Here is a 109,477-nt window from a genome sequence, read left to right as displayed (position 1 = left end):
ATGGTCGGCAAAGGCCGACATGCGGGTTTCGGGCCAGGCGCTTTATGAGGACATGCAGACCGATCTGCGCACCGATCTCGGCAAGATCACGGTGCCCGTCACCATCGTCGTGCCCTGGACCGACGACCGGGGCGGCGAAATCCGGACGCTCGACCTGTACCGGGCGCAATATGCCGGGCTGAAGGACCTGAAGCTGGTCGGCGTCGGCGACAGCGGGCATTTCGTGATGCTCGACCAGCCGGCCGGCTTTGCCCGCGCGCTCGCCACGTTCCTGGGCTGATCGCGCGAAAAGGGCGCCCGAGGTGATTCCCCGGGCGCCCGATTCTGCCGCGATGCGTTGCGCTCAGTCGCGATAGGTGCCGGAAAAGCTGCGATTGAGATTGCGATCGCTCCCCCAGCTGCGATTCTGGTCGTCGCTGCTTTGGCTCTGCTGGCGGTTCTCGCCGAACAGGGCGCCCGAGCGTTCCTCGTCGCGCCAATGCGACTGGGCTTCGTCGGCGGTCTTGCGCAGCTTGACCTTGTCGTCGACCGACTGGATCCAGCGCGACGGGATCGAATGATGGCGGCCATCGGCATCGGCATCGTTCTTCGTCAGGATGATGCGGTCGCCGCGCACCTTGTCGACGGTGCCGACATGGCTGTCGTCCGAGCCCACCACTTCCATATGCTCGGTCACGCGGCGCAGCGAATCGCGCTGCTGGGTGCGCTCGGTGCGGAAGGTGTCGAACTCGTTCGAGAAGCGCTGGGCATTCTCACGGCGATATTCGTCATAGTCGCGGTCGAATTCCTCGATCCGGCTGCGGCGCCACGCGCCATAATGGTTGTCGCTGTGATCGCGGCCTTCCTGCCGGGCGCGCATTTCATCGTAGCGCTGGTCCATTTCGCGGCGGCGCTCCGCTTCCTCGTCGCCGAACCACGAACGAACCTCGTCGCCGGCACGGTCGAAGAAGCCGCGGTCCCGGTCGAAGTCGCGCGATCCGCGGTCGTCGCGCTGCCCACGCCAGCGATCCTGCCCGCGGCCGTAATAGCCGCGACCTTCACCGCGATCGCCATAGCCGCGACCGCGATCATCGTCGCCCCGGCCGCCATAGCTGCCAGCGGCATAGCTGCGGCGCCCTTCATTGTAGCCGCCGCTCTCGCGCGAGCCATAATCCTGCTGGCTATAGCCGTGCGTCTGCCAATCGGGCCGGTTGCGGCGCCAGTCGTCGCGATAGTCGCGCTGGTCCCGGCCACCGTAACGCCCGCGCCCGCCGCCGAATTCGCCGCTCGCCGCATAGTCACGGGCGCTCGTCGAGGCGTAATCGCGGCCGGAGCCATAGTCCTGCGTATAGTCGACTTCGCTGCGGCTGTTATAGTCGTCGCGCGGCGCGTAAGGATTGTTACGGTTGTCCATCGTTCGACTCTCCTGCTTGCATCTTTGGTGCGGCGTGATGCCGTCTGGTGATTCAAGCGAGCGGCAAGCCCAAGTGTTCCGTGGATTCGGCTTTGCGCTCAGGCGTTTCGCCGCAGTCGGTGCGGGCGGCCGATGCCGCGTGCAAAGCCGGTTGCATCGGCCTTCGGCTGTCGCTAATGGGGGCGCCTCCCGGGTATCCGGGAACCGGCGGCGGGGCTGTAGCTCAGATGGGAGAGCGCTGCAATCGCACTGCAGAGGTCAGGGGTTCGATTCCCCTCAGCTCCACCACCGCTTTCTAGTTGAAATTGCTCGATTTTCTCATCAGCGACGATGACGCGCTGATGCCAATTCGGCCACGTTGGTATCGCGCTGGTATCGCAAATGCGCGTCGGTGTGCTCGCCGACAGCCGCCCAGAAGGCCTCCGTAGACGCGATGAACTCGCGCAGATACTCGGGGCGCAGGTGCGTGTAATTCGCTCCGGTGCCCTCCTCGCTGTGCCCGGCGGCTGCGTCGATCTGGGCATCGGGCACGCCGAAGCGCTTGTGCCAGGTGTGGATCGTATGGCGCAGGGTGTTGGGCGTGCCGATGCCGCGCAGCTTCGGCCGAGGCCGCGTCTCGCCCAGCTTCCGGCGGGGCGGAAGCCAAACTAGCTCGCCGGCCTTCTCGCGCACCTGATCCGCAAAGCCGAGATCCGGCCGCGCCGCGTGGGCCGCGAGCAGCACGCCTTCGAAGGCGTTGCCGATATCGCTGGTCGGGCGCTCATAATGGTCTGGGCCGCCGGCAGCGCGCGTCTTCTGCGACGTGGGCACGCGATAGCGGATGATCTTGCCGGTGGCGCCTTCCAGCCACGGCGCGAGCGTGGGGCAGATCGGCACGATCGGCCGCCGCTTTCGGGTCTGCTCTTCGCCGGGGCGGAGGAAGTGGATCATGCCACGCCGGATCTGCGCTGCGTCCAACTCGAGTGTCGCCTCGGCGCGGCCGTGAGTGCTCAGCATGATCAGCGTGAACAGGAATACGTGATCGCGCTCGGGCGCGGCGCGCGCGGCGTCCAAGATGACGGCCACCTGCTCCGGGCTCCACTCCAGCTCCTTCGGTTTCTTGCGGCCCTTCACGTCCTTGATCTTCGGTGCGCTCGACAGACGGTTGATCTCCGGCTTCATCGCCCAGTTGATCGGGCCGCGGAGCGCCGCCAGATCGCGAGATATCGTTGGCGCCGACACGCCTTGGGCGGCGCGCCACGCGATGAAGGCGTCGACCAGCGCGTTCGACACGTTGGCGACGGTGAATGGCTCCGGCAGCAGCTGTTGCGCGCGCAGCTCTGCCCAAAAGGCTTCGAGGCGATCTACGCTGTCGAGATAGCGCTCCGGGCTTTCGAGGTGCGCGACATGCTCTTCCAGCCACGCGGCGGTGAGATCGGCGAGCAGCACCTCATGGGGACCGCACGGACCGGCGGGCTTGATCGCCTCGGCCTGCGCCTTCCACGCGGTCCAGTGGTCTATTAGGGCGAGTTTCGCTTCTTCCGGCGGATTTCCGCCGTCACCGCCGACACCCGTCGATGCGCGCCGAGTGACACGTCCATCGAGCCAACAGATGTTCCAGTCGTCGCGGTCGCGGCGATACCAGAGCCAGAAAGGCCCGAGCTCGAAGCGCTGGGCTTCGCCGGCCTTGGCCTTGCCGGAACCTGCACCGCTTCGCCGTCGACCTGCCATCCCGCCCTGAATTCCTCCGACTCGATCTCACACAGTACCGCGTAAACGCGCGGGTCCATCAGCGCCCGCGCATGCTCAGGACCAAGGTGCAGGCGCTCGCCATTACGCGCAGCGCGCCGCACCCGCTTGAGCAGGACACTGATGGGTAGGTCATTCATGGCCGATCGTCCCCGATTCGGCGAATCGCGTTGAAGGGCAGCATTGCTTCATCGGCGGCGCTCCCCGACGACGGTTCCGATCGCGATCAGGAACAGCATGAACACCACGCCAATCGAGAGGAGCGCCTTGCCGGCGGAGCGCGCGTAGGCGCCCGCCCGTTGAGGGTCGATACGCATCAGATGATCCCCAATGCAGTCTTGTAGGTCTCGAGGATCGCCTCGGCTTCCTGCCGCACATGCGGATCCAGTTTGCGCAGCGCGACGATTGCGCGGACGCCCTTGGTATCGAAGCCGACCGACTTAGCTTCGGAATAGGCATCCTTGATGTCGTCGCAGAGGCCGGCCTTCTCGTCCTCCATCCGCTCGATCCGCTCGACGATTTTCGCGAGCTGCTGCGCCGCCGATTCCGGGTTCGCCTTGATCGGGTCGGCGGGCCTGCGGGCCTTCTTTCCCTTGGCCTTGCTCGTGGCGGGGACAAAGGGCGTGGGGACGTGGCGCAGCGAGCCGTCGGCGGCGCGCTCCTGGCGCATTGTAAGGGCTGTCACAGGAAGATCCTCCAGAGCACGGTCAGGAACCAGCCGGCGCCGATGCCGGTCAGGATCTGAATGGAAATGCGGTTGGCGGGTGCGATTGGCGGTGTGCAGGACGGACAGTCGCAACCGATGAGGCGTGGCGGCCGCATCACTGTGCCGCCCCGCTCTGGCAGCGCGTGCAGGTGCCGCGCTCAAGCGTGCAGACCCCGGCAGCGCCGGTACAAGGCGCGTCGGCCGAGCAGCCACACCGCATGCACACCGTGGGGTGGCGATCGGCGGGATCGTTCGCCAGCTGATCATAGACCGCGACATCGAGGGGAATGATCCGCGCAATCGCCGCGATTACTTCGCGGTGCCGTGCGCTGGTGCCGGGACGCTCCAGCTGCTCGATCAGGCGCAATGCTGCCGCCCGATCGAGGGGGAAGGCGCGCGCCTGGCTGAGACGCCGTGCGAGATCGTAGCGGGTCAGCCCCGCCGCCTTGCGACGCAGTTCAAGGTAAAGGCCGGCAGTCATGCGCGTGGGCGCAATGCGAGTGCCGGGGACGCGGGTGTTGGGCAGCAGCATCAGTAATGCTCCTTCGCTTTGGCTTGTTGACGTTCGGGAGGGTTGGCGAAGACCCAGCAGGTCACCGTTTTGCCGGTCTTCGATTTGACGGACTTCACGTCGATGAAGCGGCGGGCCTTGGAGCCCTTGAGCAGCCGCTTCAGTTCGGTGATGAGACAGGGGAGTTGCAGGCGCAGATCGGCGCAGCGCGTTTCGAATTGCGGCAGGTTCACCGCGATCAGCTCGGGGTTGAGGCTGTGATCGATCGGGCGCTCGGTGCGCGGATCCTCAAGGCTTTCGATGTGGTCGAACCGCTCCCAGAACAGTTCGACGCTCGGATGATCGGTCTCCACCGAGCGTTGCCGTTCGAGCAGCATCTGGCCGATCAGATCCTGCGCCTCGCCCACCACGCGCATCGGCAACGGCTTGAGCAGCGTCACCGCCATCGCGTCGAGCATCGCGGCGATCTGGGCGTGGTTCTTGACGAGTCGGCCGTTGCGCACGCCCTCGATCGCCGCGAGCGTCGTTTCGCGCTTCGCGAACGCTTTGCGGTATTCGGCGAGGATCGCGTCTTCCGCCTTCACCACATGGACGATGAAGCCGGAAAGCGTCTCCACATCCGCGCGGGAAAGGGCTTCACCGGCGCGCTTGCCTGCCGCCGAGAACAGCGATTTATCGAAGTGCATGCCCATGATGCGCTCGCGCAGCGCGGGCGAGGCTTCGACTGGCGCGTTCTGAGCGATGACGACGGCGCCGCGAAATGGCGGCTCGAAGGTTTCCATGCCGCCATTCGCGATGGCGCGGGTGCGGACGGCGCGGCCGTTATAGGCGGTCTTCAGCTCGTCCCATTCGAACCGCTTGCTGTGGGGTGTGTCCTGATTGCGGTCGCCCTCGATCAGCACCACGGGCAGGTTGCCGACCTGGCCGAGCGTGCGAGCGATGCCGGCGCTGGTGGCCTTGGTTGGATCGAACCCTTCATAGTTGACGCGGCCGAGCAGCTTCCACAGGAATTCGAGCAGCGTCGTCTTTCCGGTGCCGGGTTCGCCGGTCATTTCAAGGAAGCCAAGGCTGTCCTGCTCGCGCCGGACATGGTCGGCGAAGAGTGCCAGGCACCAGAAGGCGAGCGCAACGACGCCCTTTGCGCCGTAGGCGGTGTGGAGCGGCTCCAGCCAGCTCAGATCGAGCTTGTCGGCATCATAGTCGATGCGCAGCATGCGCTCGGAGGTGCGCAGCTTCACGGAACGCTTGCCGAGGACGAAATAATCCTCGTCATTCGGCTGATACACGCGGCCTTTGTGCACGGCGATGTCGCCGAAAATCCAAGCCTCGTGTTCGATCGAATAGCCGGTGAACTGGATCGCATCGACGACGCGGATGTTCGTCCATTGCTGCTGCATCAGCTTGTCGATCTGAAACTGATTGCCGGTCCATTGCGCGCCGGGGGCAACGCTCGCGAGGCGCTTCTTGAAGTCGCCCGATCCTGAGCACGCTGCGCCGGTGAAGGTGGCTTTCAGCTGCTGGCCGTTGGGGAAGGCCACGCGGAGGAAATAGGCGCCCTCTTCAAGGTTCGGATCGCGCTGAAAATAGAGGGTGCGAAAGGTGCAGTTCGCCAGCTCCTCGATCGCGACGGCGCGCTCGGCAGCCTTGTTCCACTGATCGTCGAACGGCAGCGCGGCGAAGTCAGCGAATTCCGGATCCTGGCTCTCCAGCAGCGATTGCAATTCGCCCTGGATTCGCTCGATCGAGAAGTTCGCCCAAAGTTGCTTGCCGCCGAAGGTGAGCGGGAAGGACTCTAGCCGCTTTCGCTCATAGACCAGCAGAGCCTTTGCGGTGGCGGTCGCGGCGATCGTGATCTCGCCGTTCCACCGATATTCGTCGAGATCGCTCGGTTCCAGCTTGTCGGCCTGGGCGAGATCGTTCCAGTCGCGCTTTTCGCCTTCGCCATCCGGTCGCACCTGTGCTGCGCCGCAACGCCAGCCATCCCTGCGCGCCTGCTCGACGAATTTGCGGGTGAATTTCACGCCGGCCGCGCCGACGTCGAACGCCCAGATCAGCTTTGGCGTGGCAAGGTTCAGATCGCCGCATACGCGGCGAAGCTCCGCCAGGAACAGTTCGGGATAGACGTTGCACGACATCGCCGAGACGGCGTGAACCCGGCCCTTTTGGACAAGGCCGATTGCATCGAAAATGCCTTCGGTGATCCAGACTTCGCCCGCGCGCGCGAGGTCCTCCATCCTGTGCTTCGGGTATAGCCAGCAATGGCCGCGCCAGCTGGATCCGACGCTGAACCGTGCCTTCTTCTTCCCGAAGCGGCTGGGCTGATCGATCAGGCGTTCCCAATAGCCAGCGCCGGGCAAGGGGAAGCGCACCGTGGCGCTGGTGATGCCAAGGTCCTGATCGCGATACCATTCCTGCGCGAACGCGCCGCGCAGCGGCGCGAGATCGAAGCCCCGCGCGTGCAGCAAATAGGCATCGGCGGCGGCGTTCGGATCCTCGCGGGTCTGGCGATGGCGGTTTGACCAGTTCTCGAAAAGCTCGGGGTAGAGATCCTTGACGTGCGTGTCGGCGCCACATTTGTTCTGGCGGCCGCACTTCACCACCCAAGGGTTGTCGGCACGGGCATAGGCTTCCTTCTTGCCGCAGGCGTCGCACCGGCCTTCCTGCAGCCAAGCGCCTTTCTCCTTGAAGCCGAAGTCCCGCTTCAGGTTTGCCAGAACGTCTTTGAGCAAATCGTCGCGCATCGGGTGGTGTGATCTTTCGCAGGCAAGCGGGGGGCGTTCCCGGAAGCGGGGTGCTCCGGGCGGGTCAGTCGGTTGTTGGTTCAGCCGGCGCGATGCCGGCGAGGTCAGCCGATCACGATTTCGGCGGCGACCCTGTCGTCATTGGCTGGAGGTGGGGGCGCATCGTCGTTGGCCGGCTCTCGCCAGTTTCCGACCGGCAAGCGGAGTTCGGGGTTGGGCTTCAGCCCGGGCAGCACGATCCGCACCGCGACGATCTGAGCGACAAACATGCATCCGCATTCGTCGTTCTGGCAGCGCAGCCGGGCTTCGCGAACGGTGAGCGTCACCTGTTCGCTGGTTCGGCATGTGACGCTCCCCTGGCAATTCGGGCATGCAAAAATTCGGCTTCGACTGCTCATTGGGTTCCCCCCGCTGCGAACCGCGGCCCCGCGCCACGGCGAAAGATTGCACTCAGGCGCTGCGCCATCGAACCGGCAGCCGTCTGAAGCTCGGCGGTTTCCGCCATTGCGCGCGCAACATCGTTCTGCGTCGCGCTCGGCCGCGCGGCGGCGAGGGCGTGTTCCACCGCTTCGCCGAACTCCTTTGCGGTCTCCGACAGGTCTTCAACGAGGGCGAGGCGGCACGGCGCCATCAGAATCGCGTCGGCGTCCGTCGCCGCGTGATAGGCAGCCAGGAAAGGAAAGCCTTCCCCGCCCGCTTTGGCGAACGCGATGTCCAGCGCAGCCGCCTGGGCGACCGAGGGCGTGACGTCGAGATCCGGATCGGACCAGTTGTAGAAGGTCCGGAGCCCGACGCCGGCGACGGCAGCCGCACGCTTCGCGCCAAGCTGCTGGCCGATCGCGAATGCGGCGTGATGCCATGTGCCGGGAATGCGAAGCTTCGTCATCGAAGGAGCACCATTTCATAAGGCAGACTTTGCGGAGTCTGGACGCGAGCCAGATCAGGTAGACCACCACCGCTGCAGGGGATGGAAACAGCGGTGGTGGCCTGCCCCACAGTGCGACCCGTGGGGTTATTGCGCGCGGCATCAGCCATGACGTGGCCTCGCGAAGCGGACCTGAAGCAGGCCGCGATCATCCTTTTCGAGGATGACTTTCCAGCCGGCCGCATGATCGATGTTGGCGATGCCGATCGGCTCGCGCTGAAGATCGCCGCCCTTCTTCTGAAGATCGGCCAGCGCCGCGACCATGTGGCCAAGCGTGCGGACCGTGTGAGAGGAAACTTCAGTCATTTGCAGGCGCCGTCGGCAAAGCCGCGTCACGATTGCACGCGACCATGATAGTTTTCTCCGATACAGAGGCGTCATGAAGAGCCTCGTTGCCCGAGATAGGGTAGTAATCTGGACGGAGATGATGGCGTGAGACGCCGGTTGCTGCTTCGACCTTCAGAACAAAGCGCGCCGAGAGCGGCTTTCCCTTTTTCCGAGGCTGATAGATCGCCCCTGGCGTGCAGCCGCAGATCCGCGCGAGCGCGCTCTGCGAGCCTGCAATCTTCAATGCACGATCAAATGCGTCGAGCGCGATTAAGAGGTGTCTCTCATCCATGCGACGACGTTATAGGACTCTATCAGGATTCGCAAGAGAATTCTATGAGAGCAAAATATCATGCCCGGTAGAGGCATCTCTGATAGCGAACTACAATCTCTTGCACTATCGCTCGACCGTATGACGGCCTTCAACCCTGAGCGCGTGAGGGAGGCGATGGAACGTGCGCGGCACGACCAGTCGTCGCTTGCGCGCGCGATCGGCGTGACACCTGGCACGATCCATCAAATCCTCTCAGGCAAGATCAAGCGCTCTCGCTACATGGCGGAGATTGCCGAGACGCTTGGCGTTTCGCTTCGCTGGTTGCGGGGGGAGGACGTGTCGCGTGACGCGAGCGACGACGATGCGGCGGTCCCAGCTCCGCCGCCGATCAGGCACCTGATGATGCACGTAGCGCTGCCTAGTGAAGATGCGCTGACGCAAATGTTTTCTGCGTTGCTGTCGCTGGAGCGTCCCGAGGATACGCGGGACGAACGCGCTCGATTTCTCGCTCAGCTATTGCCAGCCGCTCTCGCGCAGCTGCAAGCGCAAATTCCTGTTGAAGATGTGGTTGCGAGCTTCGCTCGCGCGTCAAAGTCTCTACCTGCGCCCAAAGGGCGTCGCGCGCCGCAGTAAGTACCGCGCACGCGATATTGCACTCGGCACAACCAACTTCGCACCCTCGAACGCTTTCAACCACATTCACTCTATTCGCCCCCATATCATGCGCGATTACGTTCCCGTTCCGTTCTTATTACGATGAGTCGGTTGCTGTAGGAAACCCGGATTCGCGATTGAAAACCAATGCTTGGACGGGAATGCTCATGGGAAGCTGTGGAAATCAGTTCTCAGCATGAGCAAATATATACACACGCCTCTTGCGGAATCATGTTTCTGTGTGTATATATTTGCTCATGGAACGGGATAGCAGAGCGATCATCAAGCGCCTTACCGCAGAGGGCTGGGAGCAGGTTTCCGTGAGGGGCTCGCACCACAAGATGCGGAAGGAAGGGCGCACGGTGATCGTCCCGCACCCGAAGAAGGACCTGCCGCTCGGGACCGCCCGGGCGATTGCAAAGCAAGCCGGCTGGCTGTGAGCCAGCCGGACGGAGACCGACAATGAAGATCTTTTTCGCCATCGTGCACAAGGATGCGGACAGCGCCTATGGCGTCACCTTTCCGGATCTGCCCGGCTGTTTCTCGGCGGCCGATACGCTGGAAGACGTCATGAAGAACGCCGCGGAGGCCCTCGACCTGTGGTTCGAGGATCAGGACGAGGCCACGCCCAGCAATGCGGAAGCGATTGCCGCCGCGCATGCGGAGGATCTGGCGCAGGGTGCGTTCCTGATCGCCGTTCCATACATCGCGAGCACCAGCAAGCCGGCGCGCGTCAACATCTCCCTCGATCGGGGCATGCTGGAAGCGATCGACGCGGCGGCGGCGGCGCGCAATCTGACGCGCAGTGCATGGCTGGTGCAGGCGGCGCGGAATGAAATCGTGATGGCGCGTTGATCCGGCGCCGGATCAGCTGCGCAGTTCCAGTTTCACCGCAGTTGTGAAGCCGCCGCGATCGTCGAGTTGGTGGTTCACCTCTGACACCAGCCAGGGCTGTGCGTCGATCTCCGCCTTGAACCCGATCGCCTGCGCCGGTTGCTCGGGAAACAGATCGGCGCGGCCATAGGCGAGGGTGATGTCGAGGCTGCGTGGCGCGCGGGCCGCGCGGTTCGATTCGGTGGTGGCGGCGCGCCTGGCTTCGGCCTCGCTGGCATAGACGCGGGACAGCTTGCGCTCGGCGCCGTCGCCGCTTCCGACGCTCAGCTGCCGCTTCTTCGCGACCTTGCGATCGTGCCATTCGGCGGTGACCTTGCCGGCCGATTCGCGCTTGTCGACGCGGTAGCTGTGGCGGTCGCCATCGCGCCGCCGGATGGTGGCGGCTGGCAATGACTTGCCGGTCGCGGTGATGCCGGCGCCGATCGGCGCGAAGATCAGGCAGCCGCGCTTGATCGTCGCCACGGCATCATGCTCGCGCCCGAGCCGGCGCAGGAAGGCGATGTCGCTTTCCCGCTGCTGTGACATCGCCGGCAGTCCAATCGACGCCAAGGCAGGCGCGCAGCGCGTCTGAAGCCCGTGCCTGCCGGCGATGACTGTGATGACGTTGCCGAGCGTCGTATCGTGCCAGCTCTGATCGCGGCGGGTGGTGAGGCCGCTGGCGAAGTCCGCAGCGCTCGCGCTGATCGTCACCGTGTCGGGCGGACCGGCATGTTCGACGCCGTCGACCCTGAAGTGCCCCTTGTCGACCAACCCGATCGCCACGCCGTCGCCGCGCTTCCAGCCGATTTCGACCGAGAGCAGGGCGCCCTCGGGCGGGAGGGCGAGCCTGCCGTCGCTATCGTCGAGCACCAGATCGAGCTGATCGGCATCGCCGCCGCGCTTTTCAGTGATGCGCAGGCCGATCAGGCGCGGCCGGATCTTCGGCGACAAATCCTCGCCGTCGAGCGTGATGCGCCAGTCGGCCACCGGGATCATGCGGCGACGTCCGGTGCTTCGAGCAGATCGATGCCGAAATCGATGCGGCGGGGCGTGCCGTCGGGCAGCGTTTCGCGGTGCCGCTCATCGATGGCGGTGATGACGAAGTTGCCGAGCACATTGCCGCGCCCGTCGACCAGCGGCCAATCCTCGCCCTCGTCAGCCATCGCGATCAGCTTGTCGAGCGAGGTGCGGCCATCGGACAGCTCAATATGGGCGCTGCCCGACAGGCTGATCGTTTCCAGATCGGCGCCGGTGAACTGAACGGCATCCTTGGCGCCGACGCGGCCATTGGTCGCGAAGCGCCACGCGCGACGGCGCTGAAGCTCCTCATAGCTGATCGTATCGATCGCGAAGACGAACATGCCGAGGCTGAGCAGCTTCACAAATCGTCTCCATCGGGCCGATCGGCCATCGAGGCGCGGCGGCCGGCGCCGGCACCGGTTCGCATCAATTCCTCCAGCTCGGCGCGGACGGCGCGCGCGAGATCGCGATCGGACTGGCCGGCCTGTTGCTTGATGACGATGGTGACCGGACCGATCGTGACGGCGGCAGCGCGCGGCGAGGGCCCGGGACTTGCGCTGGCGGCGCCGACCGCCAGCGCGGCGGTGCCGGTGGCAACCGCGCCGGCAAGCCGGCTGGCGAGACCATCAATTCGGTCAACGGGCAAATCCTGATCGCCGGCGATGCCGCGATCGAGCCCCTGCATCATGAAGCCGCCGAACGAAGCGAAGAGGCGAGAGGGGGAGTGAATGCCCAGCTTGCCCTTGAACCAGTTCGCCGCCGCCGACGCGGCGCCGACGATGGTATCCTTCAGCCGGCCGAGCATGCCGGTGATGCCGGTGATGATGCCGCGCACGATATCACCGCCGGCCGCGATCATCCGTTGTCCGAGCGGGCCGCGCATCCAGGCGAGCAGGGCCATGAAGCCCTTCACGAGCAATCCTTGCGGCGTGAAGTTGAGCAGGATCCGCGTCACGAACTGGATGGCGGACCAGGTGGCGGACTTGATCCCCTGCCACAGATTGGAGAACCAAGCCCCGATCCGCCCCCAATTGGCATAGATCGCATAGGCGGCGGCGCCGAGCGCCACGACGGCGGCGACGACGCCGAGCACGATGCCGGCGAGCGGAAGGATGCCGATGCCGAGCGCGGTGCTGACAGCCGCGAGCGCGGCGAAGGGCGCCGCCAGACCGGCGAGCACGATGGCGCCGCCGCCCAGGACGAGGAACAGCGCGGCAAATGCCGCCGCGCCCAACAGGACCGATTTGGTGAGACCGGGGTGCGCCGCGGTCCATTTCATGAGGCGATCGGTGAAGGCATTGGCGCGGGCGAGCACCGCGTTGACCGCCGGCAGCAATTTGGTGCCCAGACCGATCGCCAGCGTTGCCGCGTTCGTCTTCAGCCGGTTGGTCTGTTCGGCCGAATCCTTCATGCGTTCGGCAAAGTCGCGATCGGTGGTGCCGCCGGCCGCCATCGCCTCGCTACGGATACGACGATATTCCTCCATATTGGCTATCAGGGGGCGCAGGCCCTGTTGCACCTGCGCATCTTCGAACAGGTTGCCGAGGCGAGACATATCGCCGCCCAGCGCCTTGTTGGTCAGCTCGGCAATCGCCTCGAGCGGGGTCTTCCCTTCGGCATAAGCGCGCTTGAGCGCCTTTGGCAGATCCACGCCCATTTTGGCGAAGGCGCGCACGGTGGCGGGCGAGGTGATCTTCTGAAGGATATTGGCGACGTTGGTGGCCGCTGTCGCCGAATCGCCCGCGCCCTTGCGCGCGATCTGGAGCGCGGCGGAGAGATCCGCGACGGCGCCAACGCCGCTTTGGCCGAGCGCCTGATAGCCGGCGGTGAGGGTGGGGAAATATTGCGCCATGTCCTTCATTTCGAAGGCGCCGGCCTTTCCCGCCTGGGCCATGATGTCGATCGCGCGCGCCGTCTGATCGATCGGCACCTTCAGATTGTCGAGATTGGCGAAGCTGGCGGCGGCAAGATCGGCGATCTCCGCACGATAGGCAGTCGCGGCGCGGCCGATCGGTGCGATCATCTGCACGGCCTTGGTGGGATCGAGACCGAAGCCGCTCAGCACGTCGACGCCAGCCTGCAGGCTTTCGGGCAGCTGATTGGCGGCGCGCGCCGCCGCGAGCAGCGTATCGCCCATCTTCGCCGCCTGGGCACGGGTGAGATCGGCCTTCTGGGCGACGTCCGTCATGCCGGTTTCGAACTGCTGCGCCGCCTGCACCGCGCCGACCAGCGGCCCCGCCATCGCCCGGCCGGTTTCGATCGCGGAAAAGCCGCTGGCGGCGAGGCCGGTGGCGGTGCCCTGAACCGTGCCAAACCGATCGCGCGCGGCGGCATAGCGGCGAGCGCGGTCGCTGGCGTGCTGAAGCCGGCGGCTCTGTTCGGCCAGCTCGCGATTGGCGTGATCGGTCGCCTGGCGCAGCTCGCGTTCGTGCTGCGTCAATCGGTTGGTGCCGATGCCGGCTTCGCGAAGCCGGCCGCGCAACTGCTGAAGCGCGCGGCCCTGATCGTCGTGCTGCGTCTTGAGCGCGGCGGCGGCGCGCTTCGCCGCTTCGAAGTCACGAGCGAGCCGGCGTGACGGGTTTTCGGCGGCGCGCATCTGCCGCGCGAGCTCGCCGACGCGGGTGCGCGCCGCCGCGAGCTGCTGTTCGGTGCCGTGCAGATCGTTCTTCAGCGTGCGGAACGAGCTGATATCCGCCTGTGTGCGCTGGAGCCGCGCCAGCTGATCGCGGGTGTTGCGCAGTTCGCGCGCGGCACGGCCCGAGCCGGTGGCGATGTTGCGCAGCGGGCGGGAGACCTTGTCCCCCGCCTCAAGCAGCATGCGGATGCGGAGATTGCGGTCCATCGTGTCAGTCCTCGATGCCGTTCAAGGCCTTCAGCCGATCGATCGCGCGGGCGTGCCAGCCCATCAGTTCGGCGACGCCCATTTCGTTCATGACGGGCGGCGGCCAATGAAAGACCGCCGCCACGTCCGCCATCACATCGTCTATGCGTTCGGGGAGGCCGGTTTCGCGGCCTTCGGCAGCAAAAAATCCACCACCTCGGTTCCGAACTGAAGCATGTCATTCGGCGCCATCGCGGCGGCGAGCGGCTTGTGCAGGATCGGCGTGGTGATGCGCGGCGCCAGTGCCTCAAGCGAGGCGACGTCGAGCTGAAGCAGGCTATTGAGCGCCAGGCCGCGCAGCTCGCCCGAACCTGGCTTGCGCACGGTGATTTTGGTGCCGGCGGGAAGCATCTCCTCGGAGTTGACGACGATCGCGTCGTCAAGCGCGAAGGTGCGGGTGGTGGCTTCAGACATGGAACAGACTTTCGATTAGAGGAGAGGGGGCGCCGCTTACGAGATGGCGGCAGTGATGGCGGCGAGCCGATCGACGCCGAAGACGCGAAGGACGCCGTTCAGCACGTCGATCTCGATCACCTCCTCGCCATTCCATTCGAGACGCAGGTAAACCGGGGCGAACTTGCACTTGAACTCGCCGCCTTCGCCGGTCTTCAGCTCGCCGAAATCCATTTCCTCGTAGCGACCGCGAACGGTCACTTCGCAGACGTCGACAGCGCCGGTGTCTTCACGCTGCCATGCGCCCGCGAACCGCAGGAAGGTGCCGGCAAGGCCGGGCAGGGCATATTGGCGAAGGATGGAAAGCTCGGGGCCGCCGAGCGTGAATTCCATCTCCATCGCCTCGGCACCCATGTCGATCTTCACCGGACTGTCCATGCCGGCGCCGCGATACTCCTCGAGCTTGCGCGCGAACTTGGGCAGCGTGACGGACGAGGCATTGCCCCTGTACTCGTTGCCTTCCGAGAACAGGTTCATGTCCTTGAGCTTGCGTGGGAATGCCATGAGGGTTCAGCCTTTCGATCTGGAAAACGGGGAGGGGGTCGGCGTCACGCCGTGACGGCTGCCGCGAAGTCGGCGAAATAGCTGTCGGTTATGCGCTGGCTGAGGCCGAGATTTTCGAGCGGCGGCACCGGCGTGTAATCGTAATCGATCTGGAGCTTGCCGGCGGCGAGCTGATCGACCGGATTGCGGGTGGCGTCGAACCACGCCTTGCCGCCGAGGATCTGGCCGGCCAGCTTCATCTGGCGCAGCTCGCCATTGATCGTCTCGACGATATCCTTAGCGAGGCTGGGCCGAAGCGGCTTGTCGATCGCCCACAACATGCCGTTGCCGATCGTATCGAGCAGCACCTGCGCGGTACGCGTTGCGCTTTCAAAGGCGAAGAGCGGCTCGGCCGAGCAGGTGCGCGAGCCCCAAATCCGGAAGCCCGAGCCGGCGCGCACCAGTGCGCTGACCTGCGCGCCGTTCAGCAGGTTTGCCTCACAGCCCGAATCCTGAATATCGAACTGAACATCCTTGGTGAGGCCGATCACGCCGTCGACCGGCACGTTGCTGATCGTCTTGTGCCAGCCCTGTTCCTGATCGATGCGGGCGCGCAGACCAAGCGCCCGGGCGACGCCGTAGCTGATGACGGCCGCGCCCGAGGTGGCATCGGCCGCGTAGAAATCGGGATAGAGCAGCATCAGTTCACGCGCGGTGAAATTGGCGCGATAGGCGATGGCGGCGCTGGCATCGCCGCCGATTGCCGCCGCATAGGCCATGCCGCGCAGCTTGCGCGCGACGATCGCGAGGGCGGCGGTGACGGCCTGGCTGTCGAGCCCGGGGCAGCCGAGGATTCGCGGCTTGACGCCCAGCTTCGCCTCGGCAGCGAGCAGCGCCTGCATGCCAGTCTTGATGCCCTCGGCGGTGGTGGTGCCGATGACATTGGCGGTCTGCGCGTCATCGTCGACGTCCTCCGCGACGCGCACGATCACGACGGGGCAGCGGACCTGATCGGCAATGGCGCGCAGCGCGCTGCCCAGCGTGCCGGTGGTGCCGGCATCGCCGATCGCCGCTTCAGGATCGGTGATCAGCACCGCGCGATCCAGCGGGAAGGCATCCGCATCGGCATCGGCGGCGGTCACCACCATGCCGATGACGGCGGTGGCGACGCTGGCCAGGCTGCGCGTGCCGGTGTTGACTTCGGTGATGGTGATACCGTGTTGAAAGGCCATCGACTGGGCTCCTAAGCGTAGACGGTGAGGCCGCCGCGCGAGGCGAGCGGCACGGTGATGCGGGTGCGCAGGGTCTGGCGGGGCCGATCGGTACGGAGCCCCTCGACGACGACGGTGGCCTGGCCGGGCGCGACTTGCTCCAGCCCGACCCGGGTGACGGCGATTCGCGGCTCCCATCGCTTGAGCGCGAGTGCGGTGGCGGCGAAGATCAGGATGCGACTGGCGGGGTTGGCGGGCTGATCGACCAGCTCGTGCAGGAGCGAGCCGAATTCGCGCCGGCCGACGCGTGCGCCGATCGGGGTGGTGAGGATCTTCGCAACAGACTGGGCGAGGTGCGCGTCGCCCTCGATCGGCCGGCCGGTGGCGGCGTTCATCCCCCTCATTGCGGGGCTCCCGAGACGCCGCTGCCGGGCTGCACCGACAGGTGCTTATGGCTCTTCAGGCTTTTGCCCGCGCCGATGACATCGTCGTCGCTGGTGAGCTTGCCGCTGGCATCGAGTTTGCCGTCGAGCGTGATGTCGCCGGTGATGGTGACATCGCCGGTGATCGTGACGCCTCCGGGGGCGGTGATCTGTGCGTTGCCGCCGGCAGCGATAGCGATGGCGAGGCTATGCCCCTCGGGATCGTAGGCGATTCGGGTGCCGTCGGGAAAGTCGATGAGGACGCTCTTGTCGCCGGCCGGCGCAGGATGCGCGTCGCAGAACAAGGCGCCGAGGACGATGCCGGCCTGGACATCGCCCTCCGGGCAGAAGAGCGCGACCTGTTCACCGATGCTGGGCGGTGCCCAGATGCGGATCGCGCCCGCGCGCGGCGCGGCGAAGGGAAGATCGCCAGTGACGATTTCGCCGATCCGAACGCGGCAGACCGCCTGGGCGAGATCGATGCTTTCGATCGTGCCGAGGCGGATCATGTTGCCGATCAGGCGGCGCGGATCGATGAGTTCGCTCACGGTGCCGGACATTGCCGGGCGCACCGCCAGCGCGCGCGGGTACGCGCTTGTAAATCGCTGGTTTACAAGCGCGGACTAGGCGGCGGCAGGGTCCGGCTGGGCAGGCTGGTTGGTGATCGCACCCGCCGCAATCTTCACGGCGACCCCGCGTGCAACATCCTCGATCCGCGCTTCGGTAGCCGGTGCGTCGTATTTGCCCTTGGCGTTGAGGCAGATGTTGACGTCGCGGGTGTGCGTGACGCCGGCATGTTCGAAGGTGACGGACGCGGTGCCCGCGCCTGCATTCACGCTGTTAATCGTCCACTTCATCGTCGGTCCTTTCGGTTGTGCTGTCAGTAGCCCTTGGCCGTCCAGTTGATCCCGTTGAGCTGGCGGTCGCTGCTGTCGTCGGATTGGAGCTGGATGCGGACGCCGTATTGCGTAGGCTCGCCGCAAATCTGTGGCCAGAGATCCCGATTGTTGTTCGAAGAACTGATGAACCCCGTCGCGGTGACGCTGAGGCACGCATTGGGGAAAGGAATCGGGAAATCGATATCGACGACGGTTTCGGTAAGCCAGGTCGCGCGGACCTTGCCCCATTGTTCGATCAGGCCGGATGGCAGCCTCTGATAGCCGTTCTCGCCGAGCGAGCAATCGAAGTCGCTGCGCAGCGGGAATTCCGACGCCTGACGACCATCGAGCAGGTCGGCGTCGAGGCCGGATCCGGCGCCATCGTTCACGGATCGCCAGACATTCGATAGCGACGCAGTGAGGGCGAATTCGGATGCCTGGCGCCCGTCGAGTAGATCCGCATCCAAGCCAGAACCGGCGCCGTCATTGGAAGACCGCCAGACATCGGAGAGGTGTTCATCGAAGACGACGTTGCCGAGATCGAGGTTATCGACGGTCGCCTTCAGCCTGCTGCCCGACCAGCCGATATGGACAACATTGCTGCCTTGGCCGATGCCGGTGCCCTGACGAACTGGCCAGAACCCGAGCCGGGCGCGAATATCCGCATAGTAGCCGCCATCGTGCCCATCGAGAAGATCGGCATCGAGCCCTGAGCCAGAACCGTCGTTTGACGAGCGCCAGACGTCATTCAGCGAGGCGCCGAGCGCGAACTCGCTCGCGTGGCGCCCATCGAGCAAATCGGCGTCCAACCCCGAACCGCTGCCGTCGTTGGTCGCGTCCCAGACGCGGGCACCGGCCCGGGTGATGCCGGCGGTGGAAATGCCGGCTGCCCCGCCGCCTGCGACCTTGAACAACCAGCTGTTGTTCGCGCGATCGAATTCGATCCGATCAACGCCACCGGCATCGCTGCCCCAGACGATCGCGGGATTGCCGTCGGCGAAATCGAGATAGAACTGGCTGTCGCGGCGGATCGGGCCGGTGAAGGTGTCGCCGGCACGGTTCGCGGGCGTATAGCCGAGGCGGGCGGCGATATCGGTGTACCAACTGCCCTGCTGCCCATCGAGGAGATCGGCATCAAGGCCGGAGCCGGCGCCGTCATTGCTCGCGCGCCAAAGGTCCGCGCCGAAGCCGGCGAGACGCGCTGTCATCGCGAAGCTGAGCCCCTTTGGCGTCACCGCGCGGCGATCGTCGGTGCCGGCGCTGCTTTCCGCCTCGGTTGCCAGTTCGACGACGCCGACGGTTTCACTGGTGGCCGGCGGGTTGAGGAAATTGGTGTCGCCGAAGGTGAGGCTGGCGGCAGCGATATCGGCGAAGCGGACGTCGATCGCCAGCAGCAGCATCGCCTGAGACGATTTCTCGACCAGCACATCGGCCTGGCCATAGACGCCGAACAGGGTGCCGTCCGCCAGATAGAGCGCGATCGAGCGCACGGTGTAGACCGCGTTGCTTTCGTCGCGGATGGTGACGTGGATCGTGTCGGCCGCGACGGCTTCACCGGCGATCGTGCCGATCCGCTTGATCTCGCCGGGCAGGGCGGTGAGGGTGGGCGCTGGCGCGACGGCTGTCGCCGAGACGCCCGCTTGGGTGATCAGCACGGCGTTGGTGCCGTTGTTCGCAGCGTTGACGAGCGCCGCGCGGCCGGCGTTGGTGACGGTGAGGGTGAACGGCATCGGTTGCTCCGATCAGGCGACGCATTGAAGGCGGGTGAAGATCACGGGGCGAGCAGCGGCGATCAGGCCGGAGGCCGCATTTGCGCGCAGCCCTTGTGTGAAGGTGAAGTGCGATCGCACCGGCTTGGTTCGCCGAACCTCGTTGATCACGGCATCGGCAAAGGCGGCGGTGACCGGCGCATCCCCGCGCCCGCCCAGCTCGACCGACATGGTGAAGGTGTGGGGCGGCCCCGGCGGATCGAGTTGCCACCATTCGCGCAGCGCGACCGAGCCGCCGAACGATTCGACGACGGCACGAACCGATGAAGCCGTCCCCTTGTGGCGCTGAATATCGATCGCGCGGCGAACGCGGGCGCGCTTCACCTCCTCTGGCCAGTCGCTCGACCAGGCATCGATCGACACCGCCCAGGCGAGATAGGGGAGGAGCGCGAGCGGGCAGGTTTCGGGATCGACCAGCGCGCGCAGCGGCACCGGCAAGTCGCCGAGCCGTGCTGTCGTCGCCTCGATTGCGCGCTCGAGCGCGGTGGCGTTGGGCGGCAGCAGGCTCATTCGCCTGTGCCCGCATAGGTGACGGTGATGCCGGTGCAGAACGCCGCCTGTGTGCGGTCGACGACGATGTCCTCGGCAGGCGAGGCGAGGGCGACGTTCTGGACCCCCTCGGTATGGAGGGCGGCAAAGATGCCCGAGCGGGTGACGTCGAGGCCAAGCCGGTGCTGGCGCTCGCAATATTCGATGAGGCGCCGCTGCGCCTCCGCCAGCACGATCGAGCCGTCCGGGCCGCTATAGGTCGTGACCTGTGCCTCGACCTGATAGTTGAGGATCGTGGCCGCCTGGACTGTCACTGCGTCGGTGAGCGGGCGGACGGTTTCGGCGGCGACGTGCGCCGCAACCTTGGCGAGCAAATCGGCCGAGGCGGTGCCGTCGCCTTGCCGCGAAAGGACCGTCACCACCACTTCGCCGGGGCTCGGGCTGGTCGCGCTGGCATCGAGCACGTCGCCATCGGCGGAGCGGGCGTGATAGATATAGGCGCCCTCCGGGCCGGCGACCGAGAAGCCCTCCGGCGCCAGCACCAACCGGCCGCGAAGGGAGGCGTCATCCTCATAGGTCGGGGCGATGTTGTTGGCGGGATCGCCCGCGTCGAGCTGGAGCCGCGACACCGACATAAGGGCGGCGAGGTGATCGAGATCCGTGCCAGTGGCGAAGGCGGGCATGACGGCGCGGGCGGCATCGTTGATGCGCCCGCGCAGCAGCAGTTCACGATAGGCGAAGACCTGAAGCAGCATCACCGCCGGGTCTGATTCCACGGTTGCGTCGAAATCGGGCAGCAGCGCCTGAAGGCTGGCCAGCATCTCGCCGTAGATCTGATCGAAGCTGAGCGTCTCGATCACCGACGGCGCGGGCAGGCGCGACAGATCGACCGCAGTGAAGGTGACGGAGGTATCGGCCATGCCGCCATGTCGCTGCGGCGGGATGGCGAACGCTAGGCGTTGGCCTTGTAAGGGGCGGGTTTACAAGGGTGCGGTCCTGCCAATCGGATAGCTTACCCTGAATGAGTGGTCTTGTCAGATTGCCACGTTTGTGCCGCCCGTAATGGACGCTATCGGGTCGACTGTCGCCAACGTTACCAAGCCACAGCCAGCCGCCGCCGTCTGATGCGCAGCGTGCCCCCTGCCAGTCCAACGCCGACAATTAACAACCCCCAATCCGCTGGCTCCGGGACCGGAGCGGCGTTGACTGCCACCGTTGCTAACGCAGAAGTGGGCCCCTGACCGGGCGCCCACTGAGCAATAAACTCGAGTGTCGTTCGCGCCCCGATGATGTGTAGCCCCGGCTCATTCAGGTTTTGCGGGAAGATAAGATTTATAAAGTAGTCGAATCCGTTCGCGTAGTATGTCACCTTACCACCTTGCGGACCACCAAAATCCGTAAAACTAGGATAGTTCGGATTTGGATCGACGTAATAGTATGCTGTGTAACCAATCGGTGCAAACGAAAGGCTCGTCGGGGCGATAGTCGTATTCCAGCGCACAGAAATAAGAGTCGAAAAGCCAAATTCAGCGTCTCTTGGTACAAGGGTATAAATCAGTGCACCATTATCCTCGTCCGATGGATTCACGGGTAGGCTGTATGAGGCAACATCCGCGAGGGCAGGCGTCGTATTGCACGTGGCCAATGCAATCCCGAACATCATCAAGATCGATCGCATTTGAATTTCCCTTTTTAATCGAATCGATCATGGATCGATAATTAGCCAGTTGCAAGACTGCCCTAATTTGTTCGCGCTTGCGACCAGTTGACCTGCGGGGGCTGATATTTTAGCTGTTCCGTTCCAGGTGATGCAAAAACAGATCGATAAGTGCGTCAGCCTCCCGATACGAGAGTCCAATCAGCACGCGACGTGTGTAGCGCACCGGCCTGGCGCCGGCTGCGGGGCGATCCATCAACCCCTCCTGCGATACGCTGGCGATCTCCGACGCGCGGCCGGCGAAGCCGATCCATGCTTCACGATCGCTTGCACCGGCTCGGAGATTGCGGCCGTTGCGGAGCTTGCGGAACATGGCGGCGCGGCGGATGCCGCCCTTGCGACGGAACTTTCCGGCACCGCGGTTTTGTTCGTCGGGTTCGATCGGTAGCCAGCGATCGACCTTGTCCCAGAAGAAGCTGCGGATGGCGCCGGCCTCTATATCGAAGCCGGTGAGCAGCTTGCCCTCCTGTACCCAGCTTTTCATGAGGACCAGGCGCGGTTCGGCCGCGCCCTTGGGGTAGAGGAACTTGACGGTGCCGTTGCCCGGCCGGGGCGTTGGCTTGGGCTTGCGCGGCGCATAGGCGCTGCCATCGGGGTTTTGCTGGCGCGCGATCCGGGCGGATTGCGAGCGCTGAAGATCCTTGGCCATCGCGCGCAGGATGCGGCGCCGTTCGGGCGGCGCCGTCTGGCGCAGCAGTGCGCCTGCGATGCGCTCCAGCTCGGCGAGATCGTTCAATTCTGGTGTCCTGCGATCAGATCCGGTTCGGCACCGGCAGGCGCGCTCAGAAGGACCTGCCACAGCGGCACGCAACCGAGGCCATCAAAGGCATCGCCGAGCCGCGCATCGGGGAGATGCGCGGTCGCAAAGCCGCCCGCTGGCTGGAGCTGGACGGTGACGATTTCGGTGAGGTCGATCCAGATCGAAACATCGGCGGCGTCGGCCGAGACGAGTTCCGATTCGAATCGGAAGGGTTCTTGCGGCGCACGTTCGAGCAGATCGGGCTGGGCGTCGGCGATCCAGGCGAGGATCGGCACGATCAGGCCGTCGATCGAGCCGGCATAATCCTGCGCGACCAGGTTGAGCGTGTAGTGATATTCGAAGGCGAGTGCGCCCGATCGTGCAGCGATGCGGCCCTTGTCGACGAACATGCTGAGCTTCGCGGGATCGTCGCGAAGCGCGGGCACATGGGCGAGCAGAACGCGGCGGAGATCGTCAGGCTTCTGCATGCCAGGTCCTCGAGCAAGGTGGCCCGGCGACTATCAGCCGCCGGGCAGTGGTTCAGGCGAAGGCGGCGCGGCGGCGGCGGACGCGAAGCGCCGCACCGGCAAACCCGAAGCCGCCGATCAGCATGCCCCAGGCCGCCGGTTCCGGCACCCGCACGGTGGCGTCGCTCACCTCGAAGGTGAGGTTGCGATAAACGACGTCGTACAGATAGATGCCCGGCTGATTCGTAATCTGGAAATAGAGGCTTTCGTACCAATAGGGGCCGCCGAACTCGAGATTCGCCTGCACAAGCAAGTCCTCACCTTCCGACACCGGTACGTAAAGGCGATCATGCCGGTCGAGAATTACGCCATCTTCGGGCGCTGTTACCTCAAACGACAGGAGCGTCACCCAAGTGGGCAGACGGCCGTCCTCGGTTGCGAAATTGAACGTCCCGAACGAACTCGCGGAAACCATCGTGTCCCATACAACAATGTGTGACTGGGCGAAGGAAGGCGTGGCGAGCAACATGCTCGCCAGCAATCCAAGAAACCACTTCATCGACTTTCCCCCTTTGTAAAAGCGAGCCGTTACGATGAACAAATCGTTAACAAAAGTCTAATCAAGATACGCCGGCGCCGACCGGAGATGCGGCCGAAACGGGACGTCCGTTAATATCGAACGGGATAAGCGGCCTGACGCCCACCGTCAGCACGTCACCCGAGATGCCACCGCTTTCCTTGTCGGCGGCAATGCCCCCGACCTTGCCGTCGCCCAGCGTCCGGTCCACGCCGACAACGAAATGGCTGCGGCGAATGCGCACGCCGTCTTCGGGCTGCGGGAACGATGCGTCGGCGAAGAGTTCGCCATAGACGTTAAACAGATGGACGTGGTCCTTATTCCAATGCGCCTGCTCTGGGCCGTTGCGGAAGCCGATCGTCTGTTCGGCGGAGGTGCGCTGGCCAAGGAAGGTCGAATGCGCGATGGTGAAGTTGCGGTGGCCGTCTTGGAGCTGACCGAATTCGCTTCCCCGTGCGGTCTTTCGCAAGTTGGCCAGGCCCATCGCGAACCCGTGCATGTATTTGGCGCGGGTAGACGTCACCGCCGCTTGCGGCACCGAGAATGCGCTTCTGATCCGGCCGGTGGTGGCACTGGTGCCGTCGCCGTCCATCAGCACCACCTCGCCCGCCTGAGGTCCGCTCGTGACTTTAACAATATCGCCATCGCGCCAGGTTTGGGCCGAGCTGAAGTTGATGTCCCTACCGTCGCTGCCGGAGGTGGTGAGGGTGGTCCCCGACGGTGACCAGGGTACCAGCCCCTGAGTCAGGAACAGCTGTGCGGTTGGCGATTTGCCGCAATAGCGGAAGATCGTCGTGTTTCGGACACCGACCTGATCCGCGCTTACCCCTTGTTGCTGGCAGAAGTCAGCATGCCAGACGATATAGGCTCGAATGCGGTCACCCGGCTGGAGCGCGCTGAGGTCGCCGGCAACCTGCACCGTGTTCGTGCTTGCCCTAAGCCCGGTCCCACCGAATTGCACGGTTGTTCCGGCGAGCGCACCACTCACCACCTGCACGAAGCGGTCATAGCTGGCGATGGCGTCGGTCACCGCACCGGTCGTTTCAAAGGCGATCGTCGTCAGACCCGCGGAGGTGCTCGCGCCGGTGACCGCAAGGTCGTTTTCGACATGGTAACGCTGGTGGAATTCGCGGTCCATGTCGCCTTCGAGCCCGTCGACCACGACGTCGTTATAAGCGTCGGCCTCGGTCGAACCGCCTGCGGTGGCGAACAGATCGGTCGAGTAGCTGGCGGTCTCGCCGGGCACCGGCCCGACGTTGCGATACAGATAGGCGCCGAGCAGCTGATAGCTGCGCATATAGCATTCGGTGAGGTATGCGCGCGCGCCGTTGGCGGCGTTGAACATGCCGTTCGAGCCATCCTTGGGGTTGGCCGTCAGGTTGTAGCCGATGTCGAAGCCATTGGCGTCGACCGGGCCGTTGGCGTCGACGTCGAGCAGCTTGCAGGCGCTGAAAGCCAGAACGCACGGGCTGAGCGACCCGTTCATGCTCATGATCTTCGAAAGATCGACATTCGCTCCGAAGAAGTGTGCGCGCTGGATACGCGGCGTCCAGGCAGCCGCCGGGGTGCGGCGATCAGGCCGGGTGATGACGATATCATCGGCGCTTGACCAGTGCGGCGAGGGCCGGAATTCGACCATGCGCGTCGGCTGAGGCGAGGCGGTGCCGGTATTGCTGTCCTCGACATAGGTGCCGTTGGCCATTTCCACCAACGCGCCCTGGACGGTGGCGTTTAGAGCAAGCTGCGCATCGAGCAGGCGTGGCCCGAGCGGGACCGAGGGATGGTTCCCGGCGTTCGATTTGGTGCCCGATGGCGACACGAAGAATTTCGGGCGGTTGAGCCAGGCATATTGGTTTGCGGTCACCGCGCTCTGGCCGGTCCAGCTACAGGCCGTCGAGCCCCGGGTCAGCGTGACCGTGCGCGCGGTCTTGCTGCTGAAATAGCAGTTATAGGTGCCGGTGGCGCCCGCCCAAGGCGCGTCGAGCGTTGCCGCGGTCGCGCCGCTAGGCGAGGCGGTGAAGGTCAGCTGAACGGGATCGAGGCTGCGATCGGCGTTGATGGTAATCGGCAGCGACACGCGCCGCTCGAGCCCGTGCTCGCCGCGCAGATAGGCGTAGAGGGTGGCGTCGCCGGCTGTGACGGGGCCTTGACCGGCGCAGATCGTGATCGCGAAGCCGATCGAGCCCTGTGGCGCCCATGTGCCGTCGGGCATCAGGACCGGCGTGTCGTTCACGCTCCAGTCCGTCACGACGGCAGAATTGCCCTCGAGGAAGAATTCCACTTCCTTCACGTAGTTGATCTGATCGCTTTCCGGGGCCTGTGGCGGCAGGCAGACGACGCTGATCTTCTGCCCTTCGCCATGCACCCATGAATAGGGGACTGCGGAGAAGTTCCCCGTCATCTGTTCGTCGGGCACGAGCGTACCGAGGGGCACGGCGCTTTCAGCAGGCGCGACGCCGCCGCTATCGCGCGTGCCCTGCCATGCGGCCGAGGGTGCGAGCAGCGTCGTGGGCGTCGGCGTTGGCGTGGGCGTCGGTGTTGGAGTGGGCGTCGGTGTTGGAGTGGGCGTCGGGTCCGGCGTCGGCGTGGGGGTGGGCGCAGGTTCGACGAAAGCCTGCAGCGGGTTGAGCAGGGCGCTGAGGCCGCTTGCCGAGGTGCCGGTCAAGTAGACCCGCTTGAAGCGGATTGCGATGCTCTGACCGCTCGCGATCGCAATGGTGCGATCGTTGCCGGCGGCGGTCATCAGGCGGACGTTGCCCGCATCGCCGCCACAGGTGATGCCTGCTGCTTCCTGTTCGAGATCCTGATCATCATCGGGCACGATCGCCACCGCATCGAGCGCGGGGCCGATCGCCTGAAGCGCGGCGAGCATCCGAGCCTGCAGTTCGGCGGTGGCAACTTTGCTCATGATCAGCGGGTCTCCGTTTCGGGCGGGCAGGTTTCGGGGGCGATCCATTCGACCAGGCGCCGAAAGCGGGCGCGCTGATCGCGATCGTGGAGCACCAAAGCGCGCAGGGCGTCGCGCAGCGGGGCAGGGATGGTTGCGACCTGATCGGTGGGGAAGGCCGGGCCGGGCCGGGGGCAGGCGAGCAGATCGGCGGGCGGCAGATCGCGTACCGGCACCGCGATCACGTCCGCCGGCCGGTGTTCAATCGCGGGGCTGCAGGCCGCCAAGGCGATTGAGAGCAGCGAACCAGCTGCCATCGACCAGATCGTCATTTTCGATCCGCGCATCGGCTTTCTCCATGTTGGTGAGGGCTGCAGCCCGGTTTCCGGACTCCGCGCGGGCGGCGACGTGGTCGCGCGCGGCCTTTGTCTCCCGCTCGGCAGCGGCATCGGCGAGAATTCGGGCAGTGCCGGCGAGGGTAGCGGCGCGGAAGGCGGCAAGATCCTGCACCGCCTCCCGACAGGCGCCGCCGCGCGGCAGGGCGACCTTGTGGCGTTTGCCGTTGGCGTCGGTGCGCTCGATCGTGGTGGCATCGATGCCGGCGCCGGCCTGGGCGCAGGTTTCGCGCGCCCAGGCAGCCCAGGCATCGCGATCGGCGCGGGTGCGGCGCGCGTCGACATAGAGCGCCGCCGTGGCGATGCCGAGGGCGATCAGGACGAGCCAGCTGTTGCCGGCCCAGGCATGCAGCGCGCGGGCGGCGCCGACGATCAGCTTGATCATAGGGTTCCCTGTTCCATCATGCGGGCAAGGCGCTTTGCACGGGCGCCGACCTGGCGCGCCCAGAGCGACGCGCGCATCCCCGTGGCGGCACCGGCGAAATCGCCGCGTTGGATCTTGGCCAGCGTGTTGCGGAAGCCGAGCAGGCGGCGGATGCCGAGATTGAAGCACATGTTGATCAGCACGCGCTGGCGCACGTCGCCGAGCGTGCGCCACCAGGGCAGCCGCGCGTCAAGCTGGCGTTCGCACTTGGCGATATCGTTCGCGAGCAAGGCGCGCGACTGCGCGGGCGTGATGCCGCTTCGCAGCACCGAAGCGAGCGTGATGCCGAGCGTATCGGCTTCGGCTTCCGAAATGCCGACATCATCGAGATTGCGGCCGACACCAATGGTGCGCTTGCCGGCCGTGCAGCGATAGACGCGGAATCGTTCGCCTTCATCGCGGACGAGTTCGGCTTCGAGGGCGGCGCGATTGTAGCTCACTGCTCGCCCCCCTTGCCGAGGAAACGATCGCGCAAGGTGGCCGGGATGGTTCCGGCGACGTCGGCCGCCGCGGCGATGAAGCGCGGCGTCGCTTCGAAGGCGATCATGCCGATGGTGAAGGCGATTCCCTGAAGCACGAAGGGATCGAGCGGCCAGAGCGCGCCGATCGCGCGGCCGGCGAACCACGACACGACGATGCCGACCGCAAGCTGGGTGAAGCGTTCGCGCCAGGTGAGCCCTTTTCGCCAGGCGAGGCCCACCGCTGCGCCGATCGCGCCGGGGGCGATGCCGGACAGCAGCGCGAACAATGCATCGAGCAGCGCCATGATCTTCTGTTCCAAGGTCAACTCCAGAGCTGGACCGTCTCGCGCACCGGCTGTGCCTGGGCGGCGATGACGGGGAGGGTGACCGGCGTGCCGATCGGGAGGACGGCGCCGCGATCGGCGAGGCCGGGGTTGGCGGCGAGCACGGCTTCGAGCGCTTCGGCGCCGAGGCCGCGTTCGCGCCACAGCAGTTCATCGAGCGTGTCGCCCTGGCGCGCGGTGATGACGTCCGCCATCACAGCAGCTCGATGCTGGTGCGGGTTCGGCCGAGGATGCGGCGCACCGCGTGGAGCGCGTCGCGGCGCAGCTCGCCGATCGAGGCGTCGAGATCGTCGACCTTGCGCTGGCCGGCGCCGGTGAGATCGACGTCGCGCAGCCGTTCGACGAGCAGTGCCTTCGCCCAAGCGCCGATGGCGAGCTGATAGAGGACGAGGTTTCGCGTCGCGCCGTCAAGCGGCCGCGACGGCACATCGGCGAAGCTGGCGGCTGCCTGGCCGGCGCGCCATTCCTCGAGCTGGTCGTTCGCCCAGATCATCGCCTCGCGGACCGCGTCGCGCAGGCGCTCGACCGGGAGATCGGCGGGGATGCGGCGCGCCTTGCGCAGATCGGCGACGTTCACATCCGGGAACCAGCCATCATTGACGATCGGCGCATCGGCGGGCGTCGCGGGCGGCGGCGCGAGAACCGGGGTGCAGGCGAAGCCGTTCATGCCAGCGCGAGCCCCGCCAGCACATGAAGCGCGAGCATGAAGCCAAGCAGGCCGACAAAGGCGAGAAGCGCGTTGCAAAGGCAGGCGGCGAGGGCTTTCGCCGTCACCGCATCGGCCGTGGCCCATGCGAAGAGCACCGCGCAGAGCGCGAGGTTCATGATCTCGAAGGCGAGGGCCGGGTTCATCGCGGTTCGGTTCCTTGCTTGGCGTCCCCGGCAAACGGGGGTGGGGACCGGGTCCGTGACGGCCCTCAGCCCGAAGGCCCTCCCGTCACGCGCGATCCGCCCCCGAGCGCCGGGGGCGAGCTGGTCAGGCGCCCTGATCGGGCGCGGGTTCGGGGGCGGGCGCGTCGAGCAGCTTTTCGACCTGCCGGATGCGGCCCTTGACCCCGACGCGATCGTCGAGCTGTTTCGCGCGGCGAAGCGCGTCGAGCGCCCTGGCATTGGCGCGGGCGCGTTCGTTCGCCGGCAGTTCGATTTCGGCGCGCGCCGCCATTTCCATGCCGATCGCCTTGAACAGCTTGGCGCGGATCTGATCGTGCATGTCCGCGTCTTCGGTGAGACTTTCGACGGCAAACAGGATGTCGAGATCGAAGTGCTCGCCCGCCGCCTGTGCCTTGAGCGCGGCCGAGGCGATTTCCTCCGCCACCAGCGCGGCGGTGCTGCGCTGATAGCGGGCGGGCATCGGCAGATCGTGATGCAGCAGATGCTCCGCCAGTTCGATCGCGCCCTGATATTCGCCGACATCGATCAGCCAGACCATGATGGTCGGGATCACTTCCTCCGCGCGGGCGGTGCCGGTTTCGGCCGCCGCCTGAAGATGCGCGCGAACCCAGTCACGATAGGCGGGCAGCATTTCGCGCTTGGCCTCGACCTTGCGCTCGATCGACTGGATGCCCTTGAGCCGGCGCATGTCGTGCACCAGGCGCAGCATGATCTGGGCATCGGGACCGGACCCGAGCGCGGGATCGGCGCCGCCGGGTTCGTCGGCGCTCGCCGCAAGCGCCGCGTGCTGAAGCGCGTGGAGGCGGGCAGGCGTGGCGGGCGCGGCGACCGGCGGGGTTTGCTGCCCGCCCTCACCCCGGGGCGCGGCAACGATCGGTTCGGCGTGATCGGGCCTGGCCATTGCGGCGAAGCGTTCACGATGCTGGCGAGCTGGGCTCATGATGCGTTCCGGTGCTGAAAAGGGGGAGGGCGGGCAGACCTTGGCGCAGGTCCTCAGACCTTCGGGCCAAGCTGGATGTTCTCGACCAGCGCCGCCTTGCCGTATTCCTCGACCATGAAGGCGTCGTTCACCGACTCGTAGTTGGCGATCTGATCGAGGGCGGACTCCTCGACGATGTTCCTGCGATTCGAGCCAACCTGCCAGTAATAAGACAGGTTCTTGAGGCTGGTGACCATCAGCGCGTCGGCCGGGAAGTTCGGCACCTGCATCGTCGGCTTGCCGCCGAGCTGGCGGCTGGAGAGCAGCACGTCGCGCGCCACCATCTCCGTTGCCGTGTTGCCGGCTTCGCTCACGATCTTGAAATATTTTTCGTGGACGAGATCGCGCCCGACGATCACGACGAGATCGGTTGCGCCCTGGAACTGGGCGTGCAGCAGATTGTGGATGACGTCGAACACCAGCGCGTCGAGATTGGCATAATCCGCGGCGCCCGTTTCCGAGACATAGACTTTTGCCTGATCGAGGCCGCCATGCGGCATGACGCGGCTGGGCGCATAGGTGCGCATCTTATACAGCCAGCCGTAATTGACGTCCTGAAGCAGCGGATAGGCGACGCGATCGGTTTGCGCCTGAGCATCGACGCCGTTGAAGCCGATGGTGATGATGTCCTGCGCCTTCTGGACGATCACGGCATCGCGGCAGAGCTGTTGGAACTCCGGGCGATGAGCCCAGGCGTCGAGCAGGCCGTAGGGCCAGGCATAGTCATAGTTGGTCTGCTTCGCGACATACTGATCGATCGCGTCGCTGCCGAACGGATTGGTGGGCGTGCGGCGCTGGCCAGCGGCGGTGTTGGTGCGGCCGGCGAGCGTGCGGGTGACGCCGACGCCGACGCGGTCGCCGATCTGGGGGATGACGGGCACGACGTTGATGCGCGAGAGGAAGTCGCTGGTTTCCTGAAGCTTGGCCTGCAAGCGCTGCTCGATCGCGGGCGCCACGGCGAATTTCTTGATCTCGGTCGACGTGCCCGAGAAGAAATTGCCGTCGAGGCTGTTCAGCTTGGCGATCTGGCCAAGGTAGCTGTTGAACAGCACGCGGGTCTGGTTCTGCATGTAGTGCTCCGGGATGCGAGGAGGTGGGCGCGGGCGGGGAGGGCGATCAGCAGTCGGTGAGGTGCTTGCCGTTGCCGCCGGTGGCAGGCGGGCGGCTGAAGCCGGCGGGCGTGTTTTCCAGCTGGCCCTTCAGGCTGCTGAGTTCGCCGCGAACCTCGGCGATGGCGTCGTGCGCGGGCTTGACCGCCGCCGCGACGGCCTCGCCGATCGCGGTGCTGAAGGCCGCCATGTCGACATTGTCGTTGGCGTGCTTCGGCTTCGGCTCCGGCTTGGGTTCGGGGGCCGGTTCGGGCCTTTCCTCGCTGCGATTGAACATGGCCGCGACCTTGGCGAAGCCGGCGGCGATGGCGTCGGCGATGCCGGCGCTGCCCGCGCCTTCGAATTCGATCGACACGGCCTGATCGGACGCGGTGAACATGGTGCCGGGGGCGGTGCGGGCGAACTGAAGCTTCTGGGTGCCGATCGAGGCCGGGGTGTCGGTGAAGGCGAGGCCGATCAGGCCAACCTTCGACGAGCCGGCATAATCCGGCGTCAGTTCGACCGAGGGGTAGGGCTTTTGCTCGGCGGCAGAGAGGGCGACCAGCTGATCGTTGCCGTCGACCTGAACATACAGCGCGCGGCGCGTTTCGGTTTTGCCGGCGATGGTGAATTCGTCATTCTGCGCGCGCACCGCGACGACATCACCATAGCCGTTGAAGGGCGGTTCCGGACTGAAGCCGGCGATATGCTCGATATTGATCCGCGGCGAATAGGTCTCGCGGTTGAAGGTCTCGACGACCTCGTCGATCATCTCATCGGTAATCGTGCGGCCATCGCTGATCGTCTGACCGGCGACGAAAGCGCGGAAGAACTTGGAGAGTTTGCCCATTTCGGTGCTGGTCCCTTGCATGATCGCGGCGAGGCGGCGTTTCGACGCCGGAAAAGGGACCTGTTCGGCGCTGCTTCTCAAGCGCGGGCGCTTGTAAAGCGGGCGTTTACAAGGCTGTGCGCTCAATGGCGGGGAGCGGGCGTGGCTAGGTTCGCGGCGCCATGCATCCCGCCGACCAACCCCTGCCAGCATCGACGATGCCAATCCCGGTGGATGCCCGCCGGAAGGCGCGCAGCCTGTATTGGCGGTATTGGACGATTACCCAGATCGCGGAGGAGCTGTGCCTTTCACGCGCGACGGTGGAATCGTGGCGCCAGCGCGATCGATGGGATGATGCGCCTGCGCTCACCAAGATCGAGGATGCGATCGAGGCGCGCATCGTCGGGCTGATCGACAAGGACAGGAAGACCCCCGGCGATTTCAAGGAAATCGACCTGCTGATGCGGGCGGTTCAGTCGGCGGCGCGGGTGCGCCGATATGAGGCGCCGGGCGGGCACGAAGGCGACCTGAACGAGAAGGTGGCCAACCGGAACAAGGGCGAGAAGAAGAAGGCGAAGACCAACTATTTCACCCGAGAGCAGGTGGAAGAGCTGGAGCGCATCTTCCACGACGAGCTGTTCGGTTATCAGCAGGATTGGTGGGACGCGCGCGACGAGCGCACGCGCATGATCCTGAAATCGCGCCAGATCGGCGCGACATGGTATTTCGCGCGGGAGGCGCTGCTCGATGCGCTGCGCGGGCGCGGCAACATGATCTTCCTGTCCGCCTCGAAAAGCCAGGCGCATATCTTCCGCAACTATATCATCCAGTTCGCGGCGCGGGTGGGCGTGAAGCTGCAGGGCGATCCGATCGTGATCGATGCCGAAACGTTGCCCGAGGGCGAGGATCTGCCGCAGCTGATCTTTCTGGGGACCAATGCGCGGACGGCGCAGGGCTATCACGGCAATTTCTATTTCGACGAGTTCTTCTGGACCTATGGCTTCGAGGAGCTGAACAAGGTCGCCAGCGGCATGGCAATGCACAAGAAGTGGCGGAAAACCTATTTCTCGACGCCGTCGACGATCGCGCACCAGGCGCACCCCTATTGGACCGGCGAGCGCCGCAACCGGCGGGTGAAGAGGGAAAACCGCGTCACGATCGACACGGGCCATGCGCGGCTGAATGTCGGTGCGTTGTGCGAGGACAAGGTGTGGCGCCAGATCGTGACGATCGAGGACGCCGAGGCGCGGGGATGCGACCTGTTCGATCTGGACGAGCTGCGCGTCGAATACGCACCGGACGAATTCGCCAATCTGTTGATGTGCCAGTTCGTCGACGACAGCCTAAGCGCGTTCAAGTTCAACGAGCTGCAGAACGCGACCGTCGACGCGATGGTCGATTGGCAGGACGTGAACCTGCTCAGCAATCGGCCGGCGGGCAATCGCGCGGTTTGGGCCGGATATGATCCGCAGGAGAGCGAGGACGGCGACAATGCGGCGCTGGTGATCGCGCTGCCGCCCGAGGGGCCGGGGGGCAAATTCCGCCTGCTGGAGAAGTATCAGCTGCGCGGGCTGGATTATCAGGCGCAGGCCGAATTCATCCGCCAGCGGCTGGCCCGATACAACTGCACCTATCTGGGCATCGATGCGACCGGCATCGGATCGGCGGTCTATCAGCTGCTGCACGGCACGGTGCGCGGCTGCACCAAGATCGAATATTCGCTCGAATCCAAGGCGCAGCTGGTGATGAAGGCGCAGCACAGCTTTTCGCGCGGGCGCATCGAATTCGACGCCGGGTGGATCGATGTTCAGTCGAGCTTCCTGTCGATCAAGAAGGCGCTCACCGCGTCGGGCCGGGCCATCACCTTCAAGGCGAGCCGGGGCGGCGAAGATACCGGCCATGCCGACCTGGCATGGGCGGTGATGCACATCCTGATCAACGAACCCCTGGACGGCAGCGCGCGGCCGAAGACGCGCATGGAGATAGTCGATGGCGAAGCGGACTCGAGCGCGGACGATGTCCCGGCAGGAAGCGGGAGCGGCCTCGTCTGGGGCCTTGGTGCCCGCGAAGGCGGAGACCAGTTCGGGCGGCATGGCGTTCAGCTTTGGCGATCCGGAGCCGGTGCTCAACCGGCGCGAGCTGCTGGACATGGCCGAGTGCTGGCACAATGGCCGATGGTACGAGCCGCCGGTGCCGCTCGACGGGCTGGCGCGCGCGTTTCGCGTATCGCCGCACCACAGCAGCGCGATCATGCTGAAGCGCAATTTGCTGGTCGCGTCGTTCGAGCCGTCGGCGCTGCTCGGCACCGCGGCGTTCGAGGCGCTGGCGCAGGATTTTCTCGTGTTCGGCAACGGATATCTGGAGGAGCGGCGCAACGTGCTGGGCGGCTTGCTGCGCTATGATCACGTCATCGCCAAGTACACGCGGCGCGGCGTGGAGCCCGGGCGGTTTTTCTATGTGCCTGGCGACCGCGACGAAAGCGAGTTCGTGCCGGGCAGCGTGGTGCAGGTTCGCCAGCCGGACGTGAATCAGGAAATCTATGGCGTGCCGGAATATCTGAGCGCGCTGCAATCGGCGCTGCTCAACGAGGCGGCGACGCTCTTTCGGCGCCGCTATTATCTGAACGGCAGCCATGCCGGCTATATCCTCTATGCCACGGGCGAGATCGACGAGGCGGATACCAGCGCGCTAAAGGCGGCGCTGAAATCGTCGCGCGGGCCGGGCAATTTCCGAAACCTGTTCGTCCATGCGCCGAACGCGAAGGAGGGGAGCCTGAAGATCCTGCCGATCGCCGAGGTGGGGGCGAAGGACGAGTTTCTCGGCATCAAGAATGCGACGCGCGACGATGTGCTCGCCGCGCACCGCACGCCGCCACAGGTGCTGGGCATCGTGCCGGCGCAGGGATCGAGCGGGTTCGGCAATCCGCTCCAGGCGGTCGACATGTTCTTCGATCTGGAGATCGTGCCGCTGCAGGTGCGGCTGCTGCAGATCAATGAGATGGCGGGGCGGGAGGTGATCCGCTTTCGCGCTCGGCAGCCGATGGCGACCGCCGCCTGAGAAATACCCCCGTCGCAAGGCCGGCGGGGGTGCTGCCCGGGTTGCCGCCCGGTGAACCGACGAGATTGCCCTCGCCATGACTGATCGGCCGCATCGGCCATCCCGCACCGGGCGCGCCCGGCGGGCATTCCAGAAGAGGGTGATTTCCTACATGTCTATCGCAGTTTCGCCGGTGGCGCCGGCCGCGGGCTATATTGGCGGCAAGCGCAACCTGGCCGGCCGAATCGTCCGCATTATCGATCAGCTGGATCATCAGCTCTATGCCGAGCCGTTCGTCGGCATGGGCGGCATTTTCCTGCGGCGGCGGCGGCGGCCGAAGGCGGAGGTGATCAACGATGTCAGCGGCGACGTTGCCACCTTTTTCCGGGTGCTGCAGGAGCATTATCCGTATCTGATCGATATGCTGCGCTTTCGCGTGGCAAGCCGGGCCGAGTTCGAACGGCTGAAGGCGATGCCGCCCGAGCGGTTGACCGATCTGCAGCGTGCGGCGCGGTTCCTGTATCTGCAGCGGCTGGCGTTCGGCGGGCGCGTGAACGGGCGGACCTTTGGCGTCGATACAACGCAGGGTGCGCGGTTCAATATCGCCAAGCTGGAGCCGGTGCTCGCCGACATCCATGAGCGGCTTGCGGGCGTGGTGATCGAGCAGCTGAGCTATACCGCGTTCATCGATCGGTATGATCGGGCCGGGGGGCTGTTCTATCTCGATCCGCCTTATTGGGGATGCGAGACCGATTATGGCCAGGACGTTTTCGCTCGCGAGGATTTCGAGCGGATGGCGGCCCAGCTCGCCGGGATCAAGGGCAGGTTCCTGCTGTCGTTGAATGACACGCCGGGTGTGCGTGAGGTGTTTGGCAGCTTCCGCATGGCGGAGGTCGAGACGACCTACACCGTGGGCAAGGGCAATGCATCGAAGGCGGGCGAATTGCTGATTGCGAATTTCGCGATCGAGCGCGACGTTGGGGCATGCGCCCGCGCAGACCGAAGCTGATCGAGATCGAGTTCGTGGTGGTGGCCATCCTTTCCCTTTTTGGGGTGGGGATGGCCATCGCTTCGGCGGTGGTCGGTTGGCTTTGAGATTTGCTATTAAACTTTGAATTTGTGAAATCGATGGATGGTGGATCAGATACCGTCTAGTCGTATATTGTGAATTATTGTTATTTCCCTATTGTCGATATGTCCCGCATAATGGAGAAGTGGTGATGTTCACTTTAGTGAAGTATGGAAATCGAGAGCACATAAAGAGATTCTTCGAGGATGGCACGATACAGATCGGGACGGTCCGATCTTATGATGAGGAGACATTTGGGACGCGGATTGGCGACGATAGTGAGGGCATAAGCAGGCAAATTATAACAGACAATAATATTAGAGAATATTTACAGGCCGGTTATTCAGACCCGGGTTGGTTTGGGCCAGGGTGTAGTGGAAACCTTGTCTATTCTACAAATGTCTGTCATAACTATGCGATATTTTGCCTGTCAAAGATACTTCATCGAGACCTTTGTAGGGATTTTGATGCATCCTATGATGCAGCTTTGCTTATAACCGAGCCTTTCGTTTTCTTTCATTTATTGACTGATGCCTTCTCCAAGGCGAAATTAACTGAAGGAGTAGAGTTTCGTCACGTACAATCTGTCCAGTATCGCGGTAGGGACATCGGCGCTCACGAATACGTTCAAGAGGAGTTCTTAAAAGATGTGCGCTACTCTCATCAAGGTGAGGTTCGCGCCTCATGGATGGTGGGTTCGCCAAGCCAAAAATTCTATCGATTTAAAGCGCCTTGGGCGCGGTGGGCTTGTTTAGCATTATCAATCGATGACATGCCCAATTATCCGCCCGGAACTGATATTTCTGAGATAAGCAGGCAGTTCACCGACGCCTGTTTGATTGCGAGGGAGAAAAATCCGCTACCAGATTGGTAGAAGGAGAATAATAAAAGTCGCCATCTTGAGGTTTCATATACCGGTACCGAATGACACGGCGGGGATGGGTAGCCGGATGGTACGTCGCGTTGTCGGTTCGCATGAATTGTGCAAGTTGGCCACCGCTTTAGAGCTGATGTTTGATTTCGCGGTTTTACGTCGGGGGGGTAAGCGCGCATGTGCAATTTGTACCGGCTGAAGGCGTCGCCTGCCGAAGTTGCCGCGCTGTTTGGCGCCGTCGAGGCTTCGCCTTCGAATGCGGGGGCTGAAGTTTACCCCGGGTATCCGGGGGCGGTGGTTCGGGAGATAGACGGCTTGCGGGTTGTCCAGACGATGATCTGGGGCTTTCCGCTGCGGCTGAAGACGATGAGCCCGTCCGCGAAGGCCAAGCCGGTAAATAATATTGCCGATCTGAGGAAGCCAATGTGGCTCGGGTTGGCGCGAAAGCCGGAATGGCGGTGCTTGATTCCGCTGACCGGCTTTGCCGAGGCCGAGGGAGTGAAAGGCGCGAAGACGCGGACGTGGTTCAGCCTGAAGGACGAGCCGATCTTCGCCTGGGCCGGGTTGTGGCGCGATAGCGCCGAGTGGGGACCGGTTTATTCGGGCGTGATGACCGACTGCAACGATGCGATCCGCCCGGTGCATGATCGGATGCCGGTGTTGTTGCACCGCGACGACTATGATCAGTGGATGCATGGCGATTTCGACGATGTACTCGCCTTGCAGGCGCGCTGTTTCCCGAGCGACCTGATTATGATCGATCGCACCGACGAACCCTGGGTGAAGCGACGGGGAGGGGAGGTGGCTCCGGCGCTGATTTAGGCGCGGAACCTGCTCACCGCTCGCCGCCATTCGATGTCGCTCGGGAGCGGCAGGCTGGTGATGGTGGGCGCGTCGCGCGTCAATTCGATCGTGGTGCCGCGTTGCCCGCATCGGGAGCAGCGAAGGCGGCGGCCGGCATCCGCCAGCACGTCCGACCATTGTTTCCGTTGAAATAGTCGCCAGAGCGCGGCGGCGTGGAAACCCGCGACGTGCCCGCAGCCGGTGCAGGTCGCCTGCACGGTGCGGTGGAAGGCCGCGGCCTCGAACAGGGTGCGCGGCATCTGGCCACCATCCCGATCGTAGCGCGCCATCAGCCGACCAGGCGCAAACGGGGTCGCATGGCATCCGGCGCGCGTTGGAGATCGAGCGAGGCGAGCTGCGCCTGCGGCACGACACGCAGAAGGACGCCGGGCCAGGCGGGGAACATCGCGCGGGCCTTGGCGGAGAGCAACGTCGCCGCCGGCTCGTCCTGGAGCAACGTTGCGTCATAGCCGCACCATAGTTCGGGTGGGATTCGACCGAGCCGATAGTTGTTGGCGACGACGAGCACGACCGGCGGGTGCAGCTCGCGGCGGCCGGCGATGAAGCGGGCGAGGCAGATCGGACGCTGTGAGGACCGCCACTTCTCGTACGCTTCCGCCGAATTGCTTTGGCCGAGGCGGTAGCCCTCGACCCGGCCGACATGGATCAGCCAACCGCCATAATCGTAGGTTTCGAGCTCGATCGGCCAGCGATGCGCCAGCCAGTTCGTCCTTTCGATCGGATCCATTGTCGGGCTTCAGCGGTGCGCGTGCTCGACGAAGAGCGTCGGCTGGACCGAGCGGTCGTTCAGCACCGTCCGGGCGCGCTGCGCCGCGCCTACGGCCTGGCGATAATGGATGGTTCTGAACCGTTCCGCCTCATCAAAGCCGAGCGGTGCCCAATCCTCGCTCGGGTAGCAGGCGTCATAGATTGCGCGTGCGGCCGCGCGCAGCTGGAGATCGTGCTCCATGCTCAAGCTCCCGTTGATTTCGAGTCGCCGATGTCGGCGGGACGGGAATTAGAACATATAAAGAACATGACGCAACCCGGGAATCACCGGGATGGTGTCCCGAATTTCAGAGCGACGCGTCGAGCCAGTTGCGAATTTTGGAGAAGGCCGACGGGTTCAGATAGACAAAGGTGCGCCGTTGGTCATTGGGATCCGACATTCGAAAGACCAACTGTTCTTCCTCCAGCCTTGAAAGCCAACGGAGCGCCGTGGTGGGTGGTACAGCTGAGGCCGCGCATACGCTGGTGACGGAAACGCGCTGCCCTTCGACTTCCGCGGCGAAGAGATCGATCAGCATATCCCATGCGGGGTCCGCAAAGAGTTCGCGACAGAACAGCACTTCCCGGCGGCGGCGGGCGCGCAGATAGCGCCGAGCGAGCCGTGCCAGTTCCATGTCGGACCGGGTGGCCAATTCCTCCCGCTCGTCGGTCAATTCGAGCCGGCGAACGGCGATATGCGCGCGGTCCGACAGCATCCTGACGAGGGCTGTGATCTCCGCCAGTTCCTGTTCGATAACATCTGTCATCAGGCTCAATCCGGTAAGAGATCGGCCCGCCTGTCCAGCCAGATCCCGGCGACGATGCTGACCAGCGTCGGGATGGCCCAGCATGAGGCTGCCGCGAAATAGACGTCCGCCACGAAGCCGGAAACGAGCCCGGCGCTCATATGCGAGAGGACGGCGAGGCTGTGAAAACCCGTCGCCCAGATTGGCCACCAGCGCCGGCTGACGAGCGAAAGCAGGTAGAGGCCGGCGAGCAGGCACAGATCGACCGCGAAAACCGCCGGTTCTGCGCGGCCGAAATGTGCGCCAATCCGGGAGGCTGGTATCGTCAATATGGCGGCGGCGACGATCATCACCGCCGCTCGCCGGCCGTCGCGCCCACCCTGCAACCCTGCGTAGCCGCAGGATAGACCGGTAAGGAGCCAGAAAAGCAGTGTAATCAACGCTGGGCGTTCTTCACTGGACGGCGGCGATTTGCGCGGAAACGGCCCGGATCAGGCCGGAACCGTTTCGGCCGTGGTCAGAGGATTGGAGGGCACCCAGCCGTCCGGGCAGCCGAAATCTTCGACCGCGAAGTTGCTCTGGCCCTTGATGTGCGTGAGCAGGCGAAGCGTGGACACCATTTCCGCGCGACCGGACACGACCTGGCTGAGGCTGGCGGTGAGGGATGCGAACAGCCTTTGGCTTTGGCTGGCGGGCAGATTGGACCCCTTGGTCGTTTCGAGAACCGATGCGTACATGCGCACGGTGCTCAGCAAGGCGTCGTCGACCGCTTGCACGGCGCTTTTCGAATCCGCGGCAACGATAGCACCAGCTCCAGGATGGAAGTTCAGCATCTTTGCATCTCCCAGGCGCGCGTCGACGCGCCGTTCAAGGTTTATCGCTCTATCGAACGACTTTCAGCACCCCTGCGATCAGCAGGATCACCGCCAGCGCGACCGTTGTTCCAACGATGACGACCTGGATAATCCGAGCCGATTTCTGCAGTGCCGAAAGGTCGTTGACGGTGCCGCCGAGCGGAGGAAGCTGAAGCAGGTTCCTGCGTTCCGGCGGTTCCGACACCGACGGTTGTGCGGGCATTGCGGGCAGGGGAGCAACGGGCTCCGATGGTGATCCTAATTTTTGGGATGCTTCGAAATGGCCGAACATCCTTGCTGCTTCCCGGCGGTTCGACGCTCCCAATCGCGCCATCGCGTGCTTGATGTAGGTGTCCACCGACGAGGGTGAGAGGCCGGTGTTTTGCGCGATCTCTTTGGATGTCATCCCTTTGCCGACCAGGCGCAGGCATGCCTTGTGCCTTTCGTTCAGCTGATCGATCGCGATCGAGGTGGCGTGTTCGTCCAGGCGCGGCAACGGAGCAGCTGGCCTGATCAGGCTCTCAGAGCCCATCTCGGCCATCCGGCGATAAGCCGTGCGATTCGCCCTCGCCGGAAGTCGGCAGCTCGTAGCGATCTAGTAGCGTGTCCAGCGCGAGCTGAAGGTGACAGGCGACTTGGCCTTCTCCGATGTCGTCGCAAATGGCCAGCGCGGACTGGATATGGGAGGCCAAGTCCAGGCGTGCGGCAAGATCGGATGTATCCACAGTCGTCAAACCCTCCGGCGAATCGCCAACCATGCGACATCTTGTACTCTTTCTTCAGAGCAGTCTGCGACAGGAACGGAGATCCCTGTTCTTAAGACGAAGCGCGCGCTTTTCCCCCCGCCTCGCCCGCCCGCTTTTCGTATCCCTTTTGATGCACTGAGCCACCCCTGAGGGCCGCCCTGAGAGGGCGGGCCCGCTCGCGTGATGCAATTTGATGCACCTCCGGCGGTGCCAGAGACGGCCCGCTGGTTCAGTGGAAAGCGCGTAGAACTGGCTAGCGGAAGGGTATAGCTCGCGGGGAAAGTGTGACCGGGCAAACCGACTTCGCCTGAGAGGGGCTAAGGATCTGTAAATATGATTCTTTTTCGGTCGCAGTGACAGGCTGACTAGAGCAAACCGAACGCCCCCTCTCGGGATTACCTAACTGTAAACAAAGGATATTATTTTTGAAGCAAATCACCGTTTATGGTCGTGATCCGGTTTGGTCTCGGTTTGCTTTTTGGTTTGGTCCTAAGTCTTTGAAATCACGGGATGGTCATTCGGGTCACACTTTCCCCGCGTGCTACAATCTAGCCAATGCGAGTTGCCCGTGTTTGCTGAGGAGGGGCAAGCATCGTGCATCTGGCTTGGGAAGCAATAGCACTTGCGAAAAGATGGGCACGCCCACCTGTCGAAACTAAGAAAGCGCTTTAGCTCTGATCGCCTCGGCGTTGAAGATCGCCCGATCCCTGGATGGCGGGCGCCGATCGGCAGCCTGGACTTCCTAGGTCGACTTGGTATCGCGCTGGTATCGCAATCGATCGATGTTCTTAGGCTGTTCCGCCGATCTATGTGGCTTGAACGGCAGAAATCCGTCATTTTCCAAAGCGCAGAGTGCAATCGCACTGCAGAGGTCAGGGGTTCGATTCCCCTCAGCTCCACCAGCCGCCCTTCAATTTATCAGCGAAACTTGGCCGATCGGTTGGAAGCTGGCGCCTAACGCTTGCCGCTCCCGACGAGCGCAGCTTGCGCGACCCTTAGCGTGATCAGTCGCTCGGAACTGTTGTCGCTGGCATCGCCCCAGGAAAAGGCGGATTCGCCGGGATGAAGGTCGGCCCAGATGTGGCCGGCCACACGATAGAGCTCGTCGACCCGCGGCTGGCGGCCGTTGGCGATGCAATCGATCACCTCTGGCGCGATCATGGCCGGTCGCGACGTCATGGCTGCTCCTCTCCCTTTCGCCTCAACTGGGGAGCGCGCCGCGAATTGAAAGGGGCGATGCGACGAGCCGTGGTGCATGAAAGCGGCTTTCACGAAACCGCGCGCGTAGAGGCGGTGGCGGGGGCGGCGACAGGACGGCTGTTGCCGGACGCTCGGATCGTGCCCTATCCTGATCGGACGTCCTCGAGACGGCGTTGATGCCCCTGCAAGGCGTTTGCACGACCGAGGCCGCACCGACCGATGTTCCCCAAAGCCAGTCAGGCGGCTCATGCAATTGACTCTTCGCCAGCTTCGTTATCTCGTCGCGCTGGCCGATCATGGCAGCTTTACGCGCGGAGCCGCCGCCGTCGGCGTGTCGCAGCCCTCCTTCTCGCAGCAGATCCAGCAGGTCGAGACGGTGCTAGGCGGGCGCGTGGTCGAACGCGGCGGCAAGGCGATATTGACGCCGCTCGGTCGCGACGCGGTGGCGGCCGCACGGCGCGTGCTGGCGGAGGTCGCCGCGTTCGACGCGCTGGCCGATCGTCGTGGCGACGCGCTTACCGGTACGATCCGGCTCGGCGTATCGCCGACGCTGGGGCCATATCTTTTGCCGCCGCTGGTCGCGCGGCTCCATGCCGGCAGCCCGAGCCTGCGCGTCCATGTTCGCGAAGGGCTGCCGAGTGCGCTGGTCGAGGAACTGGCGGACGGCGCGCATGACGTGATCCTCGTTCAGCTTCCCGTCGACGACGCGCGCTTTCATGTCGAGCGGCTGTTTCGCGATCCACTCGCCGTGGCGATGGCGGCGGACGATCCGCTGCGCAACCGCGAGGCGATCACCACCGCCGATCTCGCCGGGCGGGGGCTGCTGACGCTCCAGCCGCAATACCGGATGAGCGACCAGATCGTCGCGCTGGCCGAAGCTGCCGGTGCGCATGTGCTGCGCGATTATGAAGGCACCAGCCTTGATGCGATCCGCCAGATGGCGGGCATGGGGATGGGGCTGGCGCTGTTGCCCGAGCTTTACGTGCGACAGGAAGTGCGGGGCGACGACGTGATCGTCCGCCCCTTTGCCGGCGGGCGGCAGTATCGCGAGGTTGGCTTGGTCTGGCGGACCGGCGCCGGACGGGCGAACGCCTTTCTCACGCTCGCCGGGCAATTGCGCGAACTCGCAGCTTTATAGGACATTCCTATCTATACTATAGTGGCGCTGCGGTTGCGGCGATGTGGTGCCGTGCGCATCTCGCGTACCTCGGCTTGAGAGGTGACGATAATGGCGGATACCCGCCCGGGGCTCCGGGCTTTGCGATCGTGGATTGCGCTTGTGCTCGCGCCCGATGCCGGGTTCGTGCGGCTGGCGATCATCTATGGCGTGGCGATTTCGCTGCTGTCGCTCGCAACGCCGATTTCGGTGCAGCTGCTGATCAACTCGGTGGCGAACACAGCGCTGCCGACGCCGCTCTTCACCCTGGCCGCGATCCTGTTCGTACTGCTGCTGATCGCGGGCGTGCTCGCGGTGTTCCGCATCCATCTGATGGATATGTTCGAGCGGCGGCTGTTCGCCCGTATCGTCGCGGAGATTACGCTGCGCGCGGTCCACGCCCAGAACCCGTTCTTCGCCGATGCGCGGCGCGGCGACCTGTTCAACCGATTCTTCGACATGATGACGGTGCAGAAGGCGATGCCGAGCCTGCTCGTCGGCGGCTTCACCATCGTCCTTCAGGGCGCGGTCGGCCTGATCGTCACCTCTTTCTACCACCCCTTCTTCCTCGCCTTCAACGGCGTGCTGGTGCTCACGCTGTTCCTGATCTGGCAGCTGGGTGCATCGGGCGCGATCCGCACCGCGGTGGCGCGCAGCCACGTCAAGCATGGCGTGGCCCAATGGCTCGAAAGCGTCGGCGGGTCGAACGGCTTCTACAAGTCGAGCAGGCACCTCGATTACGCGATGGACCGATCGGAGGCGATGACCGCCGACTATGTCGCAACCCATGCCCGCCACTTCCGCTACACGCTGGCGCAAACGGTGGGTCTGTTGCTCACCTATGCGCTGGCCAGCGCGACGCTGCTCGCGCTGGGCGGCTGGCTGATCATCCAGGGCCAGCTGTCGATCGGCCAGCTTGTCGCGGCCGAGCTGATCCTGTCGGGCGTGTTCTACGGCATCGCCCAGTTCGGCCCCTATCTGGAAGCCTTTTACGAACTTGCCGCCGGGCTGGAGGAACTGTCGCTGTTCTGGGCGATCCCGCAGGAGACGATGCAGCGCACCGGCGAAGGCCCCACCGACGGGGCGATCCGGCTTCAGGGCGTCGAATTTGACGGCCACCGCTTCGACTTCGCGGTTGCGAGCGGGGAGCAACTCGCGGTCGTTGCCGCCCCCGGCGTCGATCGCGCGCTGACCCTGCTGCTCAAGCGGCATGAGCAGCCCGCGCGCGGCCTGGTGCTGATCGGCGGCAGCGATATCGGCGGGTTCGACATGTACCGCGTGCGCGCCGAAATCATGGTGTTCGACCGGCCGAGCTTCGTCGACATGTCGATCCGCGACTATCTGCGCCTCGCGGCGTCGGGTGAACTGGGCAATATGGTGACTGCGCTCGAAACGGTGGGTCTGGCCGAACGCGTAGGTGGCCTGCCCGGCGGGCTCGACACGATCGTATCGAGCTCGGGCTGGCCGCTATCGGTTGGCGAATTGATGGCGCTGAAGCTCGCGGCGGCGCTGCTCGCCCGGCCGCGCGTATTGGTACTGTCGGCGCTCTATGACCTGTTGCCGCCCGATCGTGTCGACGCCGCGCTCGCCGTGCTGCGCGAGAACGGGGTGACGGTGCTGCAATTCACCCGCCGGCCGCAGGGGCTGGCGCGCGATGGCCGGCTGTGGCTCGGCGGTACCGAGCAGCGGCGGTGCGCCGACGAGGCCGAACTGCTTGCACTGGCGCGCGGCGAGGGAGGTTCCAATGCCCTTCCGGCCTGAACATATCGCGCATTTCCGTACGCTCGACCGGCTTCGCCCGCCGCGCACGACACGCGTGCTGGCCTGGATGCTGGCCATCGCTATCGCCATCGTCGCGGTGATCCTATTCACCGTGCCCTGGGTGCAGACCGCCGCCGGCACCGGCCAGGTGGTAGCGCTTAATCCCGACGAGCGCGTGCAGACCGTGACCGCGCTCGTCCCGGGGCGGGTCGAAACCTGGTATGTCAATGACGGCGATCTGGTGAAGCGCGGCGAACCGATCGCCCGGATTGTCGATAATGATCCCGATCTGCTCGCGCGGCTTGCAGCCGAACGTGCGCAGGTGGCGGCCGAGATCGTCGCGGCCGAAAACGCCCTGTCGGTGGCGCAGATCGATGTCGGCCGTTCACGGCAATTGCTTGCCGAAGGGCTGGCGGCGCGGCGCGACTATGAAGCCGCGCAGATCAAGGTCGCCGATCACCGTGCCAAGCTGGCGGAGGTGCGTGCGAAACTGTCGCGGGTCGACGTCGCGCTGAACCGCCAGTCGGCGCAAACCGTGGTCGCCCCGCGCGACGGCCGTATCCAGTCGCTGAACATGGCGGCGGCAGGGACGCTGGTGAGTGCGGGCGCGCAGCTTGCGACGATCGCGCCCGAAGCATCGGTACGCGTCGTCGAGCTGATGGTCGATGGTCGCGATGTCGCCCTGATCCGGCCCGGCCAGCGCGTGCGGCTCGAGTTCGAGGGCTGGCCGGCAATCCAGTTCAGCGGCTGGCCGTCGATCGCGCAGGGCATGTTCGACGGGCGCGTCCGCTCGGCCGATCCTTCGGCGCAGGCAACCGGCCTGTTCCGCGTGCTCGTCGAGCCGATGCCCGGCAAGCCGGCCTGGCCTGACACCAATTTCGTCCGGCTCGGCGCCAAGGTGCGCGGCTGGGTGCAGATGGAGACGGTGACGGTGGGCTACGAACTGTGGCGCCAGCTCAACGACTTCCCGCTCGAGTTCCGCCGGCCGGGCAGCGAAACGACCAAGGGTCCGAGCGCCAGCGCTTCTTCCACGGCCACGTCTGCGGAGAAGGCGAAGTGATCCGCTGGCTGGTGGGGCTTGTCGCGCTGTTCCTGCCGGTGGCGGCAACCGCGCAGGTGCTGTCGCTCGACGAGGTGCTTCGCGCCTCCGCCACGCACGCGCCGGCGATCCTGGAGGCGATGACGCGCGAGGCCCAGGCGCAGGGGCGGCGCCTGTCGGCGGACGGCGCTTTCGACCTCGTGTTCGAGGGCGACGCCCAGTCGCGGCTGCTCGGCTATTATGACGGCACGGTCGTCGAGGGGAAGGTGAGCCGCCCCCTCGAGACCAATGGCGGGAACCTCTATGGCGGATACCGCCTCAGCCGCGGCAATTTTCCGGTCTATGAGGACAAGGCGTTCACCAATCGGCTGGGCGAGGTGAAGGTGGGTGCGGTCTTCTCGCTGATGCGCGACCGGCTGATCGACGAGCGCCGGGCGAAGCGCGGCATTGCCGACGGCGATATTACGCTGGCCCGGCTGGACCGCGAAATGGTGGCGATCGGCATTCAGCGCCGCGCCGTCGATGCCTACCAGACCTGGGTCGTCGCAGGTCTGCGGGTCGGCGTCTATCGCAACCTTCTGTCGCTGGCGACGGCGCGCCAGTCCTCGATCGAGCGTCAGGTCACCCTCGGCGCGCGGCCTGACATCCTGGCCACCGAGAACCGCCAGAACATCGTCCGTCGCCAGACGCTGCTGGTCCGCGCCGAGCAGGAACTGGCGAGCGCGGCCAACGCGCTGTCCTTCTTCCTGCGTGACGAGAATGGCGAACCGGTGGTCCCGTCCAGCGATCGGCTGCCCGACGAATTTCCCAATCTGCGCCTGCCGCCGCTGACCCCCGATCTCGCCCGCCAGATCAAGCGCCCCGACCTTGAAGCGATCATGGTTCGGCTTGGCCAGACCGAGGCAAAGCGCCAGCTCGCCGAGAATGATCTGCTCCCGCGCCTCGATCTTCGTGCGGAGGCGGCGAAGGATGTCGGCCCGGTGGGTCTGGGCGGCAGCTCTCGGACGCCGGCCGAGGGGATTATCGGCTTACGCTTTTCGCTGCCGCTCGAACGGCGCTCGGCACGCGGCCGCATTGCCGAAGCGCGCGCGGAAGCGACCGGACTGGCGCTCAGGCGCAAGCTGATCGAGGATCAGATCCTGGTCGAGGTCAACGGCATCGCCATTCAGGTCGAGGCAGCCGACCAGCTGATGCAACTGGCCGGGGACGAGGCCGCACTTGCCGAACGCATGGCCGAGGCCGAGCGGCGCAGGTTCCAGCTTGGCGCCAGCGACTTCCTGGTCGTCAACCTTCGCGAGGAGTCGGCGGCGGATGCGAGATTGCGGAGGCTGGATGCCGAGTATCGCCGGTCGGCCGCCCGCGCCGAACTGATCGCCGCGACGGTTGATCGCGAACAGCTGGGGCTTTGACCCGGGGAGCCTGCCGGTCAGGCGGGCAGCCGGATTTTATGCGTTCTTTATGCCGCGGCGTGACTCCGCCGTGGAAGCTTTACGGCCGGTTCCGCCACATCCTTTGTGATGTCGAGCGGAAGGAAACACGATGCATCGATCGCGCAAGCGGCGCTTCGGCCAGGCGGCGGCCGTCGGGCTGCGCCTGACCGGGGTCGGACTGTTGGCGCTCGCCATCGCCGGCTTCTGGTGGCTCCACCGCATGGCCCAATCCGGCATCACGCCGCCCGCGCTGACGATCGCCGCACTTGCCGCTGCCGCCTGCACCTCCGGCAGCGCGCTGCTGGCAGAGGGCGCAGGGCTGTTTCAGCCACCATCCGCCTAGCCGCGCCACCGATCCCTGGCGCCGATGGCGCCCACGCGCGGCGGCCCCGTTCGTTTCTGGAGATTGTTCGATGACCGACCTGCTTTGGCTGGGCGTGCTGGGCGGGCTGGTCCTGCTCACGCTCGCCTATGTCCGCCTCTGCGACGAAGCGTGAGGGCGCGATCGTGACGCCTTCGCTGCTGCTCGCCGGCCTCACAGGTGTGGGGCTCCTCATCTATCTCGTGGCCGTGCTCGTCCGGCCCGAACGTTTTTGATCGGATCGCATGATGACCGTTCAGGGATGGGCGCTGATCCTCGCCTTCACCGCCATCATCGTCGCGCTGGCGCCGCCGATGGGCGCCTGGCTCTACGCCGTTTATGAAGGGCGCCGCACACCCCTTCACCTTGTGCTGGGGCCGATCGAACGCGGCTTCTATCGCCTCGCCGGAGTCGATCCGGCGGTGGATCAGGGCTGGCGGCGCTATGCGCTGCATCTGCTGTGCTTCCAGGTGGCGACGCTGCTGTTCACCTATCTGGTGCTGCGCTTCCAGAATCTGTTGCCGCTCAACCCGCGTGGACTTCCCGGACTGTCGCCGGATGGGGCGCTGAACGTCGCGATCAGCTTCACGACCAACACCAACTGGCAATGGTATTCAGGCGAGGCGACGCTTTCGAACCTCAGCCAGATGCTGGGGCTGACGATCCACAATTTCCTCTCGGCCGCCACCGGCATCGCGGTCGCGTTTGCGCTGATCCGGGGATTTGCACGCCGCGACGCCAGCGGGATCGGCAATTTCTGGGCCGATCTCACGCGCGTGGTGCTCTATGTGCTGCTGCCCGCCTGCCTGCTCTATGCGATCTTCCTGATCGCCAACGGCGTGCCGCAGACCTTTGCGTCGATGGTGAATGTCACCACGCTCGAAGGCGCGCGCCAGTCGATCGCGCTTGGCCCGGTCGCCTCGCAGGAGGCGATCAAGATGCTCGGCACCAATGGCGGGGGCTTCTTCAACGCCAATTCGGCGCATCCGTTCGAGAACCCGAACGCGCTGACCAACTTCGTCGAAATGCTCTCGATCTTCGCGATCGGCGCCGGGCTACCGCTGGTGTTCGGACGGGCGACGGGCAATGCCCGCCAGGGCCGGACGATCTTGGCCGCGATGCTGCTGCTGTTCCTTGCGGGCACATCGATCGCCTATTGGCAGGAAGCGGCAGGCAATCCCGTGCTGCACCAGCTGGGTGTCGCCGGCGGCAACATGGAGGGCAAGGAAGTTCGCTTCGGCATCGCGGCGTCGGCGCTGTTCGCGACCGTCACCACCGATGCGTCGTGCGGCGCGGTCAATGCGATGCACGACAGCTTCACCGCGCTGGGCGGCATGATCCCGCTGTTCAATATGCAGCTGGGCGAGGTGATTGTCGGCGGCGTGGGGGCCGGGCTCTACGGCTTCCTGCTGTTCGCGGTCCTGGCGGTGTTCGTCGCCGGCTTGATGGTCGGCCGCACACCGGAATATGCCGGCAAGAAGATCGAGGCGCGCGAAGTGAAGTTCGCGGTGCTGGCGATCGGGGTGCTGCCGCTGTGCATCCTCGGCTTCACCGCGCTTGCCGCCGTGCTGCCGCAGGGGCTGGCCGGTCCGCTGAACCGCGGTCCGCATGGCTTCAGCGAGATCCTCTATGCGTTCACCTCGGCTGCGGCCAACAACGGTTCCGCCTTTGCCGGGCTCGGCGCCGCTACGCCCTTTTACAACGGCCTGCTCGGCGCCGCGATGTGGCTCGGCCGCTTCTTCGTGATCGTGCCTGCGCTTGCCATCGCCGGCAGCCTCGCGGCGAAGCGCCATCATCCCGAATCGGTCGGATCGTTCCCAACCACGGGCGCGCTGTGGGTCAGCCTGTTGATCGGGATCATCCTGATCGTCGGCGGACTCACCTTCCTGCCCGCGCTCGCGCTCGGCCCCGTCGCCGATCATCTCGCGATGATCCACGGCCAGCTCTTCTGACAGGTGCCATGACAATGACCACCCACCGCATGTTCTCGCCCGAGCTGATCGGACCCGCCGTTCGCGACGCCTTCCGCAAGCTCGCACCCCGCATGCTGATCCGCAATCCGGTGCTGTTCGTCACCGCGATCGTCGCGCTGCTGCTGACGATATTGCTGCCGATCGGCGGCGACGCGCTACCCGTCGGCTTTCAGATCCAGCTGATCGTCTGGCTATGGCTGACAGTCCTGTTCGGCACCTTTGCCGAGGCGTTGGCCGAGGGGCGGGGCCGGGCACAGGCATCGTCGCTTCGCGCGACCAAGGCCGATCTCGTCGCCAAGCGGGTGCGATCCGGCGGCGGCATCGATATCGTGCCTGCCGCACAGCTGGCGCATGGTGCGATCGTGCTCGTCGAGACCGGCGACCTGATTCCGGCGGACGGCGACGTGATCGAGGGTGTCGCCTCGGTCAACGAAGCTGCGATCACCGGCGAAAGCGCGCCGGTGATCCGCGAGGCGGGCGGCGACCGTTCGGCGGTGACGGCGGGTACGCGCGTCATTTCCGACCAGATCAAGGTGCGCGTCACCCAGCAGCCGGGGCAGGGCTTTCTCGATCGCATGATCGCGCTGGTCGAAGGCGCGGCGCGGCAGAAGACGCCGAACGAGATCGCGCTTACGATCCTGCTCGTCGGTCTCACGATCATTTTCCTGATCGCGGTGATGACGGTGCCGTCCTTCGCCCGTTATGCTGGCGGCGCGGTGCCGGTCGCGATCCTTGCGGCGCTGTTCATCACGCTGATCCCGACGACGATCGCAGCGCTGCTCTCCGCGATTGGCATTGCGGGGATGGATCGGCTGGTGCGCTTCAACGTGCTTGCCAAGTCGGGCCGTGCGGTCGAGGCGGCGGGTGACATCGACGTGCTGCTGCTCGACAAGACCGGCACGATCACCATCGGCGATCGCCAGGCCAGCGAATTCCGTCCCGTCGCCGGCGTGCAGGCCGCCGATCTCGCCGAAGCCGCGCTGCTCGCCAGCCTGGCCGACGAAACGCCCGAGGGTCGATCGATCGTCGTGCTGGCGCGCGAGCGGTTCGCGGTAGCGCATAGCCGGCTGCCCGACGATGCCGAGGTGATTCCCTTCACTGCCCAGACGCGGGTGTCTGGTGTGCGGACCGGGCAATTGCTGATCCAGAAGGGGGCAGTCGATTCGGTTCTGTCCGCGACGCCGGAGGCGGCATCGGGCGCCGCCGCCACCGAACTGCGCCGGATGACGGGCGAGATCGCCCGCGCCGGAATGACGCCGCTGGCGGTGACGCGCAACGGCCAGATCCTGGGGGCCATCGCGCTGAAGGACGTGATCAAGGCAGGGGTACGCGAACGTTTTGCCGAGCTGAGGCGGATGGGCATCCGCACCGTGATGATCACCGGCGACAATCCGCTCACCGCTGCGGCGATCGCGGCGGAAGCCGGTGTCGACGATTTCCTCGCCCAGGCGACGCCGGAGGACAAACTGGAGCTGATCCGTCGCGAGCAGCAGGGCGGCCGCCTGGTCGCGATGTGCGGCGACGGCACCAACGACGCACCCGCGCTGGCTCAGGCCGATGTCGGCGTGGCGATGAATACCGGTACGCAGGCCGCGCGCGAGGCGGGCAACATGGTCGATCTCGACAGCGATCCCACCAAGCTGATCGAGATCGTCGGCATCGGCAAGCAACTGCTGATGACGCGCGGCGCGCTGACCACCTTTTCCGTGTCGAACGACGTGGCCAAATATTTCGCGATCATCCCGGCGATGTTCGCCATCCTCTATCCGGGGCTGGGCGCGCTGAACGTCATGGGGCTGGCGAGCCCGCGGTCGGCGATCCTCTCGGCGATCATCTTCAACGCGCTGATCATCCCGCTGCTGGTCCCGCTCGCGCTGAAGGGGGTCCGTTACCGCGCAATAGGCGCCGGGCCGCTGCTGGCGCGCAACCTCGCCATTTATGGCCTGGGCGGCCTGATCGCGCCGTTCGTCGGCATCAAGCTGATCGATCTCGTCGTTTCCGCACTCAACCTCGCCTGAGGAACCCGACCTATGTTCAAGGATCTCGCAACTGCCCTTCGTCCGGCGCTGGTGCTGACATTGCTGTTCGCGCTGCTGCTCGGCATCGCTTATCCAGCGGCGGTGACCGGCATCGGCCAACAGGCGTTTCCGCACCAGGCCAATGGCAGCCTGATCGTCGAGAACGGCCGGACCATCGGCTCCGCGCTGATCGGCCAGGGCTTTTCCAGCCCGCGCTATTTCCACCCGCGCCCGTCCGCTGCCGGGGCGGCGGGCTATGATGCGATGGCCTCGAGCGGCTCGAACCTCGCGCCCACAAGCAAAGCGCTGGCCGATCGCATTCGGCATGATCTCGCCACCCTTTCGTACACACCAGGAACATCGGTTCCCGCCGATCTGGTGACCACCTCCGCCTCGGGGCTCGATCCCGATATCAGCCCCGAGGCGGCCTTTTCCCAGGTGAGCCGTGTCGCCACAGCGCGTGGAGTAGAGTCGCGCGATATCCAGGCGCTTGTCGCCAGCCACGTCGATCGCCCGCTGATGGGCTTTATCGGGGAACCGCGGGTCAATGTTCTGGCACTCAACCTTGCCCTCGATCGCATGTCGCCGCGTTGATCCGCCCCGCGACGGGGGCCGCCGGGCCGGCTATAGAGGGGCATGATGACGCCCCTTGAACCTGAATTGCGGCCCTCGCCGGACGCACTGCTGCGTGTGGCCGAGCGCGAGGGGCACGGCCGGCTCAAGCTGTTTCTCGGCGCGGCTCCCGGCGTCGGCAAGACCTACGAAATGCTCGGCGACGCCGCCGTCCGTCGCAAGGCGGGCGTCGACGTCGTTATCGGTGTCGTCGAAACGCATGGCCGCGCCGACACTGAGGCACTGGCACGCGGACTGGAAACGGTCCCCCGCCTGGCCATCGACTATCACGGTCGCGTCTTGACGGAGATGGATATCGACGCCGTCCTCGCCCGGCGACCGCAGCTCGTGCTGGTTGACGAACTCGCGCACACCAACGCGCCCGGCTCGCGACACGACAAGCGCTATCAGGATATCGAGGAACTGCTCGCCGCGGGAATCGACGTTTATTCGACGGTGAACATCCAGCATCTCGAAAGCCTGAACGACATCGTCGCATCGTTCACGCGCGTGCGGGTGCGCGAAACGGTGCCCGATCGCGTGCTCGAAAATGCCGAAATCCAGGTTGTCGATATTCCGCCAGACGAGCTGATCGAACGGCTGAAGGAGGGCAAGGTCTATGTCCCCGAAGAAGCGTCGCGCGCGCTTGCCCATTTCTTTTCCAAGTCGAACCTCTCGGCGCTGCGCGAACTGGCACTGCGGCGCGCCGCGCAGGCGGTGGACGCGCAGATGCTCGATTACATGCGCGCCCATGCGCTGGCGGGCAACTGGGCGGCGGGTGAGCGGATCGTCGTCGCGGTCAGCGAACTGCCCGGCGCGGCCGAGCTGGTTCGTGCGGCCAAACGAATCGCCGATTCGCTGCGAGCGCCCTGGACGGCGGTGCATATCGAAACGCCGCGTACCCAGAGCATCGACGCGCCGGCGAAGGGGCGGCTGAGCGAGACGCTGCATCTGGCCAGCCAGCTTGGCGGGCAGGTGGCGTCGGTCCCGGCCGAGTCGGTCGTCGCCGGCCTCCAGCGCTTTTCTGCGGAAGCGCATGCAACCCAGCTCGTCGTCGGGAAATCGGCGCGCTCGCGCTGGTTCGAATTGCGCCACGGCTCGGTGGTCGACCGGCTTGTGCGCGAAACACCGGGCATTGCCGTCCATGTTTTGCCGGTCACATCGACGCCCGGTTCGCCCGGGGGGGCGCCGGATCGGCGGAAGGCCCCGTTGGGTTGGTGGGGCGCACCGGCCGGCTATCTGCTGGCGGCTGCGCTCATCGCCGCCATCACATTGTTCGGCACGACGCTTATTGCGCTTGGCAACGTCACCAACATCGGCCTGCTCTATCTGATTCCGGTGATGGCGGCGGCGACGCGATACGGCATGCGGACGGGGATCATCACCGGGGGCGTCTCGGCGCTTACCTATAACTTCTTCTTCATCCCGCCGCGTTTCACCTTCACGATTCAGGATCCGCAGAACATCCTGACCGTGCTGGTGCTGATCGGTGTGGCGATCGTGAGCAGCCATCTGGCCTCGCGCGTGCGTGTGCAGGCCGATCTGGCCCAGCGAAGCGCGCGGCAGAACGCATCGCTCGCCGGTTTCGCGCGGTTGCTGACTGGCGTCCGCACGCACGAGGAACTGGGCCAGACGCTATGCGCCGAAGTGTCCCGGCTGTTCGAGGCACACACGGTGCTGTTGCTGCCGGGCGATGAGGGCCTGGCGGTCCGCGCGGCCTTTCCGCCTGAGGACAGGCTTGAGGCGATCGAGCAGGCGGCGTCGCAGTGGGCGTTCGATCATAACCAGCCCGCCGGGCGCGGATCGGATACGCTGACCGCTTCCGAATGGCTGTTTCATCCGCTGTCGGCGGGCGGGCGCCCCTTTGCGGTGTTCGGCTTGGCGCGCCCCGATGCGGGTACGCCGGTTCGGCCGGATCAACTGCCGCTGCTGCTCAGCCTTCTCGACCAGGCGGCGCTGGCGCTTGAGCGGATCGCGCTGGAAGGTGACATGGCGGGCATCACCCAGCTCAAGGAACGCGATCGGCTGCGCGCCGCATTGCTCTCGTCGGTCAGCCACGATCTGCGCACGCCGCTGACCACCATTCTCGGCACGCTTGCGGCCATCGAGCCCGGGGACGACGCCCAGTCGAGCCAGATCGCCGTCGCCCGTGCCGAGGCCGAACGTCTAAACCGGTTCGTTGCGAACCTGCTCGACATGGCCCGGATCGAGGCGGGTGCGCTGCGGCTGTTGGTCGAGCCCGTCGATCTCGCCGAGGCGATCGCCGCCGCCGTCCACGATCTGCGGCGGCTGCTCGACGGTCGGCCGATCCAGCTCGATGTCTCCCCAGAACTGCCCTTTGTCAGCGTCGATGCGCAGCTGTTCCACCATTGCCTGATCAACCTGCTCGAAAATGCCGGCAAATATGGCAGCGACGGCACGCCGATCCGGGTGGTTGCCCGCCGGCTGCCCGACGGGCTCACCCTGTCGGTGATGGACGAGGGCCTCGGCCTGCCCGAAGGCGAGGAGACCCGTGTGTTCGAGACCTTCACTCGGCTCGAAGGATCGGATCGCAAGGGCGGTACCGGCCTTGGCCTCGCGATCGTCAAGGGGTTCGTCGAGGCCATGGGACTGTCCGTCAGCGCCGCGAACCGCGCCGATGTTTCAGGCGCTTGCTTCACCATGCACGTGCCCGATGCACGGCTCATTAAGGCTTCGTCGTCATCATGAATCCGCCTGCCAAGTTGCTTGTCGTCGATGACGAGGTTCCGATCCGCAGGCTGCTCGGCGCCGGGCTTGAACGCGCGGGGTATCGCCGGATCGAGGCGGGCACCGCGCGCGAGGCGCTCTCGCTGCTTCAGATCGAAAAGCCCGACGGTGTGTTGCTCGATCTCGGCCTTCCTGATCGCGACGGGCTCGAACTGGTGCCGCTGATCCGGAAAGCGGGCTGCGCGCTCGTCGTCATTTCCGCGCGTGACGACACCGAACAGAAAGTGGCGGCGCTCGATCTCGGCGCCGACGATTATGTGACCAAGCCGTTCGATACCGAAGAGGTGCTGGCGCGGGTGCGGACGGCGCTGCGCCACCGGCTCCGCCGCGACGCCGACGTGCCGATCGTCCGATTCGGCGAGGTGGAGATTGATCTCGATGCGCGCATCGTCCGCAAGGCGGGCGCAGAGGTTCACCTGACGCCCCGCGAATATGGCTTTCTGACCGAACTCGCCAAGCATCCGGGCCGTGTCATCACCCATTCGCAGCTGTTGCGGGCGGTGTGGGGCGCCGGACACGAACAGGATGTGGAATATCTTCGCGTTGCCGCCCGCGCGGTGCGCCGCAAGCTCGAGGATGATCCGGCAAATCCCTCGGCGATCCGAAACGATCCTGGCATCGGTTATCGGCTGGTGATCTGACCCACGTTTGTACGCTGTGTCGTCGCAATCCCGTGGACATTACCGGGGAAGCGTTCACCCTCCTCGTAGTCGTGACCGCGTCGGGCGGACGGCGGGCATCGGGGGATAAACGATGGCAGTGACGGGGATCGGTGGCCTGTTCTTTCGTGCGAATGATCCGGCGGGATTGCAGGCATGGTATAAGACGCACCTTGGCGTCGGGAGCGAGGGCTATTCACCCTGGATGCAATCGGGCGGCCCGACACTGTTCATGCCGTTCGACAGTGGGACCGACTATTTCTCGGCAAACAAGGGCTGGATGCTGAATTTGCGGGTCGACGCGCTCGACCCGTTGATCGTCTCGCTCCGCGAGGCGGGGATCGAAGTAAAAACCGATCCCGCCTGGGACACGCCCGAGACGGGACGGTTTGCCCGGGTCCACGATCCGGAGGGCAACCCAATCGAGCTTTGGGAGTTGCCTCGTCAAATCTGACAGGGACCATAATAGCGTACGTTCCCCTTGAACAAGATAGTTAGCGCCCTAATTATCGGCGGATGGATCGCTCACTCCTCGAACGCACACTTGCGACGCGGCTAAGCCCGACGACGCGCGCCTGGCAGCGGCTGGCCGACCAGCGGCTCGCCAGCCTGGGCGTGTCGAACTCGACCGGCTGGTGCCTGGTCTATCTCGATCGGCTCGGGCCCGATCTGAGCCAGAAGGAACTGGCCCAGGCGATCGGCATCACTACGGCATCGCTCGTCCGCACGCTCGATCAGCTCGAACAGTCGGGGCTGATCGTGCGGGTGTCCGATCCCGATGATCGCCGCGCCAATCGGCTGCGGCTCACCGAGGCCGGGCTCGAGCGGGCAAAGGCGATCGAGACGCTGCTGGCGGGCATGCGCGGCGAACTGCTCGCTGATGTGCCTGACGCCGATATCGAAGCGGCGCTGCGTGTATGCGATGTGCTGATGCGGCGGATCGCCGATTGGCGGTTCGAATCATGAACGATCGGTTCGGATGGTCGGCAGCGCTGTTCTCGCTCAAGAGCTTCGGCGGCGCGATGCTGGCGCTCTATGTCGCGCTGTCGATCGGGCTGGAGCGCCCCTATTGGGCGTTCCTGACCGCCTACATCGTCGCCCAGCCGCTCGCGGGCGCGGTGCTGTCAAAGGCGGTGTTCCGGCTGATCGGCACGACGGTTGGCGCCGTGGCCGCGGTGGTGCTGGTGCCCAATCTCTCCAACAGCCCCGAACTGCTCAGCCTCGCGCTGGCGGCATGGCTGGCGCTGTGCGTGTTCGTGTCGCTGCTCGATCGGACGCCGCGCGCCTATATGTTCGTGCTGGCAGGCTATAGCACCTGCCTGATCGCGTTTCCGAGCGTCGATGCGCCGGAGACGATCTTCACCGTCGCCAGCCTGCGCGTGCAGGAGATCGGGCTCGGTATCCTGTGCGGCAGTTTCGTCCATGCACTGGTGTTTCCCCGGTCGATCGCCCAGTCGCTGATCGCGCGTGTTGGCGCGATCCTGCGCGATGCCGAAACCTGGTCGCGTGACACGATCGCCCTGGCCGAAGTGCCGGGCGTCGACGCCGAGCGTGCGCGGCTGGCGCAGGACATCACCGAACTCCACCAGCTGTCGATTCACCTGCCGTTCGAGACCAACCGGATCGCGCCGCGTGTCCGCACCGTCCGCGCGCTGCAGGACCAGCTGTCGCTGCTGCTGCCGCTGGGCGCGGCGGTGTCCGACCGGATTGCGATCCTGCGCGGGCAGTCCGGCGCACTGAATCCGGCGGTCGTTAGGCTGCTCGCCGACGCGCAGGCCTGGCTGGCGGAGCCCGGCACCGATCCCGCGACGCGCGGTGCGGCGGCGGATGCGCTGGCGGCGCGCTGCGCTGCGCTTGAACCGACGATCGCCGCCGATGCCGACTGGACCGGCATGATCCAGCTGAGTTTGCTTGCACGCCTCGCCGCGTTGATTACCGCGCATCGCGACTGTCGTGACCTGCTCGACCAGATGGAGGTGCATCATCGCCGCCCGGTCACGCCGCGCGTCGCCGCCTTGATCGAGGGGCGGCGCAACCGCGAGTTGCACCGCGACATCGCCGGCGCGGCGCGCAGCGCGTTCGGCGCGTTCGTCACGGTAACGCTGGGCTGCGCGCTCTGGATCGGCAGCGGCTGGCAGGACGGCGGCACCGCCGTGATGCTTGCGGGCGTGTTCCTCGCCTTGTTCTCCGCCAGCGACGATGCGCTCGTGCCGCTCAAGGCGTTCGTGGTCGGCACCGGCTTCGCGATCCTGATCGGCGCCGTCTATGGCTTTGTGATCCTGCCCCGGCTCGACGGTTTTGCGATGATGGCTGCGGCGATGGCGCCGGTACTGCTGCTGTTCGGTTCGTTGATGACCTCGCCGCCCTATGGCGTGGTCGCGCTCGCCACGCTGCTCGGGGTCGGCAGCCCGTCGCTGATCTCCGCACATTATGTCGGCAATTTCGCCGCCTTCGCCAACGGCAACGTCGCCCAGCTGGTGGGCGTGTGGTTCGCGATCGTGATGACGCGGCTGCTCCAGTCCGCCGGTGCCGAACAGGCGATCCGCCGCACCGTCCGCGCCGGCTGGGCGGACATTGCGACGCGCAGCAACCTCGAAACGCCGCCCGATCTGCGCGGCTGGATCGCCCGGATGCTCGATCGCGTCGCGCGGCTCGCGCCTCGCCTTGCGGCGCGGGGCGAAGCGTCCGGCAAGCCGCTCTATGATGCGTTGCGCGATCTGCGCACCGGCGTCGCAATCGGCGAACTGCGCCAGTTGCGGATCGAGCTGCCGGCGGACGAGCGCCCGCCGATCACCGCCGTGCTTGCCGATGTCGGCACCTATTACCGAACGCTTGACGTCGACGATCCCGCCCCGGCCCAGCCGGTGCTGCTCGACGAGATCGATCAGGCGATCCATGCATTTGCCGCCAATGCGGTGCCGGCGGTGCGCCGATCGGCGGTGCTGGCGCTGGTCAGCCTGCGCCGCAACCTTTTCCCCCAGGCCATTCCTTACGGACAAACGGCATGAACGGCGAGATTTCCATTGGTGGTGTGTTCGTGCCGACGCTGCTGCTGCTCGCGGGCTTGGCGCTGGTGCTCACGATGGGGCTGATCCGCCTCGTCTCCGCCTTCGGGCTCTATCGCTTCGTCGCCTATCGCGCGCTCGTCGATCTTTGCCTGTTCGTCCTGGTTCTCGGCCTGCTGGCCTTCCTCGCGTCCCACTCGGGTATCCTGTCATGACCAATTTCCGTGCAATGCTGGCGCGCAGCGCCGCCACCATCGTCATCGTGCTGATCGCGCTGCTCGTCGCCTGGTGGATGTGGAACCATTATGAGCGCAGCCCGTGGACGCGGGACGGCCGTGTCCGCGCCGATGTCGTGCGCGTCACGCCCGATATCGGCGGGCTCGTCACCGAGGTCGATGTGAGCGACAACCAGGCGGTGAAGGCGGGGGACACGCTGTTCGTGATCGATCGCCCGCGCTACTCGCTCGCGGTTGAACAGGCCGATGCGGCGATCGCCAGCGCCCGCGCAACGCTCGCCCAGGCCAGGCGCGAGGCGAAGCGCGACCTTGCGCTCGGCGATCTCGTCGCGGCCGAAACGCACGAGCAGAATGTCGCGCGCGTCGCCACCGCCCAGGCTGCGCTGGCGCAGGCGATCACCGCGCGCGATGCGGCGGCGCTGAACCTCGAGCGCACCCGCGTTCGCGCCTCGGTCAACGGCACCGTCACCAATCTCGATCTCCACCCTGGCGACTATGTTGCCGCCGGCAAGCAGGCGATGGCGCTGATCGACAAGGACAGCCTGCGTGTCGAAGGCTATTTCGAGGAAACCAAGCTGCCGCGCATCCGCATCGGCGCGCCCGTCACCGTGCGCCTGATGGGCGAATCGCGGCTGCTTCGCGGGCGTGTCGAAAGCATCGCATCGGGCATCAACGATTCGAGCCGCAGCGATTCGGGCAACCTGCTGCCCACCGTCGATCCGACCTTTTCCTGGGTCCGGCTGGCGCAGCGCATCCCGGTGCGGATCAAGCTGCTGCAGGTTCCCGCCGATATCCGCCTGATCGTCGGGCGTACCGCCACCGTCGCGATCGAACCTGCGCCGGAGAATGGGCAATGAGCCGCGCCCGCACGCTTGTCGCGCTGGCCGCAGGGGCGTCGCTTTCGGCCTGTGCCGTTGCCGGCCCCGACTATGTTCGCCCCAGCCAGGGCGTCACCACCAGCGCCGCTGCGACCGGCAACTTCGCTTCGGCGCGCGGCCCTGCCTTTTCGCAGGCCGACCTGCCTGACAAATGGTGGCGGCTCTATGATGATCCGCGTCTCGATGCGCTGATCGAACAGGCGCTCGCGGCCAATGCCGATCTGCGCGTCGCCGACGCCAACCTCGCCCGCGCCGATGCGGTGATCGCCGAGGCGGCCGCCGGCCGATCGATCACCACCGACGCGAGTGGCGGCGTCAGCCTTGCGCGGCCATCGGGCACGGGGGAACATCTGCCCGGCGTCCTTTCCTATGATCTCGGCCTTTCGGCGGGTTATCCGCTCGATCTGCGCGGCAAGATCCGTCGCGCGATCGAGGCAAGCGTTGCTGACCGCGAAGCCATGGCGGCGGCGCGCGACAGCGTCCGCATCAGCGTCGCCGCCGGGGTTGCGCGCGCCTATGCCCAGGTCTGCGCGGCGAACTATGCGATCCAGGTCAACCAGCGCGTCGTGAAGCTCCAGGCGGCCACGCTCGACGCCACCCGCCGGCTCCAGCGCGGCGGCCGTGCCACCGCGTTCGACGTCAGCCGCGCCGAAACCGCTGTCGCGACCAGCCGGGCGACGCTGCCCGGCTATGTCGCGCAGCGCCAGACCGCGTTGTATCTGCTCGCCACGTTGCAGGGCAGGGCGCCGGCGGACTATCCTGCGGATGTCGCCGATTGCGCGACGATGCCCATCCTCACCGCGCCGTTGCCGGTGGGTGACGGTGCCGCGCTGATCCGTCGCCGGCCGGACATCCGCGCCGCCGAACGCGCGATCGCCGCCGATACCGCGCGGCTCGGCGTGGCGACGGCGGATATTTATCCGCAGGTCTCGCTCGGCGGATCGGTCGGGCTGTCCGGCCCGGCCAAGGATATCGGCGGGCCGACATCGTTCGGCTTCAGCCTGGGGCCGCTGATCAGCTGGTCTTTCCCGAACCGCCCGGTCGTACGCGCGCGGATCGCCCAGGCCAATGCGCGGATCGACGCCGATCTCGCCAGCTTCGACTCGACCGTGCTGGCGGCGCTGCGCGACACCGAAACCGCGCTCGAAACCTATGCCCGCGACATCGATCGCGCGGCGGCGCTCCGCCGGGCACGCGACAGTGCCGCGCTGTCGGCGCAGCAGGCAGGCAAGCTCTATCGCTTCGGCCGCAGCGATTTCCTGACGTTGCTCGATGCGCAGCGCAGCCTTGCCCAGGCCGAAGTCGCCTATGCCAATGCCCAGACGAGCCTCACCACGGATCAGATCGCGGTATTCCTGGCGCTGGGCGGCGGCTGGCAGACGGGCTGATTGGGATAAGACCACTTACTTACCAAAATCGATCCAATCTCTCGACAGATCGGGTGGCGACGCTAAGGTGCCGCCATGCGTCTTTCTCTTCTCTGCGCCGCCCTTGGCCTTGCAATCGTTCCTTCGACGGGCGGCGCTGCGCCGCTTCAGCCGGCGCATCATGCCCGCGACTCTGCGTCGCTGGGTGCGCTTGCCGCGTGGCTGGCCAAGCCGGACAATGCCCGACGGATCGATGACCCCGCGCTTGCCCGGCCGCTATCGCGCGCGGAGGCGGATCGTGCCCTCGCCATGCTCTCGGCCGCGCGTACCCGCAGCGTTGCCGCCGCCGAGACGGAGGCCTTTGCCGCGCGACAGATCACGATCGGCGACAAGACGTTGAAATGGGAGAGCAAGACGTTCGGCAATGCCGCGTTCGGCCATCGCAGCCTGTGGATTTCCATGCATGGCGGCGGCAATGCCGAGCCGGCGGTGAACGACCAGCAGTGGCGCAACCAGATCCGCCTCTACGAGCCCGTCGAGGGCGTCTATCTGGCGCCCCGTGCACCGACCGATACGTGGAATCTGTGGCACGAAGGGCATATCGATCCGCTGTTCCAGCGCCTGATCGGCCTTCAGGTCGCACTGAACGGTGTCGATCCGGACCGGGTGTATCTGATGGGCTATTCGGCGGGTGGCGATGGCGTATGGCAACTCGCCCCGCGAATGGCAGACCGGTTTGCCGCCGCGGCGATGATGGCGGGCCACCCCAATGATGCCTCGCTGCTCGGGCTGCGCAACCTGCCGTTCGCGATCTTCATGGGCGGCGCGGACGCCGCTTATGACCGGAACCGGATTGCGGCAGAGAAGGCGGCGGCGCTCGACCAGCTCCATGCGCAAGATTCCGGCGGCTACGTCCATATGGCCCGCATCTATCCGGGCCTGCCGCACTGGATGAACCGCAAGGATGCCGAGGCGCTGCCCTGGATGGCCGGTTTCACGCGCGATCCCTGGCCGAAGCGGGTGGTGTGGCGCCAGGACGATGTGATCCATACGCGCTTCTACTGGCTCGAAATTCCCGAGGCCGCGGCGGTCGGCGAGGGAGACACGATCACGGCCGAGGTGACCGGCCAGACGATCCGGCTGAGCGGTGACGTGCCCGCCGGGACGACGCTCCGCCTTTCGGACCGGCTGATCGATCTCGACCGTCCGGTCAGCGTCATCGTGAACGGCAAGCGCGTTCACGATGGCAAGGTCGTCCGCACCGCGCGGGCGATCCAGCAATCGCTGGTCGAACGGCTCGATCCCCGCTCCGCCGCGACGGCGCTGCTCGCGCTGAAGTGACGCCGGCGCCGGCGATCGGCACCGTGCGTTCAGGGCATCGGCAGTTCGGCCAGCAGCTTGTCCGGCGTCATCGGGAAGCTCCGCACCCGCACGCCACAGGCATGATAGATCGCGTTGCAGATCGCCCCGGCGGCGCCGCAGATGCCCAGTTCGCCGACACCCTTTGCCTGCAACGGGCTGGCCGCGGGATCACGCTCCTCCACCAGCACGACGTCGAGATGCGGGACGTCCAGATTCACCGGGACATGATATTCGGCCAGGTCCGGATTGACGATGTGGCCGTCGCGCGTGTCGAAGGTCAGCGCTTCGGTTAGCGCGCTGCCGATGCCCCAGACCATGCCGCCCATGCACTGTGATGTGGCGGTCTTTCGATTGAGCACCCGGCCCAGCCCGAACGCGCCCGAAAAGCGGCGCACGCGCGTCTCGCCGGTATAGGCATTCACCGCCACCTCGGCAAAAAAGGCGCCGTACATCGCAGCCGAATAGGCGTCGGTGATGTCGCCCGGCTCGAACCGCCCCTGACATTCGAGCGAACCGCCCGCCAGCAGGTCGGGCAGCGCGACGCGGCGATTGCCGGCGATGGCAAAGCCGTCGCGCAGCGTCAGCTCGGTTTCGGTCGTGCCCAGCTTTCCGGCCAGTTGCTCGCGCAGGCCCTCGCATGCCTCGAACACAGCGGATCCCGTCGACGCCGCGCCCCAGCTGCCGCCGGAGCCCGAGCCGGGCGGGAGCGTCGTATCGCCCAGCTGCACGAGTATGTCGCCCGGATCGAGGCCCAGCATCTCGCCGGCGATCTGGCCCAGAATGGCATAGGTGCCGGTGCCGATATCGGTCATGTCGCTTTCGACCACCGCCGTGCCGTCCGGCAACAGCCGTACCCTTGCCTCGGCGGCGTTGATGTTGTGCACGCGACAGGCATTGGCCATGCCGGTGCCGATCCACCATTCGCCTTCGCGGCGCTGGCAGGGGCGCCGGTCCGCACCGTCCCAGCCGAAACGTTCGGCCCCCAGCTTCAGGCACTCGGCGAGTTTGCGCGAGCTGTACGGGATGTCCTTGCTCGGATGCCGATCGGGAATGTTGCGCAGGCGCAGCTCGAGCGGATCGATGCCGATCGCGTTGGCCAGTTCGTCCATGGCCGATTCCAGCGCCTGCATCCCCACCGCTTCGCCGGGCGCGCGCACCGAACCGGCGGTGACCAGATTGACCCGCGCCAGCTCGATCGCCAGCCGCCGGTTCTCGCCGGGATAGAGGAACTCGCTCGCCTGCGTCACCGGTTCGGCAAACTTCTCCTGCGGCAGGTTCGAGACGCGCGCTTCGTGACCGAAGCCGATCAGACGACCATCGTTATCGGCGGCGAGGCGGATACGCTGCGTGGTTTCCGAGCGCCGCATCACGCACTGGAACACCTGCTGGCGCAGCATGACGACGCGGACCGGCCGCTTCAGCTGCATTGCCGCGACCGGCGCCGCCACACCCTCCGGGCTGATCCCCAGCTTCGACCCGAAGCCGCCGCCGACATAGGGCGAGATGAGGCGGACATTCTCCACTTCGAGATCGAGCGAGTCCGCCAGTTCCTTGCGGTTATAGGCCAGCATCTGCAGGCTCGAATGCAGCGTCAGCGTGTCGCCATCCCATTCGGCGATGCTGGCGTGCGGCTCCATCGGCGCGCTGTTGTGGCATTCGGTCGTGTAGGTGACGTCGACCGAATGGGCCGCCTGCGCCATTGCCTGCGCCAGATCGCCCTGGTCGACGGGATCGCCATGCATTTCGAACGGTGCGTCGGCATCATGCTGGTCGGTCACCGCGTCGTCGTCGGTGCGGTAGCTGAGCTTGAGATGCTTGGCGGCGTCCCGCGCCTGTTCGAACGTTTCGGCCACCACCAGCGCCACCGGCTGGCCGTAATAATCGACCCGGCGAACCTGTTGCACAGGTGCCTTGCCGGCGCCGCCCTGCGCGGCTCGCGCCGTCATCCGCTCGTCGGAGATCACCGCAATCACCCCAGGCATCGACAGCACCGAGCCCTCGTCGATCGCCACCACCTCGCCCTTGCTGATCGTGGCGGTGACGATCACGCCCTCGATCATGCCATCGATCCGGTATTCGGCGGCATAGGGAGCGACGCCCGTCACCTTGGCGGGGCCGTCCGGCCGGTCGAGCGGCTTGCCGATCACGCCCTGCACCATCGCGTCCAGCCGGTTGCGATCGTCGGGGCGGTCCATGATCAGGGAACGGGTCATGCGGCATCTCCAGTCGCTTCGCGCATGACGGCCAGCAGCGTGCGGCGGGTCAGCGGTATCTTGAAGTCATTGTCGCCTTGCCCTTGCGCATCTTCGAGCAGCAGGTCGGCGGCGGCATCGAACAGCGCGTCGGACGGCATTTCGCCCGTCAGCAACTGATCGACCCGAGGATCGTGCCAGGGCTTGTGCGCAAGGCCGCCAAAGGCGAGCGTGGCCTCGCCGATCCGGGCGCCGTCCATCCGCACCACCGCCGCGATCGAGACCAGCGCGAAGGCATAGGACGCGCGCTCGCGGACCTTGCGATAGCGGTGCCGACCGCCGATGGGTGGCGGCAGGATGACGGCGGTGATGACGTCGCCGGCTTCCAGAACATTGTCGCGTTCGGGCGTGTCGCCGGGAAGGCGGTGGAAGTCCCGCACCGGCACGGTGTGCCGCCCGCGCTTCGCAGTCTCGATCTCGACAGCGGCGTCGAGCGCCGCGAGCGCGACCGCCATGTCGCCGGGATAGGTGGCGATGCAATGGTCGCTGGCGCCCAGGATGGCGTGCAGGCGATTATGCCCGCCGATCGCGCCGCAGCCGCTGCCCGGCTGCCGTTTGTTGCAGGGCTGATCGATATTGTAGAAATAATAGCAGCGAGTGCGCTGGCACAGATTGCCGCCCGTGGTTGCCATGTTGCGCAGCTGGAAGGTCGCACCGGCGAGGATCGCGCGGGCAAGCACGGGATAGTCGCGCCGGATACGTGGATCGGCGGCACATGCGCTGTTGCTGACGAGCGCACCGATGCGCAGCCCACCGTCGCCGGTTTCCTCAATCCCGCCGAGCGACAGGGGGTTGAGGTCGACGAGCTGGCTCGGCGTCTCCACCTCCAGCTTCATCAGGTCGAGCAGGTTCGTGCCACCGGCGATCGGCCGTGCACCACCCGCCAGCAACTGCCCGGCATGGTCCAGCCCTTCGGGGCGCTGATACTGGAACGGGCGCATCAGCGGGCTCCCTGCTGGTCGGCCATGACCTCGCGGATGGCGTCGATGATGTTGGAATAGGCACCGCAGCGGCAGAGATTGCCGCTCATGCGCTCGCGAATCTCGTCGTCCGTCAGCGCCGGCGATTTCTCCAGGTCTTCGGTGACGAAGCTGGCCCAGCCATTCTGCGCCTCCGCCAGCATCGCCTTGGCCGAACAGATCTGGCCGGGGGTGCAATAGCCGCATTGATAGCCGTCGTGCCGGACGAACGCGGCCTGCAACGGGTCCAGGGCGTCGGGCGTGCCGATGCCCTCGATCGTGGTCACCACATGGCCGTCCTGCATTACCGCCAGCGTCAGGCAACTGTTGATGCGCTGGCCGTTCACCAGCACGGTGCAGGCGCCGCACTGGCCGTGATCGCACCCTTTCTTGGTGCCGGTCAGGCCGCAGCCGTCGCGGAGGAAATCGAGCAGGGTCGTGCGCGGGTCGCCCGCGAATTCATGGGTCTGTCCGTTGATCGTCAGCGACATGAAGCGCCTCCCTTCATACCGCCGCCAACGCGCTACGGGACCGATCGGTCCCGCCGGGTCGTTGGCGAACAGCCGAACGCGAGCAATCAGGCCGTGGCGTGCTCGGTCGGGACCACCTCGATGATCTGGTCGCCGGGCTGCAGCGATTGCGCCTCCGGCTGCCAGAAACCGTATCGCTGGTCGTCGCGATAGATGCGCAGGCCAAGCCCGGTGGTGATCGCCGAGAGGGGTTGGCCGATCTCGTCCGCGCGAACGCAGCGTTCGTGCAGCGACACGGCGCCGTGGAGCCCGGCCAAGTCCATCATATATTCGGCGAGATGCGATCCCGTCGTCGATCCGGCGAGCAACAGGCCGGCGAAACTGGCGGGATTGATGACCGTGTTGGCGCCGGCCTGAACCGCCAGTGCCTCATTGTCCTCCGATCGGATGACGACGCTGATCGGCAGTTGCGGGGCGATGCGGCGGGCGGTGAGCACGATCAGGATCGAGGTGTCGTCGCGCCCGGCCGCGACGATCAGCGCGCTCGCCCGCTCCAGCTGGACGGCCTCCAGCGTCGCATTGCGCGTCGCGTCGCCCTCCATCACCATCACGCCTTCGCTCTCCGCGCGGGCGACGGCTCCGGGCCGCGGATCGATCACCACGATCGCCTCGGCCGGTTTTCCGCGTCGGATCAGTTCGACCACCGCCTCGGTGCCGCTGGTGCCATGTCCGGCGACGATCACATGGCCGCTCAGATCGCGCTGCAATGCCCGCATCCGCCATTTCTCCCATACCCGCCGCAACAGGAAATCATACGCCGTGCCCAGAAAGATCAGCCATACGAACAGCCGCACCGGCGTGACGACGAACGTGTCGAACATCCGGGCGCGATCGGTGACCGGCACGATATCGCCATAGCCCACGGTGGTGACCGTGATCATCGTGAAGTAGACGACGTCGACGAAACTCACATCGCCGTCGACATTGTCCCGCAGGCCGTCGCGATCGAACCAGTGGCCGGCGAGCGCGACGCCGATCAGCGCGAGCGCGAGCACGACGCGGAAGCCCAGCGCCACCCAGGTCGGTGTGCGGCTGCGGCGGCGCAGGATGGGCATTTCCTCGGTTGCCCGGCGTGGATCTCGCGCTGCCATCACCGTTCGTCTAGCGCGCTCGCGGCCGACGAGGCAACCGTCGGGCCTCCGTTTACCGGCCTGGCGGGACGCAACGGCAGAGCCGGGAACGTTTGGCAGCGTCACTCACTTGAACAGATGTCGGCCGCGAGCGCTTCGGCCGGTAGGCCCACCACGCGAATGAAGGATCGCATGTTCAGGCAATTCATCCGCAAATATCAGTATATTCATCTTGGACTTGGCCTGATCGGCAACACGCTGTTCGTCGTCGGGTCTATCCTGTTCTTCGAACGCTTCTCGGCTTGGCATCACCTGGCGATCTGGCTGTTCGTGTTCGGATCTTGCGGCATGTGGATCGGCTCGTTCGGCAAGGCGATCGTCGAACTCGAACGGGCGAGGGCCGGGCGGCGCTGAGCGGCGCGGCGGGTGTCGCGTGCCCGATCAGGCGAGCAGGCCAGACTGCCCCAGCAGCGGCAGCGTTTCCACTGACGGCCGCGCATAGAAAAAGCCCTGATGATAATGGACGCCAAGATCGATCAGCGCGTCCGCCTCGTCGCGCGTCTCGATCCCTTCCGCGACCAGAATGGTATCGAGGTCGGCGCAAAGTGCGGCCATCGCGCGGACGATCGCGCGGCGCCGCCGGTCCGTGGCGATGCCGCGGACGAGCGCCATGTCGAGCTTCACCTCGTCAGGCACGAACTCTGCGAACATATCGAGGCCGGCGTGACCGGCGCCGAAATCGTCGATCGCTACCTTGAAGCCGATCTGCTTGTACGTTTCGATGATCGCGTTCACATGATCCGGCGATCCCATCTCTTCATTCTCGGTGAACTCGAACACCAGCCGCTCGACCGGAAGCCCGGCGGTTGCGGCCGCCGCCAATGTCAGCTGGATGCATGCGAGCGGCGAATAAACGGCGTTCGGCAGGAAATTGATCGAAAGCAGCGCCGTCGATCGAAGGAGCCCGGCCGCCATCGCCAGTTCGATCGCCTTCACCCGACATGCCTGATCAAAGGCGTAGCGGTTCTCGGGCGTCACCCGGGAAAGGACCGATTCCGCGCCGGAACCGTCGACACCCCGTACCAGAGCCTCATAGGCGAAGACATCGCCGCTGGCCGCGTTCACAATGGGCTGAAACGCCATGGTGAACGGCACCGGAAAAGCGGCGCCATTGCGACAGCCAGTGCATATCGGCTTCATCTCCATGTCATAGCAGATGCCACAGACATGCTAAGCGCCGACTAACGCCCGGCGAGAAAGTGCCGCTGCCCTGAAGAACGCCCAACCTGCGCGGGCGAGCAGTGGCTTGAGCCGCGGCCGCCGCGGGCAGGTGCGGCGCTTTGGCAACACTGGTCAATAAATGTCGTTTCGGCCGCGCATCGCTATTGTAACCGGTTACGTACAGCCGTAACCGGTTACAAAATGTTGCTCAGGAGTCGCAACCGGCCAGGGCATGGGGCTGATGGTTTCGGTGCGGCAATAAGGAAGGGTGAGGATGGCGAAGAACGCAACCCGTGCGTGCTTGGCGGGCATTTCGACATTGGCGGTGGGCGTCGCGCTGGCGATGGCCAGTCCGGCACAGGCGCAGACGTCCAATTCGACGTTGCGCGGCCGCGCGCCGGCTGGCGCGACGGTGATCGCGACCGAGGTGAACACCGGCGCCGTGCGTCGAACCACTGTCAACGCTGACGGAACCTATGTGATCGTCGGCCTGCCCTCGGGCAACTATCACGTCACCGCCGGCGACGATCTGAGCGCCGATGTGGCGGTGTCGGTCGCGTCGGTGTCGGTGGTCGACCTCGAGCCCGCTGCGGTTGAGGCGGACAATGGCAACACGATCCTCGTTGTCGGCCGGCAGCCGACGGTGGAAGTCCATTCGTCGCAGGTGAACCAGATCGTTACGCTGCACGACATTGCGTCGCTGCCGCAGTCGACGCGCAACTTCCTCGAATTCGCCGACACCGTGCCCGGCATGCAGTTCACCCGCGACCAGAAGGGCAACACCTCGATCCGCGGCGGCGCGCAGCTGAGCTCGGCGGCGAACATCTATATCGACGGCGTCAGCTGGAAGGATTTTGTCGGCAGCGGCGGCGGCACCAGCGGCAGCGGCTCCGGCTTCACCGGCAGCGGCGGCGCCAACGGCCAGGGCGATCCGGGCAACCCGTTCCCGCAGCTCGCGATCGGCGAGTACAAGGTCGTCACGTCGAACTACAGCGCCGAATATGGCGATGCGTCGAGCGCGATCATCATCGCCCAGACCAAGTCCGGCACCAACGAGTTCCACGGCGAAATCTTCGCCAACTATACCGACCAGAATCTGCGGGCGTCGCTGCCGAGCGAGACGGAGAAGGCGCGCCAGTCGAGCAAGGAGTACGGCGCGGCGCTGGGCGGCCCGATCATCAAGGACGTCGCACACTTCTTCTTCACCTGGGAACACAAGAGCCTGGCGATTTCGAACACGGTCTATCCGAACGGCGCGGTGCCGGCGTCGGCGATCGCGTTGCTGCCAGAGAGCGTCTCCAGCCAGCTCGGCGCGGTGACCAATCCGTTCAAGGAAAACCTGTACTTCGGCAAGATCGACATCGAGCCGACCGCATTCGACCGGATCGAATTCACCGGCAACCTGCGCCTGGAAACCAACATCACCGGCGCCAGCGGCCAGAACGCCGCATCGACGGCGGTGCCGTACAAGAACGACGTCAAGCGCGGTGACATGCGCTGGCAGCACAGCACCGATCACTGGGTCAACGAATTCCGGGTCTCCTATCAGGACGCCCGCTCCGCCGCAGTGGCGACTGAGGCGTCGCCCCAGTACCAATATTCCTGGTTCCCCAACGACCCCTCGGCCTATAACAGCGCGGAGAACAGCGCCTCGATCATCAATGTCGGCGGTCCCGGTTCGGGCGTCGGCGCGATCAACCGGCAATGGGGCTGGACCTTCGCCGACAACCTGACCTTCTCGAACCTCGACTTCGCGGGCAACCACACGATCAAGGTCGGCGGCACCTATAGCGCGATCAAGCTGAAGACGCAGAACGCCAGCACCGATCTGGCCAATGCCACCTATTACTATGCCGTGACGGCGGACGGTGTTGCCGACACGCCGTGGCAGGTCCAGTTCGCCAACATCGTCCCCGGCTATTCGCCGAACGTGACGACCACCGACAAGCAGTTCGGCCTGTATATTCAGGACAACTGGCAGGTGAACGACAAGCTGACCCTCGATATCGGCCTGCGCTGGGATCATGAGGAAGTCCCGGCCTATCTGAACTACCAGACGCCGTCGGCGGTGGTGTCGGCGATCAACGGATCGTTCTGCGGCGCCGACGCGACCAGCTGCGCGACGACCAAGACCTATGCCCAGGTGCTCGCGACGAGCGTGGAAGGTTCGCCGGGCATCGACATCAACGATTATATCAGCACCGGCAGCAACCGTAAGGCGCCGCACAATTTCTCGCCGCGGCTCGGCTTCTCGTACGACTTCCACGAGGACGGCTCGTTCGTGCTGTTCGGCGGCTATGCGCGCACCTATAACCGCAACCTGTTCAGCACGCTGGCGCTGGAAACCACCAAGATCGCGCTGAACAACAATCCGCAGGTGTTCTTCCCCTCGGCGCAGACGCTCAACACCTTTGGCGGCGGCCAGTGCAAGACGCAGGCCGACGTGAACCCGACCAACCACTGCTATGCCTGGGATCCGGCCTATCTGACGCCGGAAGGGCTGGCGACGCTGCAGACCAGCCCGACCTCGCACGAGGTCGATCTGATCAACAACAATATCAAGACGCCCTATGCCGACCAGTTCAGCCTGGGCATCCGCAACCGCATCGGCGAATGGAACACCCAGGCCACCCTGGCCTATATCGCCAGCTATGACGGCATCTATGGCCATTGGGGCGGCCGTTATGCCGATGGCTCTTTCTACCAGAATGGCAGCCAATGGGGTGCGCAGGGCGTGCCGGGCGTCGGATCGCTGATCCTGTGGGACAACGGCTTCAAGGACCGCAACTTCCAGGTCTCGCTCGCGGCGCAGAAGCCCTACACCAAGGCATCGGGATGGAGCGCGACGGTTTCGTACACCTATTCGGCGGCGTCGCAGAACAACTCCTATGCCTATGGCTCGGCTGGCAACATGTACATGTTCGACTATCCGACGATCGACGGCTATCCGATGCTGCGTTCGACGGCCGTGCCGCGGCACCGGCTGGTGATGACGGGCACCTATGATCTGCCCTGGGGCATCCAGTTCGGCGGCAAGGTTTCGCTCGCCACGGCGCAGTCGGTCAGCCAGATCTATGGCTGCAGCGACGGGATCGCCGGTTGCACGCCGTACAATTCGATCGGCGGCGGCACTGCCGGCATCAAGACGCTCAAGCCCGACGATTTCCTCGGCTACAAGAATATCGACGTGCAGTTCACCAAGAACTTCACGCTGGTCAAAGGCACCACCGCCTATGGCCGCGTCGATATCCTGAACCTGTTCAACTGGAAGAATTACGATCCGGCCGCGATCGTGACGACCAGCGTCGACGGGCTGCCGGTATCGGCGGCGTACGACAGCAATGGCGCGATCGTCGGGACGCCGTTCATGGTGCGGTTCTCCGCCGGGGTTCGGTTCTGATCCTGACCTGACCTGCGGGCGCCCCGCCCCCGGTTCGGGGCGCCTGCTTCGTTTCGATTACGAGATCAAGGCCGGTGGACGCGCGGCGCCCGGCCGGCCAAGGATCCCGCCTAGATTTTTTCGGGGGTAGGATGCTCCACCATATACCAGGCGCGCCGATCCGCCGCATCGCGGTGATCGGGGGCGGATCGGCTGGCTGGATGACGGCGGCGGCGATCGCCAAATCGTTCGGCCGCAAGATCGATGTCACGCTCGTCGAATCGGAGGCGATCGGACTGATCGGCGTCGGCGAGGCGACGGTGCCGCACCTTTCGGCGTTCAACCGTCTGCTGGAAATCAACGAGGCCGAGTTCATCCGCGAGACCCAGGGCAGTTTCAAGCTGGGCATCCAGTTCAACGACTGGGGCAGGATCGGCGACAGCTATGTTCACGGGTTCGGCACGATCGGCCGCGATCTGGGGCTGATGCCGTTCCACCAATATTGGCTGAAGGCGCGCGCGGCAGGCAAGGCGAAGGACATCGCCCATTACTCGCTCAACACGCTGGCGGCGCCGCTCGGCAAGTTCATGGTACCGCCCAGCGATGCGCCGGCCAACACGCCGCTCGCCGAAATCGCCTATGCCTATCATTTCGACGCGGTGCGCTATGCCGCCTTCCTCCGCCGCCGGGCGGAGGCGCAGGGCGTCACGCGGATCGAAGGCAAGGTCATCCGCGTGGAGCGGAACGGCGAAAACGGCTTTGTCGATCGCGTGGTGCTGGAAAGCGGCCAGTCGGTCGAGGCCGATCTGTTCATCGACTGCACCGGCTTTCGCGCGCTGCTGATCGGCGAGACGCTGGGCGTCGGCTTCGAGGACTGGACCCGGTGGCTGCCCTGCGATCGCGCGCTGGCGGTGCCATCGGCCAAGGCAGGGCCGCCCACGCCCTATACCCGATCCACCGCGCGGCCGGCAGGCTGGCAATGGCGCATCCCGCTTCAGCATCGCACCGGCAACGGCTATGTCTATGCCAGCAACGCCATCAGCGATGACGAGGCGACGGCGTTCCTGCTCGCCAATCTGGACGGCGAAGCGATCGGCGATCCGCGGCTGATCCGCTTCACCACCGGCAAGCGGCACCGGCTGTGGGACAAGAACGTCATCGCCATCGGGCTCGCCGGGGGCTTTATCGAGCCGCTGGAATCGACCGCGATTTATCTGATCCAGGCCGGCATCAACCGGCTGATGGCGTTGTTTCCCGACCGGTCGTGCGATCAGGCGCTGCGCGATACCTACAACGCGCAGGCGGAGTTCGAATATGAGCGCATCCGCGACTTCATCATCCTGCACTACTGCGCCACCACCCGCGACGATTCCGCGTTCTGGAACCATGTCCGGACCATGCCGATCCCGGACACGCTTGCGGCCAATCTCGCGCTGTTCCGTGCCAACGGGCAGTTCTTTCGCAACGGCACCGAGATGTTCGGGCTGACAAGCTGGGTGCAGGTGATGCTGGGGCAGGGGATCGTGCCGCGCGGCCATCATCCGGCGGTCGACTGGGTCCGCGACGAGGACATGCTGCACCTCGTCGGGCATGTGGAGAAGGTGATCGCCGCCAATGTCGGGCTGATGCCGCGCCACGAGGACTTCATCGCACGCCACTGCGCGGCGCCGTTGGCTTAGCAGAGGGCAGGCGCCCCGCGGTCCGATCGATATGCCAGGCCGGGCGCTTCCCCGGTGCGCTTCTGCCAAGGCGACCGCGGGCAGGGCGCCCGCGGCCTTTTGCCCGATCTAGTTCGAAGCGCTGCTGTTTGCCGGCACTGCCGGGCGGGCTGCCGACGTCGTGGCTGCATCTGCCGCCGGCGGCGGCGGTGCAGGCTGTGCGACCTGACGATTGTCGCAGCCTGCGGGGGGCGGCGGTGCGGGCTGATCCGGGCCGCCGGGACGCGACGGCGCACCGTGCGGCGGGCGGCCCGGTCCTTCTGGACCAGCCGGTCCATGCGGGTGTCCGCCAGCAGGCCCCGTCGCGGTCACGCGGCCATTGGCGTCGACCAGATAGGACGCTCTGAACTGGCCATCGTCATAGCGGCCCTGCACCGTCAGATCCTGCCCCACCGCCAGGCCAAGGTCGGATGCACGTCCGACATCGACCATCGCCTTGCCGGTCTGGTCCTGGACCACGATCCGGTCGCCGAAGATCTCGGCCACCTTGCCCTTGATCGTTACCACATCGCCGCTGTCGGTGAGCGTGCCGATCGGGGTGGCGTTGAGCGGCGCCATCTCGATCGCGGGGCGCGTCAGCGAAACGGCGCTCGCGCCGCCAGCCGCGCCAAGGGCGAGCAAGATCGCGGCTCCGGCGCCGAGCGCGGGACCGCGGCCGAGGCGCGAGAGTTTGTCCTTGAGAGTCGTCATCGTCAGTCTCCATGGTGTCGATGACGAAGCTGTACGACTCGGGTCCCCACGCCGCGCTGAACCCGGCCGTTCAGTTTGGGTTTAAGCCCGGGAGGTAGCCAACCCGCATGCGTATCCTGCTAGTCGAAGACGATCCGGATCTGGGGCCCGCCATCGCGCGGGCGCTGCGGCAGGAGAATTGCGCCGTCGACCTGGTCGGTGACGGGATCGATGCCGGGCATCTTGGCGACACCGAACGGTATGACGCGGCGGTGCTCGATCTCGGCCTGCCGGGCAAGGACGGCTTCACGGTGCTACGCGACTGGCGGGCGGCGGGACGCACCTTGCCCGTGCTCGTCCTCACGGCGCGCGACGGCTGGTCCGACAAGGTAGCCGGATTCAAGGCCGGCGCGGACGATTACCTGACCAAGCCGTTCCGGGTCGAGGAACTGACGATGCGGCTGCGCGCGCTGGTTCGGCGCGCCGCCGGGCATGCCGCAACGCGCATCCTTTGCGGACCACTCGCCTTCGATGCGCAAACCGGGCAATTCGAACTGGACGGGCTGCCGCTGAGGTTGACGGCGCTCGAGTGGCGCGTGCTTTCCGCATTGATGCTGTCGAAGGGCATCGTGATCGAGCGGCTCGACCTGCTCGAGCGCGTCTATGAAGGCGATGCCGATACCGATTCGAACAGCATGGAGGTCATCATCGGCCGGCTGCGCAAGAAGATCGGTGCCGAGTTGATCGAGACGGTTCGCGGGCGCGGCTATCGGCTGCACGATGCGGCACAGGCGTGACGCGCGTGCCGCGGTCGATTCAGGGACGCATGCTCGCGTTGTCCGCGCTTGCGACGCTGGCCGCGTTGGCGCTGGCCGGCTTGATCGTCGCCGGAATCCTCGGGCGTGTGGTGACGCAGGGCATTGATCGCCGCCTTGACGCCCAACTTGCGTTGATCGCAACCGCAGTCGGCAAGGACGGCACGCTCGACCGCGCCCGCCTTGACCAGGTGCAGGGCGCGCTCGACGCGGGACCCGGCTGGCGCTGGCGGATCGTGGCGCCCGGTCAGCAGATCGGATCGGAAGATTTTCCGCAGATCGAGGCCGAACCGCACGCGCGGCTGCCGCATGATGCAGGCCGGGCCTCTGCACGGCCGATCGAAGGCCATGATCGCGAGGGCGGCGGCGTGCATGGACGGCTGGTCCGGCTCGACACGTCCGGCGGTGGCGTCACCATTGCCGCAACCGCGCCGCGCGACGTGATCGACCGTCCGGCTCGCGACGCCCTGCTTCCGTTGCTGGGCATGTTGGCAGCGATCGGTGCGCTGCTCGGCCTGGCTGCCGTGTCGCAAGTCAGGCTGGGGCTGCGTCCGGTCCGCCGCCTGCGTGATGCGGTGGCGGAAATCCGCAGCGGAGGCACCGGGGCAATCGATGAAGCGCAGCCCGAGGAGCTTCGCCCCCTTGCCGAGGAACTGAATGCGCTGGTCCGCGACAATGAGGCGGCGCTTGCAACCGCTCGCGCATCGGCCGCAAATCTCGCCCACGCCCTCAAGACCCCGGTCGCCACGCTCGCTCTTGAACTGCGCGGCGATCCGCGGGCAGCGCAGGTCGAGCGCATCGACGCAACGATCCGCCACCACCTGTCCCGCGCCCGCCTGGAATCGTCGGCGATCCGCGCTGCCACCGCCGTCGAGCCGGCCCTGAATGCGCTGGTCCAGACGATATCGCAGCTGCACGCGGACCGGGGGATCGTGATCGAAGCGGAGGGGGCATCCGGACATGCGGTTGCGATCGACGCTCCCGATTTCGACGAGCTTGTCGGCAACCTGATCGACAATGCCGTGCGGCATGCGCGCGTGCGGGTTGCGATCGCGGTATGGCGCGAGGGCAGGACGATCGGCATCAACGTTGCCGATGACGGGCCGGGCATTCCGCCCGAAGCGCGCGAGCGCGCGACAGCGCCCGGCGTCAGGCTGGACGAGCGCGGCGATGGCCATGGTTTCGGGCTCGCCATCGCGCGGGAGTTGGCCGCCCTCTATGGGGGCACACTCACACTGGACGAAGCGGATCAGGGCGGCCTCGCAGCGACGGTCGTGTTGCCAAGCGCCACCCTGTCTTGACTGGTGCTCGATTCGAGCGCGAAACCGAGGCGGCTTGGCGCGTGGTAAGCTGGGCCGAATGGGCGCGCGGTTTCGATGCGCAGATCGGGGCGGTTGGATGGGCGGATACGCCGCACCGAGCGGTTTCGCCCGCGACGATCGCTAATCGATGTAGCTACCTCGGATCGTGCCCATGACTGCTCGCAGCCCGCGCGCGATCTGCCGCTGGTGGGGAAGCAAAGCGCTAGGTGTTTGGTCCCAGCATGTGATGGTGTAGATTTATCGGCATTGCAGCGGAAGAAGCTATGGGCCAGATTCTTCACGGCACGCCAAGACCACGCGCGCCATTCGAGGCGAGCTACAGCGATCGCAAGCTTCGGTCGCGAGCCTCGCGAAGCGGTACGGGATCAACGAGAAAACAGTCCTGAATTGGCGGCATCGACGGTCTGTGGAAGATATGCCGATGGGGCCGAAGGAACGCCGCAGCACGGACATCGCCGAGCTGCGATATGAGGGCGGGCGGTCGACCGAACCTCGAAGCTGGTCTTCGCCCGTATCTATCGCCGAGCGGCCAAACTGGCGGCTGCCGCGTTCCTCAAGGTGCTCATCAAGGCAGTGCCCTATCCGATCCACACCATCCTGACCGACAACGGTGTGCAGTTCGTCGATCGGTACCAAGGCGTGTCGCACACGTGGATTGGCCACATTTTCGGTCGCACCTGCCAAGACAACGGCATCGAGCATCGCCTTACCAAGCCGTATCACCCATGGACCAACGGCCAGGCCGAACGGATGGTCAGAACAATCAAGGAAGCGACCACCAAGTCCTTCCATTACGCATCGATCCAGGAACTGCGACGACACGTCGCCGACTGGCTGATTGCCTACCACTTCGCCAAGCAGCTCAAGGCTTTCAAGTTCAGGACGCCCTATGACGCCATCGACGCGCTATGGAAATCAAAGCCCCATGCCTTTATCGTCAAACCCAGCCATCACATGCTGGGACCAAACACCTAGTCGGAGCGCAAGGCGGGCAGCTTCCGCCGGCTGTCAGCCGAAGGCTTACCCGCAGCAGAAGGTTGCACGCTCGAACATGTCCGCGTTGCAGACTGGGAGCGAAGCTCGTTTCGAGCTGCGCACAACATTATGCCGGATGATTGAGGATTGGCAGCGGCAGCAAGCTTATTGCTTATTGCCGATTCCTCCGTCGTCAACCCGCACGAAACTGGCTATGAGGGCTTCATGGCAGCTCAGCACGAAGACTCGGTGGCGGAGGTGTTGCACTCGTCTTCGAGTGCCGCGCGATCTTTCGTCGCGGCAAGCTGGTGTCGATCGGGCCTCAAGCATGGTCTGGATGCGGGCGCCGCGCGAGCATCCGATCTGGTATCGGGCTGCGATCTCACGCAGCGGCGGCAGCGTCATGGCCTGATGCTCGAGGTCGCGCGCCCTCTGCTCGACCAGCTGTTTCAGATCGTCGCCGTCACCGGTTGCGCAGTCATGCTGTCGGACAATGAGGGCGTCATCCTCGAAGCGCGGAGCAGCGCGGGTGATCGCGAGATGTTCGATAAGGTCGGGCTGACGCCGGGTGGCGTCTGGAGCGAGAGCCGCGAAGGCACCAACGGGATTGGGACCTGCCTTGTGGAAGGCCGGCCGGTCACGATCCACCGCGATGAGCATTTCGCCAGCCGGAATATCGGCATCAGCTGCATGGATGCTCCGGTTCGAGACGCGGCGGGACAGTTGGTGGGCGCGCTGGATATCTCGAATTGCCGCGACGATCACACGATGGCAATGGGCTCTCTGATCCAGAAGATCGTTCAGGACGCCGCGCGGCGGATCGAAAGCGGCATCTTTCGGCGATATTTCGAAGGCCATCGCATCATTGATGCAAATCTTCCCGGGGGCGATGCGGCCTTGCTGGCCGTCGATCGCGACGATCTGGTGATCGGCGCCACGCATGCCGCGCGCCATCGCTTTCATCTTACCGATGCATGCCTGACCGGGTGCCGAAGCGCTGCCGAAATCCTCGGTGGCGGCGAGGCCGCATCCTTTCGCGACTCGGAACGCGCGGTGTTGCGACGAGCGCTGGCACAAGCCGGCGGAAACGCAACGCGTGCCGCCAGGGCCCTCGGGATCGGGCGGGCCACACTGTATCGACGGATGGAGAAGGTCGGCTTGACGCGCGATTGACACGAGGTGCGGTCCACCTGTCTCGACAACGAGACAGTGTCGCCTGCCTTCACGCTGCGCCCTCTTTTCAGCGCCGCTGTTTCACGAAATCATCCTCTTCAAGACCGGGAGCATCCGGCAACGTGAGAGGATGAATGATGGACATGCGAACCAATCCGGCGGCTTCCATGAGCGCGCCCTTCGCAGAGAAGTACGACAACTTCATCGACGGCAAGTGGATGGCGCCCAAGGACGGGCGGTATTTCGACAATATCTCGCCCGTCACCGGCAAGCCCGTTGGCAAGGTTGCGCGCAGTCAGGCGGCCGACATCGAAGCCGCACTCGATGCAGCCTATGCCGCCAAGGACGCCTGGGGCCGCACCAGTGCCGGCGAGCGCGCGCTGATCCTCAATCGCATTGCCGACCGGATGGAAGAAAATCTCTTCAAGCTTGCGGTCGCGGAAACCTGGGACAATGGTAAGCCGCTGCGCGAGACGGTGGCCGCCGACATCCCGCTGGCAATCGATCATTTCCGCTATTTCGCTGGCTGCATCCGTGCGCAGGAAGGCGGCATTTCGGAAATCGACCAGGATACGGTCGCCTATCATTTCCACGAACCGCTAGGCGTGGTCGGCCAGATCATCCCGTGGAACTTCCCAATCCTCATGGCGGTGTGGAAGCTTGCGCCGGCACTGGCCGCGGGCAACTGCGTGGTGTTGAAGCCTGCTGAGCAGACCCCGGCATCGATCATGGTGCTGTTGGAAATGATCGGCGACCTGCTGCCCGCCGGCGTGCTGAACGTGGTCAACGGCTTCGGCCTGGAAGCGGGCAAGCCGCTCGCCAGCAGCAGCCGCATCGCAAAGATCGCGTTCACCGGGGAGACGACCACGGGCCGTCTCATCATGCAATATGCTAGCGAGAACCTCATCCCGGTCACGCTCGAGCTGGGCGGCAAGAGCCCCAATATCTTCTTCGAGGATGTGTGCCGCGACGACGATGACTATCTCGACAAGGCGATCGAAGGCTTCGTGATGTTCGCGCTCAACCAGGGCGAGGTCTGCACGTGCCCCAGCCGCGCGCTGGTGCATGAACGCATCTACGATCGCTTCATGGAGCGCGCGATCGCCCGCGTACAAGCAATCAAGGCCGGCAACCCGCTCGACATGGAAACCATGATCGGCGCACAGGCCTCGTCGGAGCAGCAGCAGAAGATCCTGTCCTATATCGACATCGGCAAGCAGGAAGGCGCCGAATTGTTGACCGGCGGCGAGGCCGCGCGGTTCGACGGCGAAATCGCGGGCGGCTACTACGTCCAGCCGACCGTGTTCCGGGGCAACAACCGGATGCGCATCTTCCAGGAGGAGATCTTCGGCCCCGTACTCGCCGTGACCACCTTCAAGGATCATGACGAGGCGCTGCAGATCGCCAACGACACGCTCTACGGCCTGGGGGCGGGGGTGTGGAGCCGTGATGCGAACACGTGCTACCGCTTCGGCCGCGCGATCCGGGCAGGGCGCGTGTGGACCAATTGCTACCACGCCTATCCCGCCCATGCCGCATTCGGTGGCTACAAACAGTCCGGCATAGGGCGCGAAAACCATCGCATGATGCTCGATCACTATCAGCAGACCAAGAACATGCTGGTCAGCTACAGCCCAAAGAAACTAGGCTTTTTCTGAGGCGGGTGCCCGGAGCGGCGCGGTGCGGTGAATCCTCGCCGCGCCGTGCCCAAAAGAGAATCCAGGAGAGACATCATGACGAAGACCATGAAAGCCGCCGTGGTGCGCGCCTTCGGCGAACCCCTGCGGATCGAGGAGGTGCCGGTGCCCGAAGTCGGGCCAGGCATGATCCAGGTGGCGATCCAGGCATCGGGCGTGTGCCACACCGATCTGCATGCGGCGGAGGGGGATTGGCCGGTCAAGCCCAACCCGCCCTTCATCCCCGGGCATGAAGGCGTGGGCTTCGTGTCTGCGGTGGGGCAGGGGGTAACCCATGTGAAGGAAGGCGATCGGGTCGGTGTGCCCTGGCTCTACACCGCCTGTGGCCATTGCACCCACTGCCTGGGCGGATGGGAGACGCTTTGCGAGAGTCAGCTTAACACGGGCTACTCGGTCAATGGCGGGTTCGCCGACTATGTCCTGGCCGACCCCAATTATGTCGGTCACCTGCCCGACAATATCGGGTTCAACGAGATTGCGCCGGTACTGTGCGCGGGCGTCACGGTCTATAAAGGGCTGAAGATGACCGACACCAAGCCCGGCGATGCGGTGGTCATCTCCGGCATCGGCGGTCTGGGCCACATGGCCGTGCAATATGCGGTGGCGATGGGGCTGAACGTGGTCGCCGTGGACGTGGACGACGCCAAGCTTTCCCTTGCACGCGAACTCGGCGCCAGGGAAACGGTCAACGCTCGGACCGAAAACGACCCCGCCGCCGCGGTAAAGCGAATAACCGGCGGCGGCGCGCGCGGCGCACTCGTCACGGCAGTTAGCGAGAAGGCCTTTGAACAGGCCGTCGGCATGGTCGGGCGTGGGGGTACCGTCGCGCTCAACGGACTTCCGCCGGGCGACTTCCCGCTCAACATTTTCGGCATGGTGCTAAACGGTATCACCGTACGCGGTTCCATCGTCGGCACGCGACTGGACCTTCAGGAATCGCTCGATTTTGCCGGTGACGGCAAGGTCAAGGCGACCATCGCCACCGCCAAACTGGACGACATCAATTCGGTGTTCGACCGGATGCGCAAGGGACAGATCAACGGGCGCGTCGTGCTCGACCTGACGCAATGATGAAAGGCCGCCCGCCGATGGGCGTGGTGACCCCTTCGCAGGCTATCCCTGCCCTCCGCGTGACGGCCACAGACGCCTCAGCCAGGCTGCTGGCCGAAATCGTTGTTCGTCACGGTACTGTGTTGATTCACCACTTCAGACGCTGAGCCGATCCTGCGGATCGGCGGCCGGCAGGTGCCGGCAGCGGAACGCGGGTGCGGTGCGCGCGCTGGCGCACGCCTTCGGCGACACCAGAGCGCGCAGGTTATTGTTGCCCGCGTGGGCACACTTGCCCGGTCGGGAGGCACGGGCGGCGGCTGGCGCACGTGCTGGCGCGCGCACGCCGCCCCGCGCGAGGCCCGCCCGGTTGCAAGGATGCGGTTCTTGGTCCGGGCGCCGGTGGCGCCCGGCAGCGCGGTTGCGCTGACAGGATGGTCGCCGCGCCGATGCGCGGCGGCGTTGGTGCGCCGGCACGCGGGAAAGGGCAGGGGGGAGCGTCGCTTCCCTGTAGTCCTGCCGCGGCATGCCGCAAGCCGGGCAGTGCCCGGCTCCTCCACGTTGTTTCGGCCCTCACGGGTGCGGCCTGCCCCTGGTGGCAGGACTGCCGGTTCGCTCCTGCCGCTCCCGCCGCCCTTGCGGCGCCGGTTGCGGTGTTTTGGAAGGAGCAGGACCATGGGTGTCGGACACGAGAACCGGGCGAGCCTCTATACCGAAGTAACGCTCGCGGCTCGAGAAGCTCAAGGCGACCTATGTGAAGGCACGCTATTCGAAACACTACCGGATCAGCGCCGAGGAACTGGCATGGCTGGGCGAGCGCGTCGAAGTGCTCGGGCAGGCGGTGCAGGTGGCGCCGCGCTGGAGGGTGCCGCTGTCGCATGATTGCGCCGGTCGCTGGACAGGTTGATGACCCCCACCTAGAGCACACGTGCCTTTTCACACGGAGAAAACGTACATGAACAATGCCGATCTCGCCGAGCGCGTTTCCGAGGCGCATGGCCTCACCAAGGCCGATGCACGCAAGCTGGTCGACGGCATCTTCGCCGCCATCACCGAGGCGGCAGCGGCCGGCGAGGAAGTGGCGCTGAACGGCTTCGGCAAGTTCAAGGTCAAGGAAAGCGCCGCACGCGAGGGCCGCAATCCCGCGACCGGCGAAGCGATCCAGATCGCAGCGTCGAAGAAGCTCGCCTTCACGCCAGCCAAGGCCGTGAAGGACAAGCTCAACGGCTGATGGGCATCGAGGCGGTGCGCGCCTTTCTGAAGGCCCGGGCACCCGATCTTCCGATTATCGAACAGGCTTCGAGCACCGCCACGGTGCTCGAAGCTGCCGCCACGCTTGGCGTGCTGCCGGGGCAGATCGCCAAGACGCTCTCGCTGCGCGTCGGTGATGCCATGGTCCTGGTCGTGGCAGCCGGCGATTACCGGCTCGACAATCGCAAGGTGAAGGACGCGATAGGCAGTCGTCCGCGGATGCTGCCAGCCGAGGAGGTCGAGCAGCTGACCGGCCATCCCGTCGGCGGGGTTTGTCCGTTCGGATTGCCCACCCCGCTGCCGATCTATTGCGACATTTCGCTCCGCCAGTTCGACACCGTTTATCCTGCCGCAGGATCGCGCACCGCATCGGTGCGGATCACGCCCGAACGGCTTGCGGAACTGGTTGGCGCGACCTGGGCCGATCTCTGTTCGCCGCCATCATAGTTCTGCATTGCTGTCTGTGAATGCATGCCGCCCGCGCCGTCGGCACAGCGTCTGATTCACGCCTCGCCACGCGATACGCGCATCGACCGCGCCCGCTTTGAGAAGCTGCAAGAGGCCTATGTGAGGCGCGCTATCCGAAGCACTGCCGAATAAGCGAAGAGAAGCTGGCGTGGCGGGGGCAAGCGTGTCGAAGCCCTTTTCGGCCAGGCGGTGCAGGTAATCTGCGAAAGGCGGATCGCAGCACTCGAACGCAGCGCCGCAGCCTGACCTAGGCGGCGACTTTCCCGGCGTTTGCGAACGACAATTCGCGCTGCATCTGCGGCGCCTCGCTAAGTTCGGCGCAGCGCATATCGCGGGCAATCGCGACGCTGATCCACTCGATTTTCCACGCCAGATCGAGCACGTTGCCGCGCTTCGCGCGGCTGATTGTAGCGATACCGACGTCCTCGACGGCCACCGAAAACCGGTATGCCTCGACCCAGTTATCGAAGCGTCCCTGCACCAGCGCGTCGTCCGACATCGCGATCGCAAAGCCCTCGTCGAGCGCCCATGCGGACAGGCAAAGTTCGTCCTCCACGTCGCCGGAAAGCTTCAGTCGGCCGTTCTCCAGTGGTTCGATTCTGATCGATATATCGGGCTTATCCTGGCGAATCGGCAAGGTTGCGATACCAGAACATAGAAGGAGCGCATGAAAGGCTGGCGAGGATCGGCGGGGGTAGAGGCTAGTGCCGCGGTAATCGGGGCGCGTGCGGCGAGCGGCCGTGCAGCTGACGCGGTCGAGGAGCAAACTGCCGCCATCCTGAGAAAGCGAAGGAGTGCTAAGATGAACTGCTTTGCCGGGCTGGACGTGTCGGTCGAAGAGACTTCGATCTGCGTGGTGGACGAGGAGGGGACGGTGGTTTCGACGGCCTCTGTCGCAACCTCGCCGGAGCACATCGCGGACGTGCTGAAACCCTACGCCGGACGGCTTCGACGTGTCGGCCATGAAGCCGGCGCGCTGTCACCCTGGCTGCAAGGTGGCCTGAAGGCGCTTGGCATCCCGGCCATCTGCCTGGAGACCCGCCATGTGCGTGCCGCGATGGCCGCGCAGTGCAACAAGACGGACGCCACGAATGCGCTTGGCATAGCCCATATCATGCGCACCGGCTGGTATCGGACGGCCCATGTGAAGACCGATGCGAGCTATCGGCTGCGCCTGTTGCTGGTTCATCGGCGCAACCTGAAGCGCAAATTTGTCGACCTCGAGAATGCGATCCGGCACTTGATCAAGGTGTTCGGCATCCATCTCGGCAAGGTCAGCCGAGGCCGCTTCGACAAGGCGGTCCGCGACGCAACCGCGGACGATCCGATGATTGCAGGCCTCATGGACTGCATGCTGCGGGCGCGCGCGGCGCTCTGGGAAGAGTATCTGCGGCTGCACAAGCTGGTGGTTCAGATTGTGATGGGGCACAAGCTCTGCGGGCGTTTTCTGGCGATCCCCGGCGTCGGATCGATCACGGCGCTCAGTTATGCCACCGCGATCGACGATCCCGCGCGATTTCGGCGTTCGCGGGACGTGGCCGCCTCCTTCGGCCTCACCTCGAAGCGATGGCAGTCGGGCACTTCGATCGACGTCCGCGGGCGCATCAGCAAGGCGAGGGATCCCGACGTTCGCCGCGCGCTGTACGAAGCGGCGTCGGCGATGCTGACCCGCTTCAAGGGCCGCGACCAAGTCAAAGACTGGGGGCTGAAGCTCGCCAAATCCAAGTCGCACAACAAGGCGACTGTAGCGGTCGCGCGCAAGCTTGCAGTCATCATGCATGCCATGTGGCGCGACGGCAGCAGCTCCGACATTGACGTCGGACTAGGCGTTGAAAGCGCAACAGATCAAGGACCAGCGCGTGCTGCGGGCGAACAGCTGAGCATGCGCTGAAGAGGGTTCGGCAGCCCGCTGCGGAAGAGAACTGGTGCAGACGATGGACGACGGGAAGCACGTTATCTTGCCTGTGGCCGGCCTTGCTGGACCACGCGATAATGCCTGTGATGATGCCCCGTCAGACCGATTGCGACATGTGCCCCGGATGGTTCGCGGCTGCCACGATGCAGCGTCCAAACGCGCCGCGGTGAGCACGGAAGAGTGCACGGCGCACCAGGGCTCATCCGTTCGCGGAATGGCGAAAAGACCCTGTCACTGGCAAGCTGCTGACAATCTTCGAGGAGGACAATACTATGGGTAGGAAGACGGCGGTGGATGGCCCGATTAAGAGGGCAAGATTAAAGAAATGGCGCCACACCCTGCGGTCGATGCGCCATAACCTGTTGTCTACACATCATTTTCTTCTTCTGCTGCGATGGCGCCATGTAGGCGGGCATGGCGCCATGCCTTGCTCAAGTCAGCAGAAAACTGCGGTGTTTGACGGCGCCATCGGCGATCGTGATGTGATCGTCGCTGGACCGGTGGGTGAGGCAGTTCGGCACCCCTCGCAATTCTGATGCGCCTGTCCGTTCAACGCTCATGTTTGCAACATGCTGCGTGTCTGCCCGTCTCGCTCTTTGTCTGCTGCCGCCCCGGACATCATTTGGCCCGGCGAATCTCATTGCATCGAGAGTGCTCTCGCGCAGAAGGAAAGTAGACAGCTTTCCGACCTCGTAAGAGCCTCGGTCTGCGGCCGCCGCGGGGCAAACTTACCGGGGCGAGGCAGAAAGGCCGGGCGGACGGGAACGGACGGGGCGATCAAGGCCCGTCAGGTGGCTGGGCTCCTGCCCCCAGCAGACCGATAGTCGATGGGCAAACACAGCCCGTTAGAGGAGCCTCACGATGAGTAACAATCCCGCCCCTGATGTCATCAGCGTTCGCATCGAGGACGCATGCCGACTGACCGGCATAGGTCGATCAAAATTCTACGAGCTGATCGCCGTCGGCGAGGTCGAAATCGTCAAGATCGGGGCGATGACGCTAGTGCCTGCAGACAGCCTCCGAAAGCCGATCGAGCGCGGGCGCCAGAGCGATGAGAAATGAAACCGGATTTCCGCCTAGGTCGCGCTGTCACCACAGCTGCTGACGTAACGCTATCCGATCGCACCGTGACCGTGCGGGGCAACAGCGAGGAAACGGATCAGAGCATCGCTCGCGCTTAACTGCGTCGCTTGCGTAAGACCGTGGCTCTTAGGGCGAAAGCTATCTGCTTTGCTGGTCCGAAAGCCTCCGCCTGCTCTCAACCTAAAATGTGAAATTCGGCCCCGGCTGCTCTCGACCAGCTCAAGACATTCAGCGTCGTTTATGTGTGTGTCAGCTTATCATGAAACAGTAAGCGTGTTCAGCAGGCCGCCTTGCGGCATCGTCGATAGCCGGGATGCTTGCCGCCTTTGACGAGGGGCTGGCGGTGCAGGAAGTTTTGGGTTCTACGACCAGTCATACGAGCACGCGTATGACTGGTCGCATGGAAATAGTCGGCCGGGTGTCGGGCCGGCGGCGATGGTCCGACGCGGAGAAGCTGGAGATTCTGGCCGAGGCGTTCCGGCCTGGGGCGAGGGTCTGCGATGTGATCGCCCGGCGCGAGGTTTCGAGCAGCCTGATCTACACGTGGCGCAAGCAACTGCGCGAAGGCAGGCTGGCCGGGGCTGCGGCGTCCCTGCCGGTGTTTGCTGAGGTTCAGCTCACCGAGCCGGTCGTGCCGGCGTCTTCGCCGGTGCCGTGTTCGCCGGGACGCATCGATATCGAGTTGCCCGGCGGCATTCGGCTGAGTGTCGACGGCGGGGTGGATGCGGATGCGCTGGCACGGGTGTTGTCGGTGCTGCGGCGAGCCCGGCGCCGTTGCCGACGCGGGTGTATCCGGCGTGCGGCGTGACCGATATGCGGAAGGAGTTCGACGGTCTGGCGATGCTGGTGCAGCAGGTGCTGGCGAAAGACCCGCATTCGGGCGCGCTGTTCGCGTTTCGGGGCAAGCGCGGGCATCTGGTCAAACTGCTGTGGTTCGACGGGCAAGGCCTTTGCCTGTTTTCGAAGCGCCTTGACCGGGGCTGCTTCGTCTGGCCGGTGACGGCAAGCGGAACGGTGGTGCTGACGCCGGCGCAATTGTCGATGCTGCTGGAGGGCATCGACTGGCGCCGCCCGGAGCGGACCTGCACGCCGACGCTGGCGGGCTGAAACCGGCGATTTTGCGTCGCTTTTGCTCGCCTGAGCCCCCGCGATCTGCTAGGCGGCGTGGACAAATTTGAGCCAGTATCTGGCGGTGGCGAGATGAACCATGCCAAGGAAGCTGCTGGCCAGTTGGTCATAGCGCGTGGCGATGGCCCGGTTGATCTTGAGGCGGCCGAACATGCGCTCGATGCGGTCGCGTTGCTTGTAGAGCGCCCGGTTGTGCTCGATCTTCACGCGGCGATTTGACCGGCCGGGGATGACCGCTTCGATTTTCCGTGCGGCAAGGTCGGCGCGGATCACGTCTGCGTCATAGGCCCTGTCTGCAAGCAGCGCCTCCGGTGCCCGTTCGGGCAGACCGATCAAGGCATCATACGCCTTGCAATCTGCCGCCTCGCCGCCGGTCAGAATGAAGGCGAGCGGTCGTCCAAGGGCATCAGCCAAGCAGTGAAGCTTACTGGTGAACCCGCCCCGCGAGCGGCCAAGAGCGCGTCGACGAGTCCTCCTTTTCCGCCCGCTGCCGAGACATGGGCGCGGACTGTCTTACTGTCGATGCTGTAGTGGCCGCTGTCCGCCATGATCTCGGCCAAAGTCACGGCAACGGTCTCCCAGACCCCGGCTTCGCTCCATCGCCGGAACCGGCGATAGATGGTGTTTCAGCTCCCGTATTTGGGCGGCACGTCGCGCCACGGCGCACCGCAACGCCGGCGCCAGAGTATGCCGTTGATGATTGATCGGTTCTGCTCCGGTCGCCTGCCTTGCCCACGGTTTTCAGGCTCGATCGGCAGCAAGTTCTTCAGGATGCGCCATTCTGCTTCGGTGAGATCGCCCCTGCTCAAGCCTGCCTCCAAAAAGCAGCCTTGAATCAATCTCCTCCAACGGCGTCAACCGCATTCTAAGTCGATGCAGCTTGTTCTGCCAGAACGGCCGGGTTAATCGAATGCTGAATGAAATGAGGGCATCGTGAAAGCAGCGTTCTGGCGCTTTGCGCACAGCCATTATCAGACGAAAAGCCACTGCTTCTGGCCGAAGTAGCCCTGTTTGTGTGGTTCACCTTCTTCGCGCTGGTCTATGGTAGCGCCATGCTGGCCGGGTGGCTGCCGACCATTATTGAGACCGTGGTGGGGGTGATACTCGTCGTTGGCCCATTAGCTCTTGGATTGCTGCACAGACGTATTCGCATCGAGGCCGCGAAAGGGCCTGACGCTCTCTATCGCAAACGCATCGCGGCTAATCGGCAACAATGAGGCGCGCGCCAAATTCCGCGAGCGAATTTGTCCACGCCGCCTAGGAAATCCGGGTGCCGGAAGCGCCCGTTTCCCCTGCTGATGCCACCGCGCGGATTGCCGCGCTGGAGGCATTGCTCGCCCGGGCCAATGCCGCGCTCGCCGCCTGCGATCTGCTCATCGACAGCTTGCGCGGTCGCTAGCCCATCGACTCATCGCGGCACGTTCAGTGCTCCAACGGCTCGGCATCCGCTGCAGGGATGCGAAGTTCAAGACACGCCCCTTCGTCCGATGGTACAGCCGTTAGAGTCGCATGATGCGCGGCGGCGATCTGGCGGGAAAGCGACAGGCCGATTCCGGAGCCGCCCTCCTTGGTCGTGAAGAAGGGCACGAAGACCTCGTCGATCCGGTCCACCGGAATGCCGGGTCCGTTGTCGCGCACGCGGAGAATCGTCTCCGTCCTTTCTGTTGTCAGCTCGATGGTGATCCGCGCCGATGGTCGGCCCCGCACGGCGTCGGCGGCGTTCTGGAGGAGATTGGCGAGCGCCCGCTCCAGCAATTCCGGGTCCGCGATTATGCGCGCGGGCTCGGCCGGCAGGGAGAGGTCCAGGCGGATGCCGATGTCCCCCAGCAAGGACATCGTCGATTGCGCTACGCCCGTCACCAGGACCGAAAGGTCGAAGGATACCGGCACCGGCCTCGGCAGGTCGCCGAGCTGTCGATAGCGTTCGACGAAGCCGAGCAGATGCGTGGCACGGCGTTCGATCGTGGCGAGCGCACGCGCCGTTTGGGGAGGGTGATCGGGCAGGGCGACGAGACTTTCAGTAAGCGAGACGATCGGCGCGAGCGCGTTCATCATCTCGTGGGTCAGCACGCGCGTCATTGCGTGCCACGCCTCGATTTCGACCGCGTCCAGCTCGCCTGCCACCCATTGCAGCGACAGGAGTCGCTGCGGCGCTGCTCCAGGCGCGGCAAAGCTGCCGCACCAAGCGAGAAGGTTGCGGCCGTCCTTCGCACGAACCAGGCGACGCGCACCGGCCGAGAGGGCCAGGACGGTGGCGGCTGCCACGGAATCGAGCGCGGCGATATCTTCCAGTCGCCCGACCATGGCGCCTGCCATCTGGCGGGCTGCGCGATTGCAGCGCACGATCCGGCCCTGTGCATCGAGCACGAACAGCGCGGTGGCCACTGCGTCGAGCAAGGCCAGCAGCTGGTCAGCCTCGCGCGCGTCGTCCGCAATCTCCGTCCGTGCCGGAAGGGCGGTGCGCCGCGTCAGGCTGCGATAGATATCGGCAAGGGCGAGGGCTGCGACGATCACCAGCAGGGCGATCGTCGCTGCGTGATGCGTGGACTGCAATTGGAGCGCGCCCCACACTGCCGCGTCGGCGATGACCAAGCGCCAGCCAAGAGCAGAGACGCGCGGGGCTGCGTACCAGCTATCCATCGCGGGCGAGCCGCCGGTACAGCGCCTGCCGGGTGAGCCCCAGCGATGCCGCCGCACGGCTGATATTGCCGTCGTGGCGCTGGAGCGCTTCGGCGATGGTCGATTGCTCCACGGCGGCGAGCGTCGGGGCGCGGCGCCGCGTCTCGGTGCGGGTGACGGCGTCGCGCACGGCGGCGATCAACTGGGCGTTGCGCCAGGGTTTGAGCAGGAAATCGTCGCCGCCCTGCTTCATCGCCTGCACCGCAAGGCTCACCCCGCCATAGGCGGTGAGGAACACCACGCCGAGAGCGGGATCGGCGCCGCGCAGGTCGGCAAGGGTAGCGAGCCCTGCTTCGCCGTTCCGATCGCCTGCGAGAAAGTTCATGTCGAGCAGCACCGCGCCATAGCAGCGCTCCCGCACCAGTCGCGCGGCGTCGGCGGGCGCGGCGGCTTCGTCGCAGCTACCCACCTGGGGCGCCAGCGCCAGCACCGCGGCTTCGCGAACGTCAGGATCGTCGTCGACGATGAGGATGCGGGCGTCGTTCATCGGCGCCGATGGTAGGTGCAGGCGCTAGCTGCGCGCAACTGTACGAATCCGGACGCTATCGGCGCGCAAACGGGGTTTGCCTTGGTTTAAGTACCTGCCAATGCGTGTTTTTGCTTACGGGCCTCAGCGGATATGATGAGGCGGTGCCGCCCATGGACCATCCGATCGCCACGCCTTGGTGGCAGCGCCCGCGCCGGAGCAGCTGGATGGCCGCCCTCGCGCTGTTGGCCCTGCTGGTGGGTATCGCCGCGCTGGTGCATGGGGCGGGCGCCCGGACACTCTCTGTCGCCGCCGGCACGGTGACGCTCGCCACGGCGCGGGTCGAGCTGTTTCGCGATGTCGTCGCGGTCCATGGCACGCTGCAGCCGCGCGAGATCCTCTATTTGGACGCAGTTTCCGGCGGGCAGGTCGCGCAGATCTTCGCGCAGCCCGGCGATCGCGTGACGGCCGGACAGCCGCTGGTCGCGTTTCGCAACGCACAGCTCGTACGGGACGTGCTCGACAATGCCGGGCGCCTCGTCGAGTCCATCACCCAGGTGCAAAGCTTCGAAACCCAGCTCGAGACCAACCGCGCGACCAACGACAAGACGCTGACCGAACTCGCGGCCAGCGTCGCGACGCTGGAGGCGAAGGCCGCGCGCATCGACGCGCTCACGGCGCGCGGCTTTTATCCCAGGGGCGACGCCGAGGCGCTGCACATCGATCTCGCGCGCTATCGCCGCCTTCTTGCCGTGCAGCACGCGACCAACCAGCGCCAGGAACGACTGCGCGAAGCCCAGCTCCCCCGCTTGCGCAGCGAGCAGGAAAGCCTCAGCCGCAGCCTGGATGCGACGCATGCCCAGCTCGACGATCTGATCGTGCGGGCGCCGGTGACCGGCACGCTCACCCAGATCGACCTGAAGCCGGGGCAGAACCGCAATCGGGGGGATCGGCTGGCCGAGATCACCAGCGATGCCGGTTTTCGCGTGGTTGCCGAGATCGACGAATACTATCTGCCGCGGGTCCGCGTGGGGCTGGACGCTGCGCTGGCCTTTGGCGGGCGGAGCCTTGCAGGGCGGGTCACCCGCGTGCGCCCGGAGGTGAAGAATGGCGCGTTCACCGTCGAGATCGACTTCCTCGGCGCGCAGCCCAGCGGCGCCACCCCCGGCGCAGCGATCGACGGCGAGTTGACGCTCGGGCTGGATCGCCGCGCGCTGGTGCTGCCCGCCGGCGCCGCCGCGCAGGGAAGCGGGGACCTGTTCGTGCTCGCGCCCGATGGCCGCAGTGCCCGGCGCGCCCCGGTGCGCTTCGGCCGTCGTAACCCCCGCCAGGTCGAGATCCTCGCCGGCTTGCAGGCGGGGCAGCGGGCCATCGTTTCCGATACTTCCAGCTGGTCGCGGATCGACCGCGTCCTTCTTACCGACTGAGGCAGACCCATGCTGACGCTTACCGATTTGCGCAAGAGCTTCCGCACCACCGAGGTGGAGACGCGCGCGCTCGATGCCGTCTCGCTGGAGGTGGGGGCGGGCGAATTCGTCGCGATCATGGGCCCCTCCGGCTGCGGCAAGTCGACGCTGCTCAACATCCTCGGCTTTCTCGATGCGCCGAGCGGCGGTTCTTACCGGCTGCTTGGCGAGGAAGTGGCGGGGCGTTCCGAGCGCGAACGGACAAAGCTGCGCCGCGCGCACATCGGCTTCGTGTTCCAGAGCTTCAATCTGGTCGACGAACTGACCGTGGAGGAAAATGTCGCGATCGGCCTACTCTATCGCAGCGGCGCCACTGCCGCGAAACGAAAGATCGGCGAAGCGCTGGAGCAGGTGGGGATCGCCCACCGCGCCCGGCACCGGCCGCAGCAATTGTCCGGCGGGCAGCAGCAGCGCGTGGCGATCGCACGCGCACTGGTGGCCGAGCCCAAGCTGATCCTGGCGGACGAGCCGACCGGCAATCTCGACAGCGCCAATGGCGAGCAGGTGATGGGCCTGCTCAAGGAAGCGGTGGCAGCGGGCACCACCGTGGTGATGGTCACCCACTCGCCGCTCCATGCCGCCGAGGCGCAGCGGACGATCCGGATGCTCGACGGTCGCGTGGTCAGCGAGACGCTGCTGTGAAGGTCCGGCATTTCCTCATCGCCGGGTGGCGGGCGGCGCTGGGCGCGCGGACGCTGTCGCTGATAGCGCTGCTTGGGCTCGTCGTGGGGCTGGCCGCAGCGATCCTGATGCTGATCGTGGTGCGCGGCGCCCTGCAGCAGAACGACTTCGTTCCTGCGCGCGACCGGACCTATCTGGCCACCTCCACCGACCTGATGCCCGGCGGCGCGCCTGCGACCGAAGAGCGGACGAGCGGATTGGCAGCGCCCCTCGTCGCGGGCCAACTGGCGTCGATCGAGGCCTGGGCGCGGCTTGCTGAGGACGAGGTCGCCATCCGCCGCGGCGCCGTCGAGCGCAAGGAGACGATCTACTGGGCCGACCCTTCGATCGCTGACGTCGTGCCGCGCCCGGTGCTGCGCGGCGATCTGGCGGCGACGCTGGCGCGGCCCGACGGGGTGGCGATGACCGCCGCAGCGGCGCGGCGCTGGTTCGGACGTGCGGACGTGCTGGGCGCGCCGCTCACCATCGCCGGGCGCGCAATGCGGGTGGGCGCGGTCCTTGCCGATCTCCCACCGGGCGCCACCGATTGGACCCACGACATTCTGGCTTCGTCCCGCAGTTCCGCATCGGTTCTGCGCGGGCTCACGCGGCCGGCGGATGGTGGGTTCAGAACCGAATCGCGGACTTATTTCCGCCTTCGCCCCGGCACGTCCGGCGCCGAGGCGGCGCGCCAGATGCGCCCGCTGGTGGCGACGCTGATGCCGCCGGAGATTCAGGCAATCTATCGCATGGGGCTGGTGCGGGTCGACCGGCTGGCGCTCGATGCCGATCTGCATCCGGGTGCGCGCGATCGGATGGTTACCGGCTCGCTGATCGCGGGGCTGGTATTGTTCGTTGCAGTAGCCAACACGGTCAACCTGGCGCTGGCGCGCGCCGGGCGGCGACGCAAGGAAATCGGCGTCCGCAAGGCGGCCGGCGCTGGACGCAGGGATATCGCGTTGCAGTTCCTCGGCGAGACGGTGGCGGCCACGCTGGTCGCGGCGCTGCTGGCAATGGTCGCCAGTGAATGGCTGCTGCCGCCGCTCAACGCCTTTCTCGATACGAACGCCACGATTGACTATGCGCAGGCGCCCTTGCTGACGCTCGGAGTTATCGCAGGCGCGATCATCGTCGGGCTGCTCGCCGGCGCTTATCCGGCGCTGGTCGTCTCGCGACTGTCGCCCGCGACGATCTTGCGGCCGGACGGCCGAACCGGCGACGGTGGTGCCAAGGTACGCGCGGTGCTGGTGACGCTGCAGTTCGCGGTGCTGATCGGCCTGCTGATCGCCACCGGCATCGTCTACCAGCAGCGCCGCTTTGCGATGGCGCAGGGCACGGGGGCGGACATCGCGCAGATGCTCACGGTCGATGCGGAGTGCCCGGCGGGCTTCGTTGCGGAGGTGGCCCGCCTGCCTGGCGTGCAGGGCGCCGCGTGCCACGGATCGGAGTTCGTGACCGGCAGGGGCCGATCGTTCATCGAGTTGCGGGGCCGACCGATCCAGATCCTCGTCGCGGCGGCCCTGCCGGCGACCTATTCACTCTTTGGCGTTCCGCCGATTGCCGGTTCGCTCGCGGGACTGCCGCCGCAAGGGGAGCCCCAGGTGCGCCGCATTGTGCTCAACGAAGCGGCGGTGAAGGCGCTGGAGCTGGGGTCGCCGCGTGATGCGGTGGGCAAGCGTGTGCCGGTGACCAACTTCTCCCCCTTCACCGAGGGCGAGCAGCTCGGCGTAGTCGTTTCCGTCGTGCCGAACTTCCAGTTCACCTCGGCCGAACTGGCGGCGAAGCCTACGATCTATATCGATGCCCCGCGACGGGTGGGGCCGAATGCTGGCATGGTGTCGATCCGCCTGTCCGGCAAGCAGGTGCCGGAGACGCTCGCTGCGATCGATCGCGTGTGGCGGGAGACTGGGGGGCAGGGGCCGATCCGCCGCCGCTTCTTGTCCGACCGCATGGAGGAACTCTATCGCGATCTCGAACGCGGCATGCAGTTGTTCGCGATCTTCGCCGTGGTGGCGGTGCTGCTTGCGGCTGCCGGCATGGTCGGCATCGCCATCGCGACGACCGATCGTCGCACGAAGGAAATCGGCATTCGCAAGGCGATGGGCGCGAGCACGGGGCAAGTGCTCTGGCTGCTCCTCCGCCAGCTTACACGGCCCACCCTGCTGGCCAACCTCATCGCTTGGCCGGTGACATGGTGGGCGATGCAGCGCTGGCTCAACGGCTATGCATATCGCATCGACATGCCGCTATGGTCGTATCCTGCAGCGGGCGGCGCAGCGTTCGTCGTGGCGGTCGCGAGCATTGGTGTGCTGGCAGGGGCAGCCGCCCGTCGGGCGCCTATCGTTGCGCTACGGTATGAATAGACGACGCGCCGAAGTGAGCTGCCACGTGCGCGTCAGCGTTCAATGAGGTGTTCGCAGCCTCGGTACGGCATCCGGTGCCCATCGCTGTTAGATGGAGTTTGGTCAAACGGACGGTAATCCATGGTTTTTCGGAAATGGCGCGCCCGAGGTGAAAGCGCTGAGTACTCAGATCATTGGGAGATTCGGCTTCGCACTGACCTGCGCCCGCGAAGAACTTGCCTATTGTTCCAATCTCAAGCTGGTGTCAGCCTTCGGTAAGGGATGACCAATCCAGTGCGAAGCGGGCCAGATATTTCCGTAGCCGATCGGCATCGTTGGCGGAGGTCCTGCGCGTGCGAGATACAGCGAACAGCGTGCGCCCGGCCTCGGAGAGCGAGCGGCTGCTGCGGCAGGTATCCACGACTGCGGCGAGTTGCACCCGGTCGAAAGGATCAATCTCTGCCAGTGCCTCGGGCGCCAGCACGTCTGTCAGAACGTCGCTTTCATGCTGCCGCTGCCCGGACCACAGCCGTTCCAGCCGGCAGACCTCCGCGTCGACGCAATCGGCATCGATCCGCCCTTTGGAACTGAGCGTTGCCATTCGGCTTACGCTTGCGGTAAGGTCGCGGAAATTGCCCGGCCAGCGGGCGTCGGGGCTGGTGGCGAAGGTTAGGTAGCGGTGGCGGGCTTCCTTGTTGAAGTTCACCCTAGTGCCCCCGCGCTCGGCGTGGCGATCGAGTTCATAATCGAGATTGGGTTCGATATCCTCGCGGCGTTCGGCGAGGCCGGGCAGCTGGAAGGTCCACAGGTTGAGCCGCGCATAGAGATCGTCGCGGAAGGCGCCTGCGGCCACGGCGCGGCCGAGATCGCGGTTGGTGCCGGCGATCAGCTGGAAATCGGACGCCGCTTCCTTGTCCGAGCCGACGGGCAGGAAGCGCTTGTCCTCGATCGCGCGCAGGATCATCGCCTGCTCGTCCGCGCCGAGTTCGCCGATCTCGTCCAGAAAAAGCATGCCCTTGTCGGCGGCGCGCAGCAGCCCCGGCCGATCGGCGACCGCGCCGGTGAAGGCGCCCTTTCGATGCCCGAACAGCGTCGACATTGCCCCGTCGCCCTTTAGCGTCGCGCAATTCACCTCGACGAACGGCCCGGCAATCTGGTGCTTCAGCCGTTTCAGTTCGTAGATGCGCCGCGCCAGCTGGCTCTTGCCCGCGCCGGTGGGACCGGTGAGCAGGATCGGCGCCCTGGAGCGCAGCGCCACCTGCTCGATCTCGTCGATCATCCGGTTGAAGGCGGGATTGCGCGTCTCGATGCCCGATTTGAGGAACGACGTGCTCTCCTGCGCCGCGACGGCAAAGCGCGTGGCGATGCTGTCATAGCGCGACAGGTCGAGATCGATCACCGTCCAGCGACCCGGCGCGCCGCCATCCTCGGCGCGCTTGGCGGGCTGGGTCTGGAGCAGGCGGCCCGGCAGATAGCGTGCCTCGGTTAGCAGAAAGAGGCAGATCTGGGCGACGTGCGTGCCGGTGGTGATGTGGACCAGATAATCCTCTGCCTCGGGGTCGAACGGCTCGGCGCGCGCGAAGTCGAGCAGCTTCCCGTACACCTCCTCGAAATCCCACGGATCCCGGAAGTCGAGCACGCGCAAATCGATCTTCGTTTCGGGCGACACCGAAACCACATCCTCCGCGACATATTCCGCGAGCCGGCGGTGCTGCGAGCCGTGGATCAGGATCAGCCGGTCGATCCGCAGGTCCTCGTGCATGGCCAGCGCGACAGTGGGTCGCCACTTGCTCCAGCGGGAGGGGCCGAACTTGCTCGCATCCAGCGTGGAGCCGAGAAAGCCAATGACGGTGAGGGGTTTCATGCTTATCCTGTAGGATAAAAAACGATCCATAGCGATCATATTTTCGGGAGGTCGCGCCATCCGCAAACGCATGGTGCAGCAGGCGGATCGGAAAATAATTGCTAAAAACAATATCTTAAAAGGTTTTCGCTTTTTCGCCCCCAAACTTGGCACGCCTTCTGCAGAGTAGCTGGCATCGGATCGGGCGCTTCCTGGATCCGATGGCGCGGAAGAACGGGGCGGCCGGAATGGGCCGGTCGCCCCCGGATCCGCAGAAAGGATTGAGGGCAATGGCAAACAAGGGTCTTTTCGCTTCGGCGATCGCGAAGCTGCTTCCGGCGGCCGATACGCGCAATCACGAAGCCGCCCCGGCCTATGCCTACGGGCCGCAGGCGAAGCTGGCGCAGTTGGCCGCTACCGGCACCTTGAACGAGACGTTCTACGCCTCTGCCGAGGCGCAGCTATCGGACGTGATCGCCGCTGCCCAGGCCTGCGATCCGGCGTTCGTCGCCAAGGCTGCGGCCTATGCCCGCACCAGCGGCGCGATGAAGGACATGCCGGCGCTGCTCGCGGCTTATCTGACGGTCGCCGAGCCGGACCTGGCGGTGCGGGTTTTCGGGCGCGTGATCGACAATGGCCGGATGCTGCGCAGCTATGTGCAGATCCTGCGCTCCGGCCAGGTCGGACGGACCTCGCTCGGCTCGCGGCCCAAGCGGCTGGTGCAGGGCTGGCTGGAACGTGCCTCGATCCGCGACCTGATGGCTGCGGCGACGGGCAGGGACCCCAGCCTGGCGGACATCGTCAAGATGGTGCACCCCAAGCCGGCCGATGCCGAGCGGCGCGCCTTTTATGGCTGGCTGATCGGCAAGCCGTACGACGTAAGCGCCCTGCCGGCCGAGATCGCCGCGTTCGAGGCGTGGAAGGCGGATCGTTCCCGGCCGCTGCCGCCGGTGCCGTTCGAATGGCTGACCGCCTTCGAACTGACCGCGGCGCAGTGGGCGGAGCTTGCCGGCGCGATGGGCTGGCAGGCGCTGCGGATGAACCTCAACACGCTGGCGCGCAACGGCGCGTTCGACGTGGAAGGGGTGACGGGGCGCGTGGCCGAACGGCTGCGCGATCCCGCCGCGATCGCCCGGGTGAAGCCGATGCCGTACCAGCTCCAGATGGCGCTGGCGGCGGCGGACGAGACCGTGCCGCTCACCGTGCAGGCCGCGCTGGAGGATGCGCTCGAGCAATCGCTGGCCCGCGTGCCGGCGGTGGCGGGCCGGGTGGTCGTCTGCCCCGACGTGTCGGGGTCGATGTCGTCGCCGGCGACCGGGGTCCGCAAGGGCGCTTCGTCGAAGGTGCGGTGCATCGATATCGCGGCGCTGGTCGCGGCGGCGATGCTGCGGACCAACCGCGATGCCCGGGTGTTGCCGTTCGAACAGGGCGTGGTGAAGCTCAAGCTCGATCCCAAGGCGCGGGTCGCGGTAAATGCCGCGAAGCTCGCCGCGGTGGGCGGGGGCGGCACCAACGTCTCGGCACCGCTCGCCTTGCTGAACATGCTGGGCGAGAAGGTCGATCTGGTCGTGATCGTCTCGGACAACGAGTCCTGGGTCGATGCGACGCGGAGTGGTGCCACGGCGACGCTGCGCGAATGGGATCGGCTGAAGCAGCGCTGCACGACGGCCAAGCTCGTCTGCGTCGACATCGCGCCGTACGGCACGACGCAGGCGCAGAGCCGGGCGGATATCCTCAACATCGGGGGCTTCTCCGATGCGGTGTTCGACGGGATCGCACGCTTCGCCACCGGCGAGACGCGCGACTGGGTGAGCATCGTCGAGGCAGTGGAGGTGTAAGGAACAGGGTCGTGGCGAATGCTGGCGGGACTACATGTCACCCAAGGAGGCCCGACGAGGAAAGCGCCCGCGCAAGCGGGAGATGCGGGTTCGAACCCCGCCGCCGACACGTAGCTTAAGGGCCGCGTCTCGCCGCTCTCGTCGCCACGACCCCTACGAACAGCACGGCGAATGCCGGGAAGGACTACATTCTCCATGCGGAGGTCGCGGGTTCAATTCCCGCCTGTGCCGAAAGGTGCAGTAGCTCAGTGGATAGAGCACCGGCCCTTCGGGGCAGTCTTTTCCAATCCTCGTCGCCGTGGACGACAACCAAGCTGGCAAATGCCGGCGGGACTACATTGGGTACAGGAGGTTCGAATCCTCCCCGGAGCAATCCGGATGTCTCGCCATCCCTCGTTGCCAGCACCGAAAGAACCAAGGAGGTCAGCATGACCACGACCTATGACTATCAGCATGTCGAAGGCGGCGTGCCGATCAAGATGTGGACGCGCGGCGTGCCGGTGGAAGACGGCGCCCGCGCCCAGCTCACCCGCGCGGCGCAGATGCCGTTCGTGTTCAAACATGTGGCGGCGATGCCCGACGTGCATGTCGGCATCGGCGCGACCGTCGGCTCGGTGATCCCGACCAAGGGCGCGGTGATCCCGGCGGCGGTGGGCGTCGATATCGGCTGCGGCATGATGGCCGCGCGCACCTCGCTGATGGCCAGCGACCTGCCCGACAATCTGGAGGGCATCCGTTCGGCGATCGAGCAGGCGGTGCCGCACGGCCGTTCGGTCGGGCGGGGGCAGCGCGATCATGGCTCGTGGGGGGCGCCGCCGCCGGCGATCGTCGAGGCCTGGGCGACGCTCGCGGCCCGCTTCCAGCGCATTACCGACAAATATCCACGGCTGAAGAACACCAACAATGTCAACCATCTTGGGACGCTCGGCACGGGCAATCACTTCATCGAGCTGTGCCTGGACGAGGAACAGCGGGTGTGGGTGATGCTGCATTCGGGCTCGCGCGGCGTGGGCAACGCGATCGGCACCTTCTTCATCGAGCTGGCGAAGCAGGACATGCGCAAATGGCACATCAACCTGCCCGATCAGGACCTTGCCTATTTCCCGGAAGGGACCGATCATTTCGACGATTATGTCGAGGCGGTCGGCTGGGCGCAGGACTATGCCGCGCTCAACCGGCGGATGATGATGGCCAACGTCATCGCCGCCCTGCGCGGGCAGATCGCCAAGCCGTTCGACGGCGAGGTGGAGGCGGTGAACTGCCACCACAATTATGTGACGCGCGAGAACCATTTCGGCGAGAATGTGCTGGTCACCCGCAAGGGGGCGGTGCGTGCGGCCAAGGGCGTGCTGGGGATCATCCCGGGTTCGATGGGCGCGAAATCGTTCATCGTGCGCGGGCTGGGCAACCCGGACTCGTTCGACAGCTGCAGCCACGGCGCAGGGCGCGTGATGTCGCGCACCGCAGCCAAGAAGCTGGTGACGCTCGACGAGCATATCGCCGACACGGCGGGCGTCGCCTGCCGCAAGGACGAAGGCGTAATCGACGAGACGCCCAAGGCCTATAAGCCGATCGAAGCCGTGATGGCCGCCCAGGCCGATCTGGTGGAGATCGTGCACACGTTGAAGCAGGTGGTGTGCGTGAAGGGGTGACCCTTTGCGCGCACCGCCCATTCTCCCGGGAGGCAGTATGACGTTGGACACCGTCGCCTGGCGGCAGGCTGGCCGCCTCTATATCTGGCGCTATGCCCCCCTTCATCGCAGGCGGCGCGGCTGGCACTTTCATGCGGATTCTGCCGCTTGCCAGTCTCTTGTGGGACTGATCGACTGCATGATCGGGCAAGGCGAGCCCCGGCACCGCACGATGCTTCTGGAAAGGGTGACGCCGGAGATTTGGGGGATACCCAACTTCGGCTCTCCCAACGCGGATCGATTCGCGCGGCTGAGGATCGAATATCGGCCCGACCAGGAAACGCTGGAAATCGAGCCGGCCGAGGACAGGCTGGTTCTGACGCTGGGCGCGAAGCGTGCCCCGGTATTGCGGGGCGCGTTCATCGATCGGATGCTCGGGCAGTGGGATTTCGGGATAGCGCCGACCGATGAGCGCCGTGGCGACCCCTGGATGTTCTGGTGAAAGAAGCAAAGATGCAGGTTGACGGGCAAATTGCTGCAGAGGTGCGGCACGAGATCGAAACGCGCCTTGCCGCCATCGAGGCACGCGAGGGCGTGCGCCTGCTGCTTGCGATCGAATCCGGATCGCGTGCGTGGGGATTCCCCTCGCCGGACAGCGATTACGACGTGCGGTTCCTCTATCTGCGGCCGCGCGACTGGTATCTCTCGCTGGCGCCGGGCCGCGACGTGATCGAGACGCCGATCGTCGACGAGATCGACCTCAACGGCTGGGACATCCGCAAGGCGCTGGGGCTGCTGCTCAAGTCGAACGCTACGGTGAGCGAGTGGATCGAATCGCCGATCCGCTATCGGCCCGACGATCCTTTCGTGGCGCAGCTTGCGGGGGTGGCGGACGATCTGCTCAACCCGCGCGCGCTCGCCCATCATTATGCGAGCGCCGGTCGGCAGGCGGCGGAGCGCTGGCTGGACGGCGACGAGGCGGTGCCGGTGAAGAAATATTTCTACGCGCTGCGCCCGGCGCTCACCATCCGCGCGCTCCGCGTGAGTCCGAACGCGCGACCGCCCATGAACCTGCAGGCGCTGGTGGCAGTGAGCGATCTGCCGGCGTCGCTGGCAGATCAGATCGCCATGCTGGTCGAGGCCAAGGCGCGCACCAACGAACGGGCGAACGGCACGCGGCTGCCCGAGCTCGACACGCTGATCCGCAGCGAACTCGACCGAGCAGGCGAATTGCCGGTTCGCGCCCGGCGCGACGATTTCGTCGGCCGCGCGAACGCACTTTTTCTGGAAATGGCAAACACATGATCCTTATCGACGGTTCGGAAGGCGAGGGCGGCGGGCAGGTGGTGCGCAATGCGTGCGCGCTGTCGCTCGTCACCGGCCAGCCCTTCCGCATCACCCATGCACGCGGCAAGCGCGAGAAGCCGGGGCTGATGCGCCAGCACGTCACCGCGATCGAGGCGGCGTGCACGATTGGCGGCGCGACCTGCGAGGGCGTGGCGGTGGGTGCGTCCGAGTTCAGTTTCACGCCGGGCAAGGTCGTGCCGGGCGAGTATCGTTTTGCGGTCGGCACCGCCGGCAGCACCGGGCTGGTGCTCCAGACTTTGCTGATGCCGCTGCTGCTGGCGAACGGGCCGTCGCGGCTCGTGCTGGAAGGCGGCACGCACAACATGCTGGCGCCGCCGTTCGAGTTCGTCGCCAAGGCGTTCGTGCCGGTGCTGCAGCGGATGGGCGCGCAGATCGAATTGCGGCTGGTGCGACACGGCTTCTACCCGCGCGGCGGCGGCCGGATCGAGGTCGACATCCAGCCGAGTGCGCTGACGCCGATCGATTGCCTCGATCGCGGCGCGCTCCGCTCGGTTTCCGCGACCGCGCTGTTCGCGGCGCTGCCGTTCAATATCGCCGAACGCGAACTCGCGACGGCGCGGCGGTTTCTGCCGGAATGGCCCGAGGAGGCGTTCGCCGTCCGCGAGCTTCCCGACGAGCAGGGGCCGGGCAACGTGCTGCTGCTGGAGGCCGAGTTCCAGCATGGGACCGAGATCGTCAGCGGCTTCGGGCGGCTGGGAGTCTCGGCGGAATCACTCGCCAAGACGGCGGCGCATCGGATGGCGGGCTTCCTCGCGTCGGAGGCGTTCGCCGGGCCCTATCTCGCGGACCAACTGCTGCTGCCGTTTGCGCTTGCGGGTGGCGGCAGCTTCACGACGGTCAAGCCGAGCCAGCACGCCCTGACCGCGTGCGACATCATCGCGCGATTTACCGGACGGCGGTGGACGTTCGAGCAACAGGCAGATGGCTGCCATCTGGCGGCCTTGGGCTGAGGGGTCGGCGACTTTCTTGTGTCGCTGCGAGCGCTTCGCCTATAGCGTTGCTACGGGGGAGGCAGTGCATGGGCCTGTTCGGGTTTCTGTCGAAGCAGTTCGTCGACGTGATCGACTGGGTCGACGAACCCGGGACGCTTGCCGCGCGCCATCCCATGCAGGGGCGCGAGATCCAGACCGGCGCGCAGCTGACGGTGCGCGACGGGCAGGTCGCGCTCTTCTACCGCGAGGGCCAGCTCGCCGACGCCTTCCATCCTGGCCTGCACAGGCTGGAGACCGGCAATTTGCCGGTGCTCAGCGCGCTGCTCAACTGGGACAAGGGCTTCGCGTCGCCGTTCAAGGCGGACGTGGTGTTCTTCAGCCAGAAGGAGCAGACGGGGCTGAAATGGGGCACGGCGCAGCCGATCACGGTGCGCGATCCGGAGTTCGGCCCGGTGCGGGTGCGGGCCTTCGGCAGCTACAGCTTCCGCATCGAGCAGGTGCCCGCCTTCGCCGTGAAGCTGATGGGATCGCTCCAGCGCGTGACCGTCGCCGATATCGAGCCGCAGCTGCGCGCGGCGATCGCCACCGCGATGGCGTCCGCGATCGGTTCGGGGGAACTTGCCTTCGTCGATCTCGCGGGCAATCAGGCGGCCTTGTCCGAGCGGCTCAAGGCGGCGGTGGACCCCGCCTTTGCGCAATGGGGGCTGGCCTGCACCAGCTTCTACATCGAGAGCCTGTCGCTGCCCGAAGCGGTGCAGGCGGCGGTCGACCAGGCCAGCGCGCCGGCCGACGCCAGCGCGCAGATCGAGAAGCTCCACCGGCTCCTGACGATCGGCGCGATCACGCAGGCGGAGTTCGATGCCAAGAAGGCCGAACTGCTCGGCCGCATCCGCTGACCCGTCGATGAGCCTGCATCTGCCTTGCCCCAATTGCGGTGCGGACGTGGTGTTCCGCTCGCCGGCGCTGCCCAGCCGGGTGTGCGACACCTGCCACACCATGCTGGTGCGCAGCGATGCGGGCCTTGCCGAGTTCGGTATCGCCGCCGCGCTGCCGTTCGACGTTAGCCCGGTGCAGATCGGCATGCGCGGCACCGACGCGGGGCAAGCGTTCGAAGTGATCGGCCGGGTGCGCTGGAGCTGGACGGACGGTGCCTGGAACGAATGGCTGCTGCTGTTCGCAGACAACAGCACGGCGTGGCTGGGCGAGGCGATGGGCCAATTCATGCTGCTGCGCGAAAGTCCCTTCGGCGAGGTCCGCTCGAAGGCGCTGCGCGCCATCGCCAGTGGCGAGCGCGCGCAGATCGGCCAGAAGGTGGAATTGTTCGGCCGCAAGCTCGTCATTACCGACGCGCGCCAGGCGCTCTGCATCACCGCCGAGGGCGAACTGCCCTTCGTCGCGCCGAGCGGCTGGCAGGTCTACAATGTCGATCTGCGCGGGGCCGACGGCGAATGCGTCAGCCTCCAGCGCGACGGCAAGACGACGAGCTTCTATCAGGGCCGATATGTGATGCTCGCCGAACTCGCGCCGCGCGGTCTGCGTGCGATCGAAGGATGGGCGCTGCCCGATTATGCAGCCTGAAGCGCCTCTTTCCCCGCCGCCCGCACCGGCGGTGCGCGCGCTGTCCTGCCCGAATTGCGAGGGGGCGGTGGAACTGCGTGCGGCCGGCTATACCGTGCACGTCGGCTGCCAATATTGCGGCTCGATTCTCGACACCACCAATGGGCTGGTGAAGCTGGTTACCCAGGCGCATGCCGCGCAGGTGACGCCGGATATCCCGCTCGGCACGCGCGGCACGTTGTTCGGGGTGGAATGGGAGGCGATCGGCTATCTCCAGCGATCGCAGAACGGCGCCTATGGTTGGGACGAATATCTACTGTTCAATCCCTATCACGGCTATCGCTGGCTGGTGCATGCACGCGGCGGCTGGAGCTTCGGCACGATGCTCACGCGCGTGCCGATGCGGTTGACCTACGACACCTATTCGTTGGGCGGTGCGCCCTATACCCGCTTCTTCGCGAGCGAGGCGCAGGTGGATCGTGTCGCAGGAGAGTTCTACTGGCGCGTCGCGGTCGGCGAACGGGCGAAGACCGGCGATTGGGTGCGCCCGGGCTTCATGCTCTCCCGCGAGGCCAATGACCATGAGGAGAGCTGGACGCTCAACCAGTGGGTGCCGACAAGGACCATGACCGCCGCGTTCGGCGTCGCGCCCGCCGGCAAGCTGTGGCCGCCGCTGCCGCACCAGCCTTCCCCTTGGGGCGCATGGCTGCGGAGCGGTGCGGCAATCGGCGGTATCGCGCTTGCATTCCTGCTGTTCGTGTCGATCCTGCTCGGTGCAACTCGCTGGGTCACCTCTGCGGTGCTGCCGGTGGCGGTAGACGGCCGCGAGCAGACCGGGACGGTCGGCCCGGTCCACCTTACCGGGCGCTACCAGCGAGTGCGTGTCCGCGCCACGGTGCCGCGGCTTGAGAATGGCTGGGTCGACCTCGATTACAGTCTGGTCGATCGCCGAAATCAGCGGGTATATGCTGCGTCCGGTGTGGCCGAACGCTACGAAGGCGTCGATTCCGATGGTTCGTGGAGCGAAGGCACGCGAGATTCGGATGTGTCGATAGCCGGCGTCCCTGCTGGCGACTATGATCTCGTGGTCGATTATAAAGGCAATCGTTGGAGCCAGAGCGGCACCGCCTATCCAGATGGCGGATGGATGGAGCCGACCAACAATCCGCAGATCGTAGTCGAGCTGGGCACCGCGGCCCTTTACGCCTCAAATGTGTGGATTGCGGCCCTGCTGATCGCGCTGCCGTGGGTGGTCGGGCTGTTGCTGCACCTTCGCTTCGACAAGGCGCGCCGCGAAGAAAGCGATTTCGTGGGGAGGGGGGCCGTTTGATGGATCGACGCAGCTTTCTCTACGCGCTCTGGTCGATGGGAGTCCTCGGCCTGTTCCTGGCGGCGGCAGTCTATGGCTGGTCGCCGCTCGCCGAAGGCGGGCGCAGCAAGGACGAGCGGGCCTACAGCAGCAGCGGCCATGGCGGGGGCCATGCCGTGTTCTACGGACCGCATCACAAATAGGAGGACGCACATGGTCACTACTCTTCCGGCGCTGCTCGCGACGCTGCTCTATGCCGTGGTCGGCATCCTCGTCTTCGTGGTCGGCTTCGTCGTGCTCGACTTGCTGACCCCGGGGAAGCTGTGGGAGGAGATCCGCGACAAGCAGAATGTCGCCGTCGCGATCTTTTCCGGCGCGATTGCGATCGGGCTCGCGATCATCGTTGCCGCCGCCATCCATGGCTGAAGGCGATCCCGCGCATCCGAAATCCCGCGTGTCGGCACCCGCCGCTGCGCTGCTTGCCTCTGCCTTCGTCGTCTCCACCTGCGGGCTGATCTACGAGCTTCTCGCCAGCACGCTGGCCAGCTATCTGCTCGGCGACAGCGTTACCCAGTTCTCCACCGTGATCGGCACCTATCTGTTCGCGATGGGGCTGGGCAGCTGGTGCTCGCGCTATGTGACCCGCGACGAGCTGCGACTGTTCATCCGCGTCGAGCTGCTGATCGCGGTGCTGGGCGGTGCCTCCGCCGCGGCGCTGTTCGTGCTGTTCCCGCTGGTAGAGCATTTCCGGGTGGCGCTGTACGGACTGGTGCTTGGCATCGGCTTCCTCGTCGGGCTCGAGATCCCGCTGCTGATCCGCATCCTGCGCGGCTTCGACTTCCGCGAAACCGTGTCGAACGTGCTGACCTTCGATTATGTCGGCGCGCTGGTCGCCAGCCTGTTGTTCCCGTTGCTGCTAATGCCGCACCTGGGGATGATCCGCACCGGCTTCCTGTTCGGTATCCTCAACGCCGGCGTGGCGCTGGCGGTGCTGCTCGCGTTGCCGCGGGCGAACCGGTATCGTAGCGAGACCGTCTCGGCCGTGCTCGTGCTGCTGGCGCTCGCGGCGGGTTTCGCCGCGTCGGACCGTCTCCAGCGCTGGGCGGAAGTGGCGAGCTATGGCGAGCCGGTGATCTACGCGGTCAGCACCAAGTACCAGCGCATCGTACTGACCCGTCGCGAGGACGATCTGCGGCTGTACCTCAACGGCAACCTGCAATTTTCCTCGCGCGACGAGTATCGCTATCACGAGGCGCTGGTGCAGCCGGTGCTGGGGCGGGTGGCGAACCCGCGCAACGTGCTGATCTTCGGCGGCGGCGACGGGCTCGCCGCGCGCGAGGTGCTGCGACACCCCGAGGTGCGGCACCTTACGCTGGTCGATCTCGATGACGAGATGACCGGCCTGTTCTCCAAGACGGCGATGCTCACCGCACTCAACAAGGGCGCGCTGACAGATTCCCGCATCACCGTGATCAATGCCGACGGCTTTCGCTGGGCGCGGGAAGCGGCCGCGACGCGGGCCGGATCGTTCGACGCGATCATCGTCGATTTCCCCGATCCGGTCGATTACTCGGTGGGCAAGCTCTACACCGAGACCTTCTACCGCGCCGCGCGGCGGCTGCTGGCGCCAACCGGCGCGATGGTGGTGCAGAGCACCTCGCCGCTCGTCGCCCCGATGGCCTATTGGACGGTGGCAACCACGCTGGAGGCCGCCGGGCTGAAGACGCGCGGCTACCATGTCTATGTCCCCAGCTTCGGCGAGTGGGGCTTCGTGCTTGCCGCCGCGCGCCCGATCCCGATGGCGGCGCGGATTCCGGCTGGCGGGCGATTCCTGACGCCCGCGGGCGACGCCGCGCTGTTCGACTTTCCGCCGGACATGGCGCGCCGCCCGACGCCGGTGAACCGGCTCGACAACCAGGTGCTGGTCCGCGAGTTCGCCGATGCCTGGAGCCGCTATGAAGGCTGACCGGCGGATGGTGCTGGGGCTGGGGGCAGGGGCGGTTGCGCTCGCCGGCGGCGGCCTGGCAGTGGCGCTGGACCATGGCACGCCGCTGCCGCCGGGCGGGCTGGGCGGCGCCGATCTCGCGCGTGGGCATCGCCTGCGCGACGGCGGCTTCCCGGCACCCAGCCGCTTCGAGGAGGCCGACCTGGTGATCGCCGGCGGCGGCATCGCGGGCCTGTCCGCCGGCTGGCGGTTGCACGATGCCGGTTTTACCCGGTTTCGCCTGCTCGAGCTGGAGGATCAGGTGGGCGGCAATGCGCGTGGCGGCAGCAACGCCGTGTCCGCCTATCCGCTGGGCGCGCACTACCTGCCGGTGCCAAATCGCGAAGCCAAGGCGGTACAGCATCTGCTCCGCCAGCTGGGCATCCTGGTCGGCGAACGCGACGGCGTGCCGGTCTATGATCCCGAGCAGCTCTGCGCCGATCTGCAGGAACGGCTGTTCTGGCAGGGGCGCTGGCAGGAGGGGCTGGTGCCGCGCACCGGCCTGAGCCCCAAGGACCGCGCCGACCTCGCCGCGTTCGAGAAGACGATGGCCGCCTATTCGGCGCGGATCGGCAGCGACGGCAAGCCGGCCTTCGCGGTGCCGCGCGCCTATAGCTCGCGCGACCCCGACTTGATCGCGCTGGACGCCATCGATTTCGCCAGCTGGCTGGACCGGCAGGGATGGCGCTCGCCGGTGCTGCGCGCCCATGTCCGCTATGCGATGCGCGACGATTACGGCACCGAGCCGCACGAGGTCTCCGCCTGGGCAGGCGTGCATTATTTCGCCGGAAGACGCGGCTGGACCGTGGACGGCGCCGGTGACAACGAATTGACCTGGCCCGAAGGCAATGCCCGGCTGGCGCGCGGGCTGGCGGGTTTTTTCCCGGATCGCATTGCCCGCGGCCACATTGTTCATCATGTCGCGCAGGCGGGGGAAACGGTGCTGGTGGACAGTTTTGACGTCGCCGCCGGCGCGACGGTGCGGACCCGTGCCCGCGCTGCCATTCTCGCCATGCCGCACTTTGTCGCTGCGCGGATCTGCCCTGCGGTAGCAAGTGACAAGGCGTTGACCTACGCGCCGTGGCTGATCGCGAACGTCACCGTCGATCGTCTGCCCGGCGGGCGCGGGGTACCGCTCGCCTGGGACAATGTGTCGAGCACGAGCGATTCCCTCGGCTATGTGGTTGCCACCCACCAGACCCCCGACGCGCATCCGACCGCGACGGTGCTCACCTGGTACCTGCCACTGTCGGACATGCCGCCGCCTTTGGCGCGGCGCCTGCTGCTGGAGCGCCCGGCGGACGAATGGAAGCAGATGGTGCGCGACGACCTGCTCGCCATGCACCCGGAGCTCGACGATGCGATCCGCAGCATCGATCTTTGGCGCTGGGGGCACGCGATGGCCCGGCCAACCCCGGGCTTTCTGGCGCGTGGCGCTGCCGCCATGCCGAAACCACCGCTGTTCCTCGCCCATTCGGACCTGAGCGGCCTCTCGCTGTTCGAGGAAGCGCACTACCAGGGCGTGGCCGCAGCCGAGGCTGCGTTGGGGCTGTTCGGGCATCCATATGAGAGCCTGTTGTGATCGGCCAGCATCTCATCGCCGATCTCGCGGAAGCCACCCGGCTCACCGATGCGGCGCATGTCGAAGCCTGCCTGGTTGCAGCGGCAGCGGCTGCGGGCGCGACGCTGCTCGAAGTCCGGCTGCACAGCTTTGGGGCGGGGCAGGGCGTCACCGGCGTGGCGCTGCTGGCCGAATCGCACATCTCGATCCACACTTGGCCGGAATATGGCACCGCCTGCGTGGACATCTTCCTGTGCGCGGCGACCCATGATCTTCAGGCCGGGCTCGACGCGATCGTGCTGCGGCTGGGCGCCACGGTCCAGCGCTGCACGGTGATGGAGCGAACGTTTCAGCGATAGATGGTTCGCCAGCAAGGCGGAGACCGAGCACATCTCCGCGTGGAGGTCCTACGCTATTCGCACGGTGAAGGGGCGAGTACGGGAGCCATGCTGCGGCTACGGCCCTGCCAGCTCAGGCGTCGGGCGCTGATCGCCAGGCTGGTGACCAGTTTGGTGATGCAGTGCTGGCGGCGGTATGCCTAGATATGATTTCGGTGCCCACGGCGATTCAGCTGTCTCGCGCTGAAAGAACGCAAATCAGCCAGCTTGCCGATATGGCGCACTCGACGGGATTCGAACCTGTGGCCTCTGCTTTCGGAGTGATACGGCCGTTTTACCTCGACGAGAAAAGGCTAGGCGGGTTTCGGCCTTCTGGCGTTCCCACTCGTTTTCAAGTCTCGAAGCTCCGCCAGGAGCGCAAGCACCTGCTTGGAGAGGGGAACGCGATGTGGGCGGCCCATCTTCATCTTCTCGCCGGGGATGGTCCAGACCTTCGCTGAAGTGTCGAACTCTGCCCACTCAGCAGCGCGCAGTTCGCCCGGACGCACAAAGAT

General features: G+C 65.7%; 115 protein-coding genes, 1 tRNA gene and 7 pseudogenes (1 of these 123 cut by a window edge). 63 read left to right on the top strand and 60 right to left on the bottom strand.

The genetic code is table 11. From position 1 onward, the window contains the following. Positions 1–280 carry the 3' portion of an alpha/beta fold hydrolase gene (locus ACX40Y_RS00615; RefSeq protein WP_459117591.1) on the top strand. 674 nt of this gene lie to the left of the window's left edge, so the window shows 280 of its 954 coding nt (coding positions 675–954); the start codon falls outside the window, past its left edge; it ends in the stop codon at positions 278–280. A 63-nt stretch (positions 281–343) separates the two neighbouring features. On the opposite strand, the gene ACX40Y_RS00610 is transcribed toward ACX40Y_RS00615, so the two are convergent. Then, complete coding sequence (locus ACX40Y_RS00610; protein WP_459117590.1) at positions 344–1,393, bottom strand: DUF2171 domain-containing protein; 1,050 nt, start codon at positions 1,391–1,393, stop codon at positions 344–346. A gap of 212 nt (positions 1,394–1,605) precedes the next feature. On the opposite strand from ACX40Y_RS00610, the gene ACX40Y_RS00605 reads away from it, so the two are divergent. After that, positions 1,606–1,681: transfer RNA gene (locus tag ACX40Y_RS00605), tRNA-Ala, on the top strand. Positions 1,682–1,714: 33 nt separating this feature from the next. Here ACX40Y_RS00605 and ACX40Y_RS00600 read toward each other — a convergent pair. The 9 genes from ACX40Y_RS00600 to ACX40Y_RS00560 all read right to left on the bottom strand — a co-directional run bounded on the left by ACX40Y_RS00600 (position 1,715) and on the right by ACX40Y_RS00560 (position 8,623). After that, a complete protein-coding gene (locus ACX40Y_RS00600) occupies positions 1,715–3,103 on the bottom strand; it encodes a site-specific integrase (protein ID WP_459117589.1) in 1,389 nt (462 codons plus the stop codon). A gap of 206 nt (positions 3,104–3,309) precedes the next feature. Beyond that, positions 3,310–3,438, bottom strand: coding sequence for a hypothetical protein (locus tag ACX40Y_RS00595; protein ID WP_459117588.1), 129 nt, complete (start codon positions 3,436–3,438; stop codon positions 3,310–3,312). After that, positions 3,438–3,791 carry a DUF2312 domain-containing protein gene (locus ACX40Y_RS00590; protein WP_459117587.1) on the bottom strand — a complete coding sequence of 118 codons (354 nt, stop codon included), beginning with the start codon at positions 3,789–3,791 and terminating at the stop codon, positions 3,438–3,440. The genes ACX40Y_RS00595 and ACX40Y_RS00590 overlap by 1 nt, the downstream gene beginning before the upstream one ends. A 151-nt stretch (positions 3,792–3,942) precedes the next feature. After that, positions 3,943–4,359 carry a hypothetical protein gene (locus tag ACX40Y_RS00585; protein ID WP_459117586.1) on the bottom strand — a complete coding sequence of 139 codons (417 nt, stop codon included), beginning with the start codon at positions 4,357–4,359 and terminating at the stop codon, positions 3,943–3,945. Next, the gene (locus ACX40Y_RS00580) at positions 4,359–7,079 is read right to left on the bottom strand and encodes a toprim domain-containing protein (RefSeq protein ID WP_459117585.1); all 2,721 of its coding nucleotides are present in this window, start codon (positions 7,077–7,079) and stop codon (positions 4,359–4,361) included. Before ACX40Y_RS00580 ends, ACX40Y_RS00585 begins: the two co-directional genes overlap by 1 nt. A 104-nt stretch (positions 7,080–7,183) precedes the next feature. Further along, positions 7,184–7,477: an ogr/Delta-like zinc finger family protein gene (locus ACX40Y_RS00575; RefSeq protein ID WP_459117584.1), complete on the bottom strand. Its 294-nt coding sequence runs from the start codon at positions 7,475–7,477 to the stop codon at positions 7,184–7,186. Then, positions 7,474–7,965 carry a hypothetical protein gene (locus ACX40Y_RS00570; RefSeq protein ID WP_459117583.1) on the bottom strand — a complete coding sequence of 164 codons (492 nt, stop codon included), beginning with the start codon at positions 7,963–7,965 and terminating at the stop codon, positions 7,474–7,476. The genes ACX40Y_RS00575 and ACX40Y_RS00570 overlap by 4 nt, the downstream gene beginning before the upstream one ends. Positions 7,966–8,106: 141 nt before the next feature. Beyond that, on the bottom strand, positions 8,107–8,310 hold the full coding sequence (locus ACX40Y_RS00565) for a hypothetical protein (protein WP_459117582.1): 204 nt from the start codon (positions 8,308–8,310) through the stop codon (positions 8,107–8,109). Further along, on the bottom strand, positions 8,303–8,623 hold the full coding sequence (locus ACX40Y_RS00560; RefSeq protein WP_459117581.1) for a YdaS family helix-turn-helix protein: 321 nt from the start codon (positions 8,621–8,623) through the stop codon (positions 8,303–8,305). The genes ACX40Y_RS00565 and ACX40Y_RS00560 overlap by 8 nt, the downstream gene beginning before the upstream one ends. A gap of 120 nt (positions 8,624–8,743) precedes the next feature. Between ACX40Y_RS00560 and ACX40Y_RS00555 the strand changes: the two genes are divergently transcribed. From ACX40Y_RS00555 to ACX40Y_RS00545, 3 genes are all read left to right on the top strand, one after another. Further along, entirely contained in the window at positions 8,744–9,238 is a 495-nt protein-coding gene (locus tag ACX40Y_RS00555; protein ID WP_459117580.1) for a helix-turn-helix domain-containing protein, read from the top strand. 278 nt (positions 9,239–9,516) lie between these two features. Continuing rightward, positions 9,517–9,699, top strand: coding sequence for a type II toxin-antitoxin system HicA family toxin (locus ACX40Y_RS00550; RefSeq protein ID WP_459117579.1), 183 nt, complete (start codon positions 9,517–9,519; stop codon positions 9,697–9,699). A gap of 22 nt (positions 9,700–9,721) precedes the next feature. Then, positions 9,722–10,114, top strand: a complete 393-nt coding sequence (locus ACX40Y_RS00545; protein ID WP_459117578.1) for a type II toxin-antitoxin system HicB family antitoxin — start codon at positions 9,722–9,724, stop codon at positions 10,112–10,114. Between the two features lie 12 nt (positions 10,115–10,126). On the opposite strand, the gene ACX40Y_RS00540 is transcribed toward ACX40Y_RS00545, so the two are convergent. The 28 genes and pseudogenes from ACX40Y_RS00540 to ACX40Y_RS00405 all read right to left on the bottom strand — a co-directional run bounded on the left by ACX40Y_RS00540 (position 10,127) and on the right by ACX40Y_RS00405 (position 31,578). Further along, positions 10,127–11,128: a contractile injection system protein, VgrG/Pvc8 family gene (locus ACX40Y_RS00540; protein ID WP_459117577.1), complete on the bottom strand. Its 1,002-nt coding sequence runs from the start codon at positions 11,126–11,128 to the stop codon at positions 10,127–10,129. Further along, positions 11,125–11,514 carry a phage tail protein gene (locus ACX40Y_RS00535; RefSeq protein WP_459117576.1) on the bottom strand — a complete coding sequence of 130 codons (390 nt, stop codon included), beginning with the start codon at positions 11,512–11,514 and terminating at the stop codon, positions 11,125–11,127. The genes ACX40Y_RS00540 and ACX40Y_RS00535 overlap by 4 nt, the downstream gene beginning before the upstream one ends. Further along, positions 11,511–13,994, bottom strand: coding sequence for a phage tail tape measure protein (locus tag ACX40Y_RS00530; RefSeq protein WP_459117575.1), 2,484 nt, complete (start codon positions 13,992–13,994; stop codon positions 11,511–11,513). The genes ACX40Y_RS00535 and ACX40Y_RS00530 overlap by 4 nt, the downstream gene beginning before the upstream one ends. Positions 13,995–13,998: 4 nt before the next feature. Further along, positions 13,999–14,127: a GpE family phage tail protein gene (locus tag ACX40Y_RS00525; protein ID WP_459117574.1), complete on the bottom strand. Its 129-nt coding sequence runs from the start codon at positions 14,125–14,127 to the stop codon at positions 13,999–14,001. Between the two features lie 8 nt (positions 14,128–14,135). Continuing rightward, the gene (locus tag ACX40Y_RS00520; protein WP_459117573.1) at positions 14,136–14,447 is read right to left on the bottom strand and encodes a phage tail assembly protein; all 312 of its coding nucleotides are present in this window, start codon (positions 14,445–14,447) and stop codon (positions 14,136–14,138) included. 36 nt (positions 14,448–14,483) lie between these two features. Then, the gene (locus tag ACX40Y_RS00515; RefSeq protein ID WP_459117572.1) at positions 14,484–14,990 is read right to left on the bottom strand and encodes a phage major tail tube protein; all 507 of its coding nucleotides are present in this window, start codon (positions 14,988–14,990) and stop codon (positions 14,484–14,486) included. Positions 14,991–15,034: 44 nt separating this feature from the next. Continuing rightward, positions 15,035–16,201, bottom strand: coding sequence for a phage tail sheath subtilisin-like domain-containing protein (locus ACX40Y_RS00510; RefSeq protein WP_459117571.1), 1,167 nt, complete (start codon positions 16,199–16,201; stop codon positions 15,035–15,037). An 11-nt stretch (positions 16,202–16,212) separates the two neighbouring features. Further along, entirely contained in the window at positions 16,213–16,584 is a 372-nt protein-coding gene (locus tag ACX40Y_RS00505; RefSeq protein WP_459117570.1) for a GPW/gp25 family protein, read from the bottom strand. Further along, a complete protein-coding gene (locus tag ACX40Y_RS00500) occupies positions 16,581–17,150 on the bottom strand; it encodes a phage baseplate assembly protein V (RefSeq protein WP_459117569.1) in 570 nt (189 codons plus the stop codon). Before ACX40Y_RS00500 ends, ACX40Y_RS00505 begins: the two co-directional genes overlap by 4 nt. Before the next feature lie 75 nt (positions 17,151–17,225). Then, on the bottom strand, positions 17,226–17,459 hold the full coding sequence (locus tag ACX40Y_RS00495) for a hypothetical protein (RefSeq protein WP_459117568.1): 234 nt from the start codon (positions 17,457–17,459) through the stop codon (positions 17,226–17,228). Positions 17,460–17,482: 23 nt separating this feature from the next. Continuing rightward, complete coding sequence (locus tag ACX40Y_RS00490) at positions 17,483–19,210, bottom strand: gp53-like domain-containing protein (protein WP_459117567.1); 1,728 nt, start codon at positions 19,208–19,210, stop codon at positions 17,483–17,485. Between the two features lie 12 nt (positions 19,211–19,222). Beyond that, positions 19,223–19,759: a phage tail protein I gene (locus ACX40Y_RS00485; protein WP_459117566.1), complete on the bottom strand. Its 537-nt coding sequence runs from the start codon at positions 19,757–19,759 to the stop codon at positions 19,223–19,225. After that, positions 19,756–20,658: a baseplate assembly protein gene (locus ACX40Y_RS00480; protein ID WP_459117565.1), complete on the bottom strand. Its 903-nt coding sequence runs from the start codon at positions 20,656–20,658 to the stop codon at positions 19,756–19,758. Before ACX40Y_RS00480 ends, ACX40Y_RS00485 begins: the two co-directional genes overlap by 4 nt. Before the next feature lie 173 nt (positions 20,659–20,831). Then, entirely contained in the window at positions 20,832–21,416 is a 585-nt protein-coding gene (locus tag ACX40Y_RS00475) for a PEP-CTERM sorting domain-containing protein (RefSeq protein ID WP_459117564.1), read from the bottom strand. 109 nt (positions 21,417–21,525) lie between these two features. Further along, the gene (locus tag ACX40Y_RS00470; RefSeq protein WP_459117563.1) at positions 21,526–22,191 is read right to left on the bottom strand and encodes a phage virion morphogenesis protein; all 666 of its coding nucleotides are present in this window, start codon (positions 22,189–22,191) and stop codon (positions 21,526–21,528) included. Continuing rightward, positions 22,188–22,682 (bottom strand): phage tail protein, encoded by a 495-nt coding sequence (locus ACX40Y_RS00465; RefSeq protein ID WP_459117562.1) that lies wholly within the window; start codon positions 22,680–22,682, stop codon positions 22,188–22,190. Before ACX40Y_RS00465 ends, ACX40Y_RS00470 begins: the two co-directional genes overlap by 4 nt. Positions 22,683–22,734: 52 nt before the next feature. Further along, positions 22,735–22,842: pseudogene (locus ACX40Y_RS00460) on the bottom strand (PEPxxWA-CTERM sorting domain-containing protein); the annotation flags it as partial. A gap of 439 nt (positions 22,843–23,281) precedes the next feature. After that, entirely contained in the window at positions 23,282–26,146 is a 2,865-nt protein-coding gene (locus tag ACX40Y_RS00455; RefSeq protein WP_459117561.1) for a spike base protein, RCAP_Rcc01079 family, read from the bottom strand. A 2-nt stretch (positions 26,147–26,148) separates the two neighbouring features. After that, positions 26,149–26,361 (bottom strand): hypothetical protein, encoded by a 213-nt coding sequence (locus ACX40Y_RS00450; RefSeq protein ID WP_459117560.1) that lies wholly within the window; start codon positions 26,359–26,361, stop codon positions 26,149–26,151. Between the two features lie 25 nt (positions 26,362–26,386). After that, positions 26,387–26,905, bottom strand: coding sequence for a hypothetical protein (locus ACX40Y_RS00445; RefSeq protein WP_459117559.1), 519 nt, complete (start codon positions 26,903–26,905; stop codon positions 26,387–26,389). Next, on the bottom strand, positions 26,902–27,384 hold the full coding sequence (locus ACX40Y_RS00440; protein WP_459117558.1) for a glycoside hydrolase family protein: 483 nt from the start codon (positions 27,382–27,384) through the stop codon (positions 26,902–26,904). Before ACX40Y_RS00440 ends, ACX40Y_RS00445 begins: the two co-directional genes overlap by 4 nt. After that, the gene (locus tag ACX40Y_RS00435) at positions 27,381–27,725 is read right to left on the bottom strand and encodes a hypothetical protein (protein ID WP_459117557.1); all 345 of its coding nucleotides are present in this window, start codon (positions 27,723–27,725) and stop codon (positions 27,381–27,383) included. Before ACX40Y_RS00435 ends, ACX40Y_RS00440 begins: the two co-directional genes overlap by 4 nt. 2 nt (positions 27,726–27,727) lie before the next feature. After that, a complete protein-coding gene (locus tag ACX40Y_RS00430; protein ID WP_459117556.1) occupies positions 27,728–27,943 on the bottom strand; it encodes a tail protein X in 216 nt (71 codons plus the stop codon). Then, positions 27,943–28,416: a head completion/stabilization protein gene (locus tag ACX40Y_RS00425; protein ID WP_459117555.1), complete on the bottom strand. Its 474-nt coding sequence runs from the start codon at positions 28,414–28,416 to the stop codon at positions 27,943–27,945. Before ACX40Y_RS00425 ends, ACX40Y_RS00430 begins: the two co-directional genes overlap by 1 nt. Then, entirely contained in the window at positions 28,413–28,601 is a 189-nt protein-coding gene (locus tag ACX40Y_RS00420) for a hypothetical protein (protein WP_459117554.1), read from the bottom strand. The genes ACX40Y_RS00425 and ACX40Y_RS00420 overlap by 4 nt, the downstream gene beginning before the upstream one ends. Positions 28,602–28,725: 124 nt before the next feature. After that, positions 28,726–29,580: a phage terminase small subunit gene (gene gpM / locus ACX40Y_RS00415; RefSeq protein WP_459117553.1), complete on the bottom strand. Its 855-nt coding sequence runs from the start codon at positions 29,578–29,580 to the stop codon at positions 28,726–28,728. Positions 29,581–29,633: 53 nt separating this feature from the next. Further along, positions 29,634–30,689 carry a phage major capsid protein, P2 family gene (locus ACX40Y_RS00410; RefSeq protein ID WP_459117552.1) on the bottom strand — a complete coding sequence of 352 codons (1,056 nt, stop codon included), beginning with the start codon at positions 30,687–30,689 and terminating at the stop codon, positions 29,634–29,636. A gap of 46 nt (positions 30,690–30,735) precedes the next feature. Beyond that, positions 30,736–31,578 carry a GPO family capsid scaffolding protein gene (locus ACX40Y_RS00405; RefSeq protein ID WP_459117551.1) on the bottom strand — a complete coding sequence of 281 codons (843 nt, stop codon included), beginning with the start codon at positions 31,576–31,578 and terminating at the stop codon, positions 30,736–30,738. Positions 31,579–31,718: 140 nt separating this feature from the next. On the opposite strand from ACX40Y_RS00405, the pseudogene ACX40Y_RS00400 reads away from it, so the two are divergent. The 5 genes and pseudogenes from ACX40Y_RS00400 to ACX40Y_RS00380 all read left to right on the top strand — a co-directional run. Continuing rightward, a pseudogene (locus ACX40Y_RS00400) lies at positions 31,719–33,503 on the top strand (terminase large subunit domain-containing protein); the annotation flags it as partial. Positions 33,504–33,552: 49 nt separating this feature from the next. Continuing rightward, complete coding sequence (locus ACX40Y_RS00395) at positions 33,553–34,593, top strand: phage portal protein (RefSeq protein ID WP_459117550.1); 1,041 nt, start codon at positions 33,553–33,555, stop codon at positions 34,591–34,593. A gap of 151 nt (positions 34,594–34,744) precedes the next feature. Further along, a complete protein-coding gene (locus tag ACX40Y_RS00390) occupies positions 34,745–35,581 on the top strand; it encodes a DNA adenine methylase (RefSeq protein WP_459117549.1) in 837 nt (278 codons plus the stop codon). Positions 35,582–35,792: 211 nt separating this feature from the next. Continuing rightward, positions 35,793–36,515, top strand: coding sequence for a hypothetical protein (locus tag ACX40Y_RS00385; RefSeq protein WP_459117548.1), 723 nt, complete (start codon positions 35,793–35,795; stop codon positions 36,513–36,515). A 177-nt stretch (positions 36,516–36,692) separates the two neighbouring features. Further along, complete coding sequence (locus ACX40Y_RS00380; protein ID WP_459117547.1) at positions 36,693–37,337, top strand: SOS response-associated peptidase; 645 nt, start codon at positions 36,693–36,695, stop codon at positions 37,335–37,337. On the opposite strand, the gene ACX40Y_RS00375 is transcribed toward ACX40Y_RS00380, so the two are convergent. From ACX40Y_RS00375 to ACX40Y_RS00335, 9 genes are all read right to left on the bottom strand, one after another. Beyond that, a complete protein-coding gene (locus ACX40Y_RS00375; RefSeq protein WP_459117546.1) occupies positions 37,334–37,648 on the bottom strand; it encodes a hypothetical protein in 315 nt (104 codons plus the stop codon). The two genes, ACX40Y_RS00380 and ACX40Y_RS00375, sit on opposite strands and share 4 nt — an antisense overlap. Continuing rightward, complete coding sequence (locus ACX40Y_RS00370) at positions 37,648–38,106, bottom strand: hypothetical protein (protein ID WP_459117545.1); 459 nt, start codon at positions 38,104–38,106, stop codon at positions 37,648–37,650. The genes ACX40Y_RS00375 and ACX40Y_RS00370 overlap by 1 nt, the downstream gene beginning before the upstream one ends. A 9-nt stretch (positions 38,107–38,115) precedes the next feature. Beyond that, positions 38,116–38,328 (bottom strand): hypothetical protein, encoded by a 213-nt coding sequence (locus ACX40Y_RS00365; RefSeq protein WP_459117544.1) that lies wholly within the window; start codon positions 38,326–38,328, stop codon positions 38,116–38,118. Positions 38,329–38,434: 106 nt separating this feature from the next. Continuing rightward, positions 38,435–38,893: a hypothetical protein gene (locus ACX40Y_RS00360; RefSeq protein WP_459117543.1), complete on the bottom strand. Its 459-nt coding sequence runs from the start codon at positions 38,891–38,893 to the stop codon at positions 38,435–38,437. Positions 38,894–38,898: 5 nt separating this feature from the next. Then, positions 38,899–39,222: a hypothetical protein gene (locus ACX40Y_RS00355; RefSeq protein ID WP_459117542.1), complete on the bottom strand. Its 324-nt coding sequence runs from the start codon at positions 39,220–39,222 to the stop codon at positions 38,899–38,901. 141 nt (positions 39,223–39,363) lie between these two features. Continuing rightward, positions 39,364–39,705, bottom strand: a complete 342-nt coding sequence (locus ACX40Y_RS00350; protein WP_459117541.1) for a hypothetical protein — start codon at positions 39,703–39,705, stop codon at positions 39,364–39,366. A 49-nt stretch (positions 39,706–39,754) separates the two neighbouring features. Then, a complete protein-coding gene (locus tag ACX40Y_RS00345) occupies positions 39,755–40,267 on the bottom strand; it encodes a helix-turn-helix domain-containing protein (RefSeq protein ID WP_459117540.1) in 513 nt (170 codons plus the stop codon). Then, positions 40,248–40,484 (bottom strand): hypothetical protein, encoded by a 237-nt coding sequence (locus tag ACX40Y_RS00340; RefSeq protein ID WP_459117539.1) that lies wholly within the window; start codon positions 40,482–40,484, stop codon positions 40,248–40,250. Before ACX40Y_RS00340 ends, ACX40Y_RS00345 begins: the two co-directional genes overlap by 20 nt. A gap of 942 nt (positions 40,485–41,426) precedes the next feature. Then, positions 41,427–41,651 carry a hypothetical protein gene (locus ACX40Y_RS00335; RefSeq protein WP_459117538.1) on the bottom strand — a complete coding sequence of 75 codons (225 nt, stop codon included), beginning with the start codon at positions 41,649–41,651 and terminating at the stop codon, positions 41,427–41,429. A 268-nt stretch (positions 41,652–41,919) separates the two neighbouring features. Here ACX40Y_RS00335 and ACX40Y_RS00330 point away from each other — a divergent pair, with 268 nt between their 5' ends. From ACX40Y_RS00330 to ACX40Y_RS00245, 18 genes are all read left to right on the top strand, one after another. Next, positions 41,920–42,810 (top strand): hydrogen peroxide-inducible genes activator, encoded by an 891-nt coding sequence (locus ACX40Y_RS00330; protein ID WP_459117537.1) that lies wholly within the window; start codon positions 41,920–41,922, stop codon positions 42,808–42,810. 90 nt (positions 42,811–42,900) lie between these two features. Next, the gene (locus tag ACX40Y_RS00325) at positions 42,901–44,589 is read left to right on the top strand and encodes an ABC transporter transmembrane domain-containing protein (RefSeq protein WP_459117536.1); all 1,689 of its coding nucleotides are present in this window, start codon (positions 42,901–42,903) and stop codon (positions 44,587–44,589) included. Next, a complete protein-coding gene (locus ACX40Y_RS00320; protein WP_459117535.1) occupies positions 44,573–45,649 on the top strand; it encodes an efflux RND transporter periplasmic adaptor subunit in 1,077 nt (358 codons plus the stop codon). Before ACX40Y_RS00325 ends, ACX40Y_RS00320 begins: the two co-directional genes overlap by 17 nt. Further along, a complete protein-coding gene (locus ACX40Y_RS00315; RefSeq protein WP_459117534.1) occupies positions 45,646–47,037 on the top strand; it encodes a TolC family protein in 1,392 nt (463 codons plus the stop codon). The genes ACX40Y_RS00320 and ACX40Y_RS00315 overlap by 4 nt, the downstream gene beginning before the upstream one ends. A gap of 130 nt (positions 47,038–47,167) precedes the next feature. After that, the gene (locus tag ACX40Y_RS00310; protein WP_459117533.1) at positions 47,168–47,401 is read left to right on the top strand and encodes a hypothetical protein; all 234 of its coding nucleotides are present in this window, start codon (positions 47,168–47,170) and stop codon (positions 47,399–47,401) included. 164 nt (positions 47,402–47,565) lie between these two features. Next, on the top strand, positions 47,566–47,655 hold the full coding sequence (gene kdpF, locus ACX40Y_RS00305; protein WP_459117532.1) for a K(+)-transporting ATPase subunit F: 90 nt from the start codon (positions 47,566–47,568) through the stop codon (positions 47,653–47,655). 12 nt (positions 47,656–47,667) lie between these two features. Continuing rightward, positions 47,668–49,371, top strand: a complete 1,704-nt coding sequence (kdpA, locus tag ACX40Y_RS00300; protein WP_459117531.1) for a potassium-transporting ATPase subunit KdpA — start codon at positions 47,668–47,670, stop codon at positions 49,369–49,371. A gap of 29 nt (positions 49,372–49,400) precedes the next feature. Next, the gene (gene kdpB, locus ACX40Y_RS00295) at positions 49,401–51,410 is read left to right on the top strand and encodes a potassium-transporting ATPase subunit KdpB (RefSeq protein WP_459118371.1); all 2,010 of its coding nucleotides are present in this window, start codon (positions 49,401–49,403) and stop codon (positions 51,408–51,410) included. A gap of 12 nt (positions 51,411–51,422) precedes the next feature. Next, positions 51,423–52,004 carry a potassium-transporting ATPase subunit KdpC gene (kdpC, locus tag ACX40Y_RS00290; protein WP_459117530.1) on the top strand — a complete coding sequence of 194 codons (582 nt, stop codon included), beginning with the start codon at positions 51,423–51,425 and terminating at the stop codon, positions 52,002–52,004. A gap of 45 nt (positions 52,005–52,049) precedes the next feature. After that, a complete protein-coding gene (locus tag ACX40Y_RS00285) occupies positions 52,050–54,731 on the top strand; it encodes a DUF4118 domain-containing protein (RefSeq protein ID WP_459117529.1) in 2,682 nt (893 codons plus the stop codon). Further along, positions 54,728–55,411, top strand: a complete 684-nt coding sequence (locus tag ACX40Y_RS00280; protein ID WP_459117528.1) for a response regulator — start codon at positions 54,728–54,730, stop codon at positions 55,409–55,411. The genes ACX40Y_RS00285 and ACX40Y_RS00280 overlap by 4 nt, the downstream gene beginning before the upstream one ends. Positions 55,412–55,523: 112 nt before the next feature. Then, a complete protein-coding gene (locus ACX40Y_RS00275; RefSeq protein ID WP_459117527.1) occupies positions 55,524–55,883 on the top strand; it encodes a VOC family protein in 360 nt (119 codons plus the stop codon). A gap of 62 nt (positions 55,884–55,945) precedes the next feature. Continuing rightward, entirely contained in the window at positions 55,946–56,395 is a 450-nt protein-coding gene (locus ACX40Y_RS00270) for a MarR family transcriptional regulator (protein ID WP_459117526.1), read from the top strand. After that, positions 56,392–58,437, top strand: coding sequence for an FUSC family protein (locus ACX40Y_RS00265; protein ID WP_459117525.1), 2,046 nt, complete (start codon positions 56,392–56,394; stop codon positions 58,435–58,437). The genes ACX40Y_RS00270 and ACX40Y_RS00265 overlap by 4 nt, the downstream gene beginning before the upstream one ends. Further along, the gene (locus ACX40Y_RS00260; RefSeq protein WP_459117524.1) at positions 58,434–58,649 is read left to right on the top strand and encodes a DUF1656 domain-containing protein; all 216 of its coding nucleotides are present in this window, start codon (positions 58,434–58,436) and stop codon (positions 58,647–58,649) included. Before ACX40Y_RS00265 ends, ACX40Y_RS00260 begins: the two co-directional genes overlap by 4 nt. Continuing rightward, the gene (locus tag ACX40Y_RS00255; RefSeq protein WP_459117523.1) at positions 58,646–59,527 is read left to right on the top strand and encodes an efflux RND transporter periplasmic adaptor subunit; all 882 of its coding nucleotides are present in this window, start codon (positions 58,646–58,648) and stop codon (positions 59,525–59,527) included. The genes ACX40Y_RS00260 and ACX40Y_RS00255 overlap by 4 nt, the downstream gene beginning before the upstream one ends. Beyond that, positions 59,524–60,936: an efflux transporter outer membrane subunit gene (locus ACX40Y_RS00250; protein ID WP_459117522.1), complete on the top strand. Its 1,413-nt coding sequence runs from the start codon at positions 59,524–59,526 to the stop codon at positions 60,934–60,936. The genes ACX40Y_RS00255 and ACX40Y_RS00250 overlap by 4 nt, the downstream gene beginning before the upstream one ends. A 75-nt stretch (positions 60,937–61,011) precedes the next feature. Beyond that, the gene (locus ACX40Y_RS00245; RefSeq protein ID WP_459117521.1) at positions 61,012–62,256 is read left to right on the top strand and encodes a hypothetical protein; all 1,245 of its coding nucleotides are present in this window, start codon (positions 61,012–61,014) and stop codon (positions 62,254–62,256) included. A 29-nt stretch (positions 62,257–62,285) separates the two neighbouring features. Here the strand turns inward: ACX40Y_RS00245 and ACX40Y_RS00240 are convergent, their stop codons facing one another. From ACX40Y_RS00240 to ACX40Y_RS00225, 4 genes are all read right to left on the bottom strand, one after another. Then, the gene (locus ACX40Y_RS00240; RefSeq protein ID WP_459117520.1) at positions 62,286–64,490 is read right to left on the bottom strand and encodes a xanthine dehydrogenase family protein molybdopterin-binding subunit; all 2,205 of its coding nucleotides are present in this window, start codon (positions 64,488–64,490) and stop codon (positions 62,286–62,288) included. Further along, complete coding sequence (locus tag ACX40Y_RS00235; protein WP_459117519.1) at positions 64,487–65,470, bottom strand: FAD binding domain-containing protein; 984 nt, start codon at positions 65,468–65,470, stop codon at positions 64,487–64,489. The genes ACX40Y_RS00240 and ACX40Y_RS00235 overlap by 4 nt, the downstream gene beginning before the upstream one ends. Next, positions 65,470–65,979 carry a 2Fe-2S iron-sulfur cluster-binding protein gene (locus ACX40Y_RS00230; RefSeq protein ID WP_459117518.1) on the bottom strand — a complete coding sequence of 170 codons (510 nt, stop codon included), beginning with the start codon at positions 65,977–65,979 and terminating at the stop codon, positions 65,470–65,472. Before ACX40Y_RS00230 ends, ACX40Y_RS00235 begins: the two co-directional genes overlap by 1 nt. An 86-nt stretch (positions 65,980–66,065) precedes the next feature. Next, positions 66,066–67,073, bottom strand: coding sequence for a potassium channel family protein (locus ACX40Y_RS00225; protein ID WP_459117517.1), 1,008 nt, complete (start codon positions 67,071–67,073; stop codon positions 66,066–66,068). 207 nt (positions 67,074–67,280) lie between these two features. Between ACX40Y_RS00225 and ACX40Y_RS00220 the strand changes: the two genes are divergently transcribed. After that, positions 67,281–67,502, top strand: a complete 222-nt coding sequence (locus tag ACX40Y_RS00220) for a YrhK family protein (protein WP_459117516.1) — start codon at positions 67,281–67,283, stop codon at positions 67,500–67,502. 27 nt (positions 67,503–67,529) lie between these two features. On the opposite strand, the gene ACX40Y_RS00215 is transcribed toward ACX40Y_RS00220, so the two are convergent. Then, positions 67,530–68,231: an EAL domain-containing protein gene (locus ACX40Y_RS00215; RefSeq protein WP_459117515.1), complete on the bottom strand. Its 702-nt coding sequence runs from the start codon at positions 68,229–68,231 to the stop codon at positions 67,530–67,532. Between the two features lie 352 nt (positions 68,232–68,583). Here ACX40Y_RS00215 and ACX40Y_RS00210 point away from each other — a divergent pair, with 352 nt between their 5' ends. Both ACX40Y_RS00210 and ACX40Y_RS00205 read left to right on the top strand, forming a co-directional pair. Next, positions 68,584–71,709, top strand: a complete 3,126-nt coding sequence (locus ACX40Y_RS00210) for a TonB-dependent receptor (protein ID WP_459117514.1) — start codon at positions 68,584–68,586, stop codon at positions 71,707–71,709. A gap of 131 nt (positions 71,710–71,840) precedes the next feature. Then, positions 71,841–73,367: a tryptophan halogenase family protein gene (locus ACX40Y_RS00205; RefSeq protein WP_459117513.1), complete on the top strand. Its 1,527-nt coding sequence runs from the start codon at positions 71,841–71,843 to the stop codon at positions 73,365–73,367. A gap of 108 nt (positions 73,368–73,475) precedes the next feature. Here ACX40Y_RS00205 and ACX40Y_RS00200 read toward each other — a convergent pair whose 3' ends face one another. Next, positions 73,476–74,096 (bottom strand): hypothetical protein, encoded by a 621-nt coding sequence (locus ACX40Y_RS00200; RefSeq protein ID WP_459117512.1) that lies wholly within the window; start codon positions 74,094–74,096, stop codon positions 73,476–73,478. Positions 74,097–74,203: 107 nt separating this feature from the next. On the opposite strand from ACX40Y_RS00200, the gene ACX40Y_RS00195 reads away from it, so the two are divergent. The 9 genes and pseudogenes from ACX40Y_RS00195 (at position 74,204) to ACX40Y_RS00155 (ending at position 82,802) form a co-directional block, all read left to right on the top strand. After that, on the top strand, positions 74,204–74,872 hold the full coding sequence (locus ACX40Y_RS00195; RefSeq protein ID WP_459117511.1) for a response regulator transcription factor: 669 nt from the start codon (positions 74,204–74,206) through the stop codon (positions 74,870–74,872). 29 nt (positions 74,873–74,901) lie between these two features. Beyond that, positions 74,902–76,191 carry a sensor histidine kinase gene (locus tag ACX40Y_RS00190; RefSeq protein WP_459117510.1) on the top strand — a complete coding sequence of 430 codons (1,290 nt, stop codon included), beginning with the start codon at positions 74,902–74,904 and terminating at the stop codon, positions 76,189–76,191. Between the two features lie 284 nt (positions 76,192–76,475). Continuing rightward, positions 76,476–77,187, top strand: a pseudogene (locus tag ACX40Y_RS00185) (integrase core domain-containing protein). A gap of 147 nt (positions 77,188–77,334) precedes the next feature. Beyond that, positions 77,335–78,360 (top strand): GAF domain-containing protein, encoded by a 1,026-nt coding sequence (locus ACX40Y_RS00180; RefSeq protein WP_459117509.1) that lies wholly within the window; start codon positions 77,335–77,337, stop codon positions 78,358–78,360. Between the two features lie 137 nt (positions 78,361–78,497). Continuing rightward, positions 78,498–80,018 carry an aldehyde dehydrogenase gene (adh, locus tag ACX40Y_RS00175; protein WP_459117508.1) on the top strand — a complete coding sequence of 507 codons (1,521 nt, stop codon included), beginning with the start codon at positions 78,498–78,500 and terminating at the stop codon, positions 80,016–80,018. A gap of 75 nt (positions 80,019–80,093) precedes the next feature. After that, positions 80,094–81,128: an alcohol dehydrogenase AdhP gene (adhP, locus tag ACX40Y_RS00170; protein WP_459118370.1), complete on the top strand. Its 1,035-nt coding sequence runs from the start codon at positions 80,094–80,096 to the stop codon at positions 81,126–81,128. A gap of 697 nt (positions 81,129–81,825) precedes the next feature. After that, positions 81,826–82,011, top strand: a pseudogene (locus tag ACX40Y_RS00165) (hypothetical protein); the annotation flags it as partial. A 48-nt stretch (positions 82,012–82,059) separates the two neighbouring features. Beyond that, positions 82,060–82,335 (top strand): HU family DNA-binding protein, encoded by a 276-nt coding sequence (locus ACX40Y_RS00160; RefSeq protein ID WP_459117507.1) that lies wholly within the window; start codon positions 82,060–82,062, stop codon positions 82,333–82,335. Then, complete coding sequence (locus ACX40Y_RS00155) at positions 82,335–82,802, top strand: YbaK/EbsC family protein (RefSeq protein WP_459117506.1); 468 nt, start codon at positions 82,335–82,337, stop codon at positions 82,800–82,802. The genes ACX40Y_RS00160 and ACX40Y_RS00155 overlap by 1 nt, the downstream gene beginning before the upstream one ends. A gap of 268 nt (positions 82,803–83,070) precedes the next feature. Here ACX40Y_RS00155 and ACX40Y_RS00150 read toward each other — a convergent pair whose 3' ends face one another. Next, complete coding sequence (locus ACX40Y_RS00150) at positions 83,071–83,589, bottom strand: hypothetical protein (protein WP_459117505.1); 519 nt, start codon at positions 83,587–83,589, stop codon at positions 83,071–83,073. Between the two features lie 36 nt (positions 83,590–83,625). On the opposite strand from ACX40Y_RS00150, the pseudogene ACX40Y_RS00145 reads away from it, so the two are divergent. The 5 genes and pseudogenes from ACX40Y_RS00145 to tnpB form a co-directional block, all read left to right on the top strand. Then, positions 83,626–84,716, top strand: a pseudogene (locus ACX40Y_RS00145) (IS110 family RNA-guided transposase); the annotation flags it as partial. A 294-nt stretch (positions 84,717–85,010) separates the two neighbouring features. Then, a complete protein-coding gene (locus tag ACX40Y_RS00140) occupies positions 85,011–85,274 on the top strand; it encodes a hypothetical protein (RefSeq protein WP_459117504.1) in 264 nt (87 codons plus the stop codon). Between the two features lie 325 nt (positions 85,275–85,599). Then, positions 85,600–85,800 (top strand): helix-turn-helix domain-containing protein, encoded by a 201-nt coding sequence (locus ACX40Y_RS00135; protein ID WP_459117503.1) that lies wholly within the window; start codon positions 85,600–85,602, stop codon positions 85,798–85,800. A 334-nt stretch (positions 85,801–86,134) separates the two neighbouring features. Then, positions 86,135–86,629, top strand: coding sequence for an IS66-like element accessory protein TnpA (gene tnpA / locus ACX40Y_RS00130; RefSeq protein ID WP_459117502.1), 495 nt, complete (start codon positions 86,135–86,137; stop codon positions 86,627–86,629). Between the two features lie 5 nt (positions 86,630–86,634). Beyond that, complete coding sequence (gene tnpB, locus ACX40Y_RS00125) at positions 86,635–86,928, top strand: IS66 family insertion sequence element accessory protein TnpB (protein ID WP_459118369.1); 294 nt, start codon at positions 86,635–86,637, stop codon at positions 86,926–86,928. Between the two features lie 48 nt (positions 86,929–86,976). Here the strand turns inward: tnpB and ACX40Y_RS00120 are convergent. Together ACX40Y_RS00120 and ACX40Y_RS00115 are read right to left on the bottom strand one after the other, a co-directional pair. After that, positions 86,977–87,381: pseudogene (locus tag ACX40Y_RS00120) on the bottom strand (IS5 family transposase); the annotation flags it as partial. A gap of 194 nt (positions 87,382–87,575) precedes the next feature. Beyond that, entirely contained in the window at positions 87,576–87,758 is a 183-nt protein-coding gene (locus ACX40Y_RS00115; RefSeq protein ID WP_459117501.1) for a transposase, read from the bottom strand. Between the two features lie 204 nt (positions 87,759–87,962). On the opposite strand from ACX40Y_RS00115, the gene ACX40Y_RS00110 reads away from it, so the two are divergent. After that, positions 87,963–88,166, top strand: a complete 204-nt coding sequence (locus ACX40Y_RS00110) for a hypothetical protein (RefSeq protein WP_459117500.1) — start codon at positions 87,963–87,965, stop codon at positions 88,164–88,166. Between the two features lie 53 nt (positions 88,167–88,219). Beyond that, positions 88,220–88,348, top strand: coding sequence for a hypothetical protein (locus ACX40Y_RS00105; RefSeq protein ID WP_459117499.1), 129 nt, complete (start codon positions 88,220–88,222; stop codon positions 88,346–88,348). A 23-nt stretch (positions 88,349–88,371) separates the two neighbouring features. Here the strand turns inward: ACX40Y_RS00105 and ACX40Y_RS00100 are convergent, their stop codons facing one another. Next, the gene (locus tag ACX40Y_RS00100; RefSeq protein ID WP_459117498.1) at positions 88,372–89,541 is read right to left on the bottom strand and encodes a sensor histidine kinase; all 1,170 of its coding nucleotides are present in this window, start codon (positions 89,539–89,541) and stop codon (positions 88,372–88,374) included. Between the two features lie 40 nt (positions 89,542–89,581). Then, positions 89,582–90,115, bottom strand: coding sequence for a response regulator (locus tag ACX40Y_RS00095; protein ID WP_459117497.1), 534 nt, complete (start codon positions 90,113–90,115; stop codon positions 89,582–89,584). Positions 90,116–90,267: 152 nt separating this feature from the next. On the opposite strand from ACX40Y_RS00095, the gene ACX40Y_RS00090 reads away from it, so the two are divergent. Genes ACX40Y_RS00090 through ACX40Y_RS00080 form a run of 3 tightly spaced genes read left to right on the top strand, consistent with a single transcriptional unit; the run spans position 90,268 to position 94,583 of the window. Continuing rightward, on the top strand, positions 90,268–91,521 hold the full coding sequence (locus ACX40Y_RS00090; protein ID WP_459117496.1) for an efflux RND transporter periplasmic adaptor subunit: 1,254 nt from the start codon (positions 90,268–90,270) through the stop codon (positions 91,519–91,521). A gap of 9 nt (positions 91,522–91,530) precedes the next feature. Continuing rightward, positions 91,531–92,202, top strand: coding sequence for an ABC transporter ATP-binding protein (locus ACX40Y_RS00085; RefSeq protein ID WP_459117495.1), 672 nt, complete (start codon positions 91,531–91,533; stop codon positions 92,200–92,202). Beyond that, positions 92,199–94,583, top strand: a complete 2,385-nt coding sequence (locus ACX40Y_RS00080) for an ABC transporter permease (protein WP_459117494.1) — start codon at positions 92,199–92,201, stop codon at positions 94,581–94,583. Before ACX40Y_RS00085 ends, ACX40Y_RS00080 begins: the two co-directional genes overlap by 4 nt. Before the next feature lie 244 nt (positions 94,584–94,827). On the opposite strand, the gene rtcR is transcribed toward ACX40Y_RS00080, so the two are convergent. Beyond that, positions 94,828–96,426, bottom strand: coding sequence for an RNA repair transcriptional activator RtcR (rtcR, locus tag ACX40Y_RS00075; RefSeq protein ID WP_459117493.1), 1,599 nt, complete (start codon positions 96,424–96,426; stop codon positions 94,828–94,830). Positions 96,427–96,695: 269 nt separating this feature from the next. On the opposite strand from rtcR, the gene ACX40Y_RS00070 reads away from it, so the two are divergent. The 13 genes from ACX40Y_RS00070 (at position 96,696) to speD (ending at position 108,944) form a co-directional block, all read left to right on the top strand. Next, positions 96,696–98,243, top strand: a complete 1,548-nt coding sequence (locus tag ACX40Y_RS00070; RefSeq protein ID WP_459117492.1) for a vWA domain-containing protein — start codon at positions 96,696–96,698, stop codon at positions 98,241–98,243. Between the two features lie 428 nt (positions 98,244–98,671). After that, complete coding sequence (locus ACX40Y_RS00065) at positions 98,672–99,895, top strand: RtcB family protein (RefSeq protein WP_459117491.1); 1,224 nt, start codon at positions 98,672–98,674, stop codon at positions 99,893–99,895. A gap of 37 nt (positions 99,896–99,932) precedes the next feature. Then, positions 99,933–100,376, top strand: coding sequence for a hypothetical protein (locus ACX40Y_RS00060; protein WP_459117490.1), 444 nt, complete (start codon positions 99,933–99,935; stop codon positions 100,374–100,376). After that, positions 100,373–101,179: a nucleotidyltransferase domain-containing protein gene (locus ACX40Y_RS00055; RefSeq protein ID WP_459117489.1), complete on the top strand. Its 807-nt coding sequence runs from the start codon at positions 100,373–100,375 to the stop codon at positions 101,177–101,179. The genes ACX40Y_RS00060 and ACX40Y_RS00055 overlap by 4 nt, the downstream gene beginning before the upstream one ends. Continuing rightward, positions 101,176–102,192 carry an RNA 3'-terminal phosphate cyclase gene (gene rtcA / locus ACX40Y_RS00050; RefSeq protein ID WP_459117488.1) on the top strand — a complete coding sequence of 339 codons (1,017 nt, stop codon included), beginning with the start codon at positions 101,176–101,178 and terminating at the stop codon, positions 102,190–102,192. Before ACX40Y_RS00055 ends, rtcA begins: the two co-directional genes overlap by 4 nt. A gap of 68 nt (positions 102,193–102,260) precedes the next feature. Then, entirely contained in the window at positions 102,261–103,070 is an 810-nt protein-coding gene (locus tag ACX40Y_RS00045) for an SPFH domain-containing protein (protein WP_459117487.1), read from the top strand. Between the two features lie 7 nt (positions 103,071–103,077). After that, on the top strand, positions 103,078–103,752 hold the full coding sequence (locus tag ACX40Y_RS00040; protein ID WP_459117486.1) for a DUF4178 domain-containing protein: 675 nt from the start codon (positions 103,078–103,080) through the stop codon (positions 103,750–103,752). Positions 103,753–103,819: 67 nt separating this feature from the next. Continuing rightward, positions 103,820–105,061: a DUF4178 domain-containing protein gene (locus ACX40Y_RS00035; RefSeq protein WP_459117485.1), complete on the top strand. Its 1,242-nt coding sequence runs from the start codon at positions 103,820–103,822 to the stop codon at positions 105,059–105,061. Further along, a complete protein-coding gene (locus ACX40Y_RS00030; protein WP_459117484.1) occupies positions 105,061–105,243 on the top strand; it encodes a hypothetical protein in 183 nt (60 codons plus the stop codon). Before ACX40Y_RS00035 ends, ACX40Y_RS00030 begins: the two co-directional genes overlap by 1 nt. Positions 105,244–105,253: 10 nt before the next feature. Beyond that, positions 105,254–105,466, top strand: a complete 213-nt coding sequence (locus tag ACX40Y_RS00025) for a DUF350 domain-containing protein (RefSeq protein ID WP_459117483.1) — start codon at positions 105,254–105,256, stop codon at positions 105,464–105,466. Continuing rightward, positions 105,459–107,006, top strand: a complete 1,548-nt coding sequence (locus ACX40Y_RS00020; protein WP_459117482.1) for a polyamine aminopropyltransferase — start codon at positions 105,459–105,461, stop codon at positions 107,004–107,006. The genes ACX40Y_RS00025 and ACX40Y_RS00020 overlap by 8 nt, the downstream gene beginning before the upstream one ends. Continuing rightward, the gene (locus ACX40Y_RS00015; RefSeq protein WP_459117481.1) at positions 106,996–108,606 is read left to right on the top strand and encodes a flavin monoamine oxidase family protein; all 1,611 of its coding nucleotides are present in this window, start codon (positions 106,996–106,998) and stop codon (positions 108,604–108,606) included. The genes ACX40Y_RS00020 and ACX40Y_RS00015 overlap by 11 nt, the downstream gene beginning before the upstream one ends. Further along, complete coding sequence (gene speD, locus ACX40Y_RS00010; protein ID WP_459117480.1) at positions 108,603–108,944, top strand: adenosylmethionine decarboxylase; 342 nt, start codon at positions 108,603–108,605, stop codon at positions 108,942–108,944. Before ACX40Y_RS00015 ends, speD begins: the two co-directional genes overlap by 4 nt. Before the next feature lie 332 nt (positions 108,945–109,276). Here speD and ACX40Y_RS00005 read toward each other — a convergent pair. After that, positions 109,277–109,477 (bottom strand): annotated as a pseudogene (locus ACX40Y_RS00005) (integrase); the annotation flags it as partial.

The organism is Sphingomonas sp. RS6 (assembly GCF_054489705.1).
Note: the sequence above shows the minus strand (reverse complement) of the source record. Positions and strands in the feature narration are given on the sequence as shown.

What these genes read in the sequence shown, in the direction of transcription:
- rtcA (WP_459117488.1), top strand. Translation starts at nt 101,176, where the DNA reads ATGATCCTTATCGACGGTTCGGAAGGCGAGGGCGGCGGGCAGGTGGTG.
- ACX40Y_RS00395 (WP_459117550.1), top strand. Translation starts at nt 33,553, where the DNA reads ATGTCCCGGCAGGAAGCGGGAGCGGCCTCGTCTGGGGCCTTGGTGCCC.
- ACX40Y_RS00270 (WP_459117526.1), top strand. Translation starts at nt 55,946, where the DNA reads ATGGATCGCTCACTCCTCGAACGCACACTTGCGACGCGGCTAAGCCCG.
- ACX40Y_RS00455 (WP_459117561.1), bottom strand. Translation starts at nt 26,146, where the DNA reads ATGAGCAAAGTTGCCACCGCCGAACTGCAGGCTCGGATGCTCGCCGCG.
- ACX40Y_RS00015 (WP_459117481.1), top strand. Translation starts at nt 106,996, where the DNA reads ATGAAGGCTGACCGGCGGATGGTGCTGGGGCTGGGGGCAGGGGCGGTT.
- ACX40Y_RS00310 (WP_459117533.1), top strand. Translation starts at nt 47,168, where the DNA reads ATGCATCGATCGCGCAAGCGGCGCTTCGGCCAGGCGGCGGCCGTCGGG.
- ACX40Y_RS00065 (WP_459117491.1), top strand. Translation starts at nt 98,672, where the DNA reads ATGACCACGACCTATGACTATCAGCATGTCGAAGGCGGCGTGCCGATC.
- ACX40Y_RS00550 (WP_459117579.1), top strand. Translation starts at nt 9,517, where the DNA reads ATGGAACGGGATAGCAGAGCGATCATCAAGCGCCTTACCGCAGAGGGC.
- ACX40Y_RS00285 (WP_459117529.1), top strand. Translation starts at nt 52,050, where the DNA reads ATGACGCCCCTTGAACCTGAATTGCGGCCCTCGCCGGACGCACTGCTG.
- ACX40Y_RS00510 (WP_459117571.1), bottom strand. Translation starts at nt 16,201, where the DNA reads ATGGCCTTTCAACACGGTATCACCATCACCGAAGTCAACACCGGCACG.
- ACX40Y_RS00540 (WP_459117577.1), bottom strand. Translation starts at nt 11,128, where the DNA reads ATGATCCCGGTGGCCGACTGGCGCATCACGCTCGACGGCGAGGATTTG.
- ACX40Y_RS00355 (WP_459117542.1), bottom strand. Translation starts at nt 39,222, where the DNA reads ATGATCGTCGCCGCCGCCATATTGACGATACCAGCCTCCCGGATTGGC.
- ACX40Y_RS00040 (WP_459117486.1), top strand. Translation starts at nt 103,078, where the DNA reads ATGAGCCTGCATCTGCCTTGCCCCAATTGCGGTGCGGACGTGGTGTTC.
- ACX40Y_RS00265 (WP_459117525.1), top strand. Translation starts at nt 56,392, where the DNA reads ATGAACGATCGGTTCGGATGGTCGGCAGCGCTGTTCTCGCTCAAGAGC.
- ACX40Y_RS00585 (WP_459117586.1), bottom strand. Translation starts at nt 4,359, where the DNA reads ATGCTGCTGCCCAACACCCGCGTCCCCGGCACTCGCATTGCGCCCACG.
- ACX40Y_RS00575 (WP_459117584.1), bottom strand. Translation starts at nt 7,477, where the DNA reads ATGAGCAGTCGAAGCCGAATTTTTGCATGCCCGAATTGCCAGGGGAGC.
- ACX40Y_RS00590 (WP_459117587.1), bottom strand. Translation starts at nt 3,791, where the DNA reads ATGCGCCAGGAGCGCGCCGCCGACGGCTCGCTGCGCCACGTCCCCACG.
- kdpB (WP_459118371.1), top strand. Translation starts at nt 49,401, where the DNA reads ATGTTCTCGCCCGAGCTGATCGGACCCGCCGTTCGCGACGCCTTCCGC.
- ACX40Y_RS00245 (WP_459117521.1), top strand. Translation starts at nt 61,012, where the DNA reads ATGCGTCTTTCTCTTCTCTGCGCCGCCCTTGGCCTTGCAATCGTTCCT.
- ACX40Y_RS00085 (WP_459117495.1), top strand. Translation starts at nt 91,531, where the DNA reads ATGCTGACGCTTACCGATTTGCGCAAGAGCTTCCGCACCACCGAGGTG.
- ACX40Y_RS00465 (WP_459117562.1), bottom strand. Translation starts at nt 22,682, where the DNA reads ATGCAGAAGCCTGACGATCTCCGCCGCGTTCTGCTCGCCCATGTGCCC.
- ACX40Y_RS00475 (WP_459117564.1), bottom strand. Translation starts at nt 21,416, where the DNA reads ATGCGATCGATCTTGATGATGTTCGGGATTGCATTGGCCACGTGCAAT.
- ACX40Y_RS00525 (WP_459117574.1), bottom strand. Translation starts at nt 14,127, where the DNA reads ATGGCGGACGTGGCGGCGGTCTTTCATTGGCCGCCGCCCGTCATGAAC.
- ACX40Y_RS00025 (WP_459117483.1), top strand. Translation starts at nt 105,254, where the DNA reads ATGGTCACTACTCTTCCGGCGCTGCTCGCGACGCTGCTCTATGCCGTG.
- gpM (WP_459117553.1), bottom strand. Translation starts at nt 29,580, where the DNA reads ATGAGCCCAGCTCGCCAGCATCGTGAACGCTTCGCCGCAATGGCCAGG.
- ACX40Y_RS00380 (WP_459117547.1), top strand. Translation starts at nt 36,693, where the DNA reads ATGTGCAATTTGTACCGGCTGAAGGCGTCGCCTGCCGAAGTTGCCGCG.
- ACX40Y_RS00330 (WP_459117537.1), top strand. Translation starts at nt 41,920, where the DNA reads ATGCAATTGACTCTTCGCCAGCTTCGTTATCTCGTCGCGCTGGCCGAT.
- ACX40Y_RS00570 (WP_459117583.1), bottom strand. Translation starts at nt 7,965, where the DNA reads ATGACGAAGCTTCGCATTCCCGGCACATGGCATCACGCCGCATTCGCG.
- ACX40Y_RS00060 (WP_459117490.1), top strand. Translation starts at nt 99,933, where the DNA reads ATGACGTTGGACACCGTCGCCTGGCGGCAGGCTGGCCGCCTCTATATC.
- ACX40Y_RS00190 (WP_459117510.1), top strand. Translation starts at nt 74,902, where the DNA reads ATGCTCGCGTTGTCCGCGCTTGCGACGCTGGCCGCGTTGGCGCTGGCC.
- ACX40Y_RS00515 (WP_459117572.1), bottom strand. Translation starts at nt 14,990, where the DNA reads ATGGCATTCCCACGCAAGCTCAAGGACATGAACCTGTTCTCGGAAGGC.
- ACX40Y_RS00215 (WP_459117515.1), bottom strand. Translation starts at nt 68,231, where the DNA reads ATGGCGTTTCAGCCCATTGTGAACGCGGCCAGCGGCGATGTCTTCGCC.
- ACX40Y_RS00235 (WP_459117519.1), bottom strand. Translation starts at nt 65,470, where the DNA reads ATGCGCCCGTTCCAGTATCAGCGCCCCGAAGGGCTGGACCATGCCGGG.
- ACX40Y_RS00375 (WP_459117546.1), bottom strand. Translation starts at nt 37,648, where the DNA reads ATGGCGCGCTACGATCGGGATGGTGGCCAGATGCCGCGCACCCTGTTC.
- ACX40Y_RS00335 (WP_459117538.1), bottom strand. Translation starts at nt 41,651, where the DNA reads ATGACGTCGCGACCGGCCATGATCGCGCCAGAGGTGATCGATTGCATC.
- ACX40Y_RS00485 (WP_459117566.1), bottom strand. Translation starts at nt 19,759, where the DNA reads ATGAGCCTGCTGCCGCCCAACGCCACCGCGCTCGAGCGCGCAATCGAG.
- ACX40Y_RS00600 (WP_459117589.1), bottom strand. Translation starts at nt 3,103, where the DNA reads ATGGCAGGTCGACGGCGAAGCGGTGCAGGTTCCGGCAAGGCCAAGGCC.
- ACX40Y_RS00030 (WP_459117484.1), top strand. Translation starts at nt 105,061, where the DNA reads ATGGATCGACGCAGCTTTCTCTACGCGCTCTGGTCGATGGGAGTCCTC.
- ACX40Y_RS00255 (WP_459117523.1), top strand. Translation starts at nt 58,646, where the DNA reads ATGACCAATTTCCGTGCAATGCTGGCGCGCAGCGCCGCCACCATCGTC.
- ACX40Y_RS00225 (WP_459117517.1), bottom strand. Translation starts at nt 67,073, where the DNA reads ATGCCCATCCTGCGCCGCCGCAGCCGCACACCGACCTGGGTGGCGCTG.
- kdpA (WP_459117531.1), top strand. Translation starts at nt 47,668, where the DNA reads ATGACCGTTCAGGGATGGGCGCTGATCCTCGCCTTCACCGCCATCATC.
- ACX40Y_RS00425 (WP_459117555.1), bottom strand. Translation starts at nt 28,416, where the DNA reads ATGAACGGCTTCGCCTGCACCCCGGTTCTCGCGCCGCCGCCCGCGACG.
- ACX40Y_RS00070 (WP_459117492.1), top strand. Translation starts at nt 96,696, where the DNA reads ATGGCAAACAAGGGTCTTTTCGCTTCGGCGATCGCGAAGCTGCTTCCG.
- kdpC (WP_459117530.1), top strand. Translation starts at nt 51,423, where the DNA reads ATGTTCAAGGATCTCGCAACTGCCCTTCGTCCGGCGCTGGTGCTGACA.
- ACX40Y_RS00205 (WP_459117513.1), top strand. Translation starts at nt 71,841, where the DNA reads ATGCTCCACCATATACCAGGCGCGCCGATCCGCCGCATCGCGGTGATC.
- rtcR (WP_459117493.1), bottom strand. Translation starts at nt 96,426, where the DNA reads ATGAAACCCCTCACCGTCATTGGCTTTCTCGGCTCCACGCTGGATGCG.
- ACX40Y_RS00220 (WP_459117516.1), top strand. Translation starts at nt 67,281, where the DNA reads ATGTTCAGGCAATTCATCCGCAAATATCAGTATATTCATCTTGGACTT.
- ACX40Y_RS00495 (WP_459117568.1), bottom strand. Translation starts at nt 17,459, where the DNA reads ATGAAGTGGACGATTAACAGCGTGAATGCAGGCGCGGGCACCGCGTCC.
- ACX40Y_RS00345 (WP_459117540.1), bottom strand. Translation starts at nt 40,267, where the DNA reads ATGGCCGAGATGGGCTCTGAGAGCCTGATCAGGCCAGCTGCTCCGTTG.
- ACX40Y_RS00580 (WP_459117585.1), bottom strand. Translation starts at nt 7,079, where the DNA reads ATGCGCGACGATTTGCTCAAAGACGTTCTGGCAAACCTGAAGCGGGAC.
- ACX40Y_RS00595 (WP_459117588.1), bottom strand. Translation starts at nt 3,438, where the DNA reads ATGCGTATCGACCCTCAACGGGCGGGCGCCTACGCGCGCTCCGCCGGC.
- ACX40Y_RS00410 (WP_459117552.1), bottom strand. Translation starts at nt 30,689, where the DNA reads ATGCAGAACCAGACCCGCGTGCTGTTCAACAGCTACCTTGGCCAGATC.
- ACX40Y_RS00200 (WP_459117512.1), bottom strand. Translation starts at nt 74,096, where the DNA reads ATGACGACTCTCAAGGACAAACTCTCGCGCCTCGGCCGCGGTCCCGCG.
- ACX40Y_RS00210 (WP_459117514.1), top strand. Translation starts at nt 68,584, where the DNA reads ATGGCGAAGAACGCAACCCGTGCGTGCTTGGCGGGCATTTCGACATTG.
- ACX40Y_RS00230 (WP_459117518.1), bottom strand. Translation starts at nt 65,979, where the DNA reads ATGTCGCTGACGATCAACGGACAGACCCATGAATTCGCGGGCGACCCG.
- ACX40Y_RS00260 (WP_459117524.1), top strand. Translation starts at nt 58,434, where the DNA reads ATGAACGGCGAGATTTCCATTGGTGGTGTGTTCGTGCCGACGCTGCTG.
- ACX40Y_RS00430 (WP_459117556.1), bottom strand. Translation starts at nt 27,943, where the DNA reads ATGGCGGACGTCATCACCGCGCGCCAGGGCGACACGCTCGATGAACTG.
- adh (WP_459117508.1), top strand. Translation starts at nt 78,498, where the DNA reads ATGGACATGCGAACCAATCCGGCGGCTTCCATGAGCGCGCCCTTCGCA.
- ACX40Y_RS00095 (WP_459117497.1), bottom strand. Translation starts at nt 90,115, where the DNA reads ATGAACGACGCCCGCATCCTCATCGTCGACGACGATCCTGACGTTCGC.
- ACX40Y_RS00385 (WP_459117548.1), top strand. Translation starts at nt 35,793, where the DNA reads ATGTTCACTTTAGTGAAGTATGGAAATCGAGAGCACATAAAGAGATTC.
- ACX40Y_RS00545 (WP_459117578.1), top strand. Translation starts at nt 9,722, where the DNA reads ATGAAGATCTTTTTCGCCATCGTGCACAAGGATGCGGACAGCGCCTAT.
- ACX40Y_RS00490 (WP_459117567.1), bottom strand. Translation starts at nt 19,210, where the DNA reads ATGCCGTTCACCCTCACCGTCACCAACGCCGGCCGCGCGGCGCTCGTC.
- ACX40Y_RS00240 (WP_459117520.1), bottom strand. Translation starts at nt 64,490, where the DNA reads ATGACCCGTTCCCTGATCATGGACCGCCCCGACGATCGCAACCGGCTG.
- ACX40Y_RS00320 (WP_459117535.1), top strand. Translation starts at nt 44,573, where the DNA reads ATGCCCTTCCGGCCTGAACATATCGCGCATTTCCGTACGCTCGACCGG.
- ACX40Y_RS00020 (WP_459117482.1), top strand. Translation starts at nt 105,459, where the DNA reads ATGGCTGAAGGCGATCCCGCGCATCCGAAATCCCGCGTGTCGGCACCC.
- ACX40Y_RS00195 (WP_459117511.1), top strand. Translation starts at nt 74,204, where the DNA reads ATGCGTATCCTGCTAGTCGAAGACGATCCGGATCTGGGGCCCGCCATC.
- ACX40Y_RS00280 (WP_459117528.1), top strand. Translation starts at nt 54,728, where the DNA reads ATGAATCCGCCTGCCAAGTTGCTTGTCGTCGATGACGAGGTTCCGATC.
- ACX40Y_RS00555 (WP_459117580.1), top strand. Translation starts at nt 8,744, where the DNA reads ATGACGGCCTTCAACCCTGAGCGCGTGAGGGAGGCGATGGAACGTGCG.
- tnpB (WP_459118369.1), top strand. Translation starts at nt 86,635, where the DNA reads ATGCGGAAGGAGTTCGACGGTCTGGCGATGCTGGTGCAGCAGGTGCTG.
- ACX40Y_RS00135 (WP_459117503.1), top strand. Translation starts at nt 85,600, where the DNA reads ATGAGTAACAATCCCGCCCCTGATGTCATCAGCGTTCGCATCGAGGAC.
- ACX40Y_RS00530 (WP_459117575.1), bottom strand. Translation starts at nt 13,994, where the DNA reads ATGGACCGCAATCTCCGCATCCGCATGCTGCTTGAGGCGGGGGACAAG.
- adhP (WP_459118370.1), top strand. Translation starts at nt 80,094, where the DNA reads ATGACGAAGACCATGAAAGCCGCCGTGGTGCGCGCCTTCGGCGAACCC.
- ACX40Y_RS00160 (WP_459117507.1), top strand. Translation starts at nt 82,060, where the DNA reads ATGAACAATGCCGATCTCGCCGAGCGCGTTTCCGAGGCGCATGGCCTC.
- ACX40Y_RS00505 (WP_459117570.1), bottom strand. Translation starts at nt 16,584, where the DNA reads ATGAGGGGGATGAACGCCGCCACCGGCCGGCCGATCGAGGGCGACGCG.
- ACX40Y_RS00155 (WP_459117506.1), top strand. Translation starts at nt 82,335, where the DNA reads ATGGGCATCGAGGCGGTGCGCGCCTTTCTGAAGGCCCGGGCACCCGAT.
- ACX40Y_RS00520 (WP_459117573.1), bottom strand. Translation starts at nt 14,447, where the DNA reads ATGTCTGAAGCCACCACCCGCACCTTCGCGCTTGACGACGCGATCGTC.
- ACX40Y_RS00045 (WP_459117487.1), top strand. Translation starts at nt 102,261, where the DNA reads ATGGGCCTGTTCGGGTTTCTGTCGAAGCAGTTCGTCGACGTGATCGAC.
- ACX40Y_RS00360 (WP_459117543.1), bottom strand. Translation starts at nt 38,893, where the DNA reads ATGACAGATGTTATCGAACAGGAACTGGCGGAGATCACAGCCCTCGTC.
- ACX40Y_RS00275 (WP_459117527.1), top strand. Translation starts at nt 55,524, where the DNA reads ATGGCAGTGACGGGGATCGGTGGCCTGTTCTTTCGTGCGAATGATCCG.
- tnpA (WP_459117502.1), top strand. Translation starts at nt 86,135, where the DNA reads ATGCTTGCCGCCTTTGACGAGGGGCTGGCGGTGCAGGAAGTTTTGGGT.
- ACX40Y_RS00325 (WP_459117536.1), top strand. Translation starts at nt 42,901, where the DNA reads ATGGCGGATACCCGCCCGGGGCTCCGGGCTTTGCGATCGTGGATTGCG.
- ACX40Y_RS00340 (WP_459117539.1), bottom strand. Translation starts at nt 40,484, where the DNA reads ATGGTTGGCGATTCGCCGGAGGGTTTGACGACTGTGGATACATCCGAT.
- ACX40Y_RS00390 (WP_459117549.1), top strand. Translation starts at nt 34,745, where the DNA reads ATGTCTATCGCAGTTTCGCCGGTGGCGCCGGCCGCGGGCTATATTGGC.
- ACX40Y_RS00565 (WP_459117582.1), bottom strand. Translation starts at nt 8,310, where the DNA reads ATGACTGAAGTTTCCTCTCACACGGTCCGCACGCTTGGCCACATGGTC.
- ACX40Y_RS00405 (WP_459117551.1), bottom strand. Translation starts at nt 31,578, where the DNA reads ATGCAAGGGACCAGCACCGAAATGGGCAAACTCTCCAAGTTCTTCCGC.
- ACX40Y_RS00090 (WP_459117496.1), top strand. Translation starts at nt 90,268, where the DNA reads ATGGACCATCCGATCGCCACGCCTTGGTGGCAGCGCCCGCGCCGGAGC.
- ACX40Y_RS00420 (WP_459117554.1), bottom strand. Translation starts at nt 28,601, where the DNA reads ATGAACCCGGCCCTCGCCTTCGAGATCATGAACCTCGCGCTCTGCGCG.
- ACX40Y_RS00610 (WP_459117590.1), bottom strand. Translation starts at nt 1,393, where the DNA reads ATGGACAACCGTAACAATCCTTACGCGCCGCGCGACGACTATAACAGC.
- ACX40Y_RS00445 (WP_459117559.1), bottom strand. Translation starts at nt 26,905, where the DNA reads ATGATCAAGCTGATCGTCGGCGCCGCCCGCGCGCTGCATGCCTGGGCC.
- ACX40Y_RS00560 (WP_459117581.1), bottom strand. Translation starts at nt 8,623, where the DNA reads ATGGATGAGAGACACCTCTTAATCGCGCTCGACGCATTTGATCGTGCA.
- ACX40Y_RS00365 (WP_459117544.1), bottom strand. Translation starts at nt 38,328, where the DNA reads ATGGAGCACGATCTCCAGCTGCGCGCGGCCGCACGCGCAATCTATGAC.
- ACX40Y_RS00350 (WP_459117541.1), bottom strand. Translation starts at nt 39,705, where the DNA reads ATGCTGAACTTCCATCCTGGAGCTGGTGCTATCGTTGCCGCGGATTCG.
- ACX40Y_RS00140 (WP_459117504.1), top strand. Translation starts at nt 85,011, where the DNA reads ATGGGTAGGAAGACGGCGGTGGATGGCCCGATTAAGAGGGCAAGATTA.
- ACX40Y_RS00250 (WP_459117522.1), top strand. Translation starts at nt 59,524, where the DNA reads ATGAGCCGCGCCCGCACGCTTGTCGCGCTGGCCGCAGGGGCGTCGCTT.
- ACX40Y_RS00480 (WP_459117565.1), bottom strand. Translation starts at nt 20,658, where the DNA reads ATGGCCGATACCTCCGTCACCTTCACTGCGGTCGATCTGTCGCGCCTG.
- ACX40Y_RS00370 (WP_459117545.1), bottom strand. Translation starts at nt 38,106, where the DNA reads ATGGATCCGATCGAAAGGACGAACTGGCTGGCGCATCGCTGGCCGATC.